The sequence below is a fragment of the Chitinophagales bacterium genome (assembly GCA_020636535.1).
Lineage (GTDB): Bacteria > Bacteroidota > Bacteroidia > Chitinophagales > JADIYW01 > JADJSS01.
Map to the genome: position 1 here is coordinate 807,400 of JACJXT010000011.1, position 115,343 is coordinate 922,742.

Consider the following 115,343-nt stretch of genomic DNA (forward strand, 5'->3'; position numbering starts at 1 on the left):
TGCGTAGAGTAAACTTTAAGTTTGATAAAGGTACACCACGATTTTATTATGATGACAATCCTTTTAGTACACATTTTATTAATGTACTACATATTGTATTTCCAACTGGTGAAAGATTTTTTGTCAATTCGGTTTTAAATCATATGAATGATATTGAAGATGAGAAGCTAAAGAAACAAATGAAAAACTTTTGTGGGCAAGAAGGCATTCATTCTACTATGCACGAAAGATTTTGGCAAATATTAAAAGACAATAATTATGAAATAAAAGGATTTGAAAATCATATTGACAATTTGTTACATAAAGTGATGGCAAAAATTAAATTGCCATTCTTAAAAGAAGATAATCTTAATTTGGCAGTAACTGCTTGTCTAGAACATTTTACTGCTTTGTTTGGTCATGCTATTTTTGAAAGTGTAGATACTAGTGCTGATACTGTTCCAGAAGATATTTCAGAATTATTTAGATGGCATGCAGCAGAAGAAATTGAACATAAAAGTGTTGCCTTTGATGTAATGCAACAAGTAGACGACCAAGAATATGGAAAACGAGTTGCCTTAATGCCAATAGCTACTGCTTTGTTGTATGCAGAATTAACCGCTGGTACTTTAATGTTATTATATCAAGATAGAAAATATTTAGAAGCTAAAAAATTACCTAAACAATTATATGAATTTGGCACAGGTTTATTTATGGACTTACACAAAACGGTATTTAAAGATTACTTGAAATTCTTTAAAAGAGATTTTCATCCTAGCGATTTAAATGATTATCACTACGCAGAAGATTTCTTTAAAGACAAAGCTTATGCATAAGTAGAATATAGATAGAACTACATTCTGAATTTATTTCAGAATCTTTTTTAATCTTCGTTAGCAAAAAACGACTAAGCAATTTATGTTTTTTATAGATTTGATACAGAATTCTAATTAAATAATAATATAGAATAATATATTTGTGTTATAATTTAATTGTATAATATAGCAAGCATCACCTAGCACTCAACAAACTCAAAACAAATACACCAAAAAAAATAAAATAAATATTTATATTTGATTATAACTATCCGATGTCAACTGTTATTGATGATAGTAGTATTTAGTTGTAAGCTTGAAAAATATATAATAGATAAATGAACATCAGAAAAGTAAATATACAGGACATTGAAAAACTAAAAGAAATTGGGAGATTGACCTTTGCTGAGACTTTTTCTTCTGAAAATAGCGAACAGAATATGAAAGAATATTTGGAAAACGGATTTTCTACTGAAAAACTGACTGTGGAACTGACCGATCAAAATGCTGAATTCTACTTTGCGGAGCTTGAGGGGAATACAATCGGTTATTTAAAAATAAATATAGGACAATCTCAGACGGAAATAAAAGACAAAAACGCACTAGAAATTGAACGGATTTATGTGCTAAAAGAATTCCATGGAAAAAAAGTTGGACAAATCCTTTATGACAAAGCGATTGAATTGGCAAAAGAAAAAAACATAGAATATATTTGGTTGGGAGTTTGGGAACAAAACCTGAGAGCAATTAGATTTTATGAAAAAAATGGATTTGTGGCTTTTGATAAACACATTTTCAAACTTGGAAACGATAAACAAACAGATATAATGATGAAATTAAAGCTGAATAAAAAAACAACCACGACATCAACACCAATTCCACCACTAAGTAAAAAATAAACAAAAACTATACAAATATTTTATTGTATTAAAAACTTCTCAGCAACATCTTTCTTAAAAGATACTACAAAAAAATAAAAGCTACCTAATTTTGCTTTCGCTAAATCAATCCTTTGTCGTTGGCAATTTTTACTAGTGCCGTAGTATTTTTTACATTCAATTTAGACAGCATATTTTTTCTATGTGTCTCTACAGTATTTTTGCTAATATATAATTTCGCTGCAATATCTTGGCTAGTCAAACCATCTGCAATTAACTTCAAAATTTCTAATTCTCTTTGTGTAATTAAGTTACTTATTTCTTCAGCAGTTCTCTCATTATCATTATTCGATAAAGAATTGAGTAATTTTTCTTGAACATCTTCACCTAAAAACGACTTATTTTCTGCTACATGATGAATCCCTTTGATAATATCTTCTTGAGCAATCGTTTTTAAAACATATCCTTTAGCACCAATTTCTAAGCAAGTCTTTATAAATCTAGACTCATTATGCATCGTCAAAATCAACACTTTAAGCTGATTGTTTTTTGCTAAAATAGCTTTTGTTGCTTCAATACCATCCATTTCTGGCATCGTAATATCCATTAAAACAACATCAATATCTAGTGATAGAATTTTTTCAACAGCAATTTTTCCATTTTCGGCAGTGCCTACAACTTCAAAATCTTTTTGTTCTTCAAGCACATCAACCAAACCTTTTAAATATAAAGGATGATCATCTGCTATAAAAATCTTTATAGTTTTCATATAACAAAGGTAAGAAAGAATTACAGATATTTAATAAAAGCCCATATTTTTCTATCAAGTATATATTGCTGATTTTTCTCATTGGCATATGCTTCTCGCTCAAAAGAAATATTTTTATATGCTAAATTGGCATTTCTGTACTGTATCAATCTAATAAAATACTCAATACTATACCATAGATAAAAAAACAATATAAATAATTCCAGCTGTTGATGTATGTGTATGCGTTCGTGATTTACAAACACTTGGTCGTTCGCTAAACCTTTCGATTTAATAAAAATAAAAGGAAAAATAGTAATACCAGCTATGTTTTTTGGTGTAAACCATTTTAGAAATGACTGACTAATAATAATCCACATACTACATAAAATTACAACAATACAATTAAATTTTTTACATTTACTTTTTTAGATAAATAAAATGAGTAAAAGAAAATACAATATAGTAGTGTTTGGTGCTACTGGTTTTACAGGAAGTTTAGTAGCCGAATATCTTGCAAAAAATGCCACTGAAAACAATATTTTATGGGCAATTGCAGGAAGAAACAAAAACAAGTTACAAGCAGTAAAAGATAAATTAATTGCTATCAATAATAATTGTAAATCGCTAGATATTTTAATTGCTGATGTAGATGATTATAGCAGTTTACTTGATGTTTGCAAACAAACCGATGCTGTAGTTACTACTGTTGGTCCTTTTATTTTATATGGCGAAAATTTAGTAAAAGCTTGTGTTGAAGCAAAAACTCATTACTGCGATATTACTGGCGAACCTGAGTTTGTAAAAAATATGTATAAAAAATATAATGAACAAGCTAAAACTAATAAAGTATATATTGTCAACTGTTGTGGTTTTGATAGTATTCCTGCTGATGCTGGTGCCTTTTATACAGCCATGCAATTACCAGCCAACGAACAAAAAACAATTCGTGGTTTTGTAAGTACCAATGCTTCATTTTCTGGTGGTACTTTTGCTTCGGCCTTACATGCATTCTCTGATGTTGCTAAACTCACTGCTTCTAACAAAGCCAGTAAAAAATCAACAAACGATAAACCTGTCAATTTTCAACCATTATATTTTGAAAAAGAATTGAAAAAATGGGCTTTAACCATGCCAGTTATCGATAATAGTATTGTTGCACAGACAGCAAAACTTAGACCTACAATTTTTGGTAAAAACTTTCATTATAATCAATACTTAGCTTTAAAATCACTAGGACAAGCAATAGGCATTACTTCTGTTGTAAGTGCTATGGTAATTGGTGCTCAGTTAAAATTTACTAGAGATTTATTACTCAATTATAGAAAAAGTGGCGAAGGACCAAGTGAACAAGAAAGAAACAAATATTATTTTAAAGTGATTTTTATTGGCGAAAGCGAAACAAAAAAAGTAATGACAAAAGTTTCTGGTGGCGATCCTGGTTATACCGAAACTTCTAAAATGTTGAGCGAAACAGCAATGCTCATCATCAATCAAAAAGACCAATTAACACTAGAAGGTGGTGTAGTAACACCTAGTGGTTTATTGGGTCAGTTATTGATTGAAAAACTGAACAGCAAAGGTATTAAATTTGAAATATTAGAACAATAAATATGAGTTTAGTTGAAACCATTACACAGTATTTAGACAAGATAAAGTGGAAGTACCATTTAGAAAATGAACAGCAAATTAAGTTTGGTGTTAAGCTAGATAAAATAAAACTGGACTGTCTTTTTGATGTTCAACAAGAAAATAATATTGTGCTTTTTTATAGTGTATTTCCAATAATGGTAGATTATAATTTAAGAAATACAATTTCAGAATATATTACTAGAGCTAATTTTGGATTAAAAATTGGCAATCTAGAAATGGATTTTAAAGATGGCGAAATAAGATATAAAACTTATGCCAATACCGATTTCAACTGTTTTAATGAAGCCATCGTGCGACATATATTACATGCCAATATTCAAACTTTCGATAGATATATACAAGGTATCGTAAAAATATTATTTGCCAACTATACGGCAGAAGAAGCCATACATTTAGTAGAACAATTAATAGATGTAAATGATATAGACATCAGTGAATTAAAAAATTTGTTGTAAATATTAATTAAATAACTATGGGACAATACAACGCAAACTCTACAAATTCTAAAAATTTTAGTTTGATTTCTGACAATGAAAAAATTGGAGAATTAATTTATAAAAAATGGTATTCATTTGATGCTGAAATTCTAATGACTGATGGCAAAAAATATCAGCTTGAACCTAAAGGATTTTGGGATTCAAAAATTGAATTAAAAGAGCAGAATGAAACTTTATTAGAATTTAAAATGGGTTGGAAAGGAATACTTATCACCACTTATTTTGATAAAAAAGAAAAGCACTATTTACTAAAACTAAAAGGACTTTTGAGCAGTAAGTACATTCTACTTAACAATGACAATGAAGAGTTAATGGTTGTTGAAACTAAATTTAAATGGACTAAACTCAACTTTGACTATAATATTGAAACAACTCAAAATTTTGATCATTTAGACAATGAAAAATTATTAGTGCTAACAGTATTACATTGCATAAATTATTATATGACAGTTATTGCAGCAACAGTATAATATAAAAACCAATATACAATTGATATTCTTAATAACATGAGTTTAGTTTAAGCGTGAATGAAAACTAGTTGATTAAATTGCTGAATAAAAATACTAAGACATAGCTTAACTAAAATAATCTATCACTGATATTTAATTCCAAATCCTGATTATCTACTTTTTTAGTTCTTTAGATTTATGCCTTTTTATATGGAATAGCCAATATTAGTAGCAGATATGCAAGGTATTAACTATACTACGATTAATTTTCCTAAAAAAGGAATTTTGTTGATTGGCAATGAAGGCAATGGTGTAAAAACTGCTTTGCTTGATTTAGCACAACACATTATTACAATTCCAAAAATTGGACAAGCAGAATCGTTGAATGCAGCCATTGCTACGAGTTTAATTTGTGCCAAGATTAGGTTGTAGTGATTTATTATAAAACAATCTCGTTTAAATAGCGATACTATATAATAAAGCAAATCTCGTTTAATGTGATAATAAATACATTGTATAAATACCTATATTTTGGTATTTTAAAAATAAATTTGTTAAATTATTTTTTTACAGATACATGATATTGGTTTTCTAACATATATTTGTCAGCAAATAAATATTATGAAGAATCAAGAATCAAGAATCAAGAATCAAGAAGTATACATTAGTAGTACTACTTTGTTTACTTGCAGTATGTAGTTGCAAAAAAGACAATGAAATGTCTGTTACTCCAAATATTGCCAACGAAAACAGTGTTCACTACGGAGCAGGTGAACAAATGATAGTTGGTGAAAAGCTACCCAATCCATTTTCCATAGAAAATATGTGGAAGGCATACTATAGTTTGGTAGAAAAAGCAAAAAGCAGTAAAGTAATGTGGATTTATCCACCAGAACCAGTAATGGAAGAAATTTTGGATGAGCCAACTAATAAATATATTAGAATTTTACCAACAGATGAAGCTGCTTATACGCAATTAAAAGAATTACAAAATGTAAATATATTCGATTTTCCTTTAGATCATGAGATGGCAGAGGGTGGTAATTATTATCATGATCCAAGTTTACCAGATACTGTTATTACTTGGCAGTATACGGTATTAAAAAATAATGAGTTTATACCTATAAGTATTGGACAGCAACAAATTTTGAATACAGATATTTTTTTGTACGAGAATAGCCCTTATTATCCAAATTATGATGAAGCATTTTGGGAGGCATTAGAAGACGAAGCACTATTACTTACAAATGCTACTTATTATATGCGAACAAGCACACCCACAACTACCTTAGCGAGCAAATGGACACCAAGTGGCAGAATTATGATTAAAGATGACCAGCTTGGTTATGATGTTGGTTTAGAAGGTGCCAAAGTGATGATAAAAAAGTTTTGGAGACATGAGGCCGCTTATACCAATGCTAATGGTTATTTTACTTCGGGTAAACAATTTAGAGGCAAAGTAGATTACTCTATAAAATGGGAAAGCAACCAAGGTGCAAATGGTTGGGATATAAGAAGTGGTTGGTATGTTCAAGCATATACGGATGGACCCAATAATAAAGAAGGTAGTTGGAATAGAACATTACATGGAACAGGAAATGATGAACTAGAGATTTTTTATGGTTCCATTCATAGAGGTGTTTACGATGTTTTGGTAAAAGACCCTTTTGGTTTGTATAAAGGATTACTGCCTCGATTAAAGATTGGAGGAATGAATAAAAATGGAACAGGCATAACATTGCATGTTACTTCTATTGTAGCAGGTCCAGATATAAGAATTTATAGAAAAGATGACAATGGTAATATTAAACCAACTTTGCAAGTATATGGAACTACTGCACATGAAGTAGGTCATTCTATACAAAGGTCTTATGGTCCAATGAAGTTTGTAACAGGTTCTGGCTTAATAAGAGAGAGTTGGGCTAATGCTGTAGAATGGGCTTTTTGTAATTGGCGGTATAATAATAATAATATATACACTACGAATAGTTCTATGCTTAAATGGTATTATTGCAATGATTTTCTAAATATAAAAACGGATGATGATGAAGGGTCTATATATACACCTTTGTTTATAGATTTAATGGATAATATTCCGAACAATTCTTTATTAAAATTAGACGGAATAACAGACAGAACTTTAAATGATAATGTTGGTGGCTATACTTTAGTGCAAATAAGTAATGCTCTAAGATATAAAGGTTGGTTAACGCAACCAGATAAGGTATTAGAAGATATTGAGAACTACCTTATAGATAACTATACCAATTCTACCGAAAACAATATAGGTACCTACTTTGATGAGTATAATACTTACAATTACCCTAATAGATAAAATTTTAGAAATATGAAAAATTTAATCATTTTATTTGTAGTATTTGTAGCTATATCTTGTAAAACAATTTATCCCATACCGAATGAAAGAATAGTTGGCTTTTTTAATAATACCAATAAGGTATTATTGTTTAAGTTCTACGATTTGGATGGTTATACAGATAGTTTGACATTTACTTTACAGCCAAATACTGAAATATATCCTGCAGCATTTAATGATAGAGAACCATCTGATTTATTACAAGATTCTTTGTATTTAATGTATGATAATACAAAACACCAAATATTTCTAAAATCAGACACTAATTATAATAGCACTAATAGAAATGTTTTTTTTACTGATTCCATAAGTTATAAGCGAGAAGATATATTTCAAGGAAAGAATTATCTTTATAAATACACCTACACATTTACCGAAGCAGATTATGCAGCAGCAGATTCTATTCCTTAAAATAATTTAATTGGCTAATTAAAATCCAACAGAGAATAATATTGAAACTTATTTTGATGAGTATAGTGATTATAATTACCCAAATAGATAAAGCTAATAAATATGAAAAATTCAATAATTTTATTTTTAGTTCTTATAATAACATCTTGTGTTAAAGATAAAAATTATACAGATATTTATAAATTTAGAAATGAAAGCACTACACTAGTAACTGTTGCCTTATTTAATAATGGTATTCTAAATGATTCATTTTCTCTACAAAATGGAAGAGATACTGTTTTAGAAGAAGTAAGTAGCATTGGTGGCGGTATACCAAGATTTATTGATGAAAGTGATAGTATCATAATAGTTTTTAATGATATGAAAAAGGTAGTTTTTTACAAAGATATTTTAAATAATAGGAACATTTTTTTCTCTTCAGCAAATATATATGATATTGAAGTGCAAAGCAATAATAAAAAAGATAAAACTACAATATACACTTATACATTTACCGAAGCAGATTATGCAGCAGCAGATAGTATACCTTAAAATAATTTGTATATTTATCAATTATTTAATTGACTAATTATAACTATGAAAACAATATTTTATTTAGTGCTAGCAGTATTCTTGATAATAGCTTGTGAAGAGCCAACAGATACAGGTTATAGTTCAATTTATCATATATATGAAAATAAAAGTTCTGTACCTATAACAATCTCATACAAAAATGGTAGTGAAACTGCTTTGGTCTTTTATATTGACAATAATAAAGAAGAAGTTTTTTTTGTTAGAAAAGGCATGTTAGAAAATTTAGCATTTATTGATACTGCATATATTTATTTTAATAATGAAAAACAGTTGGTATATTCAAAAAGCAATATTACGAATGAAAGTAGAAGCATTTTTAATGAACAAAATAATTTTACCAAAGAAACTATTACCATTAACGGAAAAGAAGAAACAGCATATAGGTATATCATCACCGAAGCAGATTACGCAGCAGCAGATAGTATACCTTAATAATAATTTGTAAATTTATCAATTATTTAATTGACTAATTATAACTATGAAAACAATATTTTATTTAGTGCTAGCAGTATTCTTGATAATAGCTTGTGAAGAGCCAACAGATACAGGTTATAGTTCAATTTATCATATATACGAAAATAAAAGTTCTGTTCCTATAGTGATATTATACAAAAATAATAATGGTTCTTTCTTGGATATTGATATTGCTAACAATGAAGAAAAAGAGTATTTAGCAATAAAAGGTATGATTGTTTATATTGCATTTGATACTGCTTATATTTACTTTAATAATGAAAAGCAATTAGTATATAATGCTTATAATAGCAATGGTACAAATGGGAATAGAAGTATTTTTGATGAGCAAAATAATTTTACAAAAGAAACCATTACCATTAACGGAAAAGAAGAAACAGCATATCGATATATTATTACCGAAGCAGATTATGCAGCAGCAGATAGTATACCTTAACAAGAGACCAACTATGTCAAAATTTTAAACTTTTGACATCCTTATTTAATTCCAAGCTTGTTTCGGAATCTGTAGTAAAAATGGATTAAGAGAGATTCTGAAATAAATTCAGAATGGTACTTTAATTTATTACTCTACCATTTTTAATAGTAGTGTTCCTGTTTCTACAAATTGTTTGTCGCTTACAAAAACAGCTTCTATTGTTCCGTCGCTGTGTGCTTCTATGGTGTTTTCCATTTTCATAGATACCATTACTAATAATGCATCGCCTCGTTTTATACTATCGCCTTCTTTTACCAATACTTTGCTAATTTCTCCAGGCATTGGTGCTACATACGCTCCTTTTACTTGTTCTTCTGTTGGATTTGGAAATTTATTGACTGTATGCAATACAATTTGTCCTAAATTGCTACAATGTATAAAGTAAGTACTATCTAATTGATTAATAGCATATGTTCTTCGTATATTATTAATTTCTAAAATAATAGTATTGTCTTGTATATCAATTAATGTTGATTGAAATGATTTTTCTGCAAATTGAATTTGTAGTACATTATTATCTACTGTATATTGAATAGGAAATTCAAAGCCATTATAACTGTACTTTTCTTGTTGTGCTTGATACAAATTATTTCGCCAAGCAGCAGGAACGCCTTTTGCTAATATTCGTTCTTGTTGTCTTTGTGCAAATCTAAAATGAATTAAAGCACATGTCAAGTTATCTAATGTATATTGATTATATGCTTCTCCTTTATATTGAAATATCTTATCTAAAAAATGCGTATCGAAATTACCTGCTTTAAAATCTTCATTTTCTAACAAAGCAATTAGAAAGTTTTTATTCGTAGTAAATCCACTAATAACTGTTTCTTGCAAAGCCAAATGTAATCGTTGTATAGCTGTAGCTCTGTCTTTTCCTTTTGCAATAATTTTAGCAATCATTGGATCGTAAAAAGTAGAAATCTCGCTACCTTTTTCAATACCAGTATCGTAACGCAAACCTTTTAATTTTGCAGGTTGCCAATCTATAATTTTTCCACTAACAGGCAAGAAATTATTGGCTGGATCTTCTGCATACAATCTAACTTCTATAGCATGATTTTTTTGATGAATGTCGTTTTGTTGTTTGGGTAAAGCATTGCCTTCTGCTACTACAATTTGCCATTCTACTAAATCTAATCCAGTTATTGCTTCTGTAACAGGATGTTCTACTTGTAATCTTGTATTAACTTCTAAAAAATAATAATTTTGTTGATGATCTACTATAAATTCAACTGTTCCAGCATTATCATAATTGATAGCTTTACAAGCAGCAACAGCAGCAACACCCATTTTATTTCTGGTTTCTTCTAATAAAAATGGAGACGGACTTTCTTCTACTACTTTTTGATAGCGTCGTTGAATGCTACATTCTCTCTCATATAAATGAACAGCATTGCCTTGTTTGTCTCCAAAAATCTGAAATTCAATATGTCGTGAAGCATCAAAATATTTTTCGATAAGCAAAGTATCATCACCAAAACTATTTCTCGCTTCATTTTTTGCAGCTTGAATGGCTTTGTCTAATTCGTTTTCAGCTCGTACAATACGCATTCCTTTTCCACCACCACCAGCACTTGCTTTTAGTAAAACAGGAAATCCAATTTTAATGGCTTCTTGTTTAATAGTGACTTCGCTTTGGTCATCGCCTTGATAACCAGGAATAGTTGGCACACCATTGCTTTGCATAATTTTTTTAGCTTCAATCTTAGAACCCATTGTAGCAATAGCATTAGGATTTGGTCCAACCCAAATGATGTTGTTGTCGATGACTTGTTGAGCAAATGCAGCATTTTCAGATAAAAAACCATAACCAGGATGAATAGCATTAGCACCAGTTTGTTTAGCCACATCTAAAATTTTATCTATAATAAGATATGATTCGTTTGCTTGATTACCACCAATGCGTACTGCTTCATCTGCATATTTTACAAACAAGCTATTGGCATCGGCATCAGAATAAACAGCTACAGTAGCAATGCCCATTTTTTTGCACGATTTAAAAATGCGTATGGCAATTTCACCACGATTGGCAACAAGCAGTTTAGTGATTTTATTTGGAGTTGTCATTTTCATCTTTTTTATTTAATTTTGTAGTAGAGAGAACTATACAATAAGGAAGCGTTTTGGGCGTGTGAGAAAAGGCATTATGCATAATTCGCCTTATTTGAAGTTCTCTTTTTATTTTTTCTTTTTATACATAGTTGTAAAAATAAGTTTATATCCTCTTTTAGAAACTCTTAATGCCTCAATTATTAATAAAGATTCGTCTATCTTTTTACTGTATCTCAATAAATCTTGTTTCAATGAATTTTTTCCAATGTATTCTATTTTATCAGGATGAATATAAACTTCAGGTAACAGTATAAAATCATCTATAGTAATAGCTATTTGTCCTTGTTTTGCTTCTTTTGTAGGACTTCCGTGTTTTCCTAAAGCATGTCGAATCATATAACTATCAATAATTCTTTCTACACCTTCTAAATTTATATTTATTAAACCTTCAATTTCTTTAGCTTGTTTTTTAGATACTTTGCCTATAACCAACTCTCTTTTTTTATTTGTTTCAGATGTTAAAGCATATTCTACTAAATCTTGTATATCTTTCTTCATCATAATAATAAATAAAATTATTTCTTTTTAGGAATCCAAGCCCAAATCATTTCTGCTTTAATGACTTCATTATCGGTTTCGTCGGTAACTTTTACAGCTACACTTACTTCGCCTTTATCGGTTTCCATAATATTTAATATTTGTTCATCTGTTAGCGTAGCAACTGCTTTAATAGCCCCTTTGGTTCTTCTAACAAAATTAATGTTCATAGTTTTAATTAAAGGCAATTTGTCGTCAGGTAAATTATAACCTACTAAAATTCCCGTAGCAGTTTCTGCCAATAAAGCCATGGCTGCTGCATGTACTTGTCCGATATGATTACGAACTTTTCTCTTATTAGCAACACTTACTATTAATTCGTTATTGGTAATTTTTTCAAAATGGATATTGCTAGTTCCTACAAAAGGTACAACGGTACCTATTAAAGTAGAAACACCTTTCATTTGTAAAAAATCTGGTAAAAAATTAAGTTGATTTAGTGATTTATTTAATTTATTCATATTATATATAATTACATTCTAAAAATTCCCCACGACTGTTTGCCTTCAATATCATTGAGATAAGTCAAGGCCAATACAAAGCTCATCACTGTTCTAGTATCTCTTGGATCGATAATGCCATCGTCCCACAACTGACCAGAAGCAAAAAAGGCATTGCTTTGTTTTTCAATTTCCATTTTCATAAACTGTTTCATTTGCTCTGCCTGTTGTTCGTCAATGGTTTTACCTTGTTTTATTGCTGCTTCGGTACTTACCATTTGCATTACACCAGCCAATTGTTCAGCACCCATTACGGCAATCATAGAGTTTGGATAAGTAAACAAAAATCGTGGATTATAAGCTCTACCACACATAGCATAATTACCAGCACCATAACTTGCACCCATTATAATGGTAAACATTGGAACAGTAGAATTAGACACTGCATTAATCATTTTAGCACCATCTTTAATCATACCATTTTGTTCGTAATCTTTACCAACCATAAATCCAGTAATATTTTGTAAAAACAATATAGGTGTATTATTCATATTACATAGTTGAATAAAATGAGCACCTTTATTGGCAGAATCATTGAATAAAACACCATTGTTAGCAAGTATAGCAATTGGATAACCTTGAATCTTAGCAAAACCACAAACGAGAGTAGTGCCATAATCTTTTTTAAATTCGTGAAAATCAGAAGCATCTACAATTCTTGCAATGACTTCTCTTGCATCGAAAGGCACTTTTGGATCTGCCGAAACAATACCTAGTAATTCTTCTTTATTATATAAAGGTTCTTTATAATGATTAATCGTATAATGATTGTCAACTACATTTAGTTGTTCAATTAATTCTCTAGCAATGCGAATACCATCTAATTCATCTTGAGCCAAATAATCGCAAACGCCAGAAATTTTGCTATGCATATCAGCACCACCTAAAGTTTCATCATCTACAATTTCGTTAGTAGCCATTTTAACCAATGGTGGTCCAGCTAAAAACACTTTAGCTTTATCTTTAATAAAAATAGTATAATCGGACATACCAGGAATGTATGCACCACCAGCAGTAGAATTTCCAAACACAATAGAAATAGTAGGAATTCCTTTTTTAGAACGCCTTGTAATTTCTTTAAAATTATTTCCACCTAAATTAAACACTTGAGCTTGGTCTGGTAAATTAGCACCAGCACTTTCTACCAAATTTATAGAAGGCAAATTGTTTTCATTAGCAATTTCACCAATACGCAATGCTTTTTTAAGTGTAGCAATATCGATAGCACCACCTTTGTTAGTACCAACATTGGCTGTAATCATACACAATTTATTACTTACAAAACCAATACCAGCAACCATAGTTCCACCAGTACCAAAACCACCTTTAACACCTAATCCAGCTAAAGGCAATAATTCTAAAAAAGGTGAGTCTTGGTCTAATAACAACTCAATGCGTTCTCTAGCTAAGAACTTGCCTTTAGACTTTGCTTTTTCGATGTGTCTATCTTCACCTTGATATAAAGATTTATCTAAATGTTTTTTTAACTCGTCCAATTTCTCCAGCATTTTTTGATAGTTCTCTTTATATGCTGTACCATTGGTGTTTACTTTTGTTTTGATTATTGCCATAGTAATTAATCTAACCAAATTTATAATTAATGTGTTTTTTTACCAAACGATTGTTCAATAAATTTAGACAATGTATATTATGTAAAGGTTAATAATTAATAATTGCAATACTTTTAGCGTATTTTTTTACCAAACGATTGGTAGAATGTTTGTTTATTCTTTAAAAATATTTATGTTTGATAAAAAATTAATTTATGACAGCAAAAGAAATAATTTTGGCATTGCCAGAAAGACTTAAACAAGAAGAAGCACAAGATGCTCAAGGTGTGTTTCATTTTCAGATTGAAGGTGAAGGTGGTGGCGATTTTACAGTTAAAGTAGATCATGGAACTTGTACTGTAGAAGAAGGTTTAGTTGGTGAAGCAAATTGTGTAATTACTTCTACAGCTACTGATTTTGAAGATGCTGAACTAGGTAGAGAGAATAAACAAATGAGCGTAATGATGGGAAAAATTAAGATTAGCAACTTAGGAGCGATGCTTCAGTTTATGACTTTATTTAAAGATTTGGAAGTGTAATAAGGTTTAAAAATAAAATCCAAAATGGATTTAGAAAAAAGCTATCGTTTAATGCGATAGCTTTTTTGTTGGAATATGTTAAGTGGAAAGACACTTGACATGACGGAAATTACTTAAACTGATTTATAGCTGCTTTAATAGTTGCTTTATCTGCTAAACCATTTTGTCTCCAAACTTCTTTGCCAGCTTTGTATAAAATTAAAACAGGAATTGCTACAACGCCATTACTTTTTGCTAAATCTTTATTATCGTCGTAATTAATTTTTTGTAGTTTAAATGTGCCATTCATTGTTTGTTCTAATTCTTCTACAATTGGACTTAATTTTTTACAAGGAGCACACCATGGAGCAAAGAAATCTACTAATACCAAATTGCTACTTGTAGTTAATTTTTGATAGTCATCAGTACTTAATGTATTCTCTTTTTCTGTATTTGATGTTGATTGTGTTAAGGTTTTTCCTGCATTTTCCCAAGCCATAACACCACCTTGTAAATTGTACACTTCTTTAAAACCTTGCGATTGTAAATAGTTCATTGCTTGTCCACTTCTTCCACCAGAAAGACAGTAAATAAAAACAGGTTGGTCTTTATCTAAATTTTCAATCTGTGTTTTAAAATCGCCATTCCAATTATAATTAATAGCATTTTCAATGTGTCCACCATTATATTCTTCTGGTGTTCTTACATCAATTAACTGTGCATTTGTTGCTTCGTGTAGTTTGGTGTCGAAATCAGTTATATTAATTGTTGTAGCAATTGGCGATTGACTTTCTGCATTTTGATTGTTATTGCTTTTGCACGCACTAGTTAAAAAAACTAAGGCAATAAATATGTTTACTATTTTCATCTTGATATATTTAACAAAATAAGTTTACAATTGTTTAAGTGTTTCTTGTAATGCTTGTAGTTTATCTAAACCATCTTGCAATTTTTTTCTTTCGGTTTCTACAATTTCTGCTTTGGCATTTTGTACAAACTTTTCGTTGCTTAGTTTCTTTTGTATGGAAGCAATGAATCCTTCAAAATATTGAATGTCTTTTTCAATTTTTTCTTTTTCTGCTTCCACATCAATTTCAATTCCAGTTTCTATATATAATTTATCTTTATCTACTAATTGTGTAATGGTATTTTCTACTTCTTGATTAACAAACTCAATGGAAGATAAATTGGCAGTCTTTTTAATTAAATACTCATAATTATTATATAATGATTGATTATTAGTATCTATATAAACTTTAAGTTCTACTTTTGGCGAAATTTGATTTTTGTTTCTAACTTCTCTTATACTTGTAATAGCAGCTTTTATATGTTCTCCATCATTAATTATAGTAGCATCGTATTTATTAATTGCAGGATATTTTGCTACAATAATATCTTCATTAGTTTCATTTAATTGATGATAAATTTCTTCTGTTAAAAATGGCATAAACGGATGCAATAAAATCATCAATTCATTAAATATATTGATAGTTTTATTATAAGTTGTTTGATCTATAGCATCACCAAAGTTTGGTTTAATAAATTCTAAGTACCAAGAACAAAAATCATCCCAAATAAATTTATACAATTCCATTAATGCTTCTGATAATCTAAACTGACTATGCAATTGCTCTAAATTTTCTTTAAGCTGTTGTAGTTTGTTTTCTATCAAAGCAATTGCAGGTTCTAAGTTATTATTAGTTCTAGCTTCAACTTGCCAACCTTTAATTAAACGAAGTGCATTCCATATTTTATTAGAGAAATTTCTACCTTGTTCACAGAGTTTTTCATCAAACAAAATATCATTTCCTGCAGGTGCTGCTAGTAAAATTCCAACTCGTACACCATCAGCACTAAATCGGTCGATTAATTCTAAAGGATCTGGAGAGTTACCAAGTGATTTAGACATTTTTCTGCCTTTATTATCTCTAACCATTCCAGTAAAATATACTTGTTGAAATGGTTTTTCATTTTTAAACTCATAACCAGCCATTATCATTCTAGCCACCCAAAAGAAAATAATATCCCAACCTGTTACTAATACATTAGTTGGATAGTAATAATTTATTTCCTTATCAGATTCAAATCCATCGAAAACAGAAATTGGCCACAACCAAGAAGAAAACCAAGTATCTACCACATCTTCATCTTGTGTTAAGTTTGCTGTTTTATTATATTTTTCTTGATATAATTTTTGAGCACTTGCTAAATCTTTTGCTATAACATAGTTTTCATTTTCATCGTAGAAAGCAGGAATTTGTTGTCCCCACCATAATTGACGAGAAATACACCAATCTCTAATATTTTCTAGCCAATGCTTGTATAAATTTTTGAATCGTGGTGGAAAAAATTGTATATCATCATTCATTACATGTTCTAAAGCTGGTTTTGCCAAATCATCCATCTTTAAAAACCATTGCTTAGTTAATCTAGGTTCAATAACAGCATCAGTTCTTTCACTAAATCCTACTTTATTTTTAATTGGCTCGGTTTTTACTAATAAACCTTGTTCTTCTAAATCTGCTGCTACTTTTTTTCTAGCAACAAACCTATCTAAACCTTCATATTGCAGACCATGTTTATTAATAGTTCCATCGTCGTTCAATACATCTATTGTAGCAATATTGTGTTTTTGTCCTATATTATAATCGTTAATATCATGAGCTGGTGTTACTTTAAGTGTTCCAGTACCAAAATCAATTTCAATATAATCATCAGCAATAACTGGCACACTACGATTTACAATTGGAACAATAACATTTTTTCCTATAAGTTGTTTATATCTTTCATCATTTGGGTTGACACAAACAGCAGTATCGCCCATAATAGTTTCTGGTCGTGTTGTAGCAATGGTTATAAATTCTTCGCTATTTTCTATTTGATATTTTACATAATATAAATTAGAATTTACTTCTTTGTGAATAACTTCTTCATCAGAAACAGCAGTTTTAGCAACAGGATCCCAATTGGTCATTCGTACACCACGATAAATTAAACCTTTATTATATAAATCTATAAATGATTGAATGACAGCTTTAGATAAACTTTCGTCCATAGTAAAACGAGTTCTTTTCCAATCGCAAGAAGCACCTAATTTTTTTAATTGGTCTAAGATAATGCCACCATATTTTTCTTTCCAATCGAAGGCCAATTTTAAAAATTCGGCTCTGCCAATTTCTTGTTTGGTTTTACCTTGTTGCTCTTTTAATAGATTGACAACTTTAGCTTCGGTAGCAATAGAAGCATGATCTGTTCCTGGAACCCAACAGGCATTATAACCTTGTAATCTTGCTTTACGAATTAAAATATCTTGTATGGTATTGTTAAGCATGTGTCCCATGTGTAAAACACCTGTAACATTTGGTGGTGGAATGACTATGGTAAAAGGTGTTCTTTCATCTGGAATAGAGGAGAAGTAGTCTTTATCTAACCAATGTTGATACCATTTTTTTTCAATCTCTGCATAAATCAAATTCTTAGGCAATTCCATATAAAATATTTAATTGCAAATATAAAAATTTGAATTTGTAGTTGGATTAAGTTGGTATTAATGAAAAAGGTAGTGCATTATGATATTATAATAATTATGTTTTAGTAAAACAATAATATGATTTATTTTGGACTAGAATATTTTCTTTTAACTATTAGCAACTATTTTTTACAAATTTTCATCTTTAATAATATTAATAGTTCTTTTTGTTTGTGTGTTTTATTCATATTATATTTATTTTACATATAATAGGAATATTTTTCTTATCTAAAGATAACAAAACTAACTTTTTCTTTAACTAATTTTAACCAATAATTAATATTATGAAGCGAACAATACTAATTACACTTTTGTTTACTCTACTCTATTTTTCAGTAAACGCTCAATCTCCAGGCGGAGTAAATGATAGTTTAAAGGCATGGTATAAGGCAGATGCAGGTGTTCAAAATACAAGTGTAAATGCTACAAATGGTCAAACCGTTGATGCTTGGTTAAATCAAGCTGGTTCTTATAATTTAGCACAACCAACAACAACTAAACAGCCTGTTTTTTATAGTACAGCAGCTAATCAGCTAATCAACTATAATCCATCATTGCGTTTTGATGGTACAGACGATTGTATAGGAAATGCTACAAGATTAATGCCTAAAGATTCTAGCTATGCTTTTTTTATAGTTGCATTAGACAGTGCAACAGATGTTGGTTATAATGCATTTTTTAGCTCACACACAGTATTGGATTATTTTTCTTTATATAAGAATAATGACAATTTAACTGATAACTCAATAACACCTTATGGTATTGTAGGTAGCGGAGATAGAGGCACATTTGGAAAAGGAACATCTTATGGTATTTCTACTGGTGCTTATTGGAATGGAACTAATTTTACAAGAGATGAAAAAGTGCAAAAAGCACAAACACAAATTGTAGGGATGCGTTCTGCAAACAAATTAGCAACAGATACCATGTTCACTTATACAGATGGCTATAAAAGTGCACCTATTCCATTTTGGTCTTATATAAATCAAAATGCTGCATCTACTGGTCGCGATTATCATTTTGGGGCTTTTGTAGTCGGAGCAGATGCAACCTCACCAGCCAATTCTGCAGAACATTGGGTAGGCAATATTGCAGAAGTTATTGCTTATGATAGAAACATTACAGATGCAGAAGCTAATAAAATTCAATCTTACCTTGCAATTAAATATGGTATCACACTAGGTCAAGGCAATGGCTTCATCAATCAAAATGGTAATAATTTTAATTATGTAGCCAGTAATGGAACTGTAATTTGGGATGGAACAGCAAATACTACTTATGCTTATGATATTTTTGGTATAGGTCAAGATAATACTGCTGGTTTAAATCAAAAACAGTCTAAAAGTATAAATGGTGGTTTCCAACCTGCTATTAGCTTAAATGATGGATTGGCTACAAGTAATACTACCAACACAAATATATTTGCAGCAGACAATAGCTTTCTTGTTGCAGGTCACAATGGTGCAGATGTAGATTTTACCAACATGTACACACCAATTACGTTTTCTTCTACCACACCTATTTATATATTAGATAGAGTATGGAAAGTACAAGAAACAGGAACTGTGGGTACTGTTACTGTTTCTTTTCCTACTACAACGGCATCTACGGCTACATCTACTTACCTTGTAATTAATAATGTAGCTACATTTGGTGCTGGAACTACAGAAATCTTAATGACAAGTGATGGTAATGGTAATCTTACTGCACAATATGATTTTCAAGATGGAGACTATTTTACTATTGTTCAACCATTATTTGCACCTGGTTGTGTGTCTGCCAATTTACTCGCGTGGTATAAAGCAGATGCAGGTGTTGTAGGTGGTCCAGTAAGTACATGGGAAGATCAAACAGTTCCAGCTTATAATTTGCAACAGCCAACAGCAGGTAGCAGACCAACTACAGGTGCTTTAATGAATTTTAATCCAACACTTACTTTCGATGCCAATTATTATTTAACTTACCAAGCAGGTCGTTTTATAAGTACAACTTCACCAGGTACGGTATTTGGTGCTGCTAATAACAATATAGATGCTGGTGGCTATGAAAACTTAGCAGACTTAGGAATTGATAATCCACACATGGGTATTCAAAATAGTACAATGATGATGTACATGAATGGAAGTTCGCCAATACAAGTAAATCATGCTAATACCATTACAAAAGATATTAATCAAGTATACGGATGGTCATGGAATGGTGGATCAAACGCAGGTAGTCAATTAAGGTTAGATGGAATATTAAATGATTTTCCAACAACAGATTTTACTCTTGTAGGAAATGGAGGTGTTTCAGATGGTATGTTTTCAGTAGGTTCTTATCAAGGTGTGGAAATTTGGAATGGAGATATAGCAGAAGTTATATTATATGATAGAAATTTAACAGAAGAAGAGAAACAAAGAGTAGAAACTTATATGGCACTTCGCTATGGTACAACTTTATCTCACAACTATTTGTCAGGTAAAAGTGATACCATATGGTATACAGGTGGTGGATACGATAATAATATAGCAGGTATAGGTCGAGAAGATTGTCAATTACTACTACAAAAACAATCACAATCCACCAATACTACAAATGTTATAACTATATATAATGGTGACCAAACTGCTGGTTTACCAACAGATAATGTTTCTAATACAAGTGCCTTTAGTACAAATGAAAGTTTCATGGTTTGGGGAGATAACGGAAGTTCCACAAGTTATGGTGTGTCTTATAGTCCAAATACATTCTCAAATAGTTCTTTCTATCATATGAGTAGAATTTGGAATGTACAAGAAACAGGAACTGTAGGAACAGTTACTATTAAAGCTCCTGCTAATGCAGAATATTTACTAGTACATAATAGTGCAGATTTCTCAACAGGTACACCAACAGAAATTCCTCTAGTAGATGATGGTAATGGTAATTTATTGGCTACTGTAGATTTAACCGATGGTCAATACTTTACCTTTGGAGCAGCTGTTACTGGTCCAGGTTGTGTAACTGCTAACTTATTAGCATGGTATAAAGCAGATGCAGGTGTTATAGGAAATCCAGTAAGCTCATGGGAAGATCAAACACTTACGCCATATAATCTATCTCAAACAACTGTAGGAAGTCGTCCTACAGCAGATAGTTTAATGAATTTTAATCCAACATTGACTTTTGATGCTTTAAAATATTTAACTTATCAATCAACACGATTTATTACCACAACATCTTCAGGTACAGTATTCGGTGCAGCTAATAATAATATAGATAACGGAGGTTACGAAAATCTAGCAGTATTAGGAATAGATAATCCACACATGGGAATCTTAAATAATCAAATGATGCTTTGGATGAATGGTAGTTCTCCAAATCCAACATATCATAGTAATTCAATTAAAAAAGATATTAATCAAGTATATGGATGGGCTTGGAATGGAGGAACAAATGGTGGTAGCCAAATGCGATTAGATGGAACATTAAATGACTTTGCCAATACAGACTTTACACTAGTAGGAAATGGTGGTGTTTCAGATGGTATGTTTTCAGTAGGTTCTTATCAAGGTGTGGAAATTTGGAATGGAGATATAGCAGAAGTAATCTTATATGATAGAAATTTAACGGAATTAGAAAAACAGCGTGTAGAAACTTACTTAGCTATTCGCTATGGTACAACTTTATCACACAATTATTTATCAGGTAAAGGAGATACTATTTGGTTAGTAGGTAGTGGATATGACAATAATATAGCAGGTATAGGTCGAGAAGATTGTCAATCATTATTACAAAAACAATCACAATCTACCAATACTACAAATGTTATTACTATTTATAATGATAATCAAACTGCTGGTTTACCAACAGATAATGCTTCAAATACAAGTACTTTTACAGATGAAAGTTTTATGATTTGGGGCGATAATGGAGCTGCTGCAACTTATGGCGTAAATTATACACTAAATTCATTCTCAGGTATTTGTATTTATCACATGAATAGAATTTGGAATGTACAAGAAACAGGAAGCGTAGGAACTGTAACTGTTCAAGCACCAGCCAATGCTCAATATTTATTGGTACACAATAGTGATGATTTCTCAACTGGTACACCAACAGAGATTCCTTTGGTAGATGATGGTAATGGTAACTTATTAGCTACAGTAGATTTTACCGATGGTCAATTCTTTACTTTTGCAGGAACGGTATATGCTCCAGGTGGAGTAGGTGGAAACTTGGCGGCTTGGTACAAAGCCAATGATATTAACTACGAGAATAATGGAGATACCATAGGTCTTTGGAAAAATAGCGTTAGTGGAAGTACTTACAATGTAGCAACAACTACTGCAACATACAAGCCAATATTTTATAACACAACAGCAAATAAATTAGTCAACAATAATCCATCTATAGAATTTGATGGAACTGATGATCGTTTAGAAAATACAACTAGATTATTTCCTAGCACAGATGGTTTTGAGATGTTGGCTGTTGGTGTACAACAAAAAGCAAAAAACTCTCCTAGTGAAATCTTAGGAATGGGAGGTGGAAATATTCCTGCTTTTGGTATGAATGACTATTCTACTTCAGGTTGGTTACCTTATATGGCTGGTGGAGGTGCTGGTTGGTATGGATCTAATGCAATACTATATAATGGTTTTGCAGGCGGTAATAATCAGCAAGCACAAATTTATAGTATGTCCACTCCAAATGGAGGTGCTGCAAATAATATATTCTCAAATGTTGATGGATATAGAGAACAAACTGATTTAGTTGCAAATGGAGTTACTAATACTAGCATAGGTGATGGAGTAGATGTTGGGAATACAGGAGGAGAGTATTTTAAAGGTCTCGTTAATGAAGTTATTATATACAACAGAAAATTAGATTCGGTAGAATTACTAAAAGTAAACTCTTATCTCGCCATTAAATATGGTATTACTTTAGATCAAAGACAAATCAACGATTATATAGCAAGTAATGGAACTTCGCTTTATGCTGCTTCTACTTATGGAGCTTACGACCACGACATTGCAGGTATTGGTATCGATTCTTGTTCTAGTTTAATACAATTAAAATCAACTAGTGCTAACGAGGATGCAGTAGTAACTATGACTGCAGATACAGCTAATGTTACTAACTTTGAGTTTCTTCTTTGGGCAAACAATGATTCAGCATTAACTTTAAATACAACAAACTTACCAACTATAGATTTACTATGTCCAAGTCGTCTCGAAAGAATTTGGCATACACAAGAAACTGGAGATGTAGGTTTGGTAGATTTAGATTTTAATCTCAATAAACTACCATACAAAAGTTCATTATCAGATTGGAAATTATTAATTAGAAATGGAGATGATGATATGAGTGGAGCAACAGTATCAACCATAATACCAATTTTATTAAATGATTCAACAGTAAGATTTGAAGATGTTTCACTCTCTAATGATGATTATTTTACACTAGCAGGAAACTCAATAGGTCCAGGTGGTGTGCTTTCAAATCTCGTAGCATGGTACAAAGCAGGAGAAAATGTTTTAGATGCTAGCAATAATCAAATAACTACAAATGGTGGTTCAGTGTCAACATGGAAAGATGCCATAGGAAAAAGAAATTTAACCAATCATCCAACTCAAGGAGTCAATAAACCAACATTAATGTTGAACGACTCATTGATGAACAATAATCCTGCTCTTTATTTTGCATACTATCCAGGTTCAGTTTCAAGAATATTATATAACTCAACTAGATACTTTGACAATACTAGTGCTTTCCAATTAATAAGTGTAGCCAAAGATTTAGATGCTCCTGCTAATGTATTCCGTTTAAAAGGTTTTATGGGAATGGGTAGCACAGGTGATTATCCAACATTCGATTTTAATGGTGCTACTGCTCCAGATAATTCAACTGGAAATTATTGGACACCATATTTGGGTGGCTCTTCTCCATTCGGAGATTATAATTCTAGTTTTATTACATATAATGGAACCAATGGAGGTACAAATCAACAATCTCAAATATTTGGATCCTCATCTTTAAATACAGTAGGTGGAACAAATAATGTAAATAGTCAAGTTGATGGATATAGTGCAATGATGCAATTAGATGCAGCTCAGCAAGCACAACTCGGAAATCAACTATATGTTGGTAATAGTGGTGGATTACTAGAGGAAGATTGGCATGGTCTCGTAGGTGAAATTTTAATTTACGATAGAGTACTTACAGCAGCAGAACAACTAAAAGTAAACTCTTATCTCGCAATTAAATATGGTATTACTTTAGATCAAAGACAATATAATGATTATACAGCAAGTGATGGTACAGTAGTATATGCTGCTTCTACTTATGGAGCTTACAATCACGATATTGCAGGTATTGGCGTTGATACTTGTTCTGGCTTAATTCAAAAACAATCAAAAAGTGTAAATATTGGTTTCCAACCTGCAGTCAGCTTAAATGATGGTTTAGCAACTTCAAATAGTGCTAATATGAATTCATTTGATGCAAATAATAGTTATTGGGTTGCTGGTCACAATGGTCAAGATACTACATTTACAGAAGCATATACTTCCCAAACACTTGCTACACTTAGTTGTATGAAAATTATGGATAGAAAATGGAAAGTAGAAGAAACAGGATCTATTGGAAATGTTACCATTACTATTCCAGATATCACTACAGCAACAATAACAGCTATTTATTTGGTAATTGATAGTACTGGAAACAATGATGATTTTACGGCTAATACTACAGAAATATTAATGACTGATGCAGGTGCTGGATTATTGTCTGCTCAGTACGATTTTGTCGATGGTCAATACTATTCGTTTGCTTATGTATTAGCACCAATTGATACTTTTGAAATAGCAGACACTATCTGTGCAACTTCAACTTATCTATTCAATGAACAAGAATTAAATACAAGTGGTGTCTACTTAGATACTATTCCAAGAATAGGTAATTGCGATAGTATAGTGAGATTAACACTTACCGTAGTACCACAAGACACATTCGACATAGCAGATACTATTTGCTCCAATGAAACATATACATTTGGTGCATTAACACTGAATACCACAGGCGTTTACTTAGATACAATAGAACGACCAACAGAAGTATGCGATAGCATAGTACGATTAACACTTACCGTAATACCACAAGACACATTCGACATAGTAGATACTATTTGTGCAACAACAACTGATTATACATTTGGAGGATTAGTATTAACCGAGTCAGGAATTTACTTAGATACAATAGCACGACCAACAGAATACTGCGATAGTATAGTAAGATTAACACTTACCGTAGTACCACAAGACACCTTTGAAATATCAGCTTCAATCTGCACAGGTCAAACATACAGTTTTGGAGGAATGTCACTCAATGCCACAGGCGTATACTTAGACACTATATTACAACCAACTAAACCATGCGATAGCATAGTACGATTAACTTTAACAGTAGTAGATAAAGATACATTTGACATAGTAGATACCATTTGTTCAATCGAATCGTATAGCTTCGATGGTATGTTATTGAATATCACAGGCGTTTACTTTAAAACAGTAACTCGTCCAATGTCATGCGACAGTATCGTACGATTAACCTTAACAGTAATCCAACAAGACACAACAGACATAAGTGCAACAATATGTTCAAACGAGAACTATAGTTTCGATGGAATGTCACTCAATACCACAGGCGTATACTTAGCTACAATAGCACGACCAACGGAAGTATGCGATAGTATAGTGAGATTAACACTTACCGTAGTACCACAAGACACATTCGACATAGCAGATACTATTTGCTCCAATGAAACATATACATTTGGTGCATTAACACTGAATACCACAGGCGTTTATTTAGATACAATAGAACGACCAACAGAAGTATGCGATAGCATAGTACGATTAACACTTACCGTAATACCACAAGACACATTCGACATAGCAGATACTATTTGTGCAACAACAACTGATTATACATTTGGTGGATTAGTATTAACCGAGTCAGGAATTTACTTAGATACAATAGCACGACCAACAGAATACTGCGATAGTATAGTAAGATTAACACTTACCGTAGTACCACAAGACACCTTTGAAATATCAGCTTCAATCTGCACAGGTCAAACATACAGTTTTGGAGGAATGTCACTCAATGCCACAGGCGTATACTTAGACACTATATTACAACCAACTAAACCATGCGATAGCATAGTACGATTAACTTTAACAGTAGTAGATAAAGATACATTTGACATAGTAGATACCATTTGTTCAATCGAATCGTATAGCTTCGATGGTATGTTATTGAATATCACAGGCGTTTACTTTAAAACAGTAACTCGTCCAATGTCATGCGACAGTATCGTACGATTAACCTTAACAGTAATCCAACAAGACACAACAGACATAAGTGCAACAATATGTTCAAACGAGAACTATAGTTTCGATGGAATGTCACTCAATACCACAGGCGTATACTTAGCTACAATAGCACGACCAACGGAAGTATGCGATAGTATAGTGAGATTAACACTTACCGTAGTACCACAAGACACATTCGACATAGCAGATACTATTTGCTCCAATGAAACATATACATTTGGTGCATTAACACTGAATACCACAGGCGTTTATTTAGATACAATAGAACGACCAACAGAAGTATGCGATAGCATAGTACGATTAACACTTACCGTAATACCACAAGACACATTCGACATAGCAGATACTATTTGTGCAACAACAACTGATTATACATTTGGTGGATTAGTATTAACCGAGTCAGGAATTTACTTAGATACAATAGCACGACCAACAGAATACTGCGATAGTATAGTAAGATTAACACTTACCGTAGTACCACAAGACACCTTTGAAATATCAGCTTCAATCTGCACAGGTCAAACATACAGTTTTGGAGGAATGTCACTCAATGCCACAGGCGTATACTTAGACACTATATTACAACCAACTAAACCATGCGATAGCATAGTACGATTAACTTTAACAGTAGTAGATAAAGATACATTTGACATAGTAGATACCATTTGTTCAATCGAATCGTATAGCTTCGATGGTATGTTATTGAATATCACAGGCGTTTACTTTAAAACAGTAACTCGTCCAATGTCATGCGACAGTATCGTACGATTAACCTTAACAGTAATCCAACAAGACACAACAGACATAAGTGCAACAATATGTTCAAACGAGAACTATAGTTTCGATGGAATGTCACTCAATACCACAGGCGTATACTTAGCTACAATAGCACGACCAACGGAAGTATGCGATAGTATAGTGAGATTAACACTTACCGTAGTACCACAAGACACATTCGACATAGCAGATACTATTTGCTCCAATGAAACATATACATTTGGTGCATTAACACTGAATACCACAGGCGTTTATTTAGATACAATAGAACGACCAACAGAAGTATGCGATAGCATAGTACGATTAACACTTACCGTAATACCACAAGACACATTCGACATATCAGATACCATTTGTGCAACAACAACTGATTATACATTTGGTGGATTAGTATTAACCGAGTCAGGTATTTACTTAGATACAATAGCACGACCAACAGAATACTGCGATAGTATAGTAAGATTAACACTTACCGTAGTACCACAAGACACCTTTGAAATAGCAGCTTCAATCTGCACAGGTCAAACATACAGTTTTGGAGGAATGTCACTCAATGCCACAGGCGTATACTTAGACACTATATTACAACCAACTAAACCATGCGATAGTATAGTTCGATTAACGCTTATTGTAGATGATTATATTAGAAATACAGAAAATGTAACATTATGTTATGGCGATAGTATAATAATGTGTACGGGTAATGTATATAAAACAGCCGGAGCTTATAATGATACTTGTAAAACTACAGCTGGTTGTGATAGCATTACTACTACAATTATTACTTTAGATGTATGTAGTAAAGATACTGTACCAGTAATAGATGTTTGTGATACATGTACAACAACAGTATGTTTAGATACTATCTATGATATTACTAATGGACATTGGACATTATGCGATGGTAGTCAAACAGCAACATCTAGCTTAGGAAGCTACACTATAGATAGCACTACAGGATGCATTACTTATACTGCAAATGGAGCAATAGGTAGAGATACACTTTGTATATTAATTTGTGATTCAGCACAAACTGTTTGTGATTCTCAAACAGTAGTAGTAGCTATAATACCAAGTACAGAAACAATTACAGATACAATAGAAATTGGTACAACAGATAGTATATGTGTAGCAATAGAAGATGGTATGACACCAGACAATGTAACGATTGTAGCATGCGATGGAGGAACACTAGACAATATCACAACACCAACATATACTATTAATGGCAACTGCGTAATGGTAACTTACACAGGGACAAATATTGGAACAGATGAAGTATGTGTAATCATCTGCGATACCGACTTAGACATCTGCGACACGAACAGAGTTGTAATCACAGTAACAACACAAGACACAGTACCAATTATAGAAGTACCATGCGATACCTGTACAGTAACCGTATGTTTAGATACGATCTACGATATCAATAATGGTGTATGGACACTTTGCGACGGAACACAACAAACCACTACAGCAATGGGTACTTATGGTATAGACCAAACTTCAGGTTGTGTAACTTATACAGGAAACGGAATCGTAGGACGAGATACACTATGTATAGTAGTTTGTGATGCAACACAAACAACTTGCGATACCATTAAACCAGTAGTAGTAGTTTTACCAACTAACGATACTATAACAGACAGTATAGCAATAGGTGTAACTGATAGCATTTGCGTACCAATAGAAGATGGTATGACACCAGACAATGTAACGATTGTAGCATGCGATGGAGGAACACTAGACAATATCACAACACCAACATATACTATTAATGGCAACTGTGTAATGGTAACTTACACAGGGACAAATATTGGAACAGATGAAGTATGTGTAATCATCTGCGATACCGACTTAGACATCTGCGACACGAACAGAGTTGTAATCACAGTAACAACACAAGACACAGTACCAATTATAGAAGTACCATGCGATACCTGTACAGTAACCGTATGTTTAGATACGATCTACGATATCAATAATGGTGTATGGACACTTTGCGATGGAACACAACAAACCACTACAGCAATGGGTACTTATGGTATAGACCAAACTTCAGGTTGTGTAACTTATACAGGAAACGGAATCGTAGGACGAGATACACTATGTATAGTAGTTTGTGATGCAACACAAACAACTTGCGATACCATTAAACCAGTAGTAGTAGTTTTACCAACTAACGATACTATAACAGACAGTATAGCAATAGGTGTAACTGATAGCATTTGCGTACCAATAGAAGATGGTATGACACCAGACAATGTAACGATTGTAGCATGCGATGGAGGAACACTAGACAATATCACAACACCAACATATACTATTAATGGCAACTGTGTAATGGTAACTTACACAGGAACAAATATTGGAACAGATGAAGTATGTGTAATCATCTGCGATACCGACTTAGACATGTGCGACACGAACAGAATTGTAATCACAGTAACAACACAAGACACAGTACCAATAATAGAAGTACCATGCGATACCTGTACAGTAACCGTATGTTTAGATACGATCTACGATATCAATAATGGCGTATGGACACTTTGCGATGGAACACAACAAACCACTACAGCAATGGGTACTTATGGTATAGACCAAACTACAGGTTGTGTAACTTATACAGGAAACGGAATTGTAGGACGAGATACACTATGTATAGTAGTTTGTGATGCCACTCTAAGCACATGCGATACAATTCATCCAGTAGTGGTTGTTTTACCTACAACAGAAACAATTACAGATACTATAAAAGTTGGTGCAACAGACAGTATTTGCATTCCAATAGAAAATGGCATGACAGCAGATTATGCAACCATAGTAATGTGTAATGGAACGCTTGATAATATTACATTACCAGTAGTAACATCAGTAAGTGCAACATGTGTAACTATTACATATACAGGTACTAGCATTGGTACAGATGATTTCTGTGTAGTTGTTTGTGATGTAGATTTAGCAATGTGCGATACAACAAAAGTATCAATCACAGTAATAGCAAAAGATACAATACCAGTAATAGAAGTCTGCGACACTTGTACCGAAACGGTATGTTTAGATACAATATTTGATATTACAGACGGAGTATGGACACTATGCGATGGTAGCCAAACAACAACAAGTGGTTTAGGAACTTATAGTATAGATGCTACAACAGGTTGTGTAACTTATACAGCAAATGGAATTATAGGTCAAGACACACTTTGTATAGTAGTATGTGATGCAACACAAACCAATTGCGACACTATAGAAATTATAATTGATATAGTATGTAGTGAACGAAACTCAGTTTATGTTGATACAACGATTTGCTCTAATAAACCAATAGTGATCAATGGACAAACTATTTCAACTGCTGGAACTTATGAAATTCATTATACAGCAAACAACTCATGCGATAGTATAGTAATGCTTACAGTTACCACTGTAGATTGTAGTTGCGATATTGCCAAAGGTATTTCGCCAAATGGTGATGGAATGAATGATTATTTAGATGTAGAATGTTTGAAACTATTAGCTAAAGATGGCGTTATTAGATTTAGAGTATACAACAGATGGGGAATTGAAGTATACAGAAACGATAATTATAACAGTGAATTTAATGGTATTTATAAAGGAGAAGAATTACCAGACGGAACTTACTATTATATATTAGAGTACACTAATCTATTAGATGAAGATGTTAATATATCTAGTTATTTAACAATATTTAGATAGAAAAATTTATAAAAGATAATATAAAAGATATGAAAATAAAATATAGTATATTATTCCTTATTTTGTTTGTTTCGATGAACAAAATAAATGCCCAACAAGAACCTCAATATACACAGTTTATGTTCAATAAATTGCCAATCAATGCTGGTTATACTGGCTCAAGAGAGGTACTAAGTATTAGAGCAATTTATAGAGACCAATGGACAGGTATTGATGGTGCCCCTAAAACAGCTGGTCTTAGTTTAAACAGTCCATTTAAAAATGAAAATTCTGCTATGGGTTTTTATATGGTCAATGATAGATTAGGTGTAACCAACCAAACTTGGTTCGATGTTAGTTATGCTTATAGAATACCATTAACTAAAGACAAAAAATGGAAATTAGGCATTGGTATTAATGCAGGTATTTTGTGGCATAAAAGCAATTTAACAGAAGTGCCATTAAAAGACGATGGAGATGTAATATATCAAAATAATGTATCTAAAATAATGCCAGATGTTGGTGCAGGACTATATTTACATCATACCAATTTTTATTTCGGAGTAAGTGTGCCAAACTTTATAAAGTACAATGTATTTAGTAAAGATGTAAGAGATCAACTTCAAAGTAATAATTCCGATTTAGTAGCTGTTGCACATAGAACACCACATTTATTTATTATGACTGGTGGTGTAATTCCTGCAGGAAAAATACTAGATATTAGACCACAAATCTTAGGAAAATACATTACAGCAACCGATCAAAAAATTCCATTTGAGTTAGATTTAAATTTGAGTTTAATGTTCTTACAACGATTTAATATCGGAGCTACTTATAGAACTACATTCAAAAATAAATCACTAAATACTACACTACAAGCTAATGATGCTATTGCTGCCATGTTAGAAATTTGGGCAACCAAACAATTAATGATTGGCTACTCTTACGATTATTCATTGTCAGAATTACAACACTACAATCACGGAAGTCATGAAGTAATTCTCGGATACGATTTTGCATTCAATAAAGAGAAATTAAATACACCAAGATTCTTCTAAGAAAAAATTAATCTATGAAAAAGAATATAAGCATATATACATTATTTTTATTATTGATTTTAAGTGTTGGATCAAAAGCACAAGATGCCACTAATTCAAGCAGTATTAATAAAGCCAACGAAGCATATAACAATTTGAATTATGCCGATGCAATTCCATTGTACAATACTTATCTAAAAAAAAACAGTACAGATGCCGATGCGTATGCAAAATTAGGCGACTGCTATAAATTAACTTTAGATTTTGAAAATGCAAAAGAAGCATATGCTAATGCAACACTCAATAAAGTTACTAGTGCAGACTATGTTTTAAAGTATGCAGAAATGTTGCATGCAACAGGCAATTACGATAAAGCTTTAGCACAATATCAAAACTATTTGGTATTAAATGAAAATGGCAATCAAATTGTAAGTAACCAAATTAAAGTGCTAGAAAATATAGACAATTATGCATCTGATAAAAATAGATTCTCATTACAAAATTTAGACTTTAATTCTGCACAATATGATTTTTCACCAGTTTTATATAAAGACGGATTAATATATACTTCGTCTAAAGGTGGTTCTGGTGCTATTAAAAATACAAGTGCATGGACAGGTATATCTTTTTTTAATATGTATTTTGTAGAAGGAAGCAATCTCAATTTTAAAGATAAGTCGTCTGTTTTTTTTAGTGATAAAAATACCAAACTACACGATGGTGTGATAGCATTTTTACCAAATCAAGAACAATTTTACTATACTAGAAATAATTACTACGATGGAAAAGTAAAAACAGCTAAAAACTTAAAGCCAACTCAAAATATGTATTTGGCTAATGTAGATGGAAGCGAAGAAACACCTTTTGAGTTTAATAGCGATGATTATAATGTAGGACAACCAACACTTTCTTCAGATGGAAATACCATGTATTTTGTAAGCGATATGCCTGGTGGTTTTGGAGGAAAAGATATATATGTTACTACCAAAGAAGATGGAAAATGGTCAACACCAAAAAACTTAGGAAATAAAATCAATACAGCAGGAGATGAGATGTTTCCTTTCTTATATAAAGATGATAAATCTTTTTATTTTTCAAGTGATGGACTTGGCGGTTTAGGTGGACTAGATGTTTTTAGAACTACAATAGAAAATGGAAGTGTCGCAACAGTTCGAAATATGAAATCACCAATTAATAGTGCTTACGATGATTTTGGTATTTACTATGGCAATGCAAGAAACATAGGTTATTTATCTTCAAACAGAAGTGGAGGAAAAGGTCTAGATGATATCTATGCATTTAAAGATGCTGGAATTTACTACGAAGGACTTATTGTAGATGCAGATACCAAGCAGCCAATTTGTAATAGTACAGTACAGTTGTTATTAGATAATGAATCAATCAATAATTATACAACAGACTGTAATGGCGATTTTGTATTTGATGTTACAGCTTCTGGCAACTATTGTTTTAATGCAACAGCACAAGGATACTATCCAAATACTAAAACTTGTAGAAATATAGAAGACATGACTGCTGGCGAAACAATTTATGATACTATTTATATGAATAAAGTAAAACCAGTATCAGTTTCAGTTCAAGCTATTAATTCAGAAACTAAACAAGCCATTCCAAATGCAAAAGTAGAAGTTAATAGTTCTTGTGAAAAGAAGATAGAATTGCAAACGAATAGCAAAGGTGAAGTTTGTTTTGAAGTAAAATGCGATTGTGATTATAGCATTGCATTAAGTGCTAAAGATTATACAGCAAATCAAATTAACTATTCACCTAAAAACGATTGTGAAAGTTTAAAATCTTGTGGCGAAAAAAATGGAAAAGTATTGTCAGTAAATTTACAACCAGTTAAAAAAGAAACCATAAAAGTAGAAGATATATTTGATAATATCAGTGACGATGGATATATCGAGCTAAAAGGAATTTACTACGATTTAAACAAATGGAACATTAGACCAGAAAGCGAAGTAGAATTAAATAAACTATTAACTTTCTTAAATGGAAATCCAGATGCTATTGTAGAAATTGCATCACATACAGATTCAAGAGGTTCATCTAAATACAATCAAACACTAAGTCAAAAAAGAGCTCAAAGCGTAGTAGAATGGTTAATGGCACACAATATTAGTAAAGATAGATTGTATCCAAAAGGATATGGTGAAACTAAACTAAAAAACAAATGTGCAGATGGCGTTACTTGTACAGAAGCAGAACATCAACTCAATCGTCGTACAGAATTTAAAGTAATTAGTGTAGACAATGTAATAGAGTCAAAACCATAACAAGCACAATCTCTCATTCAATAATACTTACCGAAGCATCTAAGAGTTTAACTTTTAGATGCTTTTTTGTTACTGCATACTAAAAACATTTTTAATTTCAGTTTGGTTAAAACTAACTATAAAACTCCAGTGTCTATTTAAATGATTAACTCTTGGAACTTATAGTTGACTATTTTTGTTATAGTAGTAAACAAGAACTATGTCGTTATTTAGAGTTATTTTAAGTATTATTTTTCCACCATTGGCAGTTTATGACAAAGGTTGTGGTAGTATTTTAATTGTATTGCTTTTAACTATTGCAGGTTGGATTCCTGGTGTTTTAGCAGCTTTGTTTATTTTGAATAAGAATGAAGATTAGTCGAATTTTAAAATCCATTTACTAGAAATTTTACGGCTCTTTTTTCTAACCAATTGTGTTTAGCATTTAAATCTTCGCAAAAGCCAACATGTCCACCATTGATTGGAATTTCTAAATGTAAATATTTAGATTGCTTAGCACTTTCTATTGGATAGCATGCTTTGGTAAGCAATGGATCATTATCGGTGTTGAGTAATAATGTTGGTGTTTTAATATTGTTAATATATGTTTTAGCTTGTACTTTTATATTGTAATCGTTTACATCTTTAAAACCAAAAACAGGAACTGTATATCTGTCGGTAAATTCCCATAAGTTTTTAGATGCCAATGCATGTTTATAATCGATTTTATTTGGATGCTTATTAACTTTTTGTTTTAGTTTTTCTTTTACTTGTTTGGTAAATCTTTTTTCATATATCATATTTTTGAATGATAATAATTTAGGAAATGAACTTACATAATCTATAGGAACAGAAATTGCCATTGCAGCTTCTATGTTTTTTACACTTTCGTATAATTCTTCTCCTAAATATTTGAGTGTCAAATTTCCACCAAGTGAAACTCCAATTAAGTTAATTGAATTATATTTGTTTTTCTTAACTGCATGTTGAATTACAAAATCTAAATCGTCTGTTTTTCCAGAATGATAAGCATAGAGTTGCTTATTGTCTTCGCCACTACAACCTCTTAAATTCCATGCTAAAACATCAACATTATTTTCATTAAAAATTCTTGTCAAACCTTTTACATAAACTCTGTCAGTACTACCTTCAAATCCATGAGAAATAATAACCAGTTTTTTACTATTTACACTGCTCCAATCTAAATCTAAGAAATCATCGTCCCAAGTAGTAATTCGTTCTCTAGTAAATGAAATGCCATCAACTGTTCTATAAAAATTAGGAACGATGGTTTGCAAATGACCATTGCTTAACCATTTCGGAGATTTTATTGCTATTGATGGTAGTACTGGCATATCTATTTATTGGTCTCAAAAATAGTTAAAACTATGCACTTTAGTGCATTTCGCTTTAGCTTCTAAAAATGTTTACTTTTGTAGTATGGAATACCAAAGGGTCAATGGTCATAGCATATCACGGCTTACAGTACATATTGTTTGGGCTACAAAATATAGATATGCAGTATTGGAAGGAGATATAAAAGTAAGGTGTAGAAGTCTTTTGATGCAAATATGTGAAGCAGAAGATATTGTAATATTGAAAGGAGTAGTATCCAAAGATCATATTCATATGCATATAGAATATCGTCCATCACAATCAATAAGTAGCATGGTAAAATTATTGAAAGGACGCAGTTCACGAAAATTACAGATAGAGTTTCCAGAGTTAAAGAAGAGATATTGGGGTCGTCATTTTTGGGCAATAGGTTATGGTTGCTGGAGTACAGGTAATATAACAGATGAAATGGTAAATGAATATTTAGAACATCATAGGAATCCAAATACGAACTCAAATGATAATTTTATAATTGAATAGAGAAGTACTGTCCGAAATAGGACTTTCAGTCCGTAACAAAACTATGGACTTTTAGTCCATAGTGGTTTATTTAAAAAAATCTAATAAATATTTATTTACTTCTTCTGGACAATCATTCTGTGTCCAGTGTGAACAATTAGATATGTATTTTATGTCTAAGGTTGCATCAACATATTTTTTTGTGTCGTAGGTGAGTTCTTTTCCAAGTGCTTTATCACCTTCGCCCCAAATTAAAAGTGTAGGAACTTGTATATTATTTTTAAATATTTTAAGGTTTGGTTTAGTCTGCAACATTGCTCTGTAATAATTGATAGAACCAGTTAATGCTCCTTTTTTTTGAAATGCATCTACAAAATGTTGTAAGTCTTCATCTGTAAAATTTTCAGGATGAAACATCCAACCACGAAAAAATTGTTTGAAGAAATTGGGTAGTGTATACTTCAAAACTAATTCTGGTAAAATAGGAATTTGATGCATAAACATATACCAACTTCGTAGTAACTGCGATGGATTTTCTCTAAATGATTTCAACATTAATTTTGGATATGGACAGTTTAATACAGCTAACTTTTCTGTTAATTCTGGATACATAGCAGCGAACGACCAAGCAACAGCACCACCCCAATCGTGTCCTACTATAAATGCTTTTTCAAAACCAGATTGTTTGATTAACTCAGCAATATCACTAGCAACAACATCTGTTTTGTAGTTGTTAATGCCTTTAGGTTTATCACTATCATTAAATCCACGCAAATCTGGTGCATAAACGGTATAATGTTCTGCTAAAGTTGGAATCTGATATCGCCAAGTATACCAAAACTCTGGCCAACCATGTAAAAGTACTACAAGTTTTTTGCCTTTTCCTGCTTTGGCAACATGTAAGTTAATTCCGTTTGCTGCTATAAAATCGTGCTGTATATTCATAAATTTTTATTTTAATGATTTTCTGTTTCTTAAATATATGCCAATCATTTTAAAAAACGATTTTGTTTTATCACCAAATGTTATTTTACTATTTTTTCTATAATTAAATTTTGATGGTAAAATTCCGTTGTGCAAAGTAGTTGTAAACAATATTTGATTGTTTTCGTCTATGGCTTGTAGTTGAATAGAATCGTTACCAAAGACTTTTACATTACCAAATGCATTATTAAAGTTTTTATTATTAATACCTTGACCTTTATTGTACACTTTTAAATTTAGTTGTTTTTCTAATATATATCCTAACTCACTATTTTCTTGAGCTAAAGCACCAGCCATTAATTCTGGAAGTGTTGATTTTTTATCATTTTCTACTAAAGCTGTGTGAGCATCACCACTTAACACTACTACATTCTTTATATGATTATTTTGTATGAAATCTATTAATATTTTATTAGTATTAGGAAATGCACACCACAAAGCAGATAATTCTATTGCTACTTCCATTCCAGTTTTTCCGTTTGGCAATTTTCTGTTTTGATTGATCTTCATCATACATAAATCTAACAGCTTTTTCAATTTTGGATTGTACGCCACACTACTCACAATAAATTTCCATGTAGCAGTCGAATTTTTGAGTTCGTTCAATAACCAATTAAGTTGTGTACTATCTAATAACTGATGATTTTTAGTCATTTTATATTTGTACTTTCCTTTTTTAGTTGGTTGAAATATCTCAGTATTTGCACTACGAGTTCCTCTTGTGTCTAAAACAAAAAACTCAGCATTGCCATAAGTAAAGCTATGATAAGCAGATTGTTCACTTTGTATAGGGTAATTAGGAAAATATTGTTGATATGCTTGAATTACATTCGATTTTAAATATTCATTATATTGAATTTCTTTAAATGTAACTGTGGTATTTTGTTTGATAATTTTAGTATATGAATATTTACTACAATCATCTTTAATAAAGTCTTCATCATCGTAGATATAATCAATAGGAATTTGATGTTGTAATGTTGAGAAGTTTGGCAAGCTATATCTTAAATAGTATGATTGCTCAATATTTTTAGTATTGTCTATTGCATAAAATTTTGTAGTATCTGAAGTAGTAAATAATTTTCTGTTTGGATAAATCCAATCGCCAATTTGTATAAAAAACTTTGGATTGTGTTGTTGCATTGTACTAAAAATAGTGTCGCTATAAGGTAAATTTATACAAGAACCAAATGCAAATGAAAAATTGCTATTCGTATTTGTTTTGGGAAATGTAGTAAAGCTACTCTGAAAAATAGTCTGTTCTTTATCGTTGGTAATTCTATAAAAATAAGGTGTATTGGCTTCTAGTTTTTCCATATTTATTTTAATCAAATATTTATTGTCTTCAAAAGGAAAGTTAAGTATATACTTAAAAAGTGAATCTTTAGATAATTGAACAGCACCTTTTATTGTATTATTGGTACTAAAAACTATAGATGCACTATTGTCTGTAACTGCTCCAATAATTGGAATAGTTTTTAAAATATCATCTGCATGAATAAAATTAATATTTATAAAATTTAATAGCATTATTGTTATGAAATAATATCGCTTCATGTGTAAAAAAATGAAAATATTTCTACTTTTGTATAAAGCTAAACATTTTGAACTTTTCCAATAAATTTATTTTTATAGTTGGCAATTCTAGAAGTGGTACGACATTGATGTTGAGAGTATTGAATCAACATCCACAGTTAATGGTATTAAATGAATTGCATTTTTTTGAACAGCTATGGTCATCAAAAGATAAAGACAAAATAATTAGCGAAAGTGAAGCTATTGTTATTGCTGAAAAATTGTTGCTCATTCAAAGAAAAGGTTACAACACTGGTTTTAACGATACTACGGTTTTTACTGAAGAAGCAAAATCTTTAATCAATAGTATTGACAAAAATGAGTTGACTGCCGAAAATGTTTTTTACCAATTTGCCAAACGAGAAGTTGCACTTAACAATAAATCTATTGTTTGCGAAAAAACGCCACAAAATGTATTTTACTTAAAAGAAATTTTCGATTTATTTCCGAACGCTAAAGTTATTAATATGGTTCGAGATCCAAGAGCCATTATGTTGTCGCAAAAAAATAAATGGAAACGCAGAAAATTAGGTGGTTGGTATATTACTAGAAAAGAAAGTATTCGTTTACGCATCAATTATCATCCAATTACGCTGAGCAAATTGTGGAATGCTGCTATAAAAGCTTCGTTAGAATTTAAAAACAACCAAGCAGTAAAAACAATTATATTTGAAAATTTAATTGATAATCCAACTCAAACTATACAAAGCATTTGCAATCATATTGAAGTAGATTTTACTAATAAAATGTTAGAAATAACACAAGAAAGTTCTTCTATTGAAATGGACAGCAAAGCTATTGGCTTTAAAAAAGAAAGAGCTGCAAATTGGAAAAATGGTGGTTTAAATAATACTGAGATTTGGTTTTGTGAAAAAATTTCTGGAAAATATTTTAGCGAATTTGGATTTGAAAAATTAAATCCAAAACCAAATTATCTATTAGTTATTCTATATATAATATTGTTTCCTATAAAGCTTGGTTTAGCACTTTTAATGAATTTAGACCGAATGAAAAGTATTACAGAAACACTCAAAAAGAGATTACAATAAAATTGATAATCTGATTGCTTAATACATATAATTTTAAATTCAAATTATTTTTCTTAACCAGCCAAGTACATGTTTACTTTGTAAAAAATATTTATGTTGTTTTTGGTAGTACTTTATCTTTTTTCTAGTTGATGCTAACTTACCAGTATTCTGTTGAATTATAGTAATGTAATTTTTGTCAACACTTGCCACTATAGCAACATGTCCATATGGATTAAATTTTGTTTTATCAAAAATAATAATATCATTGACTTGAGGTTTTTGTATGCTGCCATTGGTAAATTGCATTAAATTTCTTGCTTCATTTAAAGTGTTATCTGCTAGTGATTGGTCAAAAAAATCTTTAGCATGACCATAGCTGTTTGGCATCTTATGGTTTAAGTATTCGTAGTAATATCTTTTTACAAATTCTACACATTGATATTTTAAACCAATATTATAACCATCTATACTTGTATTTCTTTCTACAACATTACCAACTGCTCCATTATAGTACACAAAAACACCATTTAAACTATCAATTTTTTGTCCAATTTTATAATGATTATTATACTTATATTGACAACTCGTATTAAATATCAACAAAAATATACTAATTAATAAAATACATTTATACATTAGCATCTAAAATAAAAAAAAGGAAAGCAAAAATTTACTTTCCTTTTTCTTTTCTTAGTTTTAATTTTATTAGAAACAATATGCTTCTGCTTCTAATACTTTGTCTGCAATGCGTCTTCTTGCATTTTTAGTATTGATAATTTCACTCTTAGTATATCGTTTTAATCCCATTAACATAATTCGTAACTCATCGCCTTCTGCAAATGATTGTAATGCATGTTTTCCATATAAATTAATTCTTTCAACAGCATCACTTATATATACTTTAGCTAAATCAATATATATACTTGCTTCCTCATTTCCTCTATTATCAATTTCTCTTTGTGTTCTCAAAACTGTTGATTCAATAGCATAGACTTCTAAAATCATATCGGCAATGTTCATTAAAATTTCTTGCTCATGTTTTAAACTTTTCATTAGTTTTTGAACTGCTGCACCAGCTACCATCAACACTGCTTTTTTAGTATTAGCTGCTACTTTAATTTCGTTAGCTAAAGCATTATCATCTTCATCATTTCCAAAATCAGGCACACTCATTAATTCTTTTTGAATAGCCATTGCTGGCGTCATTAAATCTAACTTACCTTGCATTGCTCTTTTCAATAACATATCTACGGTAAGTAATCTGTTAATTTCGTTAGTACCTTCAAAAATTCTATTAATTCTAGCATCTCTATATGCACCACAAACCACAGTTTCTTCAGAGAAACCCATGCCACCATGAATTTGCACTGCTTCATCAACACAGTAATCTAAAACTTCAGAACCATGTACTTTTAAGAAAGCACACTCAATGGCGTATTCATCAGCAGCACCCATTATCGCATCTTGAAAAGATTTGCCTGCTGCCAATAATTCTTTTTCTTTATTGTCAATCACATCAGAAGCTCTATAACAAGCCGACTCACAAGCATAAATTTGTACTGCCATTTCTGCAATTTTATATTGTATAGCACCAAATTTTGCAATAGGTGTTTTAAACTGCTGTCTTTCGTTAGCATATTTTGCAGCAGCTTCTAACACTACTTTAGCACCACCAAGTGAGCCAATAGCTAATTTATATCTTCCGATGTTTAATATATTAAAAGCAATTAGATGTCCTTTGCCAATTTCTCCAAGTAAATTTTCTTTAGGCACTTTTACATTTTCAAAAAATACTTGTCTGGTAGATGAACCTTTAATACCCATTTTCTTTTCTTCTGCACCAAGAGACAATCCTTCCATATCTTTTTCTAAGATAAAACCAGTAAATTTATCGCCATCTACTTGTGCAAAAACAATAAACACATCAGCAAAGCCAGAATTGGTAATCCACATTTTCTGACCATTAATAATATAGTGCGTACCTTCTGCATTTAAGTCGGCTCTTGTTTTAGCACCTAATGCATCAGAACCAGAACCTGGCTCAGTTAAACAATAACAAGCTTTTAACTCGCCACTTGCCAACTTTGGTAAATATTTTGTCTTTTGATCTTCATTACCAAAATACACAATTGGCAAAGTTCCAATACCAACATGAGCTCCCCAAGAAAGTGTAAATGATCTTGCTTTTGCCAAAGCTTCTACCACAATAGAGTTGGTATTAAAATCTTGACCCATGCCTCCATAATTTTCAGGAATTGCTAAGCCAAGTAATCCTAAATCTCCCATTTTTTCTAGTAATTCTACGGTCAATGGTAAATCTAGTTTTTCTAGTTTAGTATCATTTGGCATTACTTCGTTGTCTAGAAAATCTTTAGTGGTTTGCAAAATCATTTTTTGTTCTTCATTCAAATCAGAAGGAATAAAAATGTCTTTGTAATCAGAATTTTTGATTAAAAATTCGCCACCTTGTAATAAGTTTTTTGTTGCTGTTGTATGACTCATAAAGTTTAAAAATTTATTTTAAAAATAAGGCATTAAAAATACAATGCATGCATTGAAAAAACAAATAAAATACAAGAATTATTATCCACTTTTTTTATGAGAATGATGTATTAACAATTCTATTCAACAAAAATTTCAATGGAAATATTCTGAAATTTAAAAATTAAATTTAACTTTGTAATAAAAAGTACTTTTAAAATAAAATATTATGAAAACAAAAAAGAAACTTATCGTTATTTTCGGAGTTGTAGCAACATTATTATCTATTCCTTTTATAGCTATGCAATTTAGCAATGCAATAAATTGGTCTATTTTAGATTTTGTAATAATGGGTATTCTGCTATTTAGTGTTTTATTAGTAATTGATATGGTTTGGCGACGATTTAATTCTAAATACAGAATACTTGGTGTAATAGTGGTTATTGTTCTTTTTCTATTACTTTGGGCAGAATTAGCTGTAGGTATTTTTGATTCGCCAATAGCAGGCAGTTAGTATTGTGTCAAACTTTATTGTTAATTGAAAGTATTAGTATTCATTCTTCATAAAAAAGTTGACTAAAATAATAAACTATTGTCTTTAAAACTATAAAATTCTTTTTGTGCTATGATAATGTGGTCTATAATTGGCAAGTCTAACATGGTACTTGCTTCAATAAGATTTTGTGTAAGTTTTTTGTCTTCATGACTTGGTTGATTATTGCCAGATGGATGATTGTGTACCAAAATTATTTTAGCTGCACTTTGTTTAATCGCTGTATTAAAAATAATTTTTGCATCTACTAGTGTTCTATTTTGTCCACCTTTACTAATCATTACGGTATTGAGTAACTCATTTCTATTATTGAGTAATACAATCCAAAATTCTTCGTGTGGTAAAAGTGAAAGATGATTCATTAATTGGAATACTTGTTTAGAGCTAACAATTTGTGTGGTCTGTGTAACTTGACTTTGGCTCATTCTAAAAGCAATTTCAAATGCAGCAACAATATTTATAGCTTTTGCTTCTCCAATACCTTTAAATTGTTCTAAATCTTTTGCTGAAAATTTACTCAATGCATACAAATTATTATCAACACTATTCAATATTTGTTTGGCAATATCTAAGGCAGAAAACTGTTTACTACCACTACCAATAATAATGGCTAATAATTCGGCGTTCGATAAACTTCTTCTACCTTTTAAAATTAGTTTTTCTCGTGGTCTATCTTCTTCTGCCCAATATTTTATACTCAGTTTTTCAGCATCATTTATAGTCATAAAATAAAAAAAGTGCATCATTAAGACGCACTTTCTATACTTTTTCCATAAAAAATTATAAACTATTTACTTGCTTCATTATAGAAGACTTTAAATTAGCTGCTTTATTTTTATGTATTTGATTTCTTTTTGCTAATTTATCTATCATAGAAAATACATCTGGTAATAACTTAGTAGCTTCTGCTTTATCAGTAGTCGCTCTAATATCTCTAATTGCATTTCTAGTGGTTTTACCATAGTAACGATTCTCTAATCTTCTTTTTGCAATTTGTCTAATTCTTTTCTTAGCAGATTTATGATGTGCCATTATTCTTAATTTTGAGTGTGCAAAGATAATAATAAGAATTGTAAATGAAAAAAAAAAGTAAATTATCTTTAAAACTTAATCTATTATTAAAAAACATTAATTTAGATGAAGTGTTTGATTTAAAATCAGAAGATATTAACGATATTTGCAAAATAATTTAACGAAAACAACAATGGAAGACTTATCAGTCATTAGCAATTCAAGTGCCGAGTATATAGAAGGACTATATCTACAGTATAAGCAAGACAACAATAGTGTAGATAAAGATTGGCAAAGATTCTTTACAGGATTTGATTTAGCAGTACAATATTCAGATAACGGACAGTTAACGCTAAATTCTAGCAATGTAGATGTTTCTCCAAAGGAATTTAAAGTGCTTAAACTCATACAAGCATATAGAGATAAAGGTCATTTAATTTCAGATACCAATCCTATTAAAAAACGAAAAGATAGAAATGCTGGTCTAGAATTGCATAATTTTGGCTTAACCGAAGCTGATTTAGATACTGAATTTTATGCTGGCGAAGCTTTACAACTAGGAAAGGTATCTTTGAAAACAATAATAGAAACACTGCGTAAAATATATTGTAGAACTATTGGTTGGGAATACAATTATATTATAGATAAAGAAGAATTGGCTTGGATGCGAGAACAAATTGAAGTAGGTTATATTGCTTACGAACATCCAATTGATAAGAAAAAAAGAATCTTAGAAAAACTTAACGAATCAGAAGTTTACGAACGATTTCTAGGAACGAAATTTTTGGGTCAAAAACGATTTTCACTAGAAGGTGGAGAATCTACTATTCCAGCTTTAGATGCTTTAATTAATGTAGCAGCTAATTTACATGTAGAAGAAGTTGTAATTGGTATGGCACACAGAGGTCGTTTAAATGTACTTGTAAACATTTTAGATAAAACTTACGATGAAATCTTTTCAGAATTTGAAGGTTCTACACCAGGAAAAAGTTTATTTTCTGGAACAGGCGATGTAAAGTATCACTTAGGATATTCTTCTCAATACGAAACCATGGACAAAAAAGAAGTCTATGTAAAACTACTACCTAATCCATCTCATCTCGAAGCTATCAATCCAGTAGTACAAGGTTATTGCAGAGCTAAAGCAGATGCTATTTATAACTCTGATTACGATAAAATTTTACCAATTACTATTCATGGCGATTCAGCTGTTGCAGGACAAGGCATAGTTTATGAAGTTCTCCAAATGGAAAAACTAAAAGGATATACTGTTGGCGGAACAATACACTATGTCATCAACAATCAAATTGGTTTTACTACAGATTTTGATGATGCTCGTTCTTCTAATTACTCTACATCTATTGCTGCTACTGTTCAAGCACCAGTTTTTCATGTTAACGGAGATGATGTAGAAGCAGTTACTTATGTAGCAGAGTTAGCAGCAGAATATCGTCAAAAATTTAATAAAGATGTATTTATAGATATGGTTTGTTATAGAAGACACGGACATAACGAAGGTGATGATCCAGCGTATACACAACCTCAAATGTATAAAATCATCAAAGATAAAGTTGGTGTAAGAGACTTGTACAACCAAAAACTCAACAAGTGGAATATGGCAGATTTAGATTTGTCTAAAGAATTAGAAAAAGATTTTTGGAAAGAATTACAAGAAAGCTTAGATGAGCACAAAAAACAAAAAAGCGAATATACACTGCAAACAACTGATGTAGCTTGGAACAAATTAAGAACAGCTACTCAAAAAGACTTTGAATCTTCTCCAGAAACTAAAATTACCAAAACCAATTTAGTAAAAATCATCAAAGCTTTAGTTAAAGTGCCTGAAGGTTTTCATCCACTACGAAAAATTCAAAAAATGCTCGACGACAGAAGAGCTTTAATGAAAGAAAACAGTACTGTAGATTGGGCTGCTGCCGAATTATTTGCTTATGGTTCTATTTTGTTAGATGGTAGTGATGTGCGTATGAGTGGCGAAGATGTAAAAAGAGGTACCTTCTCACATCGTCATGCTATGTTGTACGATGAAAATACAGGAGAAGAATATAATCGACTCAACTTTATAGATGATAAACAAGGATTATTCAGAATTTTCAATTCACATTTATCAGAATATGGTGTGCTTGGTTTTGAATATGGCTATGCCATGCCAAGTCCAGATGTTTTAACGATTTGGGAAGCACAGTTTGGCGATTTTAGTAATGGTGCTCAAATCATCATCGACCAATTTATTGCTGCTGCTGAAACCAAATGGAACAGACAAAATGGTATTGTGTTGTTATTACCACACGGCTACGAAGGTGCTGGACCAGAACATTCTAGTGCTCGTTTAGAAAGATTTCTACAACTTTGTGGTGAATTAAATATGATTATCACAAACATTTCATCACCAGCAAACTTTTTCCATTTATTAAGAAGACAATTGGCTTTTCCTTTTAGAAAACCATTGATTAATATGTCGCCAAAATCTTTATTAAGACATCCAAAATGTGTTGATGATATTGAGAAGATTTACAAAGGCAAGTTTCAAGAATTAATCGACGATGATAATATAGATGCTGCTACAAAAGTTAAAAAAGTACTCTTCTGTTCTGGTAAAGTCTACTACGATTTATTAGAAAGAAAAGAAACAGAAAACAGAACCGATGTTGCTATTGTAAGAGTAGAACAATTATATCCAGTGCCATTTACACAATGGGACGCTATTATCAAAAAATATAAAAATGCCAAAATTGCTTGGGTACAAGAAGAACCAATTAATATGGGAGCTTATTCATTCTTATTGTTGAATTATCCAAAATCTGCATCGTTTGAAGTTATCGCAAGAGCACAAGCAGCTTCATCGGCTACTGGTTATAATAAAATACATTTAGAAGAACAAAAACAATTAGTAGATAAAGCTTTTAGTTAAATAAAATATAGTATATGAAACACGAAATAAAAATTCCAACCGTAGGAGAATCTGTAGTAGAAGTAACATTGGCAGAATGGTTGGTGAAAGATGGAGATATTGTTGCAATTGACCAAGCATTGGCAGAAATAGAATCAGACAAAGCTACTTTTGAATTGCCTGCGGAAGTTGCTGGAAAAATAGAAATTAAAGCAAATGATGGCGACGATTTAGAAATTGGTGCTGTTATTGGTTATATAGATGATAGCTTTGCTACAAGTGATGCACCTAAAAAAGAAGAAAAAAAGGAAACGCCAAAACAAGAAGTAGTTAAAGAAGAACCAAAGCAAGCAACAAAACAAGAAGCTCCAAAAGTTGAGACTAAAGTAGAAAAACAAGAGTCAACGAATGATTCGTATGCTAAAGGAACTCCATCGCCAGCTGCTAAAAAAATATTAGATGAAAAAAATGTAGCGGCTAATGAAGTTCAAGGTACAGGCAAAGACCAACGCATAACTAAATCAGATGCTCTAAAAGCTACACCAAGAAATTTAGAAGAAGCACTATTAAGCAATAAAACAGCATCACGAGAAGAAACAGTAGAAAAACTATCTCGTATGCGTAAAACCATTGCTCGTAGATTGGTAGATGTTAAAAACCAAACAGCAATGCTTACTACTTTCAACGAAGTAGATATGTCGGCAATTTTAGATTTAAGAAAACAATACAAAGATGCTTTTGCAGAAAAACATGGCATTGGTCTTGGATTTATGTCGTTCTTTACCAAAGCATGTAGTACAGCATTAATGCAATTTCCAAAAGTAAATGCCTACATCGATGATGAAAATATGATTTTACACGATTATGCAGATATTTCTATTGCAGTTTCTACCGACAAAGGTTTAGTAGTTCCTGTAATTAGAAACGCAGAAGTAATGTCTTTCGCAGATATAGAATTAGAAATAAAACGCTTAGCATCGTTGGCAAGAAAAGGCGAATTGAAAATGGAAGACATGGAAGGTGGTACTTTTACCATTACTAATGGTGGCGTGTTTGGTTCTTTATTAAGTACACCAATCATCAATCAACCACAATCTGCAATTTTGGGTATGCATAAAATTGAAGAACGACCTATTGTAGAAAACGGACAAATAATTATTAAACCAATGATGTATTTGGCATTGTCTTACGATCATAGAATTATTGATGGAAAAGACAGTGTTAGTTTCTTAGTAGCAGTGAAAGACTATTTAGAACATCCAGAAAAAATGTTGTTCGGCACAGATCCAAATAAAGTATTGTTAGATTTATAGAAATAAACACTATCAATATATAAATAGATATTGATGATTGATAATAATCTTACTAATAACTATTCTTTCAGTTACAAATTAACACAAAAGAAGAAAAAAATGCATAACTTAGTAATTAGCTAAAAAGAAATGGATACACAAACGCTTGATAAAAAAATAGTGGAATACCTACCAAAACTAGGAAAAGGAGAAAAAAAAACAATACTAGAAGTAATAAAATCATTTATAGATTTAAAGCAAAAAAATCAAGTAGATATTGAACAATACAATAAAGACATAGAAATAGCAGAACAAGAAATAGCCGAAGGAAAATTTTATACACATGAAGAAGTAAAAAAAATGGCTCAAGAATGGAAAAAAAGAGCAGTATAAAAGCAATAAAATGGTCACACAGTGCAACAAAAGAATTGAATAAAATTTATGAAAATATACTAGAAGACTCAGAACAAAATGCAAATAATATACTAGACGAAATACTTAGTAAAACAGAAGCACTTAAAGAACAACCAGAAAGATACCCAAGAGATAAATACAAGAAAAATAACAAAGGAAATTATAGAAGTTTTGAATATAAAAAGATAAGAGTATCATATAAGATACTTAAAGATATAATAGATATAGTCAGAGTAAGAAGCACACATCAAGAACCAAAAAATTATTAGTAAAATTAGAGTTTGTCAATATTGCAAAAAGCAAAAGTATTTTTAGATTTATATAATATAAGCTTATAATATATCTGTTTTTTCTGCAAAAAAGAAAAATTGAAGTTTGCTTACTTTTTGGCTAGTATTCTATCTGCTAAGATTTCTATTTCAGTCATCAAGTTGAGTAAGCATTTCTTAAAAAATTAAGTCTAATGAGTTACAAATTAAAACTATAATCTTAACTATAAAATATAAAAAAAGAGATGTCGAAATTTCGACACCTCCTTTTGATTTAATTGCTTTTAGTTGACTATGTTTCCAGAAATTAAATCAATATATAATAGAGTTGTGTAGTGTATAGATTATAAAAGTGAGAATGGAACTGCTACAATTTTATTTTCGTTCATAGCAGGCACCCATAATACTCTTTGTCTTTTATCTACATAAATATCTGATGGACCTGAAATATTGGTAGCGATATTGTTTTTTCTAACTTTTTTTCCATTTCTACGCATAGAAATTATTTCACCATCATCTTCTGTTTTAGTAACCCAATCGGTATAGTAGATTTTACCTTTTGTAACAATACCATCGTTGATGCCACCATTTTTTAATGTTTTATATTTTTTTCTAACTACACCAAATTTACCTACATTTCCTTGTTGGTCATCATCTCCAAAATTAGCAACAAATACTTTTCCTAATGGTCTACGAGAGATACCATTAACACCTGTAAGTTGGTCGTTTTTAAGTTGTATTTCTTTCACTTTACCTTTGTTGTTTATTTTGTAAAAACCATCGTTTAGCGTAGCAGAAACATACATTCCGAATGGTGCTTTAGTGACATCATTTAAGTAAGACGCTCCTTCTTGAGCCAAATTTTCTTCAAATACTTTTTCTTTGGTTTTGATATCGAAGCCAACTACTTTATCGATATCGGCTACATATAAAACACCTCTTTTTACAAACATACCTTTAGGTGAATTTAAACCTGAGATGAATTTTTCTTCTATTACGGTATTGTCTTTTCTAGATAATAAAGTAATGTATCCATCGCCATCTTTTGCTAATGGTTCTAGTTCTTGACCAGTGTTAGACACAAACAAATGTTTTTTGTATGCGATTACACTTTCTGGATGTTGGAAACCTTCGTAAACAGAAGTTTCATTGTTTTGTTTTGCTGAAATTGATGTTAGCATTGTTACAATTGACAGTGCTGTTAAGATCATTTTTTTCATTTTTAATAATTTTAATTGTTTATAAATAATTTGTTTTAATCACTTTGATACTGCAAATTTATAGTGCGTTTGCTTAAGTGCTGTTACACAACTTTAAGATGATTTTATAAGATTTTTATTTTGAAAAACTTTCCCGCAGATTACACGGATACTCGCAGAAATGATATTCATCTAAGTTATGTGTTAGCTATTTATTTTAAAAAATTTCCCGCAGACTACGCAGATAGTCGCAGAAATGATATCAATCTAAATTATGAGTTAACTATTTTTATATAATGATTCTATATATGGTTGCACTCATTTTATTTACTGCTGGAAAGACTTTTTATAAATCAATAAAGTATAAATATAATAAATGATACTGTTTTTGTTTTTTAATAGTTTCTGCAATTAATTCAGACTTATACGATATATAAATTAATGTATGTTTTATATTATAGGTAAGATAAATCAGTATTGTATAAAACAAGAAAAGTATTTTAATGAAAAATTTAAAACTAAGAATATGAGTTACCTCAATTATTGTCCATTAGACAATTTATAGGCGTTGTACCTATTTTGTAATGAGTGTAAATATTTTTCTAATTGTTGTGTATTCAATGTATCTGTATTATTCAAATCGTCTATAATTGGCATCTCGTTAATAGAATCATACAATTCAGGAAACTCTATTTTAATCTTTTCAATTAAATCAATAATTTCTTGATGTACTCTCAAATAATCTTTCATAATTAAGTAATTCTTTAAAAAAAATAGTTAGTTACTGCAAATATAATATGATGCTATGGTATTGGTTTTACATTTTAATAATCAAATTTTACACAATTTTTATGTTATTAAATTAATTATATGAATAATGGTTTGACTAGCTTATGTAAGTTTAGCTAAAAGTTTATATAAAAAGTTATGCCGCTACGCGGCATTTTTTAAACGATTTTTGCTTTTTCTAATAAGGTTAAACTGCTATGCAGTTTTGTATGGCATCCTATTTTTAACTCAAATTATACCTTATTTATACCATGAGTTCCTCACATGGTCATTCATATTGAAGTATTTCATACTTTTATAGCCAAATAAGAAGTGCGTAGTACTTCAACTTTATTAGCAAAAGTTTTTTATTAGCAAAAGCGTTGCGTAGCTTCGCAAGATTAAACTAATAGTTTTTTGACTTATTTTTTTCCTGCCGAAAGTTCTCGGATGCATAATTTAGGTTAAACTATTTTACAGTCATTAGATCTAAAAAATTAAGCAGGCAAATAAATAGTAAAAGTAGCACCTTCATTAGGTTTGCCTTCTGCAAAAATATATCCTTTATGATTGTCGATTATTTTTTTACATATTGCCAATCCTATACCTGTTCCAGAATAAGCTGTTTTATTATGTAATCTTTGAAATACAGTAAAAATTTTCTCTGCAAACTCATTTTCAAAACCAATGCCATTATCTGATAAAGTAATTTTGTGGAATGTTTTTTGATTTTTGTTTTGTACAAAATCTAATGTATCGGCATTTACAATTTCTGAAGCAATTTCAATGATAGGCTGTTTGTCTTTTTCTGTAAATTTAATGGAGTTGCCTATAAGATTATAAAACAATTGTTGCATTTGAAATGGAATGACATGAACTGTTGGCAAATCTGCAAAGTTTATAATTGCATTTTTTTCTTCTACTACTTGACTTAAATCGCTTAGTGCTTGTTCTACGCTTGTTTCTAAACTTACTTCTTCGAAAGCTCTACTTGATTTGCTTATTCTAGAATACATTAATAAATCTTGAATAAGTGCTTGCATTCGTTGCGATGTTGTTTTTATTTTACTGAAATAATCTTTAGATTTTTCTGTGAGTTTATTTTCAGTATCTGCGTCAATTCTTGATATAAATAATTGGATTTTTCTGAGTGGTTCTTGTAAATCGTGACTGGCTACATAATTAAAAGAAGATAGTTCGCTGTTTAATTTTAGTAAAGTATTATAACTTTCTTCTAAGTTGTTATTGGTGATGTATTGTATGGTAATATCTTGATTGGTACCTATGGCTGTTTTAGTACCATCTGCATTATTAAATATTCTATTGGTAACTTCTAGATATTTTTGTTTGCCTTGTTTAGTAGTAATTCTGGCAATAAATTGTATTGATTTTTCTTCTTCCAAAATTTTCATAAATTGCTCGTACACATATTCTTTATCGTCTGGATGAACTAATTCCATAAAGTTTTCTAATTTTGGTTCAAGCTCGTTTGGCTCTAATCCAAGCATTCTATAGTTATTATCAGAAGACATAAATGTATTGGTGGTAATATTCCATTCCCAGTGACTTGTTTTAGATATTTCTTCTGCAAAGTAAAAAGCTCTTTGTGTTTTTTCTAGTTGTATATTTGCTTTAGTTAGTGTATTGTTGTCTTTTTTAATTTTTAAATAAGCCAATATAAAAACAAGTGTAGTATATAATATTAATGCTATAGAATAGTAAGGTAATCGTCGTTGTTCTTTTTCAAATTTTTCGCTTCTTTCTAAATATAAATTATTTTCATTATCTTCAAATCTATTGATAATATCATTTATTTCACTCATTAATAATTTGCTTTTTCTAAATTTCACTCTATAACTATCTGTAGCAAAAATATCATCATCTGAATTTTGAAAATCAGTTGCTCTATCGTTTAAATGACTAAGTCTTAAATTTATTTTCTGTATTATAGTATCAATAAGTTTGCTTTGATCTGTATCATCAACAGTAAGTTTATCTAATATAAGTATTAGACTATCTATATCTACTTCTTTACTTTTAAATATTACCAAATAATCTTCGTCTTTTGTCAATAAGTAACTTCGTTGTGCACTTTCAGCATCTTTTAAATTGTACATTAAATTATTTAGATCTACTTTAATGTTGTATGAGTGTTGTAGCTTTTTTTGAGATTTTGAAACTTGATATAACTTAAAAAGGAATAATGAAAATAATAAAAATAATAATGATAAGCTTATGTATAATAAATTTTCAACTAAAATTTTTTCAAGTTTTTCTATAAAATTTTTCATTAGTACATTTTTCTTATCTTAAAATATAAGACTAAATACTTAGCAAGAAGGTATCTTTATTTAATCCAGAAGTATGAAATTGCCAATTGGTACTCAATACTTCTCGCAATAACGATTTTAATTTACTAAAATCAGTTGGTTTATTAATATATACATTTGCACCATGAACAAAAGTATTTTCAATATCAATTTCCGAAGCAGAAGTAGAATAGATAGCAATTACCAAATCTTTTAAATTTGCATTATTGCGTATGTCTTCTAAGCATTCCATTCCATTTTTCTTAGGCATATTCAAATCTAAGAATATAATATGTGGCAATATTACATCTACTTGTGTTAAGTAATTCATTAGTTCAACACCATCATTAAATAATTTTGTGATGGTATTCATTTTAATTTCGTCTATTGCATCAGAAAAAAATAGTCTATCATCTTCATCATCATCTGCTAAAACTATTTGCATTGGTTTATTGGTCATAATTTTTTGATTTAAGTATTAATTCTTTTTTCTCTTCTTTTTTTAATTATTCTTTGAAAAGCAGAAGGCGTTATACCTGTCATTTTTTTAAACTGATTAGACAAATGTGCAACACTGCTATAATTTAATAAATAAGATATTTCTGTTAGTGTAACACTTTCGCTTGCCAATAACTGTTTGGCTCTTTCAATTTTTTGAATGATAATATAATTTTCTATAGATGTAAATGTTATTTCTGAAAACAAACTAGACAAATAACCATAGCTATGATTTAGTTTTTCTGCTATATATACAGAAGTAGTAACATTTGGTGTAGCATCAGACCAAACCAACTCTACAATAATATCTTTTATTTTTTGAATCAATACAGATTTCTGATTATCTATAATTTCAATTCCATAAACAGATAGTGCATCTTTTATTGTATTCATTTCTGCATTCGTTAAATCTTTTTTGAAATCAATTTCATTAGGATTAACAATTACAAAATTTTTAGTTGTTTTTTCTAACTGTTCATTTAATATAGTTTTACATAAAAGCGACACATCATATTTTATATAGATATTCATAGTATTAACTGTAGCATTTTAAATTATTGATATATACAAGTAAAGATAAGTGTTTTAAATAAAGTATACTCTCTTTTTTTAAACTTAATTATTTGTAGGCACTTGATGAACTATTTTAGAATCATGAAATTTTATAAGAGTTCATGAAAGTTGTGTAATGCACAACAATAGCTTCGTACATAACTTTGTATCATAAATTATTATTAAACATTAAATGAAAATGATATGAAAACACAACCAAAAAAACAAGGAATTTATTTAGTAACACTTATTGTATTAGCAGCAGTATGGTTTACTGTTAGTTGTAAGAATATGAATTCTGAAGACAAAAAAAGTATAGAAGTAACAGTTGCCTATCAAGATTCTCTTAGACAAGATTCTATCTTAAGAGCATCAAAAATAGAAACTTGGAATTCATTTAAAGCTTCTACAGAAGTTGTTTTAGCAAACAATCAAGAAAAAATTGATGAGTTGAGATTGAAAATTAAAAAATCTAAAACTCCAAACATTGATAAGCTAAGACAAAAGAAAATTGATGAGTTACAAGCAGAAAACCAAGCAATTAAGGAAAAGCTTGTAGCACTTGAAATCAAGAAAAATGATGTCTTGCTTGACACTGAAATAGATGCAATTAAGGCACAATTAAATTCAATAGAAGCTGAATTAGAAGAAATAAATTAATAAAAATAAAATCATTATTCACCAATTAAAATTAAATATCATGGGAAACATTTTGTACATCATTGCCTTGTTATTAATTATTGCATGGGCAATCGGATTCTTAGGAATGCACGCTGGCGGGTTAATTCACATTTTACTAGTAATAGCAGTTATTGCTATATTACTTAGAATAATTCAAGGAAAAAGCCCTATTTAAAAAATTATTTATTATCAACCTTTATTTGGCTCGTTGTTAAAATTTTAGCAACGAGTTTTTTTATTTTTCAATAGATTTCTTTCATAATTCATGCACTTCAAAGCAGCGTCTTCTAAAAGAGACTCTGCGAAAGTATTTTTTACCTTTAAATTATCGCAGCGTCCTTTTACGAGAAACATCTGCTACGAATAAATTAAAAAAGACTTATCAGTAACATCTATTATTATGAAAGAAGTCTAATGATTAAGTTATTAAAATTGGTATTGTCAATAATAATATGTGCTAGTTGTTCTGGCTGATTTAAATCTATATACATCGCAGATGCTTTGTGATATCGATTATTATATTTTTCTATAGCTTTATCAATTCCACCTAATAATGGAGCATCTCTCTGAATGCCACGATTTAAAGCAGTTTCAAAATCTGTTTTAAGATAAATGATTAAATCCCAATGTGGTTGATATATTGGTTTAAGTAAATAAGCACCATCTGTAACTTAGTGTCAATACTCATATGAAGTATTTCTTTTCGATATAAAAAATAAAATATATGATATTAATTATTTTTTAACTATATAGGTAATGTACTGAAAAATACACAGTAGTCATACTACAAAAACTACTTCATGCCCATTTTCTGAAAGCGTTTCATCATTACTTTCATTTGGTCAAATTGTTTTACAAAAGCATTGATTTCTTGTATATTATTACCACTTCCTTTTGCAATGCGTTCTCTTCTTTTGCCATTTAAAATATCAGGATTGCCTCTTTCTTCTGGCGTCATAGAAAAAATAATAGATTCTATTTTTTTGAATGCATTATCGTCTATGTCTATATCTTTAATTTGCTTGCCAACACCTGGAATCATACCTAACAAATCTTTGATATTTCCCATTTTTCTAATTTGGTTGATTTGTTGTAGGAAGTCGTTAAAGTCAAACTGACTCTTAGCAATTTTTTTAGATAGTCTGGCTGCTTCTTTTTCGTCGAATTGTTCTTGTGCTTTTTCAACAAAAGACACAATATCACCCATACCTAAAATTCGCTGAGCCATTCTTTCTGGATAGAATACATCTAGTGTATCTAACTTTTCACCACGACTTACAAATTTTATAGGTTTGTTTACGGTGTATTTAATAGATAAAGCAGCACCACCTCTAGTATCACCATCTAATTTGGTTAATACTACACCATCAAAATTAATACGATCATTAAATGCTTTTGCTGTGTTTACAGCATCTTGACCAGTCATGGAATCGACTACAAACAAAGTCTCTGCTGGTTGCACTGCATTTTTTACATTGGCAATCTCAGTCATCATCGCTTCATCAACAGCTAAACGACCAGCAGTATCTATAATAATTACGCTATATCCTTTTTGCTTAGCATAATTAATAGCATTTTGTGCAATCTCAACTGGATTTTTATTTTCTATTTCAGCATAAACTTCTACACCTATTTGTTCGCCCAATACTTTTAATTGGTCAATAGCAGCAGGTCGATACACATCACCAGCAACTAATAAAGGCGATTTTTTAATTTTTGTTTTTAGATAATTGGCTAACTTTCCAGAGAAAGTGGTTTTACCAGAACCTTGTAATCCAGAAATTAAAATAATAGCAGGATTTGGTTTTAGATTGATTTCGCTTACATTACCACCCATTAAAGTAGTAAGTTCATCACTTACAATTTTAACCATTTGTTGTCCTGGCGAAACTGAAGTTAATACACCAGCACCAATAGCTTTATCTTTAACAGTATCTGTAAATTCTTTTGCAATTTTATAATTAACATCGGCGTCAACTAAAGCTCTTCTAATTTCTTTTACGGTAGTAGCAATATTGAGTTCGGTAATTTTACCTTGTCCTTTAATATTCTTAAACGCACCTTCTAATCTGTCTTGTAAATTTTCAAACATAATTTAATTTTATATTCTTTAAACTCTTTCTGTATTTGAGCGTCATTCCAGAAAATTTCATAGTATAACGAAGAAATTTATCTGGAATCTGCTGTAAAAATCGTAAGAAAGATTCCCAATCAAGTTGAGAATGACGATTATTATTATTTTTTGCTTCTAAATCTAAATGCACAACAGATTTTATTTGCTTCTAAATCAAAGAAAAATATATTAATAATAAGTCAGTCTTCTTACTTTGCAGATATGTTTTGCCAATCTTACCACTTGTCTGGTATAACCATATTCATTATCGTACCAAACATACAATACAATACTTTTATTATCTGGCGAAACTAAAGTTGCAGGAGCATCTACAATTGATGCATGTGGATTGCCAATACAATCGCTAGACACCATTTCTTGCGAAGTAGAATAATCTATTTGTTCTACTAAGTTACCAATGCTAGCAGCATCTTCTAAAACTTTGTTTACAGCTTCAATACCATCTACAGCTGTATTGAGTTTTAAATGTAAAATGGCTAAAGAAACATCTGGAGTTGGTACACGCACGGCGTTACCAGTAAATTTTCCTGCCATACTTGGTAAAACTTTAGTAACTGCACTTGCAGCACCAGTTTCTGTAATTACCATATTCATAGGTGCAGAACGACCTCTTCTATATTTTTTATGGAAATTGTCTAGTAAGTTTTGATCGTTTGTATAAGAGTGTACTGTTTCTACATGTCCACTTTCAATGCCATAAGCATCATCAATTACCTTAATTACTGTTGATATAGCGTTGGTAGTACAAGAAGCAGCAGTATAAATATCAATTTTATCTAAATCAAAGTCGTCTTGATTGACACCAAAAACAATATTTGGTAAATTGCCTTTTCCAGGTGCCGTTAGCAACACTTTACTAATTCCTTTTGATTTTTTGTGGTTAGCCAAGCTTTCTTCATCTCTAAAAATACCAGAATTGTCAATTAGTAAAGCATTATCAATTCCGTAAGCTGTATAATCAATAGCAGATGGATCATTTGCCGAAATCATGTGTACTACATTTCCATTGATGATTAGTGCTTTGTTATCGTAGTCTTCTTTAATAACACCTCTAAACTTTCCATGTACAGAATCTTTACGCATTAGCGTAGCTCTTTTTTGAATTTCAAGGTCAGAGTTTCCTCTAGTAACAATTGCTTTCAAAACCAACTGTTCGCCAATACCTTGCTGAGAAATTAATTCTCTAGCTACTAGTCGTCCAATTCTTCCAAAACCAAACAATACAACTGGTTTAGGTTCTAACACTCTTTTTTCTTTTCCTATAGATTGCGATAGTTTGCTTTTTACAAAACTTAAACAGTCGTTATTGAAATTATCTTTTTCTTCTAACCACTCTTTTGCTAGTCTTCCTAAATCAATTCTAGTAGGAGATAAGTCTAACTGAGCAATAGCTTCTGCAATACACAAAGTAGTATCTACAGTTACTGGACTTTTAATGTATTTTGAAGCATATTCGTGATTGTTGAGTACTTCAGAAGTTCTACTATCTACTAGTGTTCTTCTAAAAATTACCAATTCTACATTTTGTTCTAGCCAAAGTTCTCCTGCTATTTGGAGTAACTGAATGGCTTTTTTTTCGTTAGAAACCCAATTAGTTGTATTCATATTATTTTAATTGCCTAAGTAGTTTTTAAGGAGTTTGCTTCTAGAAGTTGCTCTTAATTTATTGATGGCTTTGTCTTTAATTTGACGAACTCGTTCTCTAGTTAAACCAAATTTATCGCCTATATCTTCTAATGACATTGGATGTTCTACACCAATACCAAAATAGTATTTCAATACATCTTTCTGTCTGTCTGTTAATGTACTTAAAGAGCGTTCAATTTCTTTACTTAAAGAGTCAACATATTCTACACCATGGTCAGTTCGTTCAATACCTTTGTTTTCTAAAACATCTAATAATGAGTTTTCTTCACCTTCTTGAAATGGAGCATCAACAGAAACATGTCGTGCAGCAACACCCAATGTAGTTTCTACTTCTTCTCTAGTAATTTCTAAAATGTCAGCCAATTCTTCTGCAGAAGGTTCTCTTTCAAACTCTTGTTCTAAAGAAGAAAATGCTTTATTGATTTTATTTAAAGAACCTACTTTATTTAAAGGTAATCGTACAATTCTAGATTGCTCTGCTAATGCTTGTAAAATAGATTGACGAATCCACCAAACAGCATAAGAAATAAATTTAAAACCTCTGGTTTCGTCAAATCTTTGAGCTGCTTTAATTAAACCCAAATTTCCTTCGTTAATTAAATCGCTTAGTGTTAAACCTTGATTTTGATATTGTTTAGCTACAGAAACCACAAAACGCAAATTGGCTTTCGTTAATCTTTCCAAAGCAATTTGGTCACCTTGCTTAATTCTTTGTGCTAATTCTACCTCTTCTTCAGGAGTTAATAAATCAACTTTTCCAATTTCTTGTAGATATTTTTCAAGCGATTGACTTTCACGATTAGTTATGGATTTGGTTATCTTTAATTGACGCATAGACAAATAAGTTTAAAAAGTGTGCAAATTTACGAAAATCTACAATTAATTTCAAGTATTTAACATTACGATAGTGTAAGAAATTGCATAATTTTGCACAAACCGATGGCAATAGTTAAAAAAGTAGATAAAAAAGTATTAAGTGCATTCATATTGCCTTTGATAATAACCTATGGATTAACCACTTTCATTTTTGTAATGCAGTTTCTGTGGAAGTACATTGATGATATTGTAGGAAAAGGTTTAGAAATGAGTTTGGTATTACAATTAGTAAAACTGTTTGCAGTAATTATTACGCCAATGTCTTTGCCATTAGCAGTATTGTTGGCATCGAATATGGTTATTGGTGATTTAGCTGAAAGTAATGAGTTAACGGCTTTTAAAGCTTCTGGTGTTTCTGTACTAAGAGTAATGGCTTCTATTCTGGTGTTTTCTGTGGTATTAGCTGGTTCTGCATTTTATTTTTCAAATTATGTATTGCCTAAGGTAAATTTAAAGTTTTACGCTTTATTGTATGATATAAGGAAATCGAAACCAGCACTAGATATACAAGAAGGTGTTTTTTATAGAGGTTTATCTGGTTTTGCTTTGAAAATTGATAAAAAAGCAGCAGATAATCAAACACTATATGGAATTACTGTTTATGATCATTCGCAAAATAATGGCAATAAATTATTGGTATTAGCAGATAAAGGCAAAATTTCGTTGAGTAATACTGGTCAGTTTTTAATTTTAGAGTTGTACAATGGTAAGCAATATCAATACGATTTTAAACGCAATAAAAATGAAGTAGATAAGAATATTCAAGATGAAGCAATGGAAATGCATTTTAAAAGTTGGCGAAAAGTATTCGACTTAAATGAATTTCAAATGAAACGAACAGATGAAAATTTGTTTAAAGCCAATCAGGTAATGTATTCTATTAAGCAATTAAATCAAGAAGCAGATTCATTAGAAAGAGATATGCAAGGTAGGTGGAATGTTATTTATGCAACTTATAATAACTATGTACCAACCAATAAAAAAGGAACAATTATTGAACAGCCAATTATAGAAGAAGATACGACTACAACTTCCATAATAAATATAGATTTAAATAATGTTTATAATAGAAACTTTACTACTGGCGTAACAGTTAAAGCACAATCTTCTATAAATGCTTTTATACAATCTATTCAAAGTACACAAGAAGATATGAGTTGGCGAAAAGCATTTTATTATGCTTATGTAGCAGAAATATATAGAAAATATATGTTGTCGTTTGCTTGTATTGTATTGATGATAGTTGGTGGAATGATGGGAGCTATTGTAAGAAAAGGTGGTTTTGGTGTGCCTATATTAGTTTCTGTATTGTATTTTGTAGTTTTTCATGTGTTAAATGTAACAGGCGAAAAATTAGCTAAAGCAGAAGTAATACCAATGCCAATAGGAATGTGGTTATCTACAATTGTATTGCTACCATTGGCAATTTATTTAAGTTACAGAACAGTAAACGATGCCAATGTTTTTAGTAGTAATATTTTTGCTACGATAAAAGCGAAGTTCAAAAAGAAAGAAAACTTAAATTAATTAATGATTGTATTTATAATTATAATATGTTTATTGTTATATACTTATATTATATACGCTATATTTATTAGTTTATTTAAGTTTGATGAGCATATCAATCACTACAATTTAAACGATGACTTACCAACTGTTAATATTATCATTCCAATTCACAATGAAGAAAAAGTTATTGCACAAAAATTAGAGAGTATTATAAATAATAATTACCCAAAAAATAAAATTAATATTTATATTGGATTAGACAATTGTACAGATGCATCACAACAAATTGTAGCAACTTATCAAGATAAATTGAATATTCAATATACAGTTTATACAGAGCGACAAGGAAAACCAAGTATTATCAACAACTTAATGCAAGAAATTCCTAAAGACGACCTTGTCATTTTAACAGATGCAGATATTATTTTCGACGACAATCTAATCTACGAATGCATAAAATATTTTAAAACAGATACAGTTGGATTAGTAGATGCTATGGTCATCAACCAACAAGAATCATTAGAAAAAGAATATCTAAATTTTGAAACTAAAATCAAACTACAAGAAAGCAAGCACTTAGGTTTAATTTTAGCTTCGTTTGGTGCATGCTACGCTATTCGTGCAAAGTATTTTAAACCAATTCCTAAAAATCTTGTTTTAGATGATATGTGGATTGGCATGAACATCAACCTACAAAACAAACGAACTATTTTAAATGAAAACGCTAAATGTTTTGAAATAAGAGACAACCGTATTCAAGAAGAATTTAATCGTAAAGTACGAATAAGTTCTGGTGGATTTCAAATTATACCGTATTTTAAAAACCTACTTTTACAACCATTTAATAAACTATCGTTTGCATTGCTATCACACAAAGTACTACGATGGTGTACGCCTTTTTTGTTGTTGTATGCATTCATTTATTTAATGATAAAATTGCCAATTCTTATTTTAGTGTTAACAGTAACGCTACTTATACTCACACTACTTTTCATTAAATTTGACTTCGATGTAAAGTATGTTAAACACTTCATTTATTTTATGATTATGCAAGTAGCAGTTTTACTCGGATTTTTTAAAGCAATTAAAGGAATACAAAGCAATGTCTGGAAACCAACAACAAGATAAATATAAATTAGATACCATTGAAGCTGCTATCAAAGATATTCAAGTTGGTAAATTAGTTATTGTAGTAGATGATGAAGACAGAGAAAATGAAGGCGACTTCATTACTGCTGCTCGAAATGTAACACCAGACATCATCAATTTTATGGCAACACATGGCAGAGGTTTAATTTGTACACCAATTATAGAAGATCGTTGCGAAGAACTTGGATTAGAAATGATGGTGAATGCCAACTCTTCTCATTTTGATACACCTTTTACAGTATCGATAGATTTAATTGGTCATGGTTGTACTACAGGAATTTCTACAGCAGACAGAGCTAAAACGATTCAAGCATTGATTGATCCAACTATCAAACCATCTGATTTTGGAAAACCAGGTCATATTTTTCCTTTAAAAGCAAAAAAAGAAGGCGTGTTGCGAAGAACTGGTCATACAGAAGCAACTATAGATTTAGCACGAATGGCAGGTTTTGAACCAGCTGGTGTGTTGGTAGAAATTATGAACGAAGATGGTACGATGGCTCGCATGCCAGAACTCATTAAAATTGCAGAGAAGCATCAACTTAAAATTATTTCTATTAAAGATTTAGTAGCTTATCGTTTAGATAAAGAACGACAAGTGGAACGCATTGTAGAAGTAAAAATGCCTACGAAATATGGCGAGTATAAACTTATTGCTTACAAAGCGAAAATGACCGACGAAGAACATTTTGCACTAGTAAAAGGAGAGTGGAATGAAGGCGACGAAGTTATGGTAAGAGTACATTCTTCTTGTATTACTGGCGATATTTTAGGTTCTTTGAGATGCGATTGTGGCGACCAACTACACAATGCAATGAAAATGGTAGAGCAAGAAGGCAAAGGTGTTATTTTATATATGATGCAAGAAGGCAGAGGCATTGGTTTTATTAATAAATTGAAAGCATACAAACTGCAAGAAGAAGGCATGGATACTGTTGATGCGAATTTGGCATTGGGTTTTAAAGCAGACCAAAGAGATTTTGGCATTGGTGCTCAGATATTACGCGATTTGAAAATTAATAAACTACGACTGATAACCAATAATCCGAAAAAGCGAGCAGCATTAAAAGGTTATGGATTAGAAATAGTAGAGAACATACCTATAGAAGTATTGCCTAATATATATAATAAAGATTACTTAGAAACCAAACGCGACAAAATGGGACACACTATTTTAAGCAAGGACAAGGAGTAGGATATTTTTTATAGCTTTATTTTCCAAAGCTGGTGCGAGCTTGTTGATCTTACCAATATAAAATACTTGTATAAATATATAGTTTGCATTAGTTTTGTATATGAGCAGAAAATACATAATACATAATAACGAAGGTGTTTGTTTTGTTAGCTTTGCTGTGTTAGGTTACACATAAATGGAAAAGATTAATTTGTATATTTGTATAATAGTACGAGCTACAAGCTAGCACTAGCAGAGGAACAAAAGCTAACAAAATGAGATTTTTAAAAGATAAAAACCTAAAAGAGATTCTTTCTCTTTTAGGGCTAATTGTTTTAGGCATTTTAATTTTATATCTTCTTATCAGTGGTGGAATTAAGAGAAAGGATATGAAAACCAACTATTGTTATACGGTAGCAGTAACAGATGGTAAGAAATATATACCAAGAAAAGGAACTTCAGTAATCTACCATTATAAGGTTTATGGAGAAGAACATACAACAACAGAACTCTTAAATGATTTTAATAAAGATATACAGTTAAAAGGTGGATATTATTTATTAAAAATTTATACTAAAGATCCAGATTTTAACGATATAGATTTTAATACACCAATAAGCAATCCAAGTATATTAAACTTATATGTAAAAGGAGAGCCAATTTGTCCAATAGAATAAAAATTATTGAGCTACAATTTGTTTAAGCTGTTTAGTTTTAATAAAAGCATCAATAAGCTTAGAAACTACATGTTTATCATCATCATTTCCTTCGCACAAGGGCGGTGTTATCACCGTCCTACAAATTTAGTTGTCATAAGCTTGTTTGTTTTTTTCCTGTGGTGTCAGCAATTTCCTTCTGGCATCTCAAAGAGCAATATCTAAGCTTATACCATCAATACAAAAATACAGTACTTATAAATTAAAGTAAATTAGTGTAACAAACAAGCAAATAATGCTTTTATATTATAAGCAAAATATATAAAAATGCCATTCAATAAAATAATTAACACCAATTAAAAATAAAAATGTATAACTTAGTAAAAAGCAAAATTATGAGTACAGCAGAATTAAAAGAACAATTACACATACGAATAGACATAGAAGATAACGAAAAAATACTAGAAGCAATATATACACTTCTAAACAAAGAAGAAGTAGACTTTGAGCTAACAGATGAAGAATTGCTAGAACTAGATAAACAAACAGAAGATTATCTAGCAGGAAAATTAGAAACATACAGCTGGGAAGAAGTAAAAAGTCATATAAAAGAAAAATATGAAATATAAGATAGCTTTCTTAAAAGAAGCAGATGAAGATGTATTAAACGCAGTAGGATATTATGAAGAACAACAAGAAGGACTAGGAATAAAATTTAAAGATACTTTAGATAAAAAAGTAGACTATATAACAAACTATCCAAAACACTTTAGAATAGTAAAGAAAGAATATAGACAAGTATTAGTAAAATCATTTCCATACTTGGTAATTTACAGTATAAAAAAAGATACTGTTTTAGTACACAGAGTTTTTAATACAAGCAGAAATCCAAAGAAGAAATACAAGTAGAACTATTAGGAACTAGGGTATATCAATTTAATATAAAAGTTCTTTCTCGTGTAGTCAGAAGTTTCCTTCTGACATTTTGAATAGTAATCTCTAAGTGTAGTAATATGTATACCATCAATACAAAAATACAGTACTTGTAAATTAAAGTAAATTAGTGTAATAAGTACAAGCAAAATAATGTTTTTAAGTTATGAGTAAAACATATAAAAATGTCATTCAATAAAATAATTAATACCAATTAAAAATAAAAATGTATAACTTAGTAAAAAGCAAAATCATGAGTATAAGCACTATAGATAAAGAAATAATAGAAAAATTACCATTACTAGGAGATAGCGAAAAAGAAAATATATTAAGATATATAGAATCATATGTAAAAATAACTGACATAGAAGAAAGAATAAGCATAGAACAATACAATAAAGAAATAGACGAAGCAATGAAAAGAATAGACAAAGGACAATATATAACACATGAAGAATTAGCAAAAGAATCAGAGACATGGTAAAAAAGAAACTTGTTTGGGATGAAGAACAAAGAAATGAGTTTAAAAAACAGATAAAACATATAAAGAAAGACTCAATACAAAATGCAGAACTAGTAAGAAAGTCAATAATAGAAAAAGTCAACGAAATACCAATACAAGAAGAAAGATATCCAAGAGACAAATACAAGCAAAATAATGATGGCAGTTACAGAGCATTTGAATTACACCATATAAGAATAGCATACTACATAGGTAAAGAAGAAATAAGAATAATTAGAGTAAGAAGTACACACCAAGAACCAAAAAACTATTAGGAATTTAGAGACATATCAATTTAACATAAAAGTTTTTTCCAGTGTAGTCAGAAGTTTTCTTCTAGTATTTTGGGGAGTAATCTTAAATCAGTAATAAAATGGCAGTGGTAAGTTTAATTAAATGCTACTTCAAATCTCAAATACATTCCAAATTACTCACATATCATGCTAAAAATAATAGCTTGTTTGGTATGCTAATATGTAAAACATAGAAGCAAACAATGCATAATTGTTAAATTATCTTAATATATTGCTATAAAACAACCTATTTTAACAGTCATTAATAATTTTTTCTGCAAAAATCAAACAATACTTAAAATCTAAATATAGTTTTGAAGCGTAAAGTTTATTTTATACTAAATAGCATTCAAAATAGCTTCATCCTTTTGTATTTTTTGAATGACTTCTGCGTTAAAAAACTCGCCATAGCTTTTGGCTATGACTGCGTTTTTTGCCTTGAATTCAATAAAAAAATAATCAAAATTTATTTTGCTATTCTGAACACTAATTAGTATTAATCAATAAAAAATTGTTCAATGAAATTAAAAATATTTCTAATGTGTTGCTTTTTCATGGCAACAAAAATTTATGCCAATACCATTTCAGGCACTATTTTAGATGAAAATAATCAAGCAGTTGCTTATGCTAATATAGCAGTCTACAATACTAGCGACAGTGTTTATGTTAATGGAACGATTAGTGACAGTATAGGACAGTTTGAAATTACCAATCTACCAACAGGAAGCTATTTTGTAGAAATTGTTTTTCTAGGATATCAAACAGATACTATTTCTAATATTTTAATAAATAATGATAAAGTAATTAATATTGGAAAGTTATATTTAAAACCACAGAGTATTGTTTTAGATGGTGTTCAAATTCTTGCTAGCAGACCAATCATAGAACGACAAGCAGATAAGCTAATTTTTAATGTAGAAAATAGTACTAAGTCATCTGGCGAAAACTTGTTGGATTTAATGCGTTCTGTGCCAAGTGTTACGGTTACAGGCGACGATGAAATTAAAGTCAATGGAAAATCTGGTGTACAAGTAATGGTTAACGGAAAAGTAGAACAGCTAAACGGAGAACAACTCAATAATTTGCTAAAATCAATCCAAAGTTCTAATGTAAAAAAGATAGAAGTGAGTAGCAATGCTTCTGCAAAATTTGATGCCAATGCAAAAGGTGGTGTTATTAATATTGTGCTAAAAGAAAGCATGAAAAGTGGTGTGCTTGGTTCGGTATATACTACTTATAATCAAAATAAATATTCAAGTATTTATACTGGATTTAACTTAAGTGTCAATTTTAAAAAGAATACCATTAACACCAATTACAACTATGGTTATAACAAAGGTTTCTTTAAAAGAGTATTCGACAGAAATTTTAATATTGATGATGTTATACAACTCATAGAAGAAGATGGAGCAGCAGTGAGTCGAAATAATAATCATTATTTAAATACAAATTATAGATATTCAATAAACGACAAACAATATTTTGGTTTAGGTGTGGAGTTGTTTGCAATGAAAAATCCAAATGATGGTAATTCTACATTGCTCACTTATAATGATAAAACAACTGGATTTATTAATGAAATTCAGAAAACAGATAATACTTTAAATAATAAAATTATTAATCCATCAGTAAATGCCAATTATAAAGCAACGCTAGATTCATTAGGAAGTAGCATTGGTTTTAGTTACGATTACACTTATTTTAACTCAGAATCGTTTAGCAATTTAGTAACCAACTACTACGATAATCAATACAATCAAATTGCAGATGTTTACGACTTTTATCAAACGAGTCCGTATTTGGTTAATTTACATACTTATAAATTAGATTATAATAAGTATTTAAAGAATGAAAATTCATTAGAGTTTGGTATCAAGTTTACTTGGACAAAAATTAATAACGATATACAATTTTATAATTTGGTAGAAAACAATTATCAACAAGATACTACAAAATCTAACGAGTTTAGATATACCGAAAACATCAATGCAGCTTACGGAATTTGGAATAAATCTTGGAAAAATAATTGGAGTACCAATGTTGGTTTAAGAGTAGAACAAACCAATACCAATCAATATTCTATTACGCTAAATCAAAAGAAACAAAGGCACTATGTCGATTTCTTTCCAAGCGTGTTTGTCAACAAAACAATTAAAGAAAATAATAATTTAAACTTAAGTTATACTAGAAAAATTCAACGACCAAACTTCAACGATTTAAATCCATTTGAGTTTTACATGAGTCCATATTCTATTTGGTCAGGCAATGCAGACTTGAAACCACAGTTAATAGATGTAGTAGAATTTACTTATACTTTAAAAAAATATTATTCTTTTTTTGTAGGATATGAGCATGTTAAAAACAACTATACGCATTTAGCATATCAAAACGATTCTACTAAAATTACTACTTACAAAGCAACAAATTTTAATGTTAGAAACAATTTAAACATTGGCGTTAACATCAACAAAGAATTATTTAAATGGTGGACGATGTCGTTTTCGGCAACCTATACTTTCTTTAAATACAACACTGTAATTAGTGGTGCAGACTTTAATGTAAGTTCCAATAAAGGCGTATTTTCACTCGACAACACTTTTAAGTTACCTAAAAACTTTCAAATTAATGTTTTTGGATTTTATGCTACGCCATTCCTTGACGCAACAGATATGATGAAATCAGATGGTATGGTTAATGTGTCTATTACTAAACTTTTGCTAGATAAAAAACTAAGTATTAAACTATCAGGATTTGATATTTTTCATACCAAGAACTTCTCTTTTGATACCAACTTTTTCAATGTAAACTCTGTTACTAGAAATACATTTAGTTCGTCAGCAGTAGCATTGTCTATTTCTTATAATTTCCAAAAAGGAAAACAGTTTCAAAATACAAGAGTAAACAAAAGCAACCAAGAAGAGAAAAATAGAATACAGTAATCTGCAATATAGAAATTTAAACGACTTAAAGTAATATATTTCATCAGTTATAGATAAATAAATATATAATTATAAAATATTAGTATGATAGGTATCTTATTATCTTTAATTAATAATTAATAATAGTTGTTATACCATTACTTGTTAATAAATAGTCCAATATAACACAAAAACTGCGTAGCAGTTTAACCTCATTAGAAAAAAGTAAAGCAACATGAAAATGCCGTGTAGCGGCATAACCTTTTATAGTTAGTTTTTGGACTAATTTGTATTAGCAATGGTATTATTTTTAACCCAAATTATGCATTAGATACTTTTTATACCATAAGTTGTACACATGGCTACTCAACTAGAAGTATGAAATACTTCTAGTTCTAATACGAATTAGTGTTCAGAAAAGCTAAATAATGCAAAAGAACAAAGTTATTTTGAATGCTAATTAGTATAAATAGGAAGTGCGTAGTACTTCAACTTTATTAGCAGTAGCTTTTAAGTAGTAAAGTGTGGCGTAGCTACGCAACCTTTTTAAAACAAAATGAACCTATTTTTTCTAAAGTGTAATTTGGGTTATACGGCAACAATCCAAACTATGAGTACGACGAAATAGGACAACTAATAAAAGACGAAAAAGAACAAATAGACAGTATAAAATGGACAGTCTACGGAAAAATTGCTAAGATTTATTTTGCACCATCAGCAAATAAACATAACTTAGAGTTTAGGTACGATGCCATGGGTAATAGAATAGCCAAAATATACAAAAACAAACTAACCATAGATCCTACAACAGGTTATGCAGTAGACGACAGTACTTACAAAGTAACTTGGTACTGGCGAGACGCACAAGGCAACATACTAGCCACCGAAACCGAGCGAGAGCCACAAAACTTGTGTTATACAGGTATGCCAACAGAAACACAGTGCCAAACCAAACCAGCCAACGAAATAGAATATGTAATCTATGGAAGTAGTAGACTAGGAGTTTATCACGATAGTTTAAACTACAGCATACCAATACTATCACCATTTGGGCAGTATGTACGCCAAAAAACACTAAGACAGTACGAGCTAAGCAACCACCTAGGCAATGTAATGACAACACTAAGCGATGTAAAATACTACGAAGGCAACAGCTACAAAAGCCACATACTTACCACACAAGACTACTATCCATTTGGAATGCAACTAGTAGGCAGAACCTATGATGCCTGCGAAGACCAAAACGCACCAAGCCACCTCATAGCCCAACGCAACACCTACCTTTTTGGATTTAATGGTGCTGAAAAGGTAAATGAAATCAAAGGTCAAGGAAACTCCTATGACTTCGGTGCCAGAATCTATGACTCTAGGTTAGGCAGATTTTTAAGTATTGATCCATTGTATAAGAATTTTCCATCAGAAAGTAATTACTCTTATGCAGGAAATAGCCCTTTACTATACATAGATGAGGAAGGTGCAAAGAAAACATTATATATTTATATAAAAGATTATTCTGGAAGTGTCACAAAAATGGAATTAATAGATAATAAAGATGTAAGGCTTAAGGTTTATAATTCTTACTACGGAGGAGCGGGGTTATATTCAGCGGATGTAGAACAAGATTTGTTTATAGATTTTTCAGATTTATCAGTTTCTCTTTCCAAAGAGAGATTCTCCAAAAGTGATATTAGTTGGTTAGGACAAAAGTTTAAGAATCTAAATCTAACAGATGAAGATGGAGTACAGCCTTTTGGGTATAATATATATGCATCTGGCGGGGTTCCATCAGCATCTTTTGATGCAATGAAAGGTAAAGCAGATGTAGTGGAGTCATTTAATTTATCAGAAATGCTTATTCCTTCAAATTCAGAAGGTTTAATTAAAGTTATGAAGAGAGCATTTAAAGGAGATTTAGTAGAAGGTATGGAGGATATTGTGAAAATTTTTGATAAAAGTGTAAACTTTGGAGGTAAACTATCTAAACTATCAGAAAATATAAAAAAGAAAATGGACGTAAATACAGTTGAAGAAGTTAGTCGTGAAAAAATTGAGGACTTAGATGATGGTTCATTTGTAGATAAAGTAAAATATTCAGACGGAAGTACTAAAAAAGATACTTTTAAGATTGAAGAAAAAAATGAAAAATTTACACGATACAAATCAACAGATCCATCAAAGACAAAACCAACTCAAAAGAAACCATGAGATTACTATTTATTATGTTGCTGTTACTAATTTTCTGTTCTTGTCAACAGAAAAAAAAAGTGGTATATTATAATAATGGAGATGTTTATACGGAATATTTATTAAAGAACGGAAAAAAGAATGGTATTTTAAAAAAGTATTATAAAGGGAATAAAATTTGGTGTATATTAAATTATAAAGATGATATTTTAAATGGATGGGCTACTTATTATGACAGCTCTTTATCTCTGATTACTAGAGAGATGTATTATTATAATGATAAAATATATACAAATATAGAAAGAAATGAGACAGGAAAGTGTAAAAACTACTATATTAGACCATTAATTATAGATATCAGAGACACTATTACTGTTAGGAATACAGATTCACTATTAGTTTTGTTGCCAACAAAACTAAATTGTAAGCTTCAAAAATTAAATATTTATATTAGAGAAAAAGATTGTAATGAGAGACCAATAGAGGTACATGTATATAATATTAAATCTTATAATTATATATATTTCCCTAAAGAAGTTTTTCCTATAGGACAACTAAGATGTATTACTTTGCAAATGCAAATACCTGACTCTAATTTTGTATGCTGTCCTAATTTTGATTTTGCTTCTGCAATCACACAAAAGTATATTAAAATTGTACCATAATGTGTATACACACTGTCGTAAGTTTAGTGTAGCGTAACTTGTGGTAAGTAAATTTAATAGCAATGTCCAAGAAGTGTCTACTATAAAAGGTTCGTATATCCGAACCATGGGTAAAAATGAGTTTAAATAGTTTGTTTGTTAAATAATAAATTATATTTTATATTATTTTAAATAAAATAAATATAGGTAATTGTAAAACCAAAAATCAATAATTAGTATCAAATCATCTTTGCAAAATTTTGGAAATATGAGCAAAACTTTGGAATCTCAAACTATGAACTGCTATAAAGTAGATTACCTGTCTCTACCTGTCGGCAGACATGGTGCCAAACAGGTAGACTTCGCTACTTTCATCCGCTCGTAAAGACGCTCTTTTTCTAATAATTACTAGTTTATTTAAACTATTCTAATCCATAACTCAGGTTATTTTTCATTAATCGAAAGCAGATTAATACATTCTATGTGAAAATTATATATAAATAAAATATACATAATTTTAAATAATCATATAATTTATTGATTATCAAAGTGGAGCTAATGGGATTCGAACCCATGACCTCTTGACTGCCAGTCAAGCACTCTAGCCAACTGAGCTATAGCCCCATTTTTTTCAAATATACTAAATAACTTATACTAATTAGCGTTCAGAAGAGCAAAATAAATTCTGAATGCCAATTAGTATTATTGCTATGTTTACTATTGATTGGCAACATGTAGTTTCTTTATTCAAGTACTTTTATACAGAATTTAGTAGCAGAGTTAAGCGTTTTTATTTTTTGTATTTAATACACTTTCTTTTTCTAGTATGTCGTTGAAGTTGTCTACTAATGGTGTAATAATATCATCTATTTTTGATTTTAATATACGATTTGGAATTAATGCAAATAAACTTAAATTAATATCTAAAATTAATGCACATTGACAACCACCTTCTTTGGCTTCCATTCTAACTTCTACTTTTGGATAAAATGGTTTCATAAAACATCTAGAACGCATGAGTTTGTATTCTTCATACGCAATTATTTCGTAGTTGATGTTTAATGGTATATTTAAAAATACTTCTTTTTCTTGATAGGTACTGCCAACCCAACCATCTACTTTATTGGTGAAATAACATTTTTCCATAAACGGAATCCATTCTGGTCTGCGTTCAATGCTCGTTATAAAAGTCCACGCTTCTTCTTTAGTACATTTTACAAAATTGCTATATTCTAAAATCATATTTTTTATTTTAATGCTTCTAGTAATAAAATATTATGCTCTGATAATATTAATCGAACACTTTCTATAATATCACTTTCAATAATATGGTAATGTCTTCTATATTCTTTAGTTTTTATCCAAAAGTATACTTTAATACTATACACATCTGTAGTAATGTGATTGATGACTGCAAAAATTTCATGAACACCATCTTCAAATACATTTGGATTTTTTCTGATGGTATTTAATATTAATGTTTCTGTTTCCTTTGCTTTAATATCTATAGGAAAAGAAAATATAATATCTAATCTATAATAGCCATCTTCGGTATAATTGGCAACTGGTTTATTGATGATTTCAATATTGGGAATATATATATCAATACCTTCAAACGATTTAATTTGTGTAAATCGCAATTCCATGTTTTTTACTTTACCAAAAACATCTCCAATTCTTACAGTATCATCGAGCTTAAAAGGTCTGTTGAAAGACAAAATTACGCCTGCTATAAAATTCTGACCTATATCTTTAAATGCAAAACCTAAAATAACAGCACCAGCACCAGCCGCAGCAAATAAACCACTGGCTACTTTGCCAAATCCTGCGATATTTAGTGCAAATAAAATAAATATTAAAATAATAAATAATTTAATTGCTTGTGCTATAAAGTTGGCAATCAATACATCATTAGAAGATTTGAAAATAGTTTTTCTAAATAAATTAATGAGTCGGTTGGCGACATAAATGCCAATAAATACAATAAGTATAGCTATAATAAACTTTGGCAAAGCTTGACTAAACGATGTTAGACTTTCTTTTAATGATTGCTTTAGTGTTTCTATATAATTCATAGCATTTTTTAATTAAAACGAATGGCATTTAATGGAGATATTTTAGCAACTAATCTTGATGGAATATATAGTACCAACACACAAATTACAAATGCACCTATGTTTATTGCTATAATTTGTATCCAATCAAATGCAATTGGTGCATGTGATACATAATAGTTCTCTTCGTTCAATTTAATAAATCCTGTTTGCTGTTGTAAAAAACACAAACCTAAACCTATAATATTTCCAATTATAATTGCTCTACTTATAATATACATCGATTGGTATAAAAATATTCCTCGTATAACACTGTTTTTAGCACCTAATGCTTTTAATATACCAATCATTTTTGTTCTGTCTAATATTAAAATAATTAATGCGGTTATCATATTTAAAATAGCAACTAGCAACATAATTGCTAAAATAATAATTTCATTTATTTTTTGCAGTTTCAACCATTCAAATATATTCGGATTGATTTGCTGAATGGTTTCACTATACATTGTATTGTCAATAATCGTATAATAAATTTCATCATTAACTTCGTTTATCTTATCTAAATCATTTAATCTAACTTCTACACCACTCATTTGAGTACTGTCCCAATCATTAATTTGTTGTAGCAATCTTAAATCAACAAGACTAAATTTACTATCGTATTCTTCTAAACCAGTTTTGTAGATGCCTACAATTTTTAGTTTTCTTCCAATAGGAGTAGTGCTGTTTTTTCTTAAAAAATAAACAATAACAGCATCGCCAATTTTAAGATTTAAAACATTGGCTTTTTGTTGCGAAATAATAATTTCTTTAGCAAACCTATCTGTCGCATTGTACTGAATTGGTTTTCCATCAACCAAATAATCACTAATAAATTGCCAGTCGAAAGAGCTATCAACACCTTTTAAAATAACGCCGTCTATTTCGTGTTTGGTTTTAAAAATAGCTGCTTTGTTAATGTATGGTGTAACAGATTTAACTGCTGGTATTTTCTTTAGTTGATTAATTTTAATGTCTTTCCAATGAACAGGCGTTTCTTCAAAAGAACTATTATTGTCCATTTTATGAATATGAATTTCGCCCCAAAATCCAAAAATTTTATGTTTAATTTCTGATGTAAAACCATTTACCATGCATGTTGCTACTATCATAATACTCATGCTTAAAGCAATAGCAGTAATTGCAATAATGATGATAAATCTTGAGAAAGATTTCTTTTCTTGCCAAGCTAATTTTTGCGATATAAATCGTTCTACATTCAAGTTTAACAGTTGTTTATAATATGGTTGACTAAAATAGTGATAATGCACTTAATTTCAGCACGAAATTTGTTATATATTGGTATGGTGAAGTTTTTAAGCATATTTGGATTTTTGATGTTGGCTATTGTAGCATGTAAAGCACAAAATAGTAGTGAATCTATTATAGAAACTGTTGATATAAGAAAAAGTCATCATTTTAGTGGTGAAAAGAAACAAGTAGCTATAACTAAAAAAGAAATAGAAGTTGGTGCTTTGCAATTAAGTGAATACTTGCCTTTGCTACAAAATAAAACAGTAGCTTTAGTAGTTAATCAGACTTCGGTAATAAATAGTACACATTTATTAGATACATTGATATCGCTTGGTATAAATGTAAAAAAAGTGTTTGCACCAGAACATGGTTTTCGTGGAACGGCTGATGCTGGTGAACACATTAATAATGGTGTAGATACAAAAACTAATACGCCAATTGTTTCTTTGTATGGCAATAATAAAAAACCTAGTACAGATCAATTAAGTAATGTTGATATCGTTCTTTTTGATATTCAAGATGTTGGTGTACGATTTTATACTTATATTTCAACGCTACAATATGTAATGGAAGCTTGTGCCGAAAATAATAAAGCACTCATTGTGTTAGATAGACCAAATCCGAATGGATATTTTGTTGATGGTCCAGTCTTGGAAAAAACACATCAATCGTTTGTTGGTATGCAACAAATTCCTATTGTTTATGGTATGACTATTGGTGAGTATGCTCAGTTTTTAAATGGAGAAAAGTTATTAGAGAATGGTGTTTTGTGTAACTTAACTGTTATTCCATGTAAAAATTACGACCATAATTCTTTTTATGAGTTGCCTATAAAACCATCGCCAAATTTGCCAAATATGGCAAGTATTTATTTGTATCCGAGTTTGTGTTTTTTTGAAGGCACGACTAATATTAGTTTAGGAAGAGGTACAGATAAACCGTTTCAAATTTATGGCAGTAATGATTTTAGTAAGAATTTGCCTTTTAGTTTTACACCAGTAAGTACTGAAGGTGCTAAATATCCACCACTACAAAATAAACTTTGTTATGGTTATGATTTGTCATCAATTTCAATAGATAGTTTGCAAGAAATGCATATTAATTTAGATTATTTGTTGAATGCCTATCAAATGACGAAAAGCAAAAACAGTTTCTTTAATGACTTTTTTGTGAAATTAGCAGGTACTAACGATTTAAAAAATCAAATTAAAAATGGCAATTCGGCTAATCAAATTAAAGCTACTTGGCAAAATAATATCGACCAATTTAAAGTAATACGAAAAAAATATCTGCTTTATAAAGACTTTGAATAAGTTTTGTTTATTTTTGCAACTATGTTGCAGAAAGGAATAATTATTTTACTAGTATTGATTAGTTCATTATCGGTTAAAGCTCATACATTGATGAATGATGATGACCATCAGGAAGAACAGGAACACGAAACAAAAAATCACAATCATCATAGAAATGAAATTGGTATAGCCAATGCACCAGTATATTTTGTAAAAGAGAAATCGTTTAATTACGGTTTGCATTTGCATTATATTTATAATTTTCCGAATACTATATTTGGTTTAGGATTTGGCTATGAACGCATTTTTGATGAACACAAACACAATACGATTGGACTTGTTGCTTGTGTAAGACCATTTGAACCATGGAGTATTAACTTTTCGCCAGGTATTGCAATGGAAGGTGCAGATAATTTTAAACCAATGTTTGCTTTTCATTTAGAAACTACTTATGAATTTGAAATTAAAAATTTTCATATAGGACCAGTAGCTGAGTTTGCTTACGACAAAGAAGATATTCATTTGAGTCTTGGACTACATATTGGTTTTGGTTTTACTAGAAAAAAGAATTTACATAAACACGAAGAGTAAGTTATAGTAGATATTAGACTTATAGAAACTAGATTATAGATTTTTGCAAATTAAAACTATAATCTTAACTATAAAATATAAAAAAAAAGAGGTGTCGAAATTTCGACACCTCTTTTTGATTTAATTGCTTTTAGTTGACTATGTTTCCAGAAATTAAATCAATATATAATAGAGTTGTGTAGTGTATAGGTTATAAAAGTGAGAATGGAACTGCTACAATTTTATTTTCGTTCATAGCAGGCACCCATAATACTCTTTGTCTTTTATCTACATAAATATCTGATGGACCTGAAATATTGGTAGCGATATTGTTTTTTCTAACTTTTTTTCCATTTCTACGCATAGAAATTATTTCACCATCATCTTCTGTTTTAGTAACCCAATCGGTATAGTAGATTTTACCTTTTGTAACAATACCATCGTTGATGCCACCATTTTTTAATGTTTTATATTTTTTTCTAACTACACCAAATTTACCTACATTTCCTTGTTGGTCATCATCTCCAAAATTAGCAACAAATACTTTTCCTAATGGTCTACGAGAGATACCATTAACACCTGTAAGTTGGTCGTTTTTAAGTTGTATTTCTTTCACTTTACCTTTGTTGTTTATTTTGTAAAAACCATCGTTTAGCGTAGCAGAAACATACATTCCGAATGGTGCTTTAGTGACATCATTTAAGTAAGACGCTCCTTCTTGAGCCAAATTTTCTTCAAATACTTTTTCTTTGGTTTTGATATCGAAGCCAACTACTTTATCGATATCGGCTACATATAAAACACCTCTTTTTACAAACATACCTTTAGGTGAATTTAAACCTGAGATGAATTTTTCTTCTATTACGGTATTGTCTTTTCTAGATAATAAAGTAATGTATCCATCGCCATCTTTTGCTAATGGTTCTAGTTCTTGACCAGTGTTAGACACAAACAAATGTTTTTTGTATGCGATTACACTTTCTGGATGTTGGAAACCTTCGTAAACAGAAGTTTCATTGTTTTGTTTTGCTGAAATTGATGTTAGCATTGTTACAATTGACAGTGCTGTTAAGATCATTTTTTTCATTTTTAATAATTTTAATTGTTTATAAATAATTTGTTTTAATCACTTTGATACTGCAAATTTATAGTGCGTTTGCTTAAGTGCTGTTACACAACTTTAAGATGATTTTATAAGATTTTTATTTTGAAAAACTTTCCCGCAGATTACACGGATACTCGCAGAAATGATATTCATCTAAGTTATGTGTTAGCTATTTATTTTAAAAAATTTCCCGCAGACTACGCAGATAGTCGCAGAAATGATATCAATCTAAATTATGAGTTAACTATTTTTATATAATGATTCTATATATGGTTGCACTCATTTTATTTACTGCTGGAAAGACTTTTTATAAATCAATAAAGTATAAAATATAATAAATAATACTGTTTTAGTTTTTTTAGTAGATCTATTTGATAATTCATGCACTTCAAAGTAGCGTCTTCTTACGAAAGACTTCTGCTACAAATAAATAATTAATGATAAAATAAAAATTTATAAAATAAAAAAAGCGTTGACTTAAAAAGCCAACGCTAAAAAAAAGAGTTATTGAATTATATTTAGAATCTGAAAATTCCGTATACTTGAATACCAGTATTTCCAGACCATTTATTATCTCCAGCAGGAATGATAGCATCTGTTCCCATGTAGCCAGCATAGTCATTATTAATCAAATCTCTAAAACCTTGATTAACTCTTGCACCAACACCAATACCTTTGTCAGAAATATACTCTACACCTAAGTTTGCTCCAAAATCAACTCTATTGAAAAGTAGATTGCCATTAGCATCTTCATAATCTTTACTCATCATGTTAACACTTTTTGTCTCATTTACAACTTCGTTATTTGAATTTTCGTGTATTAATTTTGCTTTTGCTGCAGCAATAAAAGAAACATAAGGACCGAAATTGATATTGAAATTATCTCCAACATAAAATTTCATACTAACTGGAACTTCTATTTGATGTGTATTAACTTTGAAAATTAATTTTTCGCTAGTTAAAGGAACTGTACCAGATGTTCTAACGCCTTTATTTGCATAACCAGCTTCTACATCTAAAGCAAAAACATCGGTAAATCTTTTTTCGTAAGAAACAGCAGCAAAGCCACCTACTTTCATTTTGTTTCTTACATCGTTGTAGGTATTGTCGTCTCCAATTAACACAGAAGTTAATCCAATACCACCTTTAACACCAAAACCACTTTTGTATTGTAATGGTTCTGATTCATAGCTAGTGGTAGTAGCTGTAACCATTTTTGTTTGTTGGAATCCTTCATTAGTTGAAGTTTCATTTCCTTCTTTTGCTGAAATTGTTGTTAGCATTGATACCATTGTTAATGCTGTTAAGATCATTTTTTTCATTTTTAATAATTTTAATTGTTTATAAATAATTTGTTTTAATCATTTTGATACTGCAAATTTATAGTGCGTTTGCTTGAGTACTGTTACACAACTTTAAGATGATTTTATAAGATTTTTATTTGTGTGATTTTTTTTAGAAATTGATAGGAATAAACAGAAATGCTAATAAATACTAGCAAATTATAGAACTTATCTTTTTATGAATCTATTATTTTGAAGTTTTCATATTGAGTGTAGCTAAACATCTCCTAAAGTTAAATAGCAATCACCGCAGTAAAAAAGACTCTTCAGCGCATTACATTTCACTCAGAGTAACTATGACTGTAAATACATTATCATCAAATGCTATCGTTATATAAATTTAATTTATAGCAACTTATTTCTGTTTCATTCAATTTAGCTGTATTTTTGCACTATAATTTTAAAAAATGGAAAATTTTGATATTGCAATTATAGGAAGTGGTCCTGGTGGTTATGTCGCAGCAATTCGTTGTGCACAATTGGGTTTCAAAACAGCTATTATAGAAAAATACAATACGCTTGGTGGTACTTGTCTCAATGTTGGCTGTATTCCTTCTAAAGCATTGCTCGATTCTTCAGAGCATTACTACAATGCCAATCATTCGTTTGCAGAGCAAGGTATAGAAGTAAAAGACATTAAACTCAACTTTAAACAATTCATCGACAGAAAAACAAAAGTAGTAGACCAAACTTGTGCTGGTATAGATTTTCTAATGAAGAAAAACAAAATTACAGTCTATCAAGGTATTGGCTCTTTCGTAGATGCTACAACCATCAACATCAAATCAGATAAAGGCGATGAACAAATTAAAGCAAGCAATACTATAATTGCCACAGGTTCAAAACCAAGTTCACTACCATTTATCAATATCGATAAACAAAGAGTCATTACTTCTACAGAAGCTTTGTCATTAGAAAAACTACCAAAATCTATGGTGATAATTGGTGGAGGTGTTATTGGATTAGAATTAGGTTCTGTTTATCAACGCTTAGGTACAGAAGTAAGCGTAGTAGAATTTATGGACAGAATTATTCCTACGATGGATGCTGATTTATCTAAAGAACTTAATCGTTCGCTAAAAAAATTAGGTATTAAGTTTTATTTATCACACAAAGTAAATGGAGTTATTGCATCTAAAAATGAAGTTACGGTTACTGCATTAGATAAAAAAGAACAGACTGTAGAAATTAAAGCTGAGTATTGTTTAGTGGCTATCGGCAGAAAACCTTATACTGATAATCTTGGATTAGATAAAGTGGGTATTACTACAAATGAAAGAGGTCAAATTCCTGTAAACGAACATTTACAAACCAGTGTTCCAAATATTTATGCAATTGGCGATGTTATTCGTGGAGCGATGTTAGCACATAAAGCAGAAGAAGAAGGTGTGCTAGTTGCAGAAATACTAGCAGGACAAAAACCACATATCGATTATAATTTAATTCCAGGTGTGGTTTATACTTGGCCAGAAGTTGCTGCTGTTGGAAAAACAGAACAACAGTTAAAAGACGAAGGCATTGCATACAAAATAGGTAGTTTTCCTATGCGTGCATTAGGAAGAGCAAGAGCAAGTATGGATATTGATGGTTTGGTAAAAGTATTGGCAGATGCTGAAACAGACGAAATTTTAGGTGTTCACATGATTGGTGCAAGAGCAGCAGATATGATTGCAGAAGCTGTTGTAGCAATGGAATTTAGAGCAAGTGCCGAAGATATTGCAAGAACATCACACGCACATCCAACTTATACCGAAGCCATGAAAGAAGCATGCTTAGCAGCTACCGACAACAGAGCAATGCATATATAATATAACTTAGTAGTAAGTATTGAGAATAAGTACTAATATTTTTTTGTAGAAATCTATTTTTTTTGTAGCTTTAGAGAAAATTAAAAATTATGAAAAAAATTAGCATTTTATTCCTACTTGCAATCAGTAGTATCATATTTATATTATCATGTAAAAAAGATGATGATACAGTTGTAAAAAATATGGTTATTTTAGATGATGATGGTCATGTATATGATATTAATACGAGTACTGGTGCATTAACTTTGCTAGACAGTATTACTCTTGGAGGTTCAAATTTAAGTGGATTAAGAGATATTGAATACGACGAAGCTAATAATATGCTTTATGCTTGTTTAGACAATTCAGGTGCTGGTAAATTATTAAAAGTAAATACAGATACAAAAGTAGCAACAGTTATAGAAAGTAACTCAAGTAATAATAGGTATGGTATATCTGAATTATTAATATACAACAATAAAGTATACGGAAGTACTTGGGGTAAGGATGTTGCTCCAGTTGTAAGAGATCCTAGTTTATTTGAGTTTAACTCTAATGGTACATTCTCTCAACAATTAGTTTTTGCAAATGATGATTTATGTTGTGGAATGGGTTTAGAATTTAAAGATGCAAGCACATTTTATATAGGAAGTGAAAACAATATATACATAGGTAACTTTAGTGGAATCTTAACAGATACACTTAGTTTAACTTTAGTGGGTTTCAGTAATTCAAATACAGGATGGGGAACTGGTGATTATGTAGGTATAGCATCAATAGTAAAAGATGGAAGCGGTCAATATTATTGCACTGTTTATAATTGGGATTCACCTAATGAAGAACTCTATTTTGCTAAAGTTAGCTTTTCATCTACTACAGCAACTTTAACTTATATTGCAACTTTATCTTCTGATGACACACACAAATATAAAGGGTTAAATTATTTGCCAGAAAGTATTTTTAAGTAAAAAACTATTACATATAGTTTTACACTTGAATTCATAATAATATTTTTATAGTTGGTATAGAGTCAAGTTTGATAGGCAAAAAGTTAGTACGCTGTTTTTACTAAGCATATTAATACTTTGTACATTGCAGTTTAGTAAACATCAAAAAACATAAAAGCAACCTATATGCTTTAGTTTTTATCTATATTTGTAATATGAAATCAGACAAACAGAATAGTTGCAGTTTTTGTGGAAGACATCAGGATAGAGTACAAATTTTAGTTACTGGTTTAGATGCATTTATCTGTGAAGATTGTGTAGAACAAGCTCAGAAAATTGTTACTAGCGAACTAAAATCTGTAACACAAAAAAAACACAAAACGCAAAAAACAAAGAAACCCAAAGAAATTAAATCGTTTTTAGATGAATATATTATAGGTCAAGATGATGCTAAAAAAATAATAGCAGTTGCTGTATATAATCACTACAAAAGATTAAATCAACACATTGACGATGATATTGAGATTGAAAAATCTAATATTATGATGGTTGGACAAACTGGAACAGGAAAAACACTTATAGCAAAAACTATTGCCAAACTACTCGATGTTCCTTTCACCATTGTAGATGCTACCGTTTTTACACAAGCTGGTTATGTTGGCGAAGATGTAGAAAGCATTCTCTCTAGGTTATTACAAGTCTGCGATTATGATATTACTGCTGCCGAAAGAGGCATCGTTTATATTGATGAAATAGACAAAATTACTAGAAGTGGCGATAATCCATCTATTACAAAAGATGTAAGTGGCGAAGGCGTTCAACAAGCATTATTAAAACTTTTAGAAGGCACTGATGTTTTAGTTCCTCCACAAGGCGGAAGAAAACATCCAGAGCAAAAATTAGTAAAAATTAATACCAATAATATATTATTTATTTGTGGTGGTGCTTTTGATGGTATTGAAAAACTCATTTCTAAAAGAATGAACTCAAGCGTAGTAGGTTTTAAAAAAGGTGTAGACGGACATGTAGTCGACAAAACTAATTTTCTACAATACATTACTCAACAAGATTTAAAATCGTATGGTTTAATTCCAGAGTTAATAGGAAGAGTGCCAGTGTTATCGCATTTAGATCCATTAGACAAAGTAGCACTAAAAGCTATTTTATTAGAACCTAAAAATGCTTTAATCAAACAGTATAAAAAGTTGTTTAAGCTAGAACATATTGAACTTATTGTTGAAGATGAAGTTATTGATATTATAGTAGATAAAGCACTAGAATATAATTTAGGAGCAAGAGGTTTGCGTTCAATTTGCGAAGCCATTTTTACAGAAGCAATGTTTGAGTTGCCATCAGAAAAAAATGTAAAGAAATTTATGGTAGATAAAGCATATGCATTAGAAAGAATTAGCAAATCTAAAATTTCAAAATTAAAAGTTGCCTAATACTGACAAATACCCAATACTCACTACTAGATATTGACAAAAATCATTTCTTAATTACTTTTTTTTGTTTAACTTGAAAATAAAAAATGAGTAAAATAATTGTTCCTTTAGATTTTTCATCAACATCGTTCAATGCATTAGAGTATGCTAAAAATTTAGCACATCAATTAAATTACGAATTGCAGTTGGTGCATTATTATCCATTACAAATTAATGCCTATACTACGCCAGAAGGTATGATACCACTAGATGTATTAGATAATATTAAAGATGAAGCAGAGCAACGCATGCAAAAAATTGTATCTGTAATTGAACAAGAAGAAAAATACACAGTGTCCTATCTTGTAGAAGCTGGCGATGTAGTTCCTGAATTGTCTAAGTTAGCAGAAGAAACCAATCCAGAGTTTATTATTATGGGAACAGTTGGCAACCAAACAGTATTGAATAAACTAATAGGTAGCAATGCAGCAGGAATTGTACAAAATATAATGACACCAATTATTTTAATTCCAGCAGATTACGAATTAAAACCAATACAAAAAATTGTTTATGCTGATAGTTTTGACAAAGAAGAATTTGCTATACTAGAAGATATTATTAATCTATTACACCAATTGTCTATTAATGAAATAGATGTATTGCATATTAACGACGAACACCATATTCAAACCATAGAAAATAATGTAATTGTTAATAAAATAAATCATTACTTAGGCGAAAATAGTGCTAAGATGAATATTGTTACTGCACAAAACTTTGAAGCAGGTTTTAACGAGTTTGCAGCACAAAATGAAATTGATTTGTTGATTATGGCAACACATAAAAAGTCGTTTTTAGAAAGAATATTTACGCACAGCAATACCAAAACTATGGCAATGCACAGCAAAATACCATTACTTGTTTATCATGTGTGATTGATTTAGTAATATTATAATAGGTAATATGTTTTTCTTTTTGAGCAATAGTTATTAGAACCAGAAAAACAGCCATAAAAGCAATGGAAATAAGTCAAAAAACACTAAAAAACACCATAAAAAGCTTAATTTTTTACATTTTGACACCAGTAAGCTACTAAAAGCACCACACAAAAAATACCAAAGCCAAAATACAATTTATATAAATAAGTATATGTAATATTGTATACTTACAATTTTTACCCTTTTTTACCTAGTTGTGCAACGATCACCAATGTTGGGCAATCGTACTTTTTTTTCGTCCGTCTGTCAGCGTTGGCATTTATTCAGTTAAATGTTTTTCTAAAATTTCATTTATCAAGTCAGAGTACCTTGAATCTGAAAGCATTTCAAAATCTGCTATTAGTTGTTTTCCATAAGCCATTTGTGATTCAAAAAGTGTCATTTGGTCAAGGTCATTTTCCGAATTGTTTTTGCCATTTACATAATCGCCCATACCTTCAAGACCTTTAAGAAAGCGTTTCAGAATATTGTCAATAGCTTCTGAACTATTGTCAATTCCAATCCATTTTCTACCAAGTTGTTCAGCTACACCAAGTGTCGTTCCTGAACCTGCAAAACAGTCTAAAATAATATCGTCTTTATTTGATGAAGCCTTTATTATTCGTTTCAGTAATTCAGGATTCTTTTCTGTCGGATAACCTGTTATTTTGATGTTTTGGTTTAGCGAATCTTGTACATCCATCCAAATATCTTGTACGGGAATCCCTTTATCTTCATCAAAGAATACTTTTCGCCTTGGATTGCCATTAGCTGACCAATAAATTTCGCCTTTTGCTTCAAATTCGTCTAAACGGGCAGGAGTGTATTGCCAATGTTTTCCTGGCGGAGGCAACATTCCTTTCCATTCTTTTCCTGTTTCCCCATTTCTTATTCCTGGTGCGTGAATAGGCACTTTTTTGTACCGTCTGCCCGTAGCTTCATCTATGCAAGGATATTCTTTTAACATCTTGCTTTCCGACCAAGCAGAAGTTGCTCTATGCCAAGTAAAGTTGTTTGTTTTGGAATAGTATAAAATGTAGTCAGAAATATTCCCGTAAGTATTTCTTGTGGAGTTTTTGTTGCTACACTTTTTTCTTGTAATGAATCCACGAAAATTCTTTGCTCCAAAAACTTCATCCATTATCACCTTAATCTGCGGTGTCATATTGTTGTCAAGATGAACATAAATAGAACCTTCATCACTCAATAGTTCTCTTAATAGGATTAACCTGCGTCTAATGAACTCTATAAAATGGCTTCCAACCAAATCGTCTTTATAAGAGTCCTTTTGATTTCGAGACTGAAAAACGCTGTTTGTACCATAAGGTGGGTCAATGTATATGAGTTTAACTTTTCCTTTTAATTTTTGAGATTGTAATAGATAGCGGAGTACATCTAAATTGTCTCCGTAGAAAAGTTTGTTTTCCTTGAATTCGCCATAGAGCGATTCATAATTTTCGGTGTAAGCAGTTGAAATAATTTCTTGTTCAGGTAGTTTCCCCTTATAGGTTATTTCATAGTCTGTTTCAAACGGAAACTTTTCCGATGAAATAATTTGAACTTCTTCTTGCCATTTATTTTTTGTGATTCCTGTTGCCATAGTCTAACTGTTTAACCAATCAAGGGTGATTCGCTCAATAATCATTCTTAATGTTACTACCATAACATCATCAGATGCATCTTCGATATAACTATAATCATCCCACATTGAACCAAGTAAAAGACCTGGGCCATCATTTACAAAAATGATTTTGGTTCTCAAGTCTTTGCCAATTGCATAATCGAGTATTTCACGAGAGGCATTTGAATATCCACCTGTTCTATCATCTTCCTGAGCACCGCCACGGTCAGAATCATACCTTGCAAATCCTATGGCTAAGATTTTCTTTCCATCTTTGATGATAAAATCTGCTGGTCTGTCAGGTTTTGGGTAGTCTTCGAATACGTCTCCAAGCAAAATATCCTTTCCTGCTCGTTCAGGACCACTAATTTCAAAATCTGGGAATTTGCTTCTTAAAAGCTCGAACATTCTTTCTGTCATATCATAACCTTTTTTGCCCCTGTCTTTATATTCCCAAAGCACAGCACATAGTGCTTCATCAGGCATAGGTCGAGAAACAAATGCTTTTTGAACTTCAACAATAGGTCTGAATCCTTTGCCAAATTCTTTGCAAATCCATTCAGCTTTTCTTTTTTGCTTTAGCATTTCTACGGGAGTATTCGGACTAACATATTTCCTAAAAACTCTTGCTAATTGTATTCTCATCCACGGTTGACGAACATCCACAGTCTGTAAGAACAGCTTTTCTGAGGTCTCACTTGATTTTAACAATTGTCCGAAAAGTTCAAGGACTGGTCTGTAAAGGTTACAAGCATCCACAAGAATGTCTGGATAAAATTCTCCTGTTGCTAATGTTATCCAATTTGCGTTTTCGGGTTTATAGTCCCTGAATGTTTTTGCCATATTATGTTCGTTCTTTATAGTATTTGATTTTTTCTTCTGCCACTTTCAATATTTCTATTCCGTCTTCTTCACCCAATAATTCGTAAGTGATTTTGTCACTTAGGTATCTGATTTTTAATTCGGCTTTATCAATATTGAAGATTCTCGCAATTCCATCGATTATTTGCTCGTTTGCATTGCGTGCGTTCTTCTCAATTTTACTTAGAGTAGAGGTGTCAATATCCAATTCTGCCGCAACTTTTCTTAACGGAAGATTGGAGTTTTCTCTTAGTTCTCTAAGGTATTCGCCAAATGAAATATTGTCTATTATTGCCATTTTTTGTTTGGACTTAATTTGTCCAAAAATAAGTAGATTTTCCCAAAAAGTTATTTCATTTTGCTTCTTTTTATTAACAGTTTATTCGAGCGTTGGGAAGAAACAGCTCTTTTGGTTTTTTCAGTGTTGGCTTCCGTGTCGGCAAAAACCAAATGTGCTGTTTGTGCGGCTGGCTTTTCAGTATGTTGCCCAACGGAGGGCGGATTTACGAAGTTACGAAACGCAAACGGAGTTTGCAAGTGTAGTAATTTCGTAAATCCGCTGATGTGTTGAAGGTCGTAGCGACAGCGAAGACCGTTCGACGCATCAGCGGATGTAATCCGCCCTCCGATGTGCAAAAGACGCAGCGGTAGCGGAGACTTTTGCACATCACCCAAATATACGCAATAAAATAACTTGCGTATATTTTTTTGCTAAAAATATTTTTTGTTTATAATGTTTTTATTTTCAATACTATACAAAAGATATGTTTTTGCGTATTTTAAATATATACTGTTACTTGTTTGCTACTTTGTTGGTGAAAAATACATAGAATACGCAATATGAATAATCAATTATATACTTTTTCTTTTGGCACTCACAACAATAAAAATGTAATATAGATTGTCTTTTTTCTAACCAACAATTAATAGAAGGTTTAAAGATTTACTTTCTACCAGCATTCTCTATCAAGTAACTCTGATGAGTGAGAATTTGTATGTATTCTACTATAATATTTTATCAAAAGTATAACTACTTTTTATTGGCAGAAATAGCGTAGGAAGAAAAAATGCGGCGGCTAAGCGTGGGAATATAGCGTGGAGCGATCATTTTTTCTTGACTTTTTTGTTACTTTTTGTGTCAAGACAAAAAGTAAGGAAAATAAGAGTTGAGTAATGTTTTTTCTTATTAGCTATAAATTATTATTTTAATTAAGTACTTAATAGCTATGCTGACTAATATTTTATGCAAACTCAGTTATAAGAATACCAAGCTAAGCCACTTTAAAAGCTAAACAACTTACTAAAAAACCAAGTCAGCTAATAAAACACATAAGTCGAGCCACTTAAAAATCAAACCCAGTTAAGGTAAAACATTAACCGAGTTAAGGTTTGAAGTGGTATCCTGTACTTCTATAAGTGGGTTGGTATACTTAAAACCTAAACCAAGTTAGGGTAAAAACTAACTCAGCTTATATTTTAAGTGGGGTGGACTACTTAAAAACTAAGTGAAACTGACAAATTGGGTGGCTACCCCCACTTCGGAAGGGGGGTAGGGTACTTCGGAAGTGGGGTAAAGTGCTAAATTTACGCCATTATGGCAGTTTTTTTTTATTTTTCGTTTTAGTAAGGAGATACTTCGTTCGTTCCTCACTCAGTATAGACGGTTGGTTAAAAATGGCTCTCGATACTATAAGTAAAATGTAATTGATAATTAGACCGTCTATTGCGAAATTTTGAGAGGAACGAACAAAATTGTGGCCTACCTGTCGGTAGACAGGCAATCTCAAACTATGAACTGCTATAAAGTATATTACCTGTCTGCCGAACAGGTAGACTTCGCTACTTTCATCCGCTCGCAAAGACGAGGATTATTTTAGTTGTTGTATTTTTGATTTAGGAGATACTTTGTTCGTTCCTCACTCAGTATAATGAGAATGACACAAAGACTTCATGTAGAAACCCAATTACGAAAGCGTTCTAATTGGTATAACAAAAAAAGAGCTGACCAAAATTAGTCAGCTCTTTTCGTTTTTGTTTGATCTATTTTTTACTTCACCGAAGCAGCTTTGTCTTTGTTTTTAATGTTTCTGTTTACAAAGTTGTCTACATCATACATAATTGGTGATGCAATAAATACTGATGAATAAACACCTATTACAACACCTAACAACATAGCAAACGAGAATGATTTTAATACAGAACCACCAAATAAGAACAAGATAAATACTACTATAAATACAGTAAATGCAGTATTAAATGTTCTAGAAAGTGTACTGTTAATCGCATCGTTCATGGTAGATTTTAAATCGCTGTTTGGTCTTTCGCCAATATACTCTCTTAACCTATCAAAGATAATTACGGTATCGTTGATGGAATAACCTATAATGGTAAGTATGGCTGCTATAAAGTGTTGGTCTACTTCTAGTGGAAACCACATAATTCCGTTAAGTAAAGAGAATAATCCTACAACAATTAAAGCATCGTGTAAAGTGGCTACAACTGCTCCAACGGAATAACCATATTTTCTAAATCGCAATAAGATATATAAGAAAATTGCTAGTAATGCTAAAATGGTTACTTTAAATGAACTCTTTCTAAAGTCTAATGAAATAGTTGGATCTATTTTCGTAGAACTTAATAAGTTAGCTTGTTTAAAGGTTTCAAACGACTCATTATTTAAGTATGGTTTTAAACCTTCGTATACAGCACGCTCTACTTTAGCATCTGCTTCTTTTGTGTTTTCTTTAATTAAATAATGCGTAGTAATTTTTACTTGGTTGCTAGCACCAAATTGTTTTACAATAGAACCATCGCCAACAGTTTTAGTTAAAGCATCTTTAATTTGATTGGTTTCAACGCCTTTTTCAAAACGCACTTTGTATTCTCTACCACCAGTAAAGTCAACACCAAGATCAAATCCTCTTGTAAATATAGAAACAAATCCTGCTGTTAAAATAATTGCAGAAATAGTATAAGATATTTTTCTTTTTCCAATAAAATCGAAATTTTTACCTTGTAAGAAGTTTTTAGTAAAGTTGGTAACATAGTTGTAGTATTTACCTTTTTCCATTCTAGCATCTAAAATTACTTTAGATAATAAAACTGCTGTAAATAGCGTAGTAAAAATACCAATACACAAAGTTACCGCAAAACCTCTGATTGGTCCCATACCAAATCCTAGTAAAATTAAACCAGTAATAAATGTGGTAACATTACCATCTATAATGGCAGAATACGAATGTTTGTAACCTTCTTCAATGGCAGTTTTTACTGTTTTGCCATGTCGTAATTCTTCTTTTATTCTTTCGTAAATAATCACATTGGCATCTACAGCCATACCTAAAGTAAGTACAATACCTGCAATTCCTGGCAATGTAAGTGTAGCACCAAAACCTGCTAATAATCCTACGATTAATAACATGTTTAATAACATCATTAAGATAGCAATAAAACCACCAGAAGAGTAGAATGCTACCATAAATACAAAAATTAAGAATATAGAAACTGCTAATGAAATTAATCCAGCTCTAATAGATTGCTCACCTAAAGATGGACCAACTAATTCTTCTTCTATAATTCTGGCAGAAGCAGGTAGCTTACCAGTTTTTAAAACATTGGCTAAATCGGTTGCTTCTTCTGTAGTAAAACCACCACTAATTTGTGAACTACCACCATCAATTTGTCCGTTTACAGTTGGTGCAGAATACACTTGATTATCTAGTACAATAGCAATATTATTGCCTACATTTTTTCCAGTTAAATCGCTCCAAGTTCTAGCACCTTCGGTATTCATTTGCATACTTACAATAGTTTGTCCGTATTGATCAATATCTGCTCTTGCTTCAGAAATAGCACTACCATCTAGTGGTGGCTCATCTGAGTTAGAAGGTACTTTTATTGCATAAATAGCATAAAACTTAACTTTGTTTTCTTTGCTGTCGCCACCTATAGCTTTAGCACCATACATAAAGGCAATGTCTTTTGGAAAAGCTGCTCTTACATCTGGATTGTTTAGGTAGCTGTTTAATTGTGCTGTATCTAAAGCTCTAACATAACCAATAACTGGACTTTCCATGTATCTGTTATTGTTGTCTACTGCTGGTTGTAGTACAGCAAATAATGGATTTTCGTTTTTGAATTCTTCAAATTTAGCTTCTTGCGAAGTATCTGAACTTGCGTTAGTTTCTTTATTGCCAGACAGTAAATCGTTGCCTGTATTTTTTGTACTGTCTGTAGTAGTATTTCCAGACAGAATATCGTCGTTTACTAAAGGCGAATCATCGGTTGTAGTAGTTTCATCGCTATTATTTGCTAAATATGTTTTTAATGCATCGTTAGCACTGTTAATTGATTGACCTATTTGCGATGCTTTATAAGTCTCCCAAAATTCTAAGTTGGCAGTTGCTTGTAATAATTTTCTTACTCTCGCAGGATTATCAACACCAGCAATTTCTACATTGATTCTTGCTTTTTTAGGATCTAAAGTGATAGTTGGTTGCTTAGTACCAAATTGGTCAATTCTAGAAGTAATAATGCTATATGTTCTATTAATTGCAGAGCTAGCTTCTTCTCTAATAATATCTAGTACATCATTATCAGAAGTATTGAAATTAATTCTGTCGGCATATTGTCTTGTAGCAAATATTGGTGCTAACTTTCCGTTTGGACTGTTCTTTTTGAATGCTTCGTAGAACAAGCTAATATAATCGTCTTGAGAAGATGACATATTTTTTTCAGCATCGTCTAAAGATTTTAAAAATGCAGGATTTGGATTGTCATCAGACATAGAAACCAATAACTCTTTAAGTGATACTTGTAGTACAACACTCATACCACCTTGTAAATCTAGTCCTAAGTTTAATTGCTGACTTTTAGCACTTTTGTAAGTACTTCCTAAAAATACTTTTTCATTTTGAATAGAGTCTAAGTATCTGTTTTTATAGCCAATTCTTTCTTGTCTGATACTATCTTCGTATAAAAACTGATTGATTTTGCTATTAGGATAAAGTTTAGTAGGGTCTTGCATTGGAATAGCTTTTTCTGCCATTGCAATTACATTTTTTTCTATACTATTAACTTTAAAGGTAAACGACAAACAATAGATACATACTAAAACGAGTAATGCTGTAATTACTCCAATAAAAATTCTTGTTCCTTTGCTCATAAATTATTTTTCAAGGTTGCAAATATACTACTTTCACTACAAAAAAGAAGGTAATTTTGTAGTAAATGCCAACAATTATAACTAATTGTTAATGAAGATAGAATTGCTGACTATACAAAGTTTTATCATTCAATACAAATGTAAGAAAATAAGTGCCATTGGATAGTGCACTTAAATCTAAAATATTGTTAGATAATGTATAATTGTATTTTCTACCTAAAACATCGCTAATAAAACAAGTTGTATATAAATCTGCTTGATTATTAATTAGTATTACTTGCTTGTTTTGTACTGCAATTTTAATTTTTTGTACTGCATTTTCTATCTTGTTGGTAGCTATTGGTTGCAAATAAAAATCTTGAAGTGTTATTACTCCGTTGTAAATTGTTACTGTTGTATCTATACTTATATATCCAGCCAATGCTACATGAATATTGTATACGCCACTATCTATAGTATTTGTAATAAAATATCCTAATGAATCAGTAGTATAGTTTTTACTAAGTTCTGTAATAGCAATTGTTGCTCCTTGTAAGTCTAAATTAGTATTAATATCTTTAATATTGCCTTCAATTTTACCACCTCTTGGCGTTAAATGAATATTTAATATCGTTACTGAGTCATTTTGAATGGAAACAGTAGCGGTTTGGCTAATATATCCAGCTAAATCAATGCTAACATTAAATATGCCATTTTCAACTCTACCTGTTTTGTACTCGCCAATTGCATTTGATGTACTATTAATTGAAGCATCATCTAAAAATGTAATAACTGCACTTGGCAACACTTGGTTGGTTATAGCATCATAAACAGTACCTTCTAGTCGAGCAGCTCTAATATAATTTGGTTTTACTACAAATAATCCTTCGTCAATATCACTTAAAATAATATTTCCTGATGGAAAATATGGATATGCTTCCCAAACGCCATGCCATGGTGAAGCAATGTTGTCATAGTTAGGAGAGCAGTCGTACTGTCCAACTTTTATAATATTGTCTGGATGGCTAGCGTCCCAAATGACAACACCTAATTTGTAGTGAGCTACTACAAGGTAATCGTTGATGACTCTTACATTGTGTGGAATAACGCTTTCGTTAGGTGAATTTTTTATGGTACTAATTAAAATTGGATTGCTTTTATCGTGAATATCATACACACCAATAGGAGCATATTCTCTTTCATCAGTAGTAAACAAATAATTGCCATCATCTGATGTCCAAGAATTGTGATTATAAGCATATGGTGTTGTAGTAGTACTGACTAATATTGGATTCGCTTTATCACTTATGTCATAAATACTTTGTGTTCCTGCATAAACTTCAGATTCATATAAATAATTATCTCTTGCATAACTATCATGTACATATTTTGCATTTTGGTGTCCTAAATATTCTGGTTGTGTAGGATTTTGACTAATATCGAACATAATTGTACCAGAAATTCCTACTCCATTTACAGTTGTAGAACGACCACCATTTAAGTACAAAATACCATCTTCGTCAATAAAGACAGTATGTGCCATTTGTATGTTGATATTTTTGCCATTTGATGTGAAATTTTTAATATTATAGGTTTTTACACTATCTGGTAAATACTGTAAATCTATAATTTGCATACCTTCGTTACTACCATTAGAAACATCATGAACAATATAGGCGTAATGACTCCAGACTTTCATTTCTCTCCAAGAAGAAGCACTTCCACCAAGAAAAGCAACTTGAGTTGGTGTAGTTGGATTCGTTATATCGACAATAGAAGTACCTGAATAAGTTCCTACAATAGCATATTCTTTTTGGTTGATAGCATCGTAATAACCCCAACAACTTGATAAATCTGTATTGTAAGGTAAATTGGATAGTAATTGTATGTTTTGTGCTTGACTAAATTGCACAATAAACAGTAGTAAGCTTAGTGTAAAAAATTGTTTAATCATTAATTTTGTACTTAATGATTTAAAGTTAATAAAAAAGCTAATCTTTTACAGCATTTCGGCATCGCTGTTGCCTACAAAACTAGATGAGTTGCTCTTTTGACTACTGTAGTTATTGTCATCGTTGTTGTCGTTATTGTCACTATCTTCATCATTTCTATTTCGGTGTTTGTTTTTACCTAAAACAGAACGAATTAAACCACCTAGCATTTTTTGTATTTCAATAGTATCTTCTTGTAGTTGAGCAGAAGTACCATATCCTAAATCATTAGATAAGTATAATAAATAGTAAACATCGTTTAAAGCAGATTGTGCATCGCTATACAATCTTGTTTTGTCTTGTTTGTTTCTTCTCTGAAATCCTTCAGAAATACTTACAACAACACTAGAGCTAGCTCTTTTTAATTGATCTACTAGCGTACCTCTTTCTTTTTCTGGAAAGCTATCTGTGTATTGGTAAATGTTTAGCGTTAAACTATGTGCTTTTTGCCACACATTTAAGTCAAAAAATGATTGAATTCTTTCTTCCATTATATATAGTTTTAGTTAGTCGTACAAATATAGTCTAAAATATATTACTCATATTATGAATGTGTTTCCAAATAATTAATTATTTATTTGGGTAGGTAGTTGTTTATATCAAATTGATTTTCAGTTTGCTTAAGTATTTTAGCGGCTACTGCTGTTGCTACTAGCAATTCATTTTCATTATACTGATTTGGATGAAAATATTGGTTGACAAAATTAGTATCGAAGTTGCCATTAATAAACGCAGGATGTTTGGCTACAAACTTTCCGAATGGTAAAGTGGTTTTTACTCCTTTAATTTTATAACTATCAATTGCTTCAATTAAAAGTTCAATTGCTTCATTTCTATTATTAGCATGTACAATTAATTTAGCAATCATCGGATCGTAGTAAATAGGAATTTCCATACCTTGCTCAAAACCATCATCTACTCGTATACCAATTCCTTTTGGTCTTTTGTAGGTGTGTAGTGTACCAATATCTGGTAGAAAATTATTTTCAGGATCTTCAGCATATACTCTTAGTTCTATTGCATGACCGTTTATTTTTAAATCTTCTTGTTTAATTTGTAGTACTTCATTATTCGCAATTTTAATTTGCTGTTCTACTAAGTCAATTCCAGTAATAAACTCTGTAACAGGATGTTCTACTTGCAAACGCGTATTCATTTCCAAGAAATAAAAATCCATGTTTTCATTTAAAATAAATTCTACAGTTCCTGCACCACTATAATTTACAGCTTTAGCTACATTAATAGCTGCTTCGCCCATTTTTTGTCTTAAATCAGAAGTTAATATAGCAGAAGGTGCTTCTTCTACTACTTTTTGATGTCTTCTTTGAATAGAACATTCTCTTTCAAACAAATGAATAACATTACCATGATTATCACCTAAAATTTGAATTTCGATATGTCGTGGCGCTGTTACATATTTTTCTATGAACACACTTCCATCACCAAAGGCAGAAGTAGCTTCAGATATGGCTAAATTCATCTGTTCTTCTAATTCGCTCTCGTTTTCTACTACACGCATTCCTTTTCCACCACCACCAGCACTTGCTTTAATTAAAATAGGAAAACCAATTGTTGTAGCAATAGCTTTTGCTTCATTCACATCGCTAATAGGTTTATCTGTTCCAGGAACTAATGGTACATTATACTGAGCCACTGCTTGTTTTGCTGCTAACTTGCTTCCCATTACTTCTATGGCTTTTTCAGAAGGTCCTATGAAAATAATATTATTATCAGCACATGCTTTTGCTAGCAATGCATTTTCAGATAAAAAACCATAACCAGGATGAATGCCATCTACATTTAACTGCTTAGCAACATCAATAATAGTGTCAATTTTTAAATAAGAATCTTTTGATGGTGGAGGACCAATACAAACAGCCTCATCTGCTAAACGAACATGTGGAGCATTTCGGTCTGCTTCAGAAAAAACAGCTACTGTATGAATGCCTAATTTTTTGCACGATTTAATTATTCTTACTGCAATTTCACCTCTGTTGGCAATTAGAATTTTTTTCATGCGATAAATATAAGCATAAGCACAAAATTTTAACTATTTTCTTTTTTTATACCATGAGTTGCACACATGGTTACTCACATTGAAGTATTTCATACTTCTATGTCAAACAAGAAGTGCGTAGTATTTCAACCTTATTAGCAGTAATTTTATAAGCAAGAGCGTGGCGTAGCTACGCAACCTTATATCAACAGTTTTTTTTGACTTATTTTTTCTTCCGAAGGTTCGGAATGCGTAATTTGGTATTAATTTTAACTATTTTCTTTTTTTTACACCATGAGTTGCACACATGGTTACTCATATTGAAGTATTTCATACTTCTATTGTTAAACAAGAAGTGCGTAGTACTTCAACCTTATTAGCAGTAATTTTATAAGCAAGAGCGTGGCGTAGCTACGCAACCTTATATCAACAGTTTTTTTGACTTATTTTTTCTTCCGAAGGTTCGGAAGGCGTAATTAGGTATTAATTTTAACTATTTTCTTTTTTTTATAGATATTTGTGCTGTTGAATACAATTTCACAAATAGCAAAATTAGTTAAGAAAGAATTTAAAGTAGAATGGAGAGATAAAACCATTATTAGTTCTATTTTTGCATATGTAGTTGGTGCCATTTACTTAGTGTATTTGGTTTTTCAAGGTAAGATAACTTTTAATGCATGGTTAAGCGTTTTTTGGATTATTGTTTTGTTTACAGCTCTAAATGCAGTGTATAGAACTTTTATTAAAGAAGCCAACGAACAGTTTTACTATATAAAAAATGTGGCTAGTGTTGTTGTTCTAATAAACTCAAAAATAATATATAATACTATTACTATTTTTGTATTAAGTATAGCCGTTTATTTTTTGATGTTTATTTTTTTCGATAATAAAATTAATTATCCATTCTATTTTGTACTCACTATTTTTTTAGTCAGTTTAGGATTTTCGAGTATTTTTAGTTTGCTATCTGGAATTACAGCTAAAACGCAAAATGTAATATTGTTATTTATTTTATCATTTCCTTTGGTTTTACCATTAATGTTGCTAACTGTTAAATTAAGTTTTTTATGTGATTTTTATACCGAAATAAAAGATTTGTATTTACATTTGATGGCAGTTTTATTGTTAGATATGATAGTGATTGTGTTGTCAAATATATTGTTCCCGTTTATTTGGAAAGATTAGTTATGAAAAATTATTGGTGGAAAATACTTGCTGTAATATGTCTTTTTTATTCATTAGTAGCTGGTTTACTGTTCAATGTTCCTGAGTTAAATATCTTAGAAGAATCTATTAGAAATTTGTTTTTTCATGTGCCAATGTGGTTCAGCATGATGTTTTTAATGTTTTTGTCTTTATTTTATAGCATTAAGTATTTAAGCACACAGAATCCATTAGATGATATTAAAGCAGCTAACTACGCAAAAGTTGGTTTTGTTTTTGGTTTATTGGGAATTATCACTGGTTCAATTTGGGCAAAAGCAACTTGGGGAAAATTTTGGGTGTTTCAAGAAGTAAAACTCAATGGTGCTGCTGCGGCTATATTGGTATATGTAGCTTATTTTATTTTGCGAAATTCTTTTTCAGACGAACAAATGAAAGCTCGTTTAAGTGCAGTATATAACATATTCTCATTTGTCATGTTTATGGTGTTGATTAATGTTATTCCAAGAATTACAGATTCATCACTACATCCAGGAAATGGCGGAAATCCTGGTTTTAATGCCTACGATTTAGATAATAATTTGCGTTTGGTATTTTATCCAGCAGTTATTGGTTGGATATTATTAAGCTATTGGATAGCACAAATTTTAATAAGACTTGACAAATTAGAAAGAAAAATTTTAAATTTAGAATTATAAGTTATGGGAGATTTAATATTAAGTAATGGTAAACTTACTGCTGTTTTTATTGTTATACTAATAATTTTTATTGGACTAATTGCTTTTCTTTTTTCAATCGATAGAAAAGTAAACCAATTAGAAGAACATCAAAAAAATAATATATGAGTTCAGGTTCCAAATTTTACGAAAATGTACAAGCATATGTCGACCATGCTGCTAAGTACACTAAATTTGCTAAAGACAAAGGTTTAATGGAACAAATTAAATCGTGTAATGCTGTTTATCGAATAAAGTTTCCTGTAAAAATCAAAAATAAAATAGAAGTAATTGAAGCTTATCGCGTACAACACAGTCACCACCAATTGCCAACAAAAGGTGGAATTAGATATAGTGATATGGTTGACCAAGAAGAAGTAATGGCTTTGGCTTCATTAATGACTTACAAATGTGCTGTAGTAAATGTGCCATTTGGTGGTGCAAAAGGTGGTATTAAAATCGATACCAAAAAATATAATGTAGAAGATATTGAAAAAATTACTCGACGATATACTTTCGAACTTATTAAAAAAGGATTTATTGGTCCATCTTTAGATGTGCCTGCTCCAGACTACGGTACTGGTCCTCGAGAAATGAGTTGGATTGCAGATACATACATTCAGTTCAATCAGTCGCAAATAGATGCACATGGTTGTGTTACAGGAAAACCAGTTTCTAATGGTGGTATTCATGGCAGAACAGAAGCAACAGGTAGAGGTGTTTTTTATGGTATAAGACATGCATGTTCGTTTAAAGAAGATATGGAAAAATTAGGTTTGTCGGTTGGTATTGAAGGTAAAAAAGTATGTGTACAAGGTTTTGGAAATGTAGGTTATCACACAGCTAAAATTATGTTTGATAATGGTGTTGTGATAGTCGGAATTTCAGAAAAAGAAGGTACACTATACAACAAAGAAGGAATTGATGTTAATGATTTGAAGAAATATCAAATAAAAAAAGGAACAATACGAAATTATCCAAATGCTACATTTTTTCCAGATCCAAATTATATTATCGAATTAGATTGCGATATATTAGTTCCTGCTGCATTAGAGTCTACAATAACAAAAGCCAATGCCAAAAAAGTAAAAGCAAAAATTATTGGCGAAGGTGCAAACGGACCAGTTACTCAAGAAGCAGATGAAATTTTAAGAGAGAAAGGTGTGATGATAATTCCAGACATGTATTTGAATGCTGGTGGTGTTACCGTTTCTTATTTCGAATGGTTAAAAAATTTATCGCATGTGAGTTTTGGACGAATGGACAACCGTTTTCAAGATAATGCATTTGGCAACATATTAAATATAGTTGAAAGTACAACTGGAAAAAAAATCACCAAAAAACAAAGAGACTTAGTACATGGTGCAGATGAGTTGGCTTTGGTAAATTCTGGTTTAGAAGATACCATGATAGAAGCATATAATAATATTAGAAGTGTACTAAAAAAACACAGAGCCATTAAAGATTTGAGAACAGCTGCCTATGTTTACGCACTAGATAAAATAGGAACAGCATATCAAGAAATGGGCGTATTTCCATAAATAGGAACTTATTTTGCATTTAGTTTGTTGTATTCTTGAAAATAAATATCTAATTTTAAAGAAAAGACTAATGAGTACTAAACTAACATTGACCATGGAAAAAGAAGTTGTCGAAGTTGCTAAAGCATATGCTAAAGAAAATGGGCAAAGTCTTTCTGAAATAGTAGAAAGTTATTTTAAGTTGATAGCGATAAAAAGAAGTCAAAGAAAATCAAAACACCGTGATTCAAATATAAATAAGTATAGAGGAATAATTAAAATAGATGAATCAATAGATTATAAACATATTTTAGAGGAAGAATTATCTAAAAAGTATGATATATAGATTGTTTATAGATTCAGATGTTATTATAGATTTTTTCACCAATAGAACTCCATTTGCAGATTCAGCTAGCCAACTTTTAGAGCTAAACCATAAGGGCGAAATTACCTTATATTTGTCTGCATTGTCTATAAATAATATTTATTATATATTAAGAAAATTTTTAGGTCATAAAAAATCAATAGAAGTTATTGAATCATTGATTGATATAACTGAAATAATAGGAACAACTAAAAAAGAAATAATGGAAGCTCTAAAAAATAATTTTTCAGATTTTGAAGATGCTATTCAATATACTTCTGCATTAAAAATTGAAAAATTAGATGCAATAATCACAAGAAATACTAAAGATTATAAACAATCGTCCATTCCAGTAATGACGCCTAATGAATTTCTTAATTTTAAAGAAAACAATAAACAACAAGGAATTTAACTATATTTAAACAATGAAATCTAAAGAAGAAATAGTAGAAAATTGGTTGGTAAGATATACAGGTACAGAGTTAAATGAATTTGGACAATATATACTATTAACTAACTTTAATAAATACATCTATAAATTTGCAGAACTCAATCAAGTAGAAGTAAAAGGACTAAATACACCAATGATTAATGCTACTGCAAATAATATTACCATTATTAATTTTGGAATGGGAAGTCCAGTTGCAGCAACTATGCTCGATTTATTGTCGGCCATTAAACCTAAAGCCGTATTGTTTTTAGGAAAATGTGGAGGACTCAAAAAGAAAAATGAAATTGGCGATTTTGTTTTGCCAATTGCTGCTATTCGTGGTGAAGGTACTAGTAACGATTATTTTCCACCAGAAGTGCCAGCACTACCATCGTTTGCACTACAAAAAGCCATTTCTACTGCTATTAGAGAAAACGAATTAGACTATTGGACAGGCACTGTTTATACTACCAACAGACGCGTTTGGGAACACGATGAAAAGTTTAAAAAGTATCTACGAAAAATTAGAGCTATGGCAATTGATATGGAAACAGCTACCATTTTTACAGTAGCATTTGCTAATGCTATTCCAGTTGGAGCATTGCTATTAGTGTCCGACCAACCTATGATTCCAGAAGGCGTTAAAACAGAAGAAAGTGATAAAATTGTTACTAAAAATTTTGTAGACTTACACTTAAAAGTAGGCATTGATGCACTACATCAAATTATGGAGCAAAAAACAACCATCAAACACTTAAAATTTTAAAAAAAAATGTTTAAAAAGATACTATTTATTACAATATTATTTTATAGTATAAATATTAAAGCAGAAGATATTTTAGATGTTATTTGCGATAGTATTTGTGCTTCATTTGAAAAACAAGATGTTTCAAAACTTTCTAGCAATCCAGAACTTTTATTTGGATTAGAAATATTAAAATATGCTCAGATGTATGAAGCAGAACTTAAATCCCAATATAAATATGATATGGCTAAACTCAATTCTAAAACTGGAGAAAAACTTGGTGTTATTATGATTGGTGAAAAATTAGTATTTAGATGTCCAGAAACTTTTGCAAAAATATATAATAATTTAATTGATAAACAAGATGATTTTATAAATGAAAATACCAATGGAGTAATATCAACAGTACAAGGAAAGATTACAGTAGTAGAAGAAGGAGAATTTATATATCTTTTTATTGAAGATAAAAATCTAAAAAAAACAAAATTACTTTATCTAGAACATTTTCCTGGTGCTAATCAATTAATGGAAAACTTTAACACGCTTGTAGGTAAATCTGTTATTATTGATTACGAAGACAAAGAATTCTTTAATGCCAAACTAAAAGAATATATCTACTATAAAGTAATCAAACAAATAACTTTTGTCGAATAATATTGCCGTTATACATTTAGCGTCATTTAAGTAACCATGATTTCGTCATTCCGTAATTCCTTTTCCCATCAGTGTCACTCGAAGAGGACGCTGATGCTTTCTGATGCTTTCAAATCTACTCACTACTATTAATAAACAGAATATTAATCTAAAATTTCACTTAATTTCTTGTTAAACATACCTAAAATTCGTAATATTATGATGTGAATTCAGAAGGTTTTAAGCACATAGAATGTAAGCATTGCTCACAAAGATTTTCGCATGTCATTTGCAATCCAGAAAACGATTATCATCATAGCATTGATACGCACAAAATATGTGCAACTTTTAAGAAAGGAGAGATGCTGTTTAAAGAAGGTGCTTATGCTACTGGAATTTTTTGTGTCAATCAAGGAAAAATTAAATTGTCTAAACTAGGAGAAGAAGGCAAAGAGCAGATAGTACGACTAGTAAAATCTGGCGATATTTTGGGTTATAAAGCACTACTTACAGGCAATAAATATTCTGGTTCAGCCATTGCTTTAGAAGATAGCAATGTATGTTTTATACCAAAAGATATATTTACGGGTATCTTAAAAAAAGATGCTAATCTTTCTTTCGAGATGATGAAGATTTTGTCTAACCAACTAAAATCTACCGAAGATGCACTCATGCACTTAGCACAAAAACCAGTTAGAGAAAGAGTAGCAGAAGTAGTATTGTATCTCAAAGAAACCTATGGTGTAGATGATGAAAACAACATCAATGTAACGCTTTCTAGAGAAGATTTTGCAAACATAGTTGGTACTGCAACCGAAACTTGTATTCGTTTTTTATCTGAAATGAAGAAAGAAGACATTATTGAAATGTCTGGCAAAAGAATAAAAATTGTCAATCAAGCTAAACTAGTCAGAACAGCTAATATTTTTGATTGATTGGTCAATCTGACTTTAACGAAGATGTTTTAAAAATCTTACTACTTACTACTAAAAATCTCACTACTCATTACTCACTACCCAATACTATTCTACTGACTTTTATCATCTTTCCTTACACTAATTTCTGCTAACTTTGTCTTGTAAACTAAACACTTGAGTAAACATACAGAGAACGAATTACAATGTTTTCATTGTGGCGAAACTTGCGAAACCAAAGACATTCATTTGGAAGAAAAATATTTTTGCTGCACTGGTTGTAAAACGGTTTTTGAAATTTTAAATCAAAACGGACTCTGCGATTACTACGAATTAAATAATCATCCAGGACTTACCAAAAAAGATAATATCAGACAAGACAAATATGATATTTTAGATGATGAAACAGTAGCTTCAAAATTCATTCGTTTTAAAGATGATAATTTTACCAAAGTACAGTTTTATATTCCACAAATACATTGTAGTTCTTGTTTGTGGTTACTAGAAAATTTACCTATAATAAATGAAAATATATATTCATCTGTAGTTAATTTTGTAAATAAAGAAATTACTATTAGTTACAATCATCACCAAATTTCAATTAAAGAATTGGTGTTGTTACTAGAACAATTAGGTTACGAACCTTATATTAGTTTTGAAAATACGACAGTACAACAATCAAAATCATTTAATAAAAAAAGAATATATAAATTAGGTGTTGCAGGATTTTGTTTTGGCAATATCATGCTGTTTTCTTTTCCAGAATACTTTGCATTTAATGGTGATATTGTAGAACAATTTAAAAATTTATTTCGTGGACTAAATCTGCTGTTGTCGCTTCCAGTAGTATTTTATAGTGCTACAGAATTCTTTACAAGTGCTTACAAAGGTTTAAAAAATAAATATTTAAATATTGATGTTCCGTTGTCAATTGCTATAATTTTAACTTTTGTAAGAAGCATCTACGAAATAGCATTTAACATAGGTCCAGGTTTTTTCGATACACTTTCTGGTATCGTTTTCTTTATGTTGTTAGGAAGAGTAATACAAGACAAAACTTATCAGTCGCTTTCTTTTGAAAGAGATTTTAAATCGTTTTTTCCATTAGCAGTTAATAAAATAGTAAATAATCATATTATTCCAACAACTATAGATAAAATTCAAGTCGATGATGTAATTGAAATTCATCACAACGAATTAATTCCAGTTGACGGAATTTGTACCATAGGCAAACCAACAATCGATTATAGTTTTGTAACAGGAGAAAGTATGCCAGTAAATTTAAATATTGGCGATTTAATTTATGCAGGAGGAAAACAAGTAGATGGAAAAATTCAAATGTTGGTAGTTAAAACACTCAATCAAAGTTATTTAACAGAGCTGTGGAATAATTCATCAGATGATAGTAATAAGGATACTAAATATGAAGATATTTTAAGTAAATATTTTACTATAGTTGTTTTATCAATAGCAGCATTGGCTTCTTTATATTGGATATTTCAAGGCAATTATCAAAAAGTGTTTGATGTATTAACTACTATTTTAATAATAGCTTGTCCATGTGCTTTGTTGCTGTCTGCATCTTTCACCTATGGAAATGTCATTAGAATTTTAGGAAAACATCAGTTCTTTGTCAAAAACAAATTAGTTATACAAAACTTAGCCAAAGTAAAATCAATAGTGTTCGATAAAACAGGAACATTAACCAATCTCAATAAAATGCAAGTCAATTATAACGGATTGCCTTTAGAAAATAATATAAAAATAAATATAAGTGCATTGGTAAATCAATCTAATCATCCATTAAGTAAAGCTATAAAAACCTATTTAAAAGTAGAGCAGTTTCCACAAATCAAACACTATAAAAATACAGACGGAAAAGGCATAGAAGCATGGATTGATGAACAGTATTATAAAATTGGCAGTGCTTCATTTGTTAAAGCACAAGACCAAATTCAGTCAACAGCAGTATATATATCAATAGATAATCAATATATAGGTAGATTTGAAATACAACAAAACTATCGCAGTGGATTGCAACAACTCATTCAGCAATTACAAGACAAGTTTCAACTAGCAATTTTATCTGGCGATAATAATCACGAAGAACAAAAGCTTAAAAAAGTATTTGGCAAAACAACAGCAATGTATTTTAACCAAATGCCAATAGATAAACAAAATTATATTACAACACTACAACAAACAGAACCAGCGTTATTTATTGGTGATGGATTAAACGATGCAGGTGCATTAAAAACAGCTTCGGTTGGAATTGCAATAACAGACAATACCAATAATTTCACACCAGCTTCCGATGCCATACTTCAAGCAGACAAACTGCCACTATTATATCAGTTGATAAAATTTAGTCAACAAGCACAGAAAGTAATATTAGGATCATTTTTAATATCATTAATTTATAATATAATAGGCATTTCCTTTGCAGTACAAGGTAAATTATCTCCAATAATAGCAGCTATTATTATGCCAATAAGTACAGTTACCATCATTCTTTTTACTTTTATTAGCACACAAATATTGAGTAGTAGAATAAAAGAGAAACACCATTCTTAAAATTAGCTTTTCGTGATGTCAGAAGTTTCTTTTCGTAGCGTCGGCAGTTTCTTTCCCACAATATCAAAATATAAAGCATAACGCTGTTTTGAATACTACTTAAGTATTAGAACTAGAAGTATAAAATACTTCAATTTGAGTAACCATGGGTGCAACTCATGGTATAATAAAGTACTTAATGCATAATTTGTAATAAAGCTAAATACGATTAGACTGCTACTCAATAGTAGCTTATTTATACAAAAGTACAAAGTAGTTTATATCAATAATAATGGATAATTTTTAGATATATGAGACTTAAACTATCTTATTGTATAACATAAAATGCTCATTACTAGCAATATAAACATATAGTGATAAACCTTAATAGGTGTATTTGACAATCTTGTATCTAGTTTGATTAAAAAAAAAATTAACTTTTTTTACCATAAGTGTTTTGTTTTTACAAATTTTAACTTAAATTTACACCAAAGAAGAATTTAATACCAATTATAAAAACAAAAACTTTTTTATATGCTAGGAAATACATTTTTAAAGAAATTAAAATTTAGTTTGGTGCTTCTGATGCTCTTTAGCTTACTTAATGAAGCTAAAGCTCAAATGAACCTTGCTACTAATGCTACCATTACGGTAACACAACGAAGTTATAACGACTTTGCTATGGACGGAGGTTGGGTAACTTTTATTGGACCTATAGACAGATGTGATGTGTCTTGGGCTACAAGAATAACATATATCAGTGGAGGTGCTCCTGTTTTAGATAGATATCCATTTGGTTTCGATAACAATTGTAATCATGTTATTGGTTCAGGTGGCTGTCCAGATCCTTCAGGATTTGCAGGAACTGGTAATCCTGCCTGTAATTCTTCTTTCCCAGAAAATACAGCTGTGTTTTCTTTGACTAATAACTGTGATATTGAACAAGTACAATTTCAGTTAGAAGGATGGGAAAATGAAGGTGGTGGAAATTTAGATTATAATGCTGGGGATGCTAATCACGAATTTTCAAGTTTAGTTAATGTACCTATTAATGTAGTAGGTACAAATAACTATACTATAAGTACTGGTACTTCACCTGGTTATTCTATTAATTATAGAGTAGATGTAACAGCTGTAGCAATGTCAGGTATTGCATTAGCTTCTGGTGGAACTATTTGTTCTGGTCAAAATGCAGAATTAATATTAAGTGGTGTTGATCCAGCAGATATTAATATTAGATGGTATACAGATGCAGCAAGAGCTAACTTCTTAACATCTGGTGGTAGTGCTCAAACTATTACACCAACAAATGACCCAAGATTAATAAATACAACAAATGCTCCAATAACAGTTTCTTATTGGGTTACGCGTCAATTAACAGCAAACTGCGAAACAGCTCCAGTTCAAATTGACATAATAGTAAATCCACTACCAACTGCTCCAGATATAGATGGTCTTAGTGAAGTTTGTTCTGGAGATACTGTACAATTGACGGATTTAAATAATAATGGTACTTACGAAACTTGGTGGTCATATGATGCTGGTGAATTTGCTGCTGATATTGATCCACTTGCTACTGGTGCTACATTTACTACACAACCATTAGCACAGTTTACTACTATTTATGCTATTACTGTAGATCCAGCTACTGGTTGTAAAAGTGCTGTAGATTACCATGATATTACAGTAAATCCAAAACCAACATCTCCGCAAGTAGAAATTGTTGATGGCTGTATGAATGTTTTTACAAATTTTAGAGTTAATGATGAACAAATTGGCTTTTTAATGCATAGACAATATACATTAGCGGATGGTTCAGTATATACTTTTAATAATACTATAACGGATACTATTTTTAATTGGTCTTATAATTGGAATGTTCCAGGACAAGCATATTTAACAGTTACGATAGAAGATCCAAATACTGGTTGTATTAGCGACCCAACAATTCAAACTTTCAATATTATTACTATTCCAGATGCTCCAACAGCAAATGGTACTTCAGTTTGTAATGGTCAGTCAGCTTATTTAACAGCAACTGGCGAACCAAATGCTTCGTTTTCTTGGTATGCAGATGCTGCTTTAACTCAGCAATTACAAGTGGGGGCTAACTTTACTACACCAGCATTAACAACAAATACTTCTTATTGGGTTACACAAGCTGATAGTGGTTGTGCTAGTTCAGCTACTCAAGTAGATGTTACTGTAACAAACGATAACGCAGCTTTAGTTTTAACAAGAAGTCAAGATACAATATGTTATGGTGGCTCTGTTGATTTAGGTGGTGGTAATGCTACTACTATTTGGTACACAGATGGTGGTGCTGCTGAAATAGGAACAGGTGCTTTTATTACAGTAACTCCATCAGTTTCTTCTTATTATTATGCAAAAGATACAGCAGGTATGTGTCCAAGTGGTCTAAGTTCTATATATGTAGAGGTAAAGCCAGCAATTCCTGCTCCTCAAGTTAATAATTTAACATTCTGTGAAACAGAAGATGTGATACTTTCGGCTGTTCCTGTAAGATATGGCTATAGTTATGCAGCTATTGATGGTTATCCTGGTTATCCTGAAATAGGAGGTATAGAGTTTTCAAGTGCAATAGGTACACCTTATATATATGAGATTGTTCCTTTTGATTTTTCTTTTGGTACAACTTTACCTGTAACTACTAATATAGGGACATTACCTGCGGGTGTATATAACTATTCTGTATTTACTCTTGATGCCCAAGGATGTTATTCGCCATATACAAACTTTACAGTTACAGTGGTAGAACAATTAGAAAAACCAATGGTAGAGCCAGATACTATATGTGAGGGCGAAGATGCTACATTAACGGCTACTGGTTGCAGTGGAGAGGTTAAATGGTATGCAGATGCGGGTTTAACTAATTTATTATTTGTCGGTTCAGAATACACAGCTACTGGATTAGTTGCTGGCTCACATAATTTCTATGTTACTTGTAACTCAAGTGGTAGTTGTTCTAGTGCAGACTCAATGGTTACGGTAATTGTAAATCCTGCTCCAGAATTACCTTACTTTACAAGCGATTATACCATTTGTCAAGGACAAACAGTACCAACAGGCGAAGGTCTTATGGCTTCTTGTGCTGGTGGTACACCAAGTCAAACTGGTATGTTAACTGTTGATGGTACTGGTACTCCAATTATTATAAGTGATGAAGATGGAGCTTTGTATGGCCCAATTTCTTTTGATGCTTCTGCAATTCCAGCTGGTGCTACAGTTACAAGTGTTACTGTAAGTATGACAATGAATCATACTTGGGTATCAGATGTAATTGCAACTTTGAATGCTCCTGTTAGTGGTAGTTTAGAATTTTTACATGCACCATTTGCAGGAGATAATTATGGAAGTAGTGTTGGTACAGTACCTGAAACATATGTTTTTGATGATATGGCATCAAACCCTCCTTTTACATCTCAACCAGGAGACTATGACTGGCCTGCAGGCACATACCAACCAACTTTACCATTGGCATTATTAAGTGGAAATGATGCATCTGGTATATGGACTATGGATATTGAAGATGAAGCATTTGGTGATGGTGGTTCTGTTACTGCCTCAAGTATAACAATAAACTGGATGATTCCTGCTACTGGTGGTGATATTTCTTGGTGGGATGCTCCTGTAGATGGTACGCAAGTTGGTGACGAAATGGTTTTCGTACCTACTGATTATGAAACACTTGATCCAGGTGCTTATACTTTCTATGCTCAATGTGGTGATGCTACTGATTGTGGCAATGGAAGAACACCTGTTACATTTACAGTATTACCTGCATTAACTGCTCCATCTGTTATGGGTGATGATCCAATTTGTGAAAATACTTCTGCTACATTAGAAGCTACAAGTGATGCTGGTACTGTTGAATGGTATGCAGACGCAGATTTAACTATATTACTAGGAACAGGTTCTACTTATACTACGCCAAATTTATCTGCTAATACTACATATTATGCAGTTGCTAATAATGGTATTTGTTTAAGTGCTCCTACTGCTTACGAAGTAGAGGTAATACCTGCTCCTGTTGTTTCTGCCTTCATTGATAACCCAATTTCATTCTTCGGAGAAGTTGAGGTATGTGAAGGAGAGCAAATCTCAATTTATCCTAATTTAGCAGATCCTGTTAATCAAGTTATGTTTTTATATGACCTAAAAGATGTGGATCCTTTGAATGATTGGATTGTAGTTGCTGGTGATGGTGAAGAACTAGAAATAAATGCTAACTCCGATGCTGTATATTGGTTAAGAGTTTATGATTTTGCAACTGGTTGTGTAAGTGATCCAGTTCCATTATATGTAAATGTATTTAATAGAACACCAGCACCAGAGGTTAGAGGTGCAGAAGTTTGTGTTGGTGAAGAAGCTACTATCATAGCAGATTATTCAAACTTTATTAACGATTTTGTTCCTGAGAATCCAGCTACTACAATAGTATGGTGGGATGAGGATTTGAATTTCTTAGCTGAGCATGATATTGACTTATCATTAAATGCTGTTAATGATTCATTGCTTGTTGGTCCATTTACAACTCCAGGTACATATAACTTCTTAGTTGGTACTAGAGTTTATCATGATAATTCAATATTCTTAGGATATTGCGAAAGCGAATTATCAGTTGTAACTGTAGTTGTAACTGGTGTTCCAGAAACTCCTGCTAATTTGTATGATACTATTTGTGCTGGTGAATCTACTTCATTCAATACAGGTGATTTAGGTGGTGAAGTAAGATGGTATAGTGATGAAGATTTAACAGATTTAATTATAATTTCTAATACATTAAATACTGGAATACTTACAGCAACTACACAATATTGGTATACGGTTTCTAGTAATGCTGGTTGTATAAGTACTGCTGCTATGGCAGAAGTTTTTGTAAACGAATTACCAACTTTAACTAGTGTAACTAATAATACACCAATTTGTGAACACTCAGATTTAGAATTATATGCTAATACTGATGATGCTACAAATTTAACATTCAGTTGGTGGACTAACTTTAACGGATTTACTTCTACTTTACAAAATCCAGTAATAATGGATGCTACAGAAGTAAATGATGAAGGATTCTATTTTGTTAAAGTGACTGATGTTTTAACAGGTTGTGTTTCTCAAACTTATTCTACTTTAGCTGTAATCTCTAAATTCCCAGATAATATTATAGCAGATAATGATGGTCCTACTTGCGAAGATGGAACGATTCAATTAAATGCAACTAATGTATTTGGTGCTACTTATGCATGGACAGGACCTAATGGTTATACCGCAAGTGTAAGAAACCCAATTATTACAGATGTTACACCAGATATGAGTGGAACTTATACAGTAGTAGTTACTTTAGGAGCATGTTCTTCAGATCCTGCAACTACAGATGTAGTTGTTTATCCTAATCCTGTAGCTTATGCTGGAGAAGATGTTTCGACCTTACAAGGTGTTCCAATTGTGTTAAATGGTTCTGGCGGTACAACATACCAATGGTTGCCTTTAACTAATGATGTATTCTCTTTAGAACCGAATAATATTCCAAATCCTACATTCTATAGTGATTCTATAGGAGTGTACGAGTTATACTTAACAGTTTGGGATGATGATCATGGTTGTTCTGATGTAGATACTGTAGTTGTAACAGTATTACCTAACTATGATTTAGAAGTTCCAGATTTAATTACTCCAAATGGAGATGGAATTAATGATGCATTTGTAATCAAATACTTAGAAAACTTAGACCAAGCTTATACATTGAGTGTGTATGCTAGAGCAGGAGCTAAAGTATTTGAAACTACCAGTTATGGTCAAGATTGGAAGGGTACATACAAAGATGAGCAATTGCCTGACGGTGCATACTGGTGGGTGTTGGCTCTAGAAGATGGTACTGTTTACAAAGGTCAGTTAACGATTAAACGATAATTAACAAGAATTATAAAACCAAAGAAAATCGATTATGATGAAATCAATAATAAATAAGCTTTTAGTTATCATAGTTTTATTAACTACAGCTAATCAGTTACATGCACAACAGCTACCAGTTTTTAATAACTATGTATTCAATCCATTCTTGTATAATCCTGCAAGAGCAGGAGATAACCCAGATGGTGGTACTATCAATTTAGAGTTTATTAAGCATTATGACAATATGCCTTATGGACCTTTAACTGGTGGTGTCACTTGGGATTCAAGAATTAAGGAATCAAATACAGCATTAGGTGCTACTTTGATACATGACAGAAATGGTAAGTTAATTAGAAATACCATGGCTTCATTTACCTATAACTACAGAATTCCTTTCAATAAGGAAAAAACACATGAGTTATCCATAGGTATTCAGGCAGGTATTATTTCTCAAAATTTTAATGGTTGGGATGCCAATACAACAGATGACATTTCTTTAGATGCTTCTATTTACAATGGTAGAACAACTAATTTTGATTTAGCATTAGGTATTAATTATCACTGGAAAGGTTTAAATATTGGCTTTTCAGTGCCTCAAGTGTTAAATGGTAAAGCGAGATTTAGAAATAATGGCTTAGATGAGAATGGAGATAATACCATGTTTCAATATCAAAGAGAGTATTTTGTTAATGCTAGTTATGAAGCAAGATTTGGAGGAAAAGACAAAAAATCTTGGATGGTAATGCCTTATGTATTGTATAGATATTACAAAACTACAGGTTCTCAGTTAGATTTAAGTGCTATGTTTGGCTACAAACAATTAGTTTGGTTAGGTGCTGGATATAGAACTGGTGGTGGAGACGGTGGTTTCTTTAAACCTAATGCTGCTGGTGTTCATGTAACTGCTGGTGCAGGTATTAAAGAAAGAGTTAAGTTATTCTATACTTTTGAATTACCATTAAAAGACGAGAGAAGTTATTTTGGATATACTCATGAAGTAACTATTCAAGCTAACTTGGTTAGAAAAGTAGATAAGAAAGAATACGACAAAAACAAACAAAAAGTAGATGATGAGTTAGCTAAAGTGAATCAAAAAGCAGACAATGCTCAAGTTACTGCTGATGATGCATTGGCTAAAAGTGATGAAGCTTTAAACAAAGTTACAGACCTTAGTAAAGATGTTGATAAGCTGAACAATGATGTTGCTTCAAATTCAGAGTCTATCAAAGAAGTTTCTGGAAGAATTGATGATTTAGTATTCAAAAAATTCGGTTCAGTTTATTTTGAATGGGATGAAGATCAATTAACTGATGAAGCTAAAGCAAGTTTAGATGCATTCAAAACTAAGTTATCTGAAATGAAAGGCAATTACTTTATCTATTTAGCTGGTAATGCTTCTGCTGAAGGTAATGTAAACTACAATCAAGCATTATCTGCAAGAAGATGTGATGCAGTTAAAAGATACTTAGAAGGTGTTGGTATATCACAAAGAATCTTATTATTACCATATGGTGAGAATTCTTGGGTAACTGAAAGCCAAAACACTGAAGCTGACAAAGCTAAAAACAGAAGAGTGGATATTTATCTTTCAGGAGAATAATCAAACTTCTATAGGTATAAAAAAAGGTTCGCAAAAATTGCGAACCTTTTTTGTTTTTATATCAATTATCAAATGGCTTATTAGTTATTGACTAAATGCCAAATGACTAGTAACTAATATATTAGTACTGTTCTTTTTCACTAGGGAAGTCACTGCTTTTTACATCAGCAATATATGCTTGAGTAGCAGTTTTTATTTCATCGTAAAGATGTAAGTATTGTCTTAAAAATCTAGGTTTAAATTCATGTGTAATGCCAAGCATATCATGCGTTACTAAAACTTGTCCATCAACGCCATTGCCAGCACCAATGCCAATAACAGGAATGCTAACACTTTCAGTAACTTGTTTTGCTAGAGCAGCAGGAATTTTTTCTAATACAATACCAAAACAACCTAAACTTTCTAAATATTTAGCATCTTCTAATAACCTTTCAGCTTCTTCATCTTCTTTAGCTCTTACGGTGTAAGTACCAAATTTATAAATAGACTGTGGCGTTAATCCTAAATGTCCCATTACAGGAATTCCAGCCGTTAAAATTCTTATAATAGACTCACCAATTTCTTGTCCACCTTCAAGTTTTACACCATGTGCTCCAGTTTCTTTCATAATTCGAATAGACGCATTTAAAGCTTCTCTAGAATTTCCCTGATAAGAACCAAAAGGCAAATCAACTACAACAAAACATCTCTTTACTGCTCTCACAACACTTTGTGCATGATAAATCATTTGGTCTAAAGTAATAGGTAGCGTGGTCTCATGTCCAGCCATTACATTAGAGGCAGAATCTCCAACTAAAATAATGTCAATTCCAGCATCATCAATAATTTTTGCCATAGAATAATCATAACCAGTCAGCATAGCGATCTTTTCGCTATTCTGTTTCATCTCTTTTAAAATGTGTGTAGTAACTCTCTTTACATCTTTATAAGTTGACATATTTTATTGTATTAATGGATAACGAAGTTATGATTTATTTTTTACAATCGCCAATTTATAGAATGGACTTAAAATAAAAAAAGAGACCAAAATTAGTCTCTTTTTCTACTGTTGACCTACTAGGGCTCGAACCTAGACTCTTCTGGACCAAAACCAGACGTGTTGCCAGTTACACCATAGGTCAATTGCGAGTGCAAATTTAATACTTTTTTTTATTTATAAGAATAATTTTAGAAATTAAAGGTTTTTTAAAATCACTATTAAATGTTGTCTACTTTATATCGTAGCATGAAATAATAATATAGCACAGTTTTTTCTACTAATAACAAATGCTAATAATTAAGGAATATTATAAATTTTATCTTTTGTGCTGATTTTATTTTCTTACTTTTGTAAAAAACAAACTATTTAAATAAATGAAAATTTGTTTGTGTTGAATTTTTATTGGATATGTAAATTTAACAGTAGCTTTGTTTTTATTAATGGTAGTAATTTTATAGAAAAAAAGACATAATAATATAAATTCAATGAAAAAAAATAATTTAATCATTCTCATTATTGGACTTATTGTTTTTGGTATTTCCTTTTGGCAATATGCTTCAACTGTAGAATCTGTAGGTAGTTTATGGGATTGTGGCGAGTTTATTTCATGTGCATATAGATTGCAAGTAGCTCACCCACCAGGTGCTCCATTATTTATGCTTGTAGGAAGAATTTTTAGTTTATTCGCTCCAGAAACAGATAAAATAGCAGTCTATATCAATATGGTGTCTGTAGTTGCATCTGCATTAGCAGTAATGTTTTTATATTTTACCATTACTATATTGGCTAAAAAAATCATCAATAAATCAGAAGATGACCTAAGTACAGATAATTTAATCGCTGTTGTAGGTGCAGGTGTTATAGGTGCTTTATGTTGCTCTTTTATGGATACCATGTGGTTTTCGGCAGTAGAAGGTGAGGTATATGCTTCTTCAATGTTTTTTATTTCTATTACGCTTTGGGCAGTGATGAAATGGGACGAACAAGCAGATGAAGCTCATGGAAATAGATGGTTAGTTTTTGCTGCGTATATGATTGGTTTATCAATTGGAGTTCACTTATTATCATTATTAGTAATTCCAGCAGCAGTATTTATTTACTATTACAAAAAATTCAAACCAACTACAATAGGTTTAATTGTGGCTTTCTTCGTAGGATTTATTATTCTAGGTTTAGTACAGATTGGTGTAATTTCTTACTTTACTAAAATAGCAACTTTGGTAGACCATTTATTTGTAAATACATTCCGTTTACCATTTAATACAGGATTAATTTTTACTTATATTTTATTATTTGCTGGATTAATATTCGCAATATATTATGCAGTTAAAATTAAATATGCCGATTTACAATTAGCAGCAATCTGTGTCTTAATGATTTTCGTTGGATTTTCATCGTATATCATGGTGCCATTAAGAGCAGCTGCTAATCCACCAATCAATATGAACAATCCTAAAGATGCATATAGTTTATTGTCTTACTTAAATCGTGAGCAGTATGGCGACCGACCTTTAGTTATGGGACCATTGTACAATGCTCAACCTTACGATTACAAAGTAGAAGGAAAGGTTTATTTTAGAAATGATGAAACTAAGAAATACGAAGTAAAAGGAGAAAAAATTGGATACGAATATCATGCAGAAGATAAAATGTTGTTTCCAAGAATGGGACCAACCAATGATGGTGCTAATGCTCAAGCATTATATCAATATTGGACAGATGTTCAAGGTGAACCAACTATGGGCGATAATTTAAAATACTTCTTTAAATATCAAATTGGATACATGTACTGGCGATATTTTATGTGGAATTTTGCTGGAAGACAAAACGATTATCAAGGAATGCCTGGAACACAAAAACTAAATGGCGACTGGTTGTCTGGTGTTTCTTTTATAGATGATGCAAGATTAGGTAGTCAAAAAGATTTACCTTATCAAATCACCAATCAAAAAGGAAGAAATAAATTTTATTTATTGCCTTTAATACTAGGAATTATAGGTCTAGTATTTACCTATAAACGAAGTAAAGAATACGCAATTGTAACTACGCTATTGTTTATTACAACTGGTTTTATGTTAATTATTTACTCTAATGAGCCACCAAGAGAGCCAAGAGAAAGAGATTATGCACTCGTAGGTTCGTTCTTTGCTTTTTGTATTTGGATAGGCATGGCAATTCCTGCA

At 30.8% G+C, this 115,343-nt stretch carries 91 protein-coding genes and 2 tRNA genes (2 of these 93 only partly in view); 55 read left to right on the top strand and 38 right to left on the bottom strand.

All coding sequences use genetic code 11. From position 1 onward, the window contains the following. Together H6553_03850 and H6553_03855 are read left to right on the top strand one after the other, a co-directional pair. Positions 1-815, top strand: the 3' portion of a protein-coding gene (locus H6553_03850; GenBank protein MCB9032949.1) for a metal-dependent hydrolase. 58 nt of this gene lie to the left of the window's left edge; the window shows 815 of its 873 coding nt (coding positions 59-873); the start codon falls outside the window, past its left edge; the stop codon is at positions 813-815. A 317-nt stretch (positions 816-1,132) separates the two neighbouring features. Further along, positions 1,133-1,693 carry a GNAT family N-acetyltransferase gene (locus H6553_03855; GenBank protein MCB9032950.1) on the top strand — a complete coding sequence of 187 codons (561 nt, stop codon included), beginning with the start codon at positions 1,133-1,135 and terminating at the stop codon, positions 1,691-1,693. 100 nt (positions 1,694-1,793) lie between these two features. Here H6553_03855 and H6553_03860 read toward each other — a convergent pair whose 3' ends face one another. After that, positions 1,794-2,441: a response regulator transcription factor gene (locus tag H6553_03860; protein MCB9032951.1), complete on the bottom strand. Its 648-nt coding sequence runs from the start codon at positions 2,439-2,441 to the stop codon at positions 1,794-1,796. Positions 2,442-2,461: 20 nt separating this feature from the next. Continuing rightward, entirely contained in the window at positions 2,462-2,800 is a 339-nt protein-coding gene (locus tag H6553_03865) for a hypothetical protein (protein MCB9032952.1), read from the bottom strand. Between the two features lie 61 nt (positions 2,801-2,861). Here H6553_03865 and H6553_03870 point away from each other — a divergent pair, with 61 nt between their 5' ends. From H6553_03870 to H6553_03910, 9 genes are all read left to right on the top strand, one after another. Further along, entirely contained in the window at positions 2,862-4,031 is a 1,170-nt protein-coding gene (locus H6553_03870; protein MCB9032953.1) for a saccharopine dehydrogenase NADP-binding domain-containing protein, read from the top strand. Between the two features lie 2 nt (positions 4,032-4,033). Then, a complete protein-coding gene (locus tag H6553_03875; protein MCB9032954.1) occupies positions 4,034-4,528 on the top strand; it encodes a hypothetical protein in 495 nt (164 codons plus the stop codon). A gap of 17 nt (positions 4,529-4,545) precedes the next feature. Then, the gene (locus H6553_03880; protein ID MCB9032955.1) at positions 4,546-5,040 is read left to right on the top strand and encodes a hypothetical protein; all 495 of its coding nucleotides are present in this window, start codon (positions 4,546-4,548) and stop codon (positions 5,038-5,040) included. A 216-nt stretch (positions 5,041-5,256) separates the two neighbouring features. Further along, positions 5,257-5,451, top strand: a complete 195-nt coding sequence (locus tag H6553_03885; GenBank protein ID MCB9032956.1) for a hypothetical protein — start codon at positions 5,257-5,259, stop codon at positions 5,449-5,451. 286 nt (positions 5,452-5,737) lie between these two features. Then, entirely contained in the window at positions 5,738-7,354 is a 1,617-nt protein-coding gene (locus H6553_03890) for a hypothetical protein (GenBank protein MCB9032957.1), read from the top strand. Positions 7,355-7,366: 12 nt separating this feature from the next. Next, on the top strand, positions 7,367-7,804 hold the full coding sequence (locus H6553_03895) for a hypothetical protein (protein MCB9032958.1): 438 nt from the start codon (positions 7,367-7,369) through the stop codon (positions 7,802-7,804). 102 nt (positions 7,805-7,906) lie between these two features. Beyond that, positions 7,907-8,335 carry a hypothetical protein gene (locus H6553_03900; GenBank protein MCB9032959.1) on the top strand — a complete coding sequence of 143 codons (429 nt, stop codon included), beginning with the start codon at positions 7,907-7,909 and terminating at the stop codon, positions 8,333-8,335. A gap of 45 nt (positions 8,336-8,380) precedes the next feature. Next, positions 8,381-8,809: a hypothetical protein gene (locus H6553_03905; protein ID MCB9032960.1), complete on the top strand. Its 429-nt coding sequence runs from the start codon at positions 8,381-8,383 to the stop codon at positions 8,807-8,809. 46 nt (positions 8,810-8,855) lie between these two features. Beyond that, on the top strand, positions 8,856-9,287 hold the full coding sequence (locus tag H6553_03910) for a hypothetical protein (protein ID MCB9032961.1): 432 nt from the start codon (positions 8,856-8,858) through the stop codon (positions 9,285-9,287). Positions 9,288-9,416: 129 nt separating this feature from the next. On the opposite strand, the gene H6553_03915 is transcribed toward H6553_03910, so the two are convergent. From H6553_03915 to H6553_03930, 4 genes are all read right to left on the bottom strand, one after another. Further along, entirely contained in the window at positions 9,417-11,402 is a 1,986-nt protein-coding gene (locus H6553_03915; protein MCB9032962.1) for an acetyl-CoA carboxylase biotin carboxylase subunit, read from the bottom strand. A 105-nt stretch (positions 11,403-11,507) separates the two neighbouring features. After that, positions 11,508-11,942, bottom strand: coding sequence for a hypothetical protein (locus tag H6553_03920; GenBank protein MCB9032963.1), 435 nt, complete (start codon positions 11,940-11,942; stop codon positions 11,508-11,510). 14 nt (positions 11,943-11,956) lie between these two features. Beyond that, positions 11,957-12,439, bottom strand: coding sequence for a DUF4442 domain-containing protein (locus H6553_03925; GenBank protein MCB9032964.1), 483 nt, complete (start codon positions 12,437-12,439; stop codon positions 11,957-11,959). 11 nt (positions 12,440-12,450) lie between these two features. Further along, positions 12,451-14,049 (bottom strand): acyl-CoA carboxylase subunit beta, encoded by a 1,599-nt coding sequence (locus tag H6553_03930; protein MCB9032965.1) that lies wholly within the window; start codon positions 14,047-14,049, stop codon positions 12,451-12,453. 194 nt (positions 14,050-14,243) lie between these two features. Between H6553_03930 and H6553_03935 the strand changes: the two genes are divergently transcribed. Further along, entirely contained in the window at positions 14,244-14,567 is a 324-nt protein-coding gene (locus H6553_03935) for an SCP2 sterol-binding domain-containing protein (GenBank protein ID MCB9032966.1), read from the top strand. 109 nt (positions 14,568-14,676) lie between these two features. Here the strand turns inward: H6553_03935 and trxA are convergent, their stop codons facing one another. Together trxA and H6553_03945 are read right to left on the bottom strand one after the other, a co-directional pair. After that, complete coding sequence (gene trxA / locus H6553_03940) at positions 14,677-15,414, bottom strand: thioredoxin (GenBank protein ID MCB9032967.1); 738 nt, start codon at positions 15,412-15,414, stop codon at positions 14,677-14,679. 24 nt (positions 15,415-15,438) lie between these two features. Next, positions 15,439-18,036: a valine--tRNA ligase gene (locus tag H6553_03945; GenBank protein ID MCB9032968.1), complete on the bottom strand. Its 2,598-nt coding sequence runs from the start codon at positions 18,034-18,036 to the stop codon at positions 15,439-15,441. 323 nt (positions 18,037-18,359) lie between these two features. Here H6553_03945 and H6553_03950 point away from each other — a divergent pair, with 323 nt between their 5' ends. The 4 genes from H6553_03950 to H6553_03965 all read left to right on the top strand — a co-directional run bounded on the left by H6553_03950 (position 18,360) and on the right by H6553_03965 (position 34,606). Further along, entirely contained in the window at positions 18,360-30,935 is a 12,576-nt protein-coding gene (locus tag H6553_03950) for a gliding motility-associated C-terminal domain-containing protein (protein MCB9032969.1), read from the top strand. Between the two features lie 74 nt (positions 30,936-31,009). Next, a complete protein-coding gene (locus H6553_03955) occupies positions 31,010-31,972 on the top strand; it encodes a type IX secretion system membrane protein PorP/SprF (GenBank protein MCB9032970.1) in 963 nt (320 codons plus the stop codon). Between the two features lie 14 nt (positions 31,973-31,986). After that, a complete protein-coding gene (locus H6553_03960; protein ID MCB9032971.1) occupies positions 31,987-34,248 on the top strand; it encodes an OmpA family protein in 2,262 nt (753 codons plus the stop codon). Between the two features lie 199 nt (positions 34,249-34,447). Beyond that, positions 34,448-34,606: a YqaE/Pmp3 family membrane protein gene (locus H6553_03965; protein ID MCB9032972.1), complete on the top strand. Its 159-nt coding sequence runs from the start codon at positions 34,448-34,450 to the stop codon at positions 34,604-34,606. Positions 34,607-34,613: 7 nt separating this feature from the next. On the opposite strand, the gene H6553_03970 is transcribed toward H6553_03965, so the two are convergent. After that, positions 34,614-35,582, bottom strand: a complete 969-nt coding sequence (locus H6553_03970) for an alpha/beta fold hydrolase (protein ID MCB9032973.1) — start codon at positions 35,580-35,582, stop codon at positions 34,614-34,616. A gap of 85 nt (positions 35,583-35,667) precedes the next feature. Here H6553_03970 and tnpA point away from each other — a divergent pair, with 85 nt between their 5' ends. Beyond that, positions 35,668-36,102 (top strand): IS200/IS605 family transposase, encoded by a 435-nt coding sequence (tnpA, locus tag H6553_03975; GenBank protein MCB9032974.1) that lies wholly within the window; start codon positions 35,668-35,670, stop codon positions 36,100-36,102. 66 nt (positions 36,103-36,168) lie between these two features. Here tnpA and H6553_03980 read toward each other — a convergent pair whose 3' ends face one another. Further along, on the bottom strand, positions 36,169-37,026 hold the full coding sequence (locus H6553_03980) for an alpha/beta hydrolase (protein MCB9032975.1): 858 nt from the start codon (positions 37,024-37,026) through the stop codon (positions 36,169-36,171). Positions 37,027-37,032: 6 nt separating this feature from the next. Continuing rightward, positions 37,033-38,622, bottom strand: coding sequence for an alkaline phosphatase D family protein (locus tag H6553_03985; protein ID MCB9032976.1), 1,590 nt, complete (start codon positions 38,620-38,622; stop codon positions 37,033-37,035). A gap of 47 nt (positions 38,623-38,669) precedes the next feature. Here H6553_03985 and H6553_03990 point away from each other — a divergent pair, with 47 nt between their 5' ends. Continuing rightward, complete coding sequence (locus H6553_03990) at positions 38,670-39,689, top strand: sulfotransferase (protein MCB9032977.1); 1,020 nt, start codon at positions 38,670-38,672, stop codon at positions 39,687-39,689. A 39-nt stretch (positions 39,690-39,728) separates the two neighbouring features. Here H6553_03990 and H6553_03995 read toward each other — a convergent pair whose 3' ends face one another. Together H6553_03995 and H6553_04000 are read right to left on the bottom strand one after the other, a co-directional pair. Then, entirely contained in the window at positions 39,729-40,313 is a 585-nt protein-coding gene (locus H6553_03995) for a CHAP domain-containing protein (GenBank protein MCB9032978.1), read from the bottom strand. Positions 40,314-40,376: 63 nt separating this feature from the next. Further along, complete coding sequence (locus H6553_04000) at positions 40,377-42,173, bottom strand: acyl-CoA dehydrogenase family protein (protein ID MCB9032979.1); 1,797 nt, start codon at positions 42,171-42,173, stop codon at positions 40,377-40,379. A 208-nt stretch (positions 42,174-42,381) separates the two neighbouring features. Here H6553_04000 and H6553_04005 point away from each other — a divergent pair, with 208 nt between their 5' ends. Next, positions 42,382-42,666 (top strand): hypothetical protein, encoded by a 285-nt coding sequence (locus tag H6553_04005; protein ID MCB9032980.1) that lies wholly within the window; start codon positions 42,382-42,384, stop codon positions 42,664-42,666. A 62-nt stretch (positions 42,667-42,728) separates the two neighbouring features. Here H6553_04005 and radC read toward each other — a convergent pair whose 3' ends face one another. Further along, positions 42,729-43,430 (bottom strand): DNA repair protein RadC, encoded by a 702-nt coding sequence (gene radC, locus H6553_04010; protein ID MCB9032981.1) that lies wholly within the window; start codon positions 43,428-43,430, stop codon positions 42,729-42,731. Between the two features lie 55 nt (positions 43,431-43,485). Then, positions 43,486-43,737: a 30S ribosomal protein S20 gene (locus H6553_04015; GenBank protein ID MCB9032982.1), complete on the bottom strand. Its 252-nt coding sequence runs from the start codon at positions 43,735-43,737 to the stop codon at positions 43,486-43,488. A gap of 172 nt (positions 43,738-43,909) precedes the next feature. Between H6553_04015 and H6553_04020 the strand changes: the two genes are divergently transcribed. From H6553_04020 to H6553_04035, 4 genes are all read left to right on the top strand, one after another. Further along, positions 43,910-46,645, top strand: a complete 2,736-nt coding sequence (locus H6553_04020; protein ID MCB9032983.1) for a 2-oxoglutarate dehydrogenase E1 component — start codon at positions 43,910-43,912, stop codon at positions 46,643-46,645. A 14-nt stretch (positions 46,646-46,659) separates the two neighbouring features. Continuing rightward, complete coding sequence (gene odhB, locus H6553_04025; GenBank protein MCB9032984.1) at positions 46,660-47,937, top strand: 2-oxoglutarate dehydrogenase complex dihydrolipoyllysine-residue succinyltransferase; 1,278 nt, start codon at positions 46,660-46,662, stop codon at positions 47,935-47,937. Positions 47,938-48,066: 129 nt separating this feature from the next. Continuing rightward, positions 48,067-48,309, top strand: coding sequence for a hypothetical protein (locus H6553_04030; protein ID MCB9032985.1), 243 nt, complete (start codon positions 48,067-48,069; stop codon positions 48,307-48,309). Then, a complete protein-coding gene (locus tag H6553_04035) occupies positions 48,288-48,599 on the top strand; it encodes a type II toxin-antitoxin system RelE/ParE family toxin (protein ID MCB9032986.1) in 312 nt (103 codons plus the stop codon). Before H6553_04030 ends, H6553_04035 begins: the two co-directional genes overlap by 22 nt. Positions 48,600-48,943: 344 nt before the next feature. Here H6553_04035 and H6553_04040 read toward each other — a convergent pair whose 3' ends face one another. From H6553_04040 to H6553_04060, 5 genes are all read right to left on the bottom strand, one after another. Then, positions 48,944-49,819 carry a hypothetical protein gene (locus H6553_04040; GenBank protein ID MCB9032987.1) on the bottom strand — a complete coding sequence of 292 codons (876 nt, stop codon included), beginning with the start codon at positions 49,817-49,819 and terminating at the stop codon, positions 48,944-48,946. 519 nt (positions 49,820-50,338) lie between these two features. Further along, on the bottom strand, positions 50,339-50,548 hold the full coding sequence (locus tag H6553_04045) for a hypothetical protein (GenBank protein ID MCB9032988.1): 210 nt from the start codon (positions 50,546-50,548) through the stop codon (positions 50,339-50,341). A gap of 515 nt (positions 50,549-51,063) precedes the next feature. Further along, positions 51,064-52,857 carry a CHASE3 domain-containing protein gene (locus H6553_04050; GenBank protein MCB9032989.1) on the bottom strand — a complete coding sequence of 598 codons (1,794 nt, stop codon included), beginning with the start codon at positions 52,855-52,857 and terminating at the stop codon, positions 51,064-51,066. A 31-nt stretch (positions 52,858-52,888) separates the two neighbouring features. Beyond that, the gene (locus tag H6553_04055; GenBank protein ID MCB9032990.1) at positions 52,889-53,335 is read right to left on the bottom strand and encodes a response regulator; all 447 of its coding nucleotides are present in this window, start codon (positions 53,333-53,335) and stop codon (positions 52,889-52,891) included. Between the two features lie 11 nt (positions 53,336-53,346). After that, a complete protein-coding gene (locus H6553_04060; protein MCB9032991.1) occupies positions 53,347-53,904 on the bottom strand; it encodes a helix-turn-helix transcriptional regulator in 558 nt (185 codons plus the stop codon). A gap of 225 nt (positions 53,905-54,129) precedes the next feature. Between H6553_04060 and H6553_04065 the strand changes: the two genes are divergently transcribed. Both H6553_04065 and H6553_04070 read left to right on the top strand, forming a co-directional pair. Further along, complete coding sequence (locus H6553_04065; protein MCB9032992.1) at positions 54,130-54,585, top strand: hypothetical protein; 456 nt, start codon at positions 54,130-54,132, stop codon at positions 54,583-54,585. Between the two features lie 40 nt (positions 54,586-54,625). After that, positions 54,626-54,781, top strand: coding sequence for a lmo0937 family membrane protein (locus H6553_04070; GenBank protein MCB9032993.1), 156 nt, complete (start codon positions 54,626-54,628; stop codon positions 54,779-54,781). Positions 54,782-55,399: 618 nt separating this feature from the next. Here H6553_04070 and ffh read toward each other — a convergent pair. The 3 genes from ffh to H6553_04085 all read right to left on the bottom strand — a co-directional run bounded on the left by ffh (position 55,400) and on the right by H6553_04085 (position 59,221). Next, a complete protein-coding gene (gene ffh / locus H6553_04075) occupies positions 55,400-56,698 on the bottom strand; it encodes a signal recognition particle protein (GenBank protein MCB9032994.1) in 1,299 nt (432 codons plus the stop codon). Between the two features lie 210 nt (positions 56,699-56,908). Then, positions 56,909-58,345 (bottom strand): glyceraldehyde-3-phosphate dehydrogenase, encoded by a 1,437-nt coding sequence (locus tag H6553_04080; GenBank protein MCB9032995.1) that lies wholly within the window; start codon positions 58,343-58,345, stop codon positions 56,909-56,911. Between the two features lie 6 nt (positions 58,346-58,351). Further along, positions 58,352-59,221, bottom strand: a complete 870-nt coding sequence (locus H6553_04085) for a sigma-70 family RNA polymerase sigma factor (GenBank protein MCB9032996.1) — start codon at positions 59,219-59,221, stop codon at positions 58,352-58,354. 105 nt (positions 59,222-59,326) lie between these two features. Here H6553_04085 and H6553_04090 point away from each other — a divergent pair, with 105 nt between their 5' ends. From H6553_04090 to H6553_04140, 11 genes are all read left to right on the top strand, one after another. Next, positions 59,327-60,790: an LptF/LptG family permease gene (locus tag H6553_04090; GenBank protein MCB9032997.1), complete on the top strand. Its 1,464-nt coding sequence runs from the start codon at positions 59,327-59,329 to the stop codon at positions 60,788-60,790. Positions 60,791-60,793: 3 nt separating this feature from the next. After that, positions 60,794-61,900 carry a glycosyltransferase gene (locus tag H6553_04095; protein ID MCB9032998.1) on the top strand — a complete coding sequence of 369 codons (1,107 nt, stop codon included), beginning with the start codon at positions 60,794-60,796 and terminating at the stop codon, positions 61,898-61,900. Next, a complete protein-coding gene (locus H6553_04100) occupies positions 61,875-63,116 on the top strand; it encodes a bifunctional 3,4-dihydroxy-2-butanone-4-phosphate synthase/GTP cyclohydrolase II (GenBank protein MCB9032999.1) in 1,242 nt (413 codons plus the stop codon). Before H6553_04095 ends, H6553_04100 begins: the two co-directional genes overlap by 26 nt. Positions 63,117-63,370: 254 nt before the next feature. Next, positions 63,371-63,772, top strand: coding sequence for a hypothetical protein (locus tag H6553_04105; protein MCB9033000.1), 402 nt, complete (start codon positions 63,371-63,373; stop codon positions 63,770-63,772). Positions 63,773-64,146: 374 nt separating this feature from the next. Beyond that, entirely contained in the window at positions 64,147-64,380 is a 234-nt protein-coding gene (locus H6553_04110) for a hypothetical protein (protein MCB9033001.1), read from the top strand. Further along, positions 64,370-64,660: a type II toxin-antitoxin system RelE/ParE family toxin gene (locus H6553_04115; protein ID MCB9033002.1), complete on the top strand. Its 291-nt coding sequence runs from the start codon at positions 64,370-64,372 to the stop codon at positions 64,658-64,660. Before H6553_04110 ends, H6553_04115 begins: the two co-directional genes overlap by 11 nt. 277 nt (positions 64,661-64,937) lie before the next feature. Beyond that, a complete protein-coding gene (locus H6553_04120) occupies positions 64,938-65,168 on the top strand; it encodes a hypothetical protein (protein MCB9033003.1) in 231 nt (76 codons plus the stop codon). Then, positions 65,162-65,461 carry a type II toxin-antitoxin system RelE/ParE family toxin gene (locus H6553_04125; protein ID MCB9033004.1) on the top strand — a complete coding sequence of 100 codons (300 nt, stop codon included), beginning with the start codon at positions 65,162-65,164 and terminating at the stop codon, positions 65,459-65,461. The genes H6553_04120 and H6553_04125 overlap by 7 nt, the downstream gene beginning before the upstream one ends. Before the next feature lie 572 nt (positions 65,462-66,033). Continuing rightward, positions 66,034-68,418: a TonB-dependent receptor gene (locus tag H6553_04130; protein MCB9033005.1), complete on the top strand. Its 2,385-nt coding sequence runs from the start codon at positions 66,034-66,036 to the stop codon at positions 68,416-68,418. A gap of 732 nt (positions 68,419-69,150) precedes the next feature. Beyond that, complete coding sequence (locus H6553_04135) at positions 69,151-70,602, top strand: hypothetical protein (GenBank protein MCB9033006.1); 1,452 nt, start codon at positions 69,151-69,153, stop codon at positions 70,600-70,602. After that, positions 70,599-71,246, top strand: coding sequence for a hypothetical protein (locus H6553_04140; GenBank protein MCB9033007.1), 648 nt, complete (start codon positions 70,599-70,601; stop codon positions 71,244-71,246). Before H6553_04135 ends, H6553_04140 begins: the two co-directional genes overlap by 4 nt. Before the next feature lie 529 nt (positions 71,247-71,775). Here H6553_04140 and H6553_04145 read toward each other — a convergent pair. The 4 genes from H6553_04145 to H6553_04160 form a co-directional block, all read right to left on the bottom strand. Beyond that, a tRNA-Ala gene (locus tag H6553_04145) sits at positions 71,776-71,849 on the bottom strand. A 156-nt stretch (positions 71,850-72,005) separates the two neighbouring features. Next, on the bottom strand, positions 72,006-72,467 hold the full coding sequence (locus H6553_04150; GenBank protein ID MCB9033008.1) for a hypothetical protein: 462 nt from the start codon (positions 72,465-72,467) through the stop codon (positions 72,006-72,008). A 5-nt stretch (positions 72,468-72,472) separates the two neighbouring features. Continuing rightward, positions 72,473-73,300, bottom strand: a complete 828-nt coding sequence (locus H6553_04155; protein MCB9033009.1) for a mechanosensitive ion channel — start codon at positions 73,298-73,300, stop codon at positions 72,473-72,475. Positions 73,301-73,308: 8 nt separating this feature from the next. Next, positions 73,309-74,589 carry an ABC transporter permease gene (locus H6553_04160; protein MCB9033010.1) on the bottom strand — a complete coding sequence of 427 codons (1,281 nt, stop codon included), beginning with the start codon at positions 74,587-74,589 and terminating at the stop codon, positions 73,309-73,311. Between the two features lie 33 nt (positions 74,590-74,622). On the opposite strand from H6553_04160, the gene H6553_04165 reads away from it, so the two are divergent. Then, positions 74,623-75,885: a DUF1343 domain-containing protein gene (locus H6553_04165; GenBank protein MCB9033011.1), complete on the top strand. Its 1,263-nt coding sequence runs from the start codon at positions 74,623-74,625 to the stop codon at positions 75,883-75,885. A gap of 21 nt (positions 75,886-75,906) precedes the next feature. After that, positions 75,907-76,455 carry a hypothetical protein gene (locus H6553_04170; GenBank protein MCB9033012.1) on the top strand — a complete coding sequence of 183 codons (549 nt, stop codon included), beginning with the start codon at positions 75,907-75,909 and terminating at the stop codon, positions 76,453-76,455. A 190-nt stretch (positions 76,456-76,645) separates the two neighbouring features. Here H6553_04170 and H6553_04175 read toward each other — a convergent pair whose 3' ends face one another. Continuing rightward, positions 76,646-77,521 (bottom strand): hypothetical protein, encoded by an 876-nt coding sequence (locus H6553_04175; protein MCB9033013.1) that lies wholly within the window; start codon positions 77,519-77,521, stop codon positions 76,646-76,648. A gap of 536 nt (positions 77,522-78,057) precedes the next feature. Continuing rightward, the gene (locus H6553_04180) at positions 78,058-78,861 is read right to left on the bottom strand and encodes a PorT family protein (protein ID MCB9033014.1); all 804 of its coding nucleotides are present in this window, start codon (positions 78,859-78,861) and stop codon (positions 78,058-78,060) included. Positions 78,862-79,289: 428 nt separating this feature from the next. On the opposite strand from H6553_04180, the gene lpdA reads away from it, so the two are divergent. From lpdA to H6553_04200, 4 genes are all read left to right on the top strand, one after another. Beyond that, on the top strand, positions 79,290-80,690 hold the full coding sequence (gene lpdA, locus H6553_04185) for a dihydrolipoyl dehydrogenase (protein ID MCB9033015.1): 1,401 nt from the start codon (positions 79,290-79,292) through the stop codon (positions 80,688-80,690). Positions 80,691-80,779: 89 nt separating this feature from the next. Beyond that, the gene (locus H6553_04190; GenBank protein MCB9033016.1) at positions 80,780-81,637 is read left to right on the top strand and encodes a hypothetical protein; all 858 of its coding nucleotides are present in this window, start codon (positions 80,780-80,782) and stop codon (positions 81,635-81,637) included. Between the two features lie 194 nt (positions 81,638-81,831). Further along, complete coding sequence (gene clpX / locus H6553_04195) at positions 81,832-83,061, top strand: ATP-dependent Clp protease ATP-binding subunit ClpX (protein MCB9033017.1); 1,230 nt, start codon at positions 81,832-81,834, stop codon at positions 83,059-83,061. An 86-nt stretch (positions 83,062-83,147) separates the two neighbouring features. After that, complete coding sequence (locus H6553_04200) at positions 83,148-83,975, top strand: universal stress protein (GenBank protein ID MCB9033018.1); 828 nt, start codon at positions 83,148-83,150, stop codon at positions 83,973-83,975. A gap of 322 nt (positions 83,976-84,297) precedes the next feature. Here H6553_04200 and H6553_04205 read toward each other — a convergent pair whose 3' ends face one another. The 7 genes from H6553_04205 to accC form a co-directional block, all read right to left on the bottom strand. Further along, positions 84,298-85,617 carry a site-specific DNA-methyltransferase gene (locus H6553_04205; GenBank protein ID MCB9033019.1) on the bottom strand — a complete coding sequence of 440 codons (1,320 nt, stop codon included), beginning with the start codon at positions 85,615-85,617 and terminating at the stop codon, positions 84,298-84,300. A 3-nt stretch (positions 85,618-85,620) separates the two neighbouring features. Continuing rightward, positions 85,621-86,481, bottom strand: coding sequence for a bstEII (locus tag H6553_04210; protein ID MCB9033020.1), 861 nt, complete (start codon positions 86,479-86,481; stop codon positions 85,621-85,623). Between the two features lies 1 nt (position 86,482). After that, positions 86,483-86,797: a helix-turn-helix transcriptional regulator gene (locus H6553_04215; protein ID MCB9033021.1), complete on the bottom strand. Its 315-nt coding sequence runs from the start codon at positions 86,795-86,797 to the stop codon at positions 86,483-86,485. A 1,749-nt stretch (positions 86,798-88,546) separates the two neighbouring features. After that, positions 88,547-91,663 (bottom strand): protein translocase subunit SecDF, encoded by a 3,117-nt coding sequence (secDF, locus tag H6553_04220; protein MCB9033022.1) that lies wholly within the window; start codon positions 91,661-91,663, stop codon positions 88,547-88,549. 88 nt (positions 91,664-91,751) lie between these two features. Continuing rightward, entirely contained in the window at positions 91,752-93,596 is a 1,845-nt protein-coding gene (locus tag H6553_04225) for a choice-of-anchor B family protein (GenBank protein MCB9033023.1), read from the bottom strand. A gap of 45 nt (positions 93,597-93,641) precedes the next feature. Then, positions 93,642-94,124, bottom strand: coding sequence for a four helix bundle protein (locus H6553_04230; GenBank protein MCB9033024.1), 483 nt, complete (start codon positions 94,122-94,124; stop codon positions 93,642-93,644). An 83-nt stretch (positions 94,125-94,207) separates the two neighbouring features. Then, positions 94,208-95,650, bottom strand: coding sequence for an acetyl-CoA carboxylase biotin carboxylase subunit (gene accC / locus H6553_04235; protein ID MCB9033025.1), 1,443 nt, complete (start codon positions 95,648-95,650; stop codon positions 94,208-94,210). 504 nt (positions 95,651-96,154) lie between these two features. On the opposite strand from accC, the gene H6553_04240 reads away from it, so the two are divergent. The 12 genes from H6553_04240 (at position 96,155) to H6553_04295 (ending at position 112,181) form a co-directional block, all read left to right on the top strand. Then, complete coding sequence (locus H6553_04240; GenBank protein MCB9033026.1) at positions 96,155-96,814, top strand: ABC transporter permease; 660 nt, start codon at positions 96,155-96,157, stop codon at positions 96,812-96,814. 2 nt (positions 96,815-96,816) lie between these two features. Next, positions 96,817-97,491, top strand: a complete 675-nt coding sequence (gene ccsA / locus H6553_04245) for a cytochrome c biogenesis protein CcsA (GenBank protein ID MCB9033027.1) — start codon at positions 96,817-96,819, stop codon at positions 97,489-97,491. 3 nt (positions 97,492-97,494) lie between these two features. Next, entirely contained in the window at positions 97,495-97,638 is a 144-nt protein-coding gene (locus H6553_04250) for a hypothetical protein (protein ID MCB9033028.1), read from the top strand. After that, a complete protein-coding gene (locus H6553_04255) occupies positions 97,635-99,050 on the top strand; it encodes a Glu/Leu/Phe/Val dehydrogenase (GenBank protein ID MCB9033029.1) in 1,416 nt (471 codons plus the stop codon). The genes H6553_04250 and H6553_04255 overlap by 4 nt, the downstream gene beginning before the upstream one ends. Positions 99,051-99,120: 70 nt before the next feature. Next, positions 99,121-99,375 (top strand): hypothetical protein, encoded by a 255-nt coding sequence (locus H6553_04260; GenBank protein ID MCB9033030.1) that lies wholly within the window; start codon positions 99,121-99,123, stop codon positions 99,373-99,375. Then, the gene (locus H6553_04265; protein ID MCB9033031.1) at positions 99,365-99,805 is read left to right on the top strand and encodes a PIN domain-containing protein; all 441 of its coding nucleotides are present in this window, start codon (positions 99,365-99,367) and stop codon (positions 99,803-99,805) included. The genes H6553_04260 and H6553_04265 overlap by 11 nt, the downstream gene beginning before the upstream one ends. A 13-nt stretch (positions 99,806-99,818) precedes the next feature. Then, on the top strand, positions 99,819-100,589 hold the full coding sequence (locus H6553_04270) for an AMP nucleosidase (protein ID MCB9033032.1): 771 nt from the start codon (positions 99,819-99,821) through the stop codon (positions 100,587-100,589). Positions 100,590-100,595: 6 nt separating this feature from the next. Then, the gene (locus H6553_04275) at positions 100,596-101,222 is read left to right on the top strand and encodes a hypothetical protein (protein ID MCB9033033.1); all 627 of its coding nucleotides are present in this window, start codon (positions 100,596-100,598) and stop codon (positions 101,220-101,222) included. Positions 101,223-101,425: 203 nt separating this feature from the next. Next, positions 101,426-102,136, top strand: a complete 711-nt coding sequence (locus H6553_04280; protein ID MCB9033034.1) for a Crp/Fnr family transcriptional regulator — start codon at positions 101,426-101,428, stop codon at positions 102,134-102,136. Positions 102,137-102,292: 156 nt separating this feature from the next. Beyond that, entirely contained in the window at positions 102,293-104,689 is a 2,397-nt protein-coding gene (locus tag H6553_04285) for a heavy metal translocating P-type ATPase metal-binding domain-containing protein (protein ID MCB9033035.1), read from the top strand. 564 nt (positions 104,690-105,253) lie between these two features. Next, positions 105,254-110,599 carry a gliding motility-associated C-terminal domain-containing protein gene (locus H6553_04290; protein ID MCB9033036.1) on the top strand — a complete coding sequence of 1,782 codons (5,346 nt, stop codon included), beginning with the start codon at positions 105,254-105,256 and terminating at the stop codon, positions 110,597-110,599. Positions 110,600-110,636: 37 nt separating this feature from the next. Further along, complete coding sequence (locus H6553_04295) at positions 110,637-112,181, top strand: PorP/SprF family type IX secretion system membrane protein (GenBank protein MCB9033037.1); 1,545 nt, start codon at positions 110,637-110,639, stop codon at positions 112,179-112,181. Positions 112,182-112,302: 121 nt separating this feature from the next. Here the strand turns inward: H6553_04295 and panB are convergent, their stop codons facing one another. Beyond that, the gene (gene panB / locus H6553_04300; protein MCB9033038.1) at positions 112,303-113,118 is read right to left on the bottom strand and encodes a 3-methyl-2-oxobutanoate hydroxymethyltransferase; all 816 of its coding nucleotides are present in this window, start codon (positions 113,116-113,118) and stop codon (positions 112,303-112,305) included. A 111-nt stretch (positions 113,119-113,229) separates the two neighbouring features. After that, positions 113,230-113,302: transfer RNA gene (locus H6553_04305), tRNA-Gln, on the bottom strand. A gap of 343 nt (positions 113,303-113,645) precedes the next feature. Between H6553_04305 and H6553_04310 the strand changes: the two genes are divergently transcribed. After that, positions 113,646-115,343: the 5' portion of a DUF2723 domain-containing protein gene (locus H6553_04310; GenBank protein ID MCB9033039.1), read on the top strand. It continues 1,407 nt past the right edge of the window; 1,698 of the gene's 3,105 nt are visible here — the first part of the coding sequence; it begins with the start codon at positions 113,646-113,648; the stop codon falls past the right edge of the window.

Excerpts from the sequence above, each read along its gene's own strand:
- clpX (MCB9033017.1), top strand. The coding sequence starts at position 81,832 with ATGAAATCAGACAAACAGAATAGTTGCAGTTTTTGTGGAAGACATCAG.
- H6553_04035 (MCB9032986.1), top strand. The coding sequence starts at position 48,288 with ATGGAAAAAAAGAGCAGTATAAAAGCAATAAAATGGTCACACAGTGCA.
- H6553_04155 (MCB9033009.1), bottom strand. The coding sequence starts at position 73,300 with ATGAATTATATAGAAACACTAAAGCAATCATTAAAAGAAAGTCTAACA.
- H6553_04225 (MCB9033023.1), bottom strand. The coding sequence starts at position 93,596 with ATGATTAAACAATTTTTTACACTAAGCTTACTACTGTTTATTGTGCAA.
- H6553_04165 (MCB9033011.1), top strand. The coding sequence starts at position 74,623 with ATGGTGAAGTTTTTAAGCATATTTGGATTTTTGATGTTGGCTATTGTA.
- H6553_03860 (MCB9032951.1), bottom strand. The coding sequence starts at position 2,441 with ATGAAAACTATAAAGATTTTTATAGCAGATGATCATCCTTTATATTTA.
- H6553_04125 (MCB9033004.1), top strand. The coding sequence starts at position 65,162 with ATGGTAAAAAAGAAACTTGTTTGGGATGAAGAACAAAGAAATGAGTTT.
- H6553_04060 (MCB9032991.1), bottom strand. The coding sequence starts at position 53,904 with ATGAATATCTATATAAAATATGATGTGTCGCTTTTATGTAAAACTATA.
- H6553_03915 (MCB9032962.1), bottom strand. The coding sequence starts at position 11,402 with ATGAAAATGACAACTCCAAATAAAATCACTAAACTGCTTGTTGCCAAT.
- H6553_03980 (MCB9032975.1), bottom strand. The coding sequence starts at position 37,026 with ATGAATATACAGCACGATTTTATAGCAGCAAACGGAATTAACTTACAT.
- H6553_04030 (MCB9032985.1), top strand. The coding sequence starts at position 48,067 with ATGGATACACAAACGCTTGATAAAAAAATAGTGGAATACCTACCAAAA.
- H6553_04040 (MCB9032987.1), bottom strand. The coding sequence starts at position 49,819 with ATGAAAAAAATGATCTTAACAGCACTGTCAATTGTAACAATGCTAACA.
- ffh (MCB9032994.1), bottom strand. The coding sequence starts at position 56,698 with ATGTTTGAAAATTTACAAGACAGATTAGAAGGTGCGTTTAAGAATATT.
- H6553_04270 (MCB9033032.1), top strand. The coding sequence starts at position 99,819 with ATGAAATCTAAAGAAGAAATAGTAGAAAATTGGTTGGTAAGATATACA.
- H6553_03870 (MCB9032953.1), top strand. The coding sequence starts at position 2,862 with ATGAGTAAAAGAAAATACAATATAGTAGTGTTTGGTGCTACTGGTTTT.
- H6553_03880 (MCB9032955.1), top strand. The coding sequence starts at position 4,546 with ATGGGACAATACAACGCAAACTCTACAAATTCTAAAAATTTTAGTTTG.
- H6553_04090 (MCB9032997.1), top strand. The coding sequence starts at position 59,327 with ATGGCAATAGTTAAAAAAGTAGATAAAAAAGTATTAAGTGCATTCATA.
- H6553_03930 (MCB9032965.1), bottom strand. The coding sequence starts at position 14,049 with ATGGCAATAATCAAAACAAAAGTAAACACCAATGGTACAGCATATAAA.
- H6553_04250 (MCB9033028.1), top strand. The coding sequence starts at position 97,495 with ATGGGAGATTTAATATTAAGTAATGGTAAACTTACTGCTGTTTTTATT.
- H6553_04275 (MCB9033033.1), top strand. The coding sequence starts at position 100,596 with ATGTTTAAAAAGATACTATTTATTACAATATTATTTTATAGTATAAAT.
- ccsA (MCB9033027.1), top strand. The coding sequence starts at position 96,817 with ATGAAAAATTATTGGTGGAAAATACTTGCTGTAATATGTCTTTTTTAT.
- H6553_04110 (MCB9033001.1), top strand. The coding sequence starts at position 64,147 with ATGAGTACAGCAGAATTAAAAGAACAATTACACATACGAATAGACATA.
- H6553_03925 (MCB9032964.1), bottom strand. The coding sequence starts at position 12,439 with ATGAATAAATTAAATAAATCACTAAATCAACTTAATTTTTTACCAGAT.
- H6553_04055 (MCB9032990.1), bottom strand. The coding sequence starts at position 53,335 with ATGACCAATAAACCAATGCAAATAGTTTTAGCAGATGATGATGAAGAT.
- H6553_04170 (MCB9033012.1), top strand. The coding sequence starts at position 75,907 with ATGTTGCAGAAAGGAATAATTATTTTACTAGTATTGATTAGTTCATTA.
- H6553_03920 (MCB9032963.1), bottom strand. The coding sequence starts at position 11,942 with ATGATGAAGAAAGATATACAAGATTTAGTAGAATATGCTTTAACATCT.
- H6553_04050 (MCB9032989.1), bottom strand. The coding sequence starts at position 52,857 with ATGAAAAATTTTATAGAAAAACTTGAAAAAATTTTAGTTGAAAATTTA.
- H6553_04210 (MCB9033020.1), bottom strand. The coding sequence starts at position 86,481 with ATGGCAAAAACATTCAGGGACTATAAACCCGAAAACGCAAATTGGATA.
- H6553_04295 (MCB9033037.1), top strand. The coding sequence starts at position 110,637 with ATGAAATCAATAATAAATAAGCTTTTAGTTATCATAGTTTTATTAACT.
- H6553_03895 (MCB9032958.1), top strand. The coding sequence starts at position 7,367 with ATGAAAAATTTAATCATTTTATTTGTAGTATTTGTAGCTATATCTTGT.
- tnpA (MCB9032974.1), top strand. The coding sequence starts at position 35,668 with ATGGAATACCAAAGGGTCAATGGTCATAGCATATCACGGCTTACAGTA.
- H6553_04230 (MCB9033024.1), bottom strand. The coding sequence starts at position 94,124 with ATGGAAGAAAGAATTCAATCATTTTTTGACTTAAATGTGTGGCAAAAA.
- H6553_04190 (MCB9033016.1), top strand. The coding sequence starts at position 80,780 with ATGAAAAAAATTAGCATTTTATTCCTACTTGCAATCAGTAGTATCATA.
- H6553_04095 (MCB9032998.1), top strand. The coding sequence starts at position 60,794 with ATGATTGTATTTATAATTATAATATGTTTATTGTTATATACTTATATT.
- H6553_04175 (MCB9033013.1), bottom strand. The coding sequence starts at position 77,521 with ATGAAAAAAATGATCTTAACAGCACTGTCAATTGTAACAATGCTAACA.
- H6553_04130 (MCB9033005.1), top strand. The coding sequence starts at position 66,034 with ATGGCAACAAAAATTTATGCCAATACCATTTCAGGCACTATTTTAGAT.
- H6553_04045 (MCB9032988.1), bottom strand. The coding sequence starts at position 50,548 with ATGAAAGATTATTTGAGAGTACATCAAGAAATTATTGATTTAATTGAA.
- H6553_04180 (MCB9033014.1), bottom strand. The coding sequence starts at position 78,861 with ATGAAAAAAATGATCTTAACAGCATTAACAATGGTATCAATGCTAACA.
- H6553_04070 (MCB9032993.1), top strand. The coding sequence starts at position 54,626 with ATGGGAAACATTTTGTACATCATTGCCTTGTTATTAATTATTGCATGG.
- H6553_04120 (MCB9033003.1), top strand. The coding sequence starts at position 64,938 with ATGAGTATAAGCACTATAGATAAAGAAATAATAGAAAAATTACCATTA.
- H6553_03935 (MCB9032966.1), top strand. The coding sequence starts at position 14,244 with ATGACAGCAAAAGAAATAATTTTGGCATTGCCAGAAAGACTTAAACAA.
- H6553_03960 (MCB9032971.1), top strand. The coding sequence starts at position 31,987 with ATGAAAAAGAATATAAGCATATATACATTATTTTTATTATTGATTTTA.
- H6553_04085 (MCB9032996.1), bottom strand. The coding sequence starts at position 59,221 with ATGCGTCAATTAAAGATAACCAAATCCATAACTAATCGTGAAAGTCAA.
- radC (MCB9032981.1), bottom strand. The coding sequence starts at position 43,430 with ATGACTATAAATGATGCTGAAAAACTGAGTATAAAATATTGGGCAGAA.
- H6553_04100 (MCB9032999.1), top strand. The coding sequence starts at position 61,875 with ATGTCTGGAAACCAACAACAAGATAAATATAAATTAGATACCATTGAA.
- lpdA (MCB9033015.1), top strand. The coding sequence starts at position 79,290 with ATGGAAAATTTTGATATTGCAATTATAGGAAGTGGTCCTGGTGGTTAT.
- H6553_03900 (MCB9032959.1), top strand. The coding sequence starts at position 7,907 with ATGAAAAATTCAATAATTTTATTTTTAGTTCTTATAATAACATCTTGT.
- H6553_03995 (MCB9032978.1), bottom strand. The coding sequence starts at position 40,313 with ATGCTAATGTATAAATGTATTTTATTAATTAGTATATTTTTGTTGATA.
- H6553_04265 (MCB9033031.1), top strand. The coding sequence starts at position 99,365 with ATGATATATAGATTGTTTATAGATTCAGATGTTATTATAGATTTTTTC.
- H6553_04000 (MCB9032979.1), bottom strand. The coding sequence starts at position 42,173 with ATGAGTCATACAACAGCAACAAAAAACTTATTACAAGGTGGCGAATTT.
- odhB (MCB9032984.1), top strand. The coding sequence starts at position 46,660 with ATGAAACACGAAATAAAAATTCCAACCGTAGGAGAATCTGTAGTAGAA.
- H6553_03865 (MCB9032952.1), bottom strand. The coding sequence starts at position 2,800 with ATGTGGATTATTATTAGTCAGTCATTTCTAAAATGGTTTACACCAAAA.
- H6553_04140 (MCB9033007.1), top strand. The coding sequence starts at position 70,599 with ATGAGATTACTATTTATTATGTTGCTGTTACTAATTTTCTGTTCTTGT.
- H6553_04200 (MCB9033018.1), top strand. The coding sequence starts at position 83,148 with ATGAGTAAAATAATTGTTCCTTTAGATTTTTCATCAACATCGTTCAAT.
- H6553_03945 (MCB9032968.1), bottom strand. The coding sequence starts at position 18,036 with ATGGAATTGCCTAAGAATTTGATTTATGCAGAGATTGAAAAAAAATGG.
- H6553_04290 (MCB9033036.1), top strand. The coding sequence starts at position 105,254 with ATGCTCTTTAGCTTACTTAATGAAGCTAAAGCTCAAATGAACCTTGCT.
- accC (MCB9033025.1), bottom strand. The coding sequence starts at position 95,650 with ATGAAAAAAATTCTAATTGCCAACAGAGGTGAAATTGCAGTAAGAATA.
- H6553_04135 (MCB9033006.1), top strand. The coding sequence starts at position 69,151 with ATGGGTAATAGAATAGCCAAAATATACAAAAACAAACTAACCATAGAT.
- H6553_04105 (MCB9033000.1), top strand. The coding sequence starts at position 63,371 with ATGAGATTTTTAAAAGATAAAAACCTAAAAGAGATTCTTTCTCTTTTA.
- H6553_04015 (MCB9032982.1), bottom strand. The coding sequence starts at position 43,737 with ATGGCACATCATAAATCTGCTAAGAAAAGAATTAGACAAATTGCAAAA.
- H6553_03885 (MCB9032956.1), top strand. The coding sequence starts at position 5,257 with ATGCAAGGTATTAACTATACTACGATTAATTTTCCTAAAAAAGGAATT.
- H6553_03970 (MCB9032973.1), bottom strand. The coding sequence starts at position 35,582 with ATGCCAGTACTACCATCAATAGCAATAAAATCTCCGAAATGGTTAAGC.
- secDF (MCB9033022.1), bottom strand. The coding sequence starts at position 91,663 with ATGAGCAAAGGAACAAGAATTTTTATTGGAGTAATTACAGCATTACTC.
- H6553_03855 (MCB9032950.1), top strand. The coding sequence starts at position 1,133 with ATGAACATCAGAAAAGTAAATATACAGGACATTGAAAAACTAAAAGAA.
- H6553_03910 (MCB9032961.1), top strand. The coding sequence starts at position 8,856 with ATGAAAACAATATTTTATTTAGTGCTAGCAGTATTCTTGATAATAGCT.
- H6553_03950 (MCB9032969.1), top strand. The coding sequence starts at position 18,360 with ATGAAGCGAACAATACTAATTACACTTTTGTTTACTCTACTCTATTTT.
- H6553_04020 (MCB9032983.1), top strand. The coding sequence starts at position 43,910 with ATGGAAGACTTATCAGTCATTAGCAATTCAAGTGCCGAGTATATAGAA.
- H6553_03955 (MCB9032970.1), top strand. The coding sequence starts at position 31,010 with ATGAACAAAATAAATGCCCAACAAGAACCTCAATATACACAGTTTATG.
- H6553_03965 (MCB9032972.1), top strand. The coding sequence starts at position 34,448 with ATGTCGTTATTTAGAGTTATTTTAAGTATTATTTTTCCACCATTGGCA.
- H6553_03875 (MCB9032954.1), top strand. The coding sequence starts at position 4,034 with ATGAGTTTAGTTGAAACCATTACACAGTATTTAGACAAGATAAAGTGG.
- H6553_04205 (MCB9033019.1), bottom strand. The coding sequence starts at position 85,617 with ATGGCAACAGGAATCACAAAAAATAAATGGCAAGAAGAAGTTCAAATT.
- H6553_04005 (MCB9032980.1), top strand. The coding sequence starts at position 42,382 with ATGAAAACAAAAAAGAAACTTATCGTTATTTTCGGAGTTGTAGCAACA.
- H6553_03890 (MCB9032957.1), top strand. The coding sequence starts at position 5,738 with ATGTCTGTTACTCCAAATATTGCCAACGAAAACAGTGTTCACTACGGA.
- H6553_04255 (MCB9033029.1), top strand. The coding sequence starts at position 97,635 with ATGAGTTCAGGTTCCAAATTTTACGAAAATGTACAAGCATATGTCGAC.
- H6553_04150 (MCB9033008.1), bottom strand. The coding sequence starts at position 72,467 with ATGATTTTAGAATATAGCAATTTTGTAAAATGTACTAAAGAAGAAGCG.
- panB (MCB9033038.1), bottom strand. The coding sequence starts at position 113,118 with ATGTCAACTTATAAAGATGTAAAGAGAGTTACTACACACATTTTAAAA.
- H6553_04215 (MCB9033021.1), bottom strand. The coding sequence starts at position 86,797 with ATGGCAATAATAGACAATATTTCATTTGGCGAATACCTTAGAGAACTA.
- H6553_04115 (MCB9033002.1), top strand. The coding sequence starts at position 64,370 with ATGAAATATAAGATAGCTTTCTTAAAAGAAGCAGATGAAGATGTATTA.
- trxA (MCB9032967.1), bottom strand. The coding sequence starts at position 15,414 with ATGAAAATAGTAAACATATTTATTGCCTTAGTTTTTTTAACTAGTGCG.
- H6553_04065 (MCB9032992.1), top strand. The coding sequence starts at position 54,130 with ATGAAAACACAACCAAAAAAACAAGGAATTTATTTAGTAACACTTATT.
- H6553_04260 (MCB9033030.1), top strand. The coding sequence starts at position 99,121 with ATGAGTACTAAACTAACATTGACCATGGAAAAAGAAGTTGTCGAAGTT.
- H6553_04080 (MCB9032995.1), bottom strand. The coding sequence starts at position 58,345 with ATGAATACAACTAATTGGGTTTCTAACGAAAAAAAAGCCATTCAGTTA.
- H6553_03985 (MCB9032976.1), bottom strand. The coding sequence starts at position 38,622 with ATGAAGCGATATTATTTCATAACAATAATGCTATTAAATTTTATAAAT.
- H6553_03905 (MCB9032960.1), top strand. The coding sequence starts at position 8,381 with ATGAAAACAATATTTTATTTAGTGCTAGCAGTATTCTTGATAATAGCT.